The organism is Microbacterium sp., from assembly GCF_036823965.1.
Taxonomy (GTDB): Bacteria; Actinomycetota; Actinomycetes; order Actinomycetales; family Microbacteriaceae; genus Microbacterium.
Genome location: NZ_DAITBE010000001.1, coordinates 1 through 112,745, shown reverse-complemented (window position 1 = coordinate 112,745; position 112,745 = coordinate 1). Strand labels below are relative to the sequence as shown.

Below are 112,745 nucleotides of genomic sequence, written 5' to 3'. Positions count from 1 at the left end.
GCGAACGATCGTTTGACATGATGAACGAATGGAGGATCTCCGAACACGAATCGCCCGCACCCTGCGTCGGGAGCGCGAAGCCGCGTCACTCTCGGTGTCAGAGCTCGCTCGCCGAGCCGGCATCTCGAAGGCGACGGTCTCGCAGCTCGAGGGCGGCGCCGGCAATCCCAGCGTCGAGACCCTCTGGGCGCTGGGCGTCGCGCTCGGCGTCCCCTTCGCCGTGCTCGTCGACCAGCAGGCGAACGCCCCCACACTCATCCGAGCGGCAGATCTGGCCGGCGTGCCGTCGTCCGCCGCCGCCTACAGCGCGAGCCTGCTGTCGGCGAGCCCGCCGGGCGCGAGACGCGACCTCTACCTTATCCAGGCGGAGCCGGGCGATCCGCGCCGATCCGACCCGCACCACGTCGGCACGACCGAGCACGTGATCCTGATCGCCGGAGAGGCGAGGATCGGACCGGTCGACGCACCCGTCACGCTGCAGCCGGGCGACTACCTCTCCTACGCGGGCGACGTTCCCCACATCTTCGAGGCGACGGTCGCCGGCACCAGCGCGGTCCTCATCTCCGAGCTGCGCTGATCCCCGCGCTCGGCAGACGTTCGAGCTCCGCTGCACCTCGACCTCCGGATACCGCGAAGGCCCACCCCCGGACGGGAGCGGGCCTTCAGCGGAGCGGTACGGATCAGTACCAGTTCATGGCCTGGGAGTGCGACCATGCGCTGCACGGCGTCCCGTATCCACGCGAGATGTAGTCGAGGCCCCAGGCGATCTGCGTGGCGGCGTTCGTCTGCCAGTCGCTCCCGGCCGATGCCATCTTGCTGCCGGGCAGCGCCTGCGGGATGCCGGTTGCTCCGCCGTCCGCGTTGTACGCCTGGTAGTTCCAGCCGGACTCCTTGGTCCACAGCGAGCTGAGGCAGGAGAACTGATCGGCACCCCAGCCGTAGCGGCTGGAGGCCATCTCGGCTGCGGTTGCCTTGGCACCGTCGACCGTGTTCGACGCTGCCAGCGCGGCTGCCGCCGCCGCGGCCTGCTCTGCGGCGGCGCGCTCGGCATCCGCAGCCGCCTTCTGCGCCTGCGCTGCAGAGAACGCCTCCTGGAGGGTCGCAGTGCTCGCCTCGACCGCATGCGTGTCGGCGATGGTGTCGTCGGTCAGATCGCTCAGCAGCAGCGCGGGGATCACTGCACGCTCGCCGAGGTCGTCGATGTGGTCCTGCAGCTCGGTCGTGGCGATCGACGTCGGCACGCCGCCGAGATCGAGCCCGGAGGCGGCGACGTCGGCCGTGAGCGTGTCGGCAGCGGTGACCGCGCCCTGCGCCTCAGTCAGCGCGGCGTTGGCGGAGTCGGTGATGTCGCGAAGCGAGAGCTCCTGCGACGCGGCGGAGGTGACGGCGAGCTCGGACGGCCCGCCGTTCGCGCGCTCGGCGCCGGCGGCAGGAGTCGAGACGACGCCGACCGTGAGCGTGATGCCGAGGAGGGCACCGGTGATGGTGGTCAGCAGCACCATCGGACGCCTGGCCCTGACAGCGGAGTGGACGCGCGCCGCCTCGACGGCGCGCCGGGAAGCACGGGTGTTGTGAAGGTGAAGCAAAGGGTTCGACTTTCGGGTTGTCGTACACCCGGACCTGCAGGCAGGGCGACTCATCGGGAGCCGACTCGCCGGGCGCAAGTGTCCGAGTCTGCATGACGAACCTGAACAAAAAATATCCCTGACCTGGGTATTTCATGAGAAGAGGGCCCCATCCGCGTCGAAATCGACGGGATGGGGCCCTCTCCTGGACAGCTGAGATCAGGCGTTGGCGTCCTGGCGCTTCAGTCGAGCGGTCTCACGCGCACGCGTGTTCGCGTCGAGCGCGACCTTGCGGATGCGGACGACCTCGGGGGTCACCTCGACACATTCGTCGTCACGAGCGAACTCGAGGCTCTCCTCGAGCGTGAGCTGACGAGGGGGCGTCATCGACTCGAAGGTGTCGGAGCTCGCCGCACGCATGTTGGTGAGCTTCTTCTCCTTCGTGATGTTGACGTCCATGTCGTCGGCGCGCGAGTTCTCGCCGATGACCATGCCCTCGTAGACCTCCTGCGTGGGCTGCACGAAGAACGACATGCGCTCCTGCAGTGCGATCATCGCGAACGGGGTGACGACACCCTGGCGGTCGGCGACGATCGAGCCGTTCTGGCGCGTCGTGATGGAACCTGCCCAGGGCTCGTAGCCGTGCGAGATCGCGTTCGCGATGCCGGTGCCGCGGGTCGTGGTGAGGAACTCGCTGCGGAAGCCGATCAGGCCGCGCGACGGGACGATGAACTCCATGCGCACCCAGCCGGTGCCGTGGTTGGTCATGTTGTCCATGCGACCCTTGCGGTTCGCGAGCAGCTGCGTGATGGCACCGAGGTGCTCTTCAGGCGTGTCGATGGTCAGGTGCTCGAACGGCTCGTAGGTCTTGCCGTCGATCTTCTTCGTGACCACCTGCGGCTTGCCGACCGTGAGCTCGAAGCCCTCGCGACGCATGTTCTCGACGAGGATGGCGAGAGCGAGCTCTCCACGACCCTGCACCTCCCACGCGTCCGGGCGTCCGATGTCGACGACCTTGAGCGACACGTTGCCGATGAGCTCCTTGTCGAGGCGGTCCTTGACCATGCGAGCGGTCAGCTTGTGACCCTTGACCTTGCCCATGAGCGGCGAGGTGTTGGTGCCGATCGTCATCGAGATGGCGGGATCGTCGACCGTGATCGCGGGCAGCGGACGAACGTCCTCCGGGTCGGCGATGGTCTCGCCGATGGTGATGTTCTCGAAGCCGGCGATGGCGACGATGTCACCGGGGCCGGCGGACTCCGCCGGGTAGCGCTCGAGAGCGCGGGTCTTCAGCAGCTCGGTGATGCGAGCGTTCTGGTGCGTGCCGTCGGCGCGGACCCAGGCCACGGTCTGGCCCTTCTTCAGCGTGCCGTTGAAGACGCGCAGCAGCGCGAGACGACCGAGGAACGGGCTGGAGTCGAGGTTGGTGACCCACGCCTGCAGCGGGTGCTCGTCGTCGTACTCCGGAGCAGGAACGTGCTCGAGGATGGCCTCGAACAGCGGCTCGAGGTCGTCGTTGTCGGGCAGCGAGCCGTCGGCCGGGCGGTTGCGCGAGGCGGCGCCGGCGCGGCCGGACGCGTAGACGACCGGCACGTCGAGCAGCGCGTCGACGTCGAGGTCGGGCACGTCGTCGACGAGGTCGGACGCCAGTCCGAGCAGCAGGTCGTGCGCCTCCTCCTCGACCTCGGCGATGCGAGCGTCGGGGCGGTCGGTCTTGTTGACCAAGAGGATGACGGGGAGCTTCGCCTCGAGCGCCTTGCGCAGCACGAAGCGGGTCTGGGGCAGCGGGCCCTCGCTCGCGTCGACGAGCAGCACGACGCCGTCGACCATGGACAGGCCGCGCTCGACCTCGCCGCCGAAGTCGGCGTGGCCGGGGGTGTCGATCACGTTGATCGTCACCTCGCCGTCCTTGGCGTGGACACCCTTGTAGGTGATCGCCGTGTTCTTCGCGAGGATCGTGATGCCCTTCTCGCGCTCCAGGTCGTTGGAGTCCATGGCGCGCTCATCGACGTGGGCGTGTTCGCCGAAAGAGCCCGTCTGACGCAGCATGGCGTCGACGAGTGTGGTCTTGCCGTGGTCGACGTGCGCGACGATTGCGACGTTGCGGAGGTCAGAGCGGAGGGCGTGCGCCATGCATGAGTCCTAAGAAGATGGTGGGATGTGTCGAGAAACCGACGTTCCAGGATAACGCACGCACAGGGTTCGTTCCTGTATGCAGGCCGTAGCATCGAGATCGTGACCCGACTCCCCGCCGACAGCGCGCTTTTCTCGGCCCCGCCTTCGCGCGCTCGACTGTGGTGGGAGATCGCGATCGTCCTCGCGCTCGGGCTCGGGCAGTCGGCCGTCTACGCGATCGTGCAGCTCGCCTACCGGCTCACAGACAGCACGCCGCTCGCCGACCAGACCACGACGCTGAACCCCTCCCGCAGCGATCGCGAGATCTTCGACCTGATCTATCAGGTGCTGTCCATCGGATTCTCGCTCGTGCCGGTGCTGCTGGTCTGCTTCCTGCTCTGGCAGACCTCGCGTCCGCACCTCGGCCGGCTCGGGCTCGACGGCACTCGGATGGGCACCGACGCTGGGCGAGGCGTGCTGCTCGTGCTCGCGATCGGCATTCCCGGTCTCGGTCTGTACATCGCCGGCCGCGCACTCGGGCTGTTCGTGGCCGTGAACCCCGCTGGACTCGACGCGCATTGGTGGACCGTGCCGATCCTCCTGCTCGCGGCGGCTCGTGCCTCGCTGCAGGAGGAGTTCGTCGTGCTGGGCTACCTGTTCGCACGACTGAAGCAGCTCGGCTGGAGCCCGTGGACGATCATCATCGCCACCTCGATCCTGCGCGCGAGCTACCACCTGTACCAAGGGCCGGGCGCGTTCATCGGGAACCTGGCGATGGGACTGCTGTTCGGCTGGCTGTTCCAGCGCTCAGGACGACTGCTGCCGTTCCTCGTCGCGCACTTCCTGATCGACGCGACCGTGTTCGTCGGCTATCCGTGGGCCGCGGCCACCTGGCCGGACGTGTTCGGGCTGCCGAGCTGACGACGAGCGGGCCGCTGCTCAGCCTGCCTGCGTGATCAGCACGGCGCCGACCGCCCACAGCACGATCACTGCGAGCGCGATGAGCGCCGGTCCGTCCCAGCTGCGCACGATCGGCGCCTGCCCGGCAGACCCGGCCTGCCAGAGCTCACGGATGTCGGAGAGATCCCGGACGCCGACCGGCGCCTTCGGCGCCTCATCATTCGATCGCATGCGGCTGCGCGTCGGGCGGGAGCGCGCAGGTCCGCCATAGCAGGCGACCGTCTTGCCGTCGTCGAGCGCGAACTCCAGCTGCCAGCGGAAATCGATGTCGCGAACCCTGCTCCAGCCGAAGGTCGTGCGCCGCAGCATGTTCTGCACGAGAGCACCGTGGGCATCGACGCGAACGCGAGACACGAAGCTCACCTGATACACGATCCACAGACCGAGCAGCAGCCACGGAGCCACGAGGAGCATCTGCATCAGGCTTCCGCGCACGGCCGTGTCCCCGAGCAGGTACAGCGCGAGCGCCGAGGTCAGCGCCATCACCACCGGCCCGGAGGACGCGCGGAAGGTCCGCGCGCCCTCGGGGCGATCCGGCTGCGTCACCGTCAGTGACCGCCGAGGGTGATCGATGCGCCGGGGATCGCCTGCAGGAGGCGATCCGTGTACTCCTGCTGCGGGTTGGCGAAGATCTCGTCGACAGTCCCCTGCTCGACGATCCTGCCCTTCTCCATGACGCAGACGAGGTCGCTCGACACCCGGACGACCGCGAGGTCGTGGGTGATGAACAGGTACGTCAGGTCGAGCTCGGACTGCAGTTCGGCGAGGAGCTGCAGGATCTGATCCTGCACCAGCACGTCGAGCGCGGACACCGCCTCATCGAGCACCACGATGTCGGGCTTGAGCGCGAGCGCGCGGGCGATCGCCACACGCTGACGCTGACCACCGGACAGCTCGTTCGGGTAGCGGGTCGCGAGCACACGCGGCAGCGAGACCTGGTCGAGGAGCTCCTCGACGCGCTCGCGCTGCGACGCGCGGTCGCCGACGCCGTGGATCTGCAGCGGCTCCGAGATCGTGTTCCCGATGTTCCGGAGCGGGTCCAGCGACCCGTACGGATCCTGGAACACCGGCTGCATGCGTCGGCGCAGACCGAACGCCTGCGCGTTCGACAGCCGTGACACGTCCTGGCCGTCGATCTCGATGGTGCCGCTGGTGGGCTCCTCGAGCTTGAGCACCATCTTGGCGACCGTGGACTTGCCGGAACCCGACTCCCCGACGAGAGCCAGCGTCTTGCCACGAGGGATCTCGAAGTTCACGTCGTCCACCGCGCGGAAGGCTTCGCTGCGGAAGCCGCCCTGACGGATCTTGTAGTCCTTCGTGAGTCCGGCGACACGCACCGTCGGCGGGATGTCCGCGAGGTCGTCGAGCGTCTCGATGCCCCGGTCCTCGACGACGGCCTGGATCCGCTTCGATGCGACGCTGGGTGCCGCGGCGACCAGTCGCTTCGTGTACGGATGCTGCGGATCCTCGAGGATCTGCCGGCTCGGGCCTGCTTCGACGATGTGGCCACCGTTCATCACGATGATCTTCTCGGCGCGTTCAGCCGCGAGGCCGAGGTCGTGCGTGATCAGGAGCATCGAGGTGCCCTTGTCTCGCGTGAGGCTCGCCATGTGGTCCAGGATCACCCGCTGCACCGTCACGTCGAGCGCCGAGGTCGGCTCGTCGGCGATCAGCAGCTTCGGGTCGGCGGCCAGCCCGATCCCGATCAGCGCCCGCTGGCGCATGCCACCGGAGAACTGGTGCGGGAACTGGTGCAGGCGACGCTCGGCGTCGGCCAATCCGGCCTGCTGGAGCACCTCGACGGCCCGCTCCTTGACGCCGCCACGACCCTCGGCGATGCCGTTCGCACGGATGGCTTCCTTGACCTGGAAGCCGATGCTCCACACCGGGTTGAGGTTCGACATCGGATCCTGCGGGACGAAGCCGATGTCCCGTCCGCGGACGTTCTCGATCTCATGCCGGCTGAGGGTCGTCAGCTCTCGGCCTTCGAGCGTGATCGATCCGTTGGTGATCACACCCGTGCCGGGCAGCAGGTTGACGATGGCCGTGGCCGTCGTGGACTTGCCGGAACCCGACTCGCCGACGATCGCCACGGTCTCACCGGGCATCACATCGAAGCTCACCCCGTGCAGGACCTCGCGCAGTCCGTCCTGTGTCCTGAACGCGACCTTGAGGTCGCGAACACTCAGCAGCGGTACCTGGTCAGCAATGCGTTCGCTCATCGTCGCGCCCTCGCCTTCGGGTCGATGGCGTCTCGGATGAGCTCGCCCAAGGTCACGAACGCGAGCACCGAGAGGGTGAGCGCGATCGACGGATAGATCAGCGCCATGGGAGCGACGCGCAGCGCGGCCTGAGCCTGGCTGATGTCGTTGCCCCACGACATGACGCTGGAGCCGAGCCCGACACCGAGGAACGACAGGGTCGCCTCGGCGACGATCGCAGCGGCGAGCCCCAGGGTCGAGACCACCAGCAGCGGTGCGATGGCGTTCGGCACGACGTGGTTCACGAGCGTGCTGAACTTCGACTGCCCGAGTGCACGGGAGGCCATCACGAAGTCAGCCTGCCGCACTCGCAGGATTTCGGCACGCACCACTCGTGCGGTCGAGGCCCAGGCGAACCCGCCGATCGCGAACGCGAGCGTCCACACCGAACGGGAGTCCGAGAACACCGTCATGACGACGACGGCGGCCAGGATGTACGGGATCGCGAAGAAGATGTCACCGATGCGCGAGAGCAGCGCATCGAGCCATCCGCCGTAGAACCCGGCGAGGGCACCCATGATGAGGCCGAGGAACGAGGCAATGATCGTCGCGATCAGACCGACGGCGAGTGATGTCTGTGCGCCGTAGATCACACGCGAGTAGATGTCGCAGCCCTGGAACGTGTATCCGAGGGGGTGCCCGTCGGCAGGACCTTCGTTGCTGTACATCAGGTCGCAGCTGCGGGGATCGACGTTCGTGAACAACGACGGCCATGCGGCGATCACGATGAACAGCGCAGCGAGGACGACCGAGAACCAGAACAGCGGACGACGGCGCAGATCGGTCCACGCGTCACGCCACAGGTTGCTGGGCTTCTCGGCGATGCGGATCGCGTCGACCGCGATCGACTCCGTCTCGACCGGAGCGACGTAGTGCTTCTGGGAAGTGGGATCAGACATAGCGAATCCTCGGATCGAGCAGACCGTAGAGCAGGTCGATGACCAGGTTGACCAGGACGTACAGGATGACGAACACCGTGACGAAGGAGACGACGGTCGGGCCCTCGCCTCGCTGCACGGCCTGGAAGAGGGTGTTGCCGACGCCGGGGACGTTGAAGATGCCCTCGGTGACGGTCGCACCGACCAGCAGCACACCGAAGTTGGTGGCCGAGTTCGTGATCACCGGGATCAGGGAGTTGCGCAGCACGTGCACGGGGATCACGCGACCGCGTGACAGTCCCTTGCTGTATGCCGTGCGGACCCAGTCCTGGTTCAGCGTGTCGATGACGGAGCTGCGCATCAGACGCATGCTGACCGCGAAGAGGCTGAACCCGAGCACGATCGCCGGAAGCCAGAGACCTCCCCAGTCGTTGTCGGCCCCCACCGTGGGCTTGAACCAGCCCCACTGGATCGCGAGGAAGTACTGCGCGAGGAAGCAGAGCACGAAGATCGGGATGGCGATCGCGACGAGCGCCACCACGAGGGCGGTGTTGTCGAACAGCTTTCCCTTGCGGAGCGCCGAGATGGTGCCGATGATGATCGCGAGCGTGAACTCGATCGCGATGGCCATCACTGCGAGGCGGCCGGTCACGGGGAGTGTGTCGGCGAGCACCGCAGACACCGGACGCCCGGAGAAGGTGTTGCCGAGGTCGCCCTGGAAGACACCGGTGATGTAGTACCAGTACTGCACGATGAACGGATCGTTCAGGTGGTACTGCTCACGCAGTGCCTCCACGAGCGCCGGGTTCGGCGTGCGGTCTCCGAAGAGCGCAAGAATCGGGTCTCCCGGCATTGCGAAGACCAGGAAGTAGATGAGCAGGGTGGCCCCGAAGAAGACCGGGATCACCTGCAGGAGTCGTCTGAGGATGTAAGAGAGCATCCGCTGTCCCTTTCTGAGGAACGCGAGAAAGTCGGGCGAGAACAGCCTACGAGGCGGTGACGATCTCCGTCACCGCCTCGCGGGGTTCGTTCTCGGTCAGACCTACTTGGCGGCCTTCGTGATCTCGTAGTACAGCGGGACGGAGTTCCAGCCGAACGTCACGTTCTCGACGTTCTCGCTGAATCCACCGGTCACGTTGGAGTACCACAGCGGGATCGCGGGGAGATCGTTGAACAGGATCTCCTGCGCCTTGGTGAAGTCCTCGATCTGCGCGTCCGTGTCGGGGTTGCTGATGCCGGCGGCGATGAGGTCGTCGAACTCGGGGTTCGAGTAGTCACCGTCGTTGGAACCTGCGTTGCTCGCGTAGAGCGGGCCCAGGAAGTTGTACAGACCCGGGTAGTCGGCCTGCCAGCCGGAGCGGGCTGCCGTCTTGATCGAGCGGTTGTTGATCTCTTCACGGACGACCGCGAACGTCGGGTACGGTGCGCCGGAGGCGTCGATCCCGAGGGTGTTCTTGATCTGGTTCGTGACTGCGTCGACCCACTCCTGGTGACCACCGTCGGAGTTGTACGCGATCTGGAACGTGCCGTCCCACGGCGAGATGGCGTCGGCCTCGGCCCACAGCTCCTTCGCCTTCTCGGGGTCGTACTTCAGGACCTCGCTGCCGGGGACCGAGTCGGACCAACCTGCGATGACCGGCGACGTGAAGTCGGCAGCCGGGGTGCGGGTACCCGAGAAGATCTTCTCGGTGATCTGCTCGCGGTCGATCGCCATCGAGAGCGCCTGGCGACGGAGGATGCCCTCTTCACCGGAGAAGTGCGGCAGGAACTGACCGATCGTGTAGGACTGGAACACAGCAGAGGGCTGGTTCACGGCACGATCGCCGAGCTCGTCCTGGAAGGTCGGCAGGGATGCCGCGGGGATCGCATCGATCACGTCGACCTCGCCGCCGAGGAGGTCGGCGTACGCCGCTTCCTGCGTGGCGTAGAACTTGATCGTCAGACCGCCGTTGGCCGCCTTGCGTCCGCCGTCGTAGTCGTCGTTGCGAACGAGGTCGATCTGCACGTCGTGCTGCCACGACCCTTCGCCGTCGAGCATGTACGGGCCGTTGCCGACCGGGTTCTCACCGAATGCGTCCATGTCCTCGAACGCGACATCGGGAAGCGGGTAGAACGCCGAGTAGCCCAGACGCAGTGCGAAGTCGGAGGCCGGCTTGTTCAGCGCGATCGTGAACGTGTAGTCGTCGACCTGCTGCAGACCCGTGAGTTCGGAGTCCTCGTCGTAGCTGAAGCCCTCGATGTCCTCGAAGAAGTAGCTGGAGAGGTGCTTGTTCGAGGCCTTCGCGCCCTCGTTCCACGCCTTGATGAAGTTGTCGGCGGTGACCTCTTCACCATCGGTGAAGGTCTGGCCCTCCTTGAGCTTCACGGTGAGGTGCTGCGGGTCCTCGGTCGTGATCTCCTCGGCGACGTCGTTGACCGGCTTGCCGTCAGCGTCGTAGTAGATGAGTCCAGCGAAGATCTCGTCGAGGATCTTTCCGCCGCCGACCTCGTTGGTGTTGGTCGGGATGAGCGGGTTCTCCGGCTCGGAGCCATTCGTGGTGATGATGGCTTCTGCATCGGTCGCACCGGCGTCGCCGGAGTCGCCTGAGTCGTTGCCGCCGCCGCTCGCGCAGCCCGCGAGCGCCAGGGCGCCGATCGCGAACAGCGCGGTGCCCGCAAGGGCGATCTTGTTGCGCTTCACTATTGTGTCCTCCTGGACTGTCGAACAAATCTGCGCGCTCATCGTCGAACGCGTAGGGATACCTGAGCGTAACCCGCCGTTTCACCGGCACCCCACTCGGCTAATCAACTGTTACTGAGTGGTGACCATCGGTAACATCCCCGAAACACGCCGAAACACGAAACGGCGCCGGATCCACCGAAGCCGGTGAGCCCGGCGCCGCATCGGCGCAGACGACCCTGGGTCAGGCGAACGCCTCCACCGGTGGGCAGGCGCAGACGAGGTTGCGGTCGCCATACGCCTGGTCGATCCGGCGCACCGGCGGCCAGTACTTGCCGGCGACGAGCGCGTGCACAGGGTATGCCGCATCCTCACGCGAGTAGGAGTGGTTCCACTCCCCCGCGATCAGCGAGACGGCGGTGTGCGGTGCGTGCACGAGCGGGTTGTCATCGGCGGGCCAGCGGCCGGCTGCCACGGCATCCGCTTCGGCCTTGATCATGATCATGGCCTCGATGAACCGCTCGATCTCGGCCAGGTCCTCCGATTCGGTCGGCTCGACCATCAGCGTGCCGGCGACCGGGAACGACATGGTCGGCGCGTGGAAGCCATAGTCGATGAGCCGCTTCGCGACGTCGTCGACCGTGATGCCCGTGGCCTCCTTGAGCGGACGCAGATCCAGGATGCACTCGTGCGCCACGCGGCCGTTCTCTCCCGCGTACAGCACCGGGTAGTGCTCCCCGAGGCGAGCGGCGATGTAGTTCGCCGAGAGCACGGCGGCAGCGGTCGCCTGACGGAGGCCGTCTGCGCCCATCATGCGCACGTACGCCCAGGAGATCGGCAGGACGCCGGCCGAGCCGTACGGCGCGGCAGAGACGACCCCGCCCTCGAACACGAAGCCACCCGCGTGCTCTGCGCGCTGCGCGAGCGGATGCGACGGCAGGAACGGCGCGAGATGCGCCTTCGCGGCCACAGGACCGACGCCGGGTCCGCCGCCGCCGTGCGGGATCGCGAACGTCTTGTGGAGGTTCAGGTGCGAGACGTCGCCGCCGAGGTCGCCGAACCTCGCATAGCCCAGGAGCGCGTTGAGGTTCGCGCCGTCGACGTAGACCTGTCCGCCGGCATCGTGCACGGCGGAGGTGATCTCGACCACGTCCTGCTCGTACACGCCGTGCGTCGACGGGTACGTGATCATCAGCGCAGAGAGTTCCTCGGCGTGGTTCGCGATCTTGGCCCGGAGGTCGTCGAGGTCGACGTTGCCGAGCTCGTCGCACGCGACCACGACCACCTTCATGCCGGCGAGCACGGCGGATGCCGCGTTCGTGCCGTGCGCCGACGACGGGATCAGGCAGACGGTGCGCTGGGCGTCGCCGTTCGCCAGGTGGTAGCCGCGGATCGCGAGGAGTCCTGCGAGCTCGCCCTGCGAGCCGGCGTTCGGCTGCAGCGAGACCGCGTCGTACCCGGTCACCTCGGCGAGCCAGCCCTCGAGCTGCTCGATGAGGTCGAGGTACCCCTGCACGTCCGACGCAGGAGCGAACGGGTGGATGCCGGCGAACTCGGGCCACGTGATCGCCGCCATCTCGGTGGCCGCGTTGAGCTTCATGGTGCACGAGCCGAGCGGGATCATGCCGCGGTCGAGCGCGTAGTCGCGGTCGGCGAGGCTCTTGAGGTACCGCATCATGGCCGTCTCGCTGCGGTGCGCGTGGAACACCGGGTGCGTGAGGAACTCCTCGTCGCGACGCAGCTCCCCCGGGAGGGCGTCGTATCCGTCGCCGAAGCCGAACACGCGCTCCTGCGTACCGCCGAAGACCATCGCGACCTGGTGCAGCTCGGTGGTCGTCGTGGTCTCGTCGACCGAGATCCCGACCGTGTCCGCGTCGACCGCGCGGAGCAGGATGCCGTAGCCGTGATGTGCCTGCGCCACGTACTCGGCTGCCCGACCTGGAACCAGCACCTGCAGCGTGTCGAAGAAGGCCTCGTGCGAGACCTCGATGCCGGCCTCGACCAGCCAGTCGCGCAGCAGAGCCGTCTTGGTGGCGACGTCGCGAGCGATCGCCTGCAGTCCGTCCGGGCCGTGGTACACCGCGTACATCGAGGCCATGACCGCGAGCAGCACCTGCGCGGTGCAGATGTTGCTCGTGGCCTTCTCTCGGCGGATGTGCTGCTCGCGCGTCTGCAGCGAGAGGCGGTAGGCGGGCTTGCCGTCGGCATCCACCGAGACGCCGACGAGTCGGCCGGGGAGCTGCCGCTCGAGCCCCGCGCGAACGGCCATGTAGCCGGCGTGCGGACCGCCGAAGCCCATCGGCACGCCGAAGCGCTGGGTCGTGCCCACCGCGACGTCGGCGCCGAACGAGCCGGGTGACGAGATGAGCGTCAGCGCGAGCAGGTCGGCCGCGACGACAGCGAGGCCGCCGGCGAGGTGGGCTGCGTCGATGACGGCGGCAGGGTTCCACACGCGCCCTGATGCGCCCGGGTACTGCACGAACACACCGAACAGCTCTGCCGGGAGCTCCTCGCCCGTGGCGAAGTCCACCGATACGAGCTCGATGCCGACGGCATCCGCACGCGTGGCCAGCAGCGCCTTGGTCTGCGGGAGCGCATCGGCGTCGACGGCGAACACGGTGCTCTTCGACTTCGATGCGCGGCGGGCCAGCAGCATCCCCTCGGCGACGGCCGTCGACTCGTCGAGCATCGATGCGTTCGCGGTCGAGAGCCCGGTGAGGTCGGCGACCATCGTCTGGAAGTTGATGAGCGCCTCGAGGCGTCCCTGCGAGATCTCCGGCTGGTACGGCGTGTATGCCGTGTACCAGGACGGGTTCTCGAGCACGTTCCGCTGGATCACCTGCGGTGTGATGGTGCCGTAGTAGCCGAGACCGATCATCGGTCGGTTGACGGTGTTGCGCGAGGCGAGGGCGCGCAGCTCCTGCAGCGCCTCGGTCTCGCTCGCGGCGGCGGGGATGATGCTGTCGGTCGCCGAACCCGTCGAGGGCTCGGTGAAGATCGAGGCCGGGACGGCCTGGCGCATCAGGGTGTCGATGGGGCTCTGCGCCGCGTCGGCGGCTGAGGACTGTGCGACCCCGAGCGCGTCCAGCATCTGGCGCTGGGCGTCGGCCGTGGGTCCGATGTGACGATCGGCGAAGGAGACCACTGGTCGATCAGCCCTCCGTCAGTGCGACGTACGCGTCACGGTCGAGCAGACCGTCGACGGCGTCGTCTGCGACCGTCACCTTGATCAGCCAGCCGCCGGCGAAGGGCTCGGCGTTGACCAGAGAGGGGTCGTCGACGACGGCGTCGTTGATCTCGACCACGGTGCCGGCGACGGGAGCGTAGAGCTCGCCGACCGACTTCGTGGACTCGATCTCGCCGACCACGGCACCGGCCGTGATCTCGGTGCCGACTGCCGGCAGCTCGACGAACACGACGTCGCCCAGCTTCTCAGCGGCGAAGTCGGTGATCCCGATCATGATCACCTGGGTTCCTGAGCCCGTCGAAGGATCCACGGCGATCCACTCGTGCTCCTCGGTGTAGCGCAGTGCGTTGAGGTCGGTCATTTGGTCCTCCGGTAGAAAGGCAGGGCGGTCACGGTCGCGGGGATCCTCGTCCCCCGCACATCCAGGAATACTGTGCTTCCCTCGTCTGCGGAAGACGAGGAGACGTAGGCCATCGCGATCGGGTGGCCGAGGGTGGGGCTGAGGGCGCCGCTGGTGATCTCACCGAGCACGGTGCCGTCTTCGGCGACGACGGCATAGCCGGCACGGCCGGCACGCCTGCCCTCCGCCGTGAGTCCGACGAGCACCGGCGCGTCGGGGGCGGCATCCACGCCGTCCTTGCCGACGAAGCGCTCCTTGGCTGTCACGACCACGCGGCCGAGCCCGGCCTGGACCGGCTTGGTGTCGAGCGTCAGCTCGTGGCCGTAGAGCGGCATCCCGGCCTCGAGGCGGAGCGTGTCGCGTGCGGCCAGGCCTGCCGGGACCAGGCCGTGCGGTGCACCGGCGGCGAGCAGCGCGTCCCAGAGCGCCGCGGCATCCGCTGCCGAGACCAGCAGCTCGAAGCCGTCCTCTCCTGTGTACCCCGTGCGCGCGAGCAGGAGGGGTCGGCCGGCGAAGATGGCGGATGCCCAGGCGTAGTACTTCTGCTCGGACCACGGGATGCTGACGTCGCTGATCCCCTCGGTCGCGGCGACGATCGCCTCGGCCGCCGGGCCCTGTACGGCGATGAGCGCGTAGTCGTCCGAGACGTCGACGACGTCGACCGCGAAGCCGTCGGTGCGCCCGGCGAGCGCCTCGCGCACGGCATCCCGGTTCCCGGCGTTGGAGATGATCAGGAAGTCGTCGTCCTGCAGCCGGTACACGATCACGTCGTCGATGATGCCGCCGGTCTCGGCGAGCAGCAGCGAATACTTCGCCTTGCCGATCGCGAGGGCCGAGAGCCGACCGGCGAGCGCGACGTCGAGGTAGTCGGCTGCTCCGGCACCGCGCACGGTGAACTCGGCCATGTGCGAGATGTCGAAGATGCCTGCCGCCTCGCGCACTGCATGGTGCTCTGCGAGGTCGGACGTGTAGCGCACCGGCATCTGCCAGCCGCCGAAGTCGGTGAACGACGCGCCGAGTGCCTCGTGGCGCTCGCGCAGCGGGGTGAAGCGGGGGTCGGACATGGAGTTCTCCCGTGCTCGGTCGGGCGGAGCAGCGATGCGGCTGCTCCTCGGAACTCCCCCTCTGTCATGGGCCTGAGAGTTTCACCCATGCGCGGAGGCGGGGCTTTCACCGTCGGCGGACCCCGATGTGATCGAGATCGCTTTCCAGAGTGGCCGGAACCGCGCGGTACGCATACCTGAGAGATTGGCGGGGAGGCTTGCTCCTTCGGTGCCCGGCTGCGTTCGCCGGGGCTCTCCCGCGTGGGTCATTCGGCCTGTCTTCAATTGTGGGATCAGTCTAGCCGGATGGCTCGCCAGGATGAGAGCGCGCTCCGGTCGCAGTCTCGGTCGCCCACGACGTCTGCAGGCGGCAGGAACTGCGACCGGAGCGGCCGGATCGGATGCTCAGCGACCGGTAAGCTCCTTGCGCACTTCGTCGCGCAGGCGCCCGAGATTGTCCGGCTCCGGAGCTGCACCGAGCAACGTCTTCGTGTAGTCGTGCTGCGGGTTCAGGATGACCTCGTCGGCTGGCCCCCGTTCGACCACGTCGCCGTGGTAGAGGACCATGATCTCGTCCGAGAAGTGCCGCGCGGTCGCGAGGTCGTGCGTGATGTAGAGCACACCGAGGTTCTCCTCGCGCTGCAGCTCGGCGAGCAGATTCAGCACGCCGAGGCGGATCGACACGTCGAGCATCGACACCGGCTCGTCGGCGACGATGAATCGGGCGCCCGGGGCGAGTGCGCGTGCGATCGCGACGCGCTGCCGCTGCCCGCCGGACAGCTCATGCGGACGCCGTTCGGCGAAGCTCTCCGCCGGCGAGAGCTTCACGCGGTCGAGCAGCTCGAGCGCGCGCTCCCGCACCTGCGCACCCGACCACTTCGGGTGGTGCAGCCGAAGCGGGCGCTCGAGGTGATGCACGATCGTGTGGAAGGGGTTCAGCGAGGCGAACGGGTCCTGGAACACCATCTGCACGTCGGACCGGTAGCGCGCGAGCGCGTTGCCCCGCGTGCCCGACGGCTTCCCGTCGAGCAGGATCTCGCCGCTCGTCGGCGTCTCGAGCTTCATCAGCATCCGCGCGATCGTGGACTTGCCGGAGCCGGACTCCCCCACCAGGGCGACCGTCTTCCCCGGCTCGAGCGTGAAGGACACGTCCTTCACCGCGTGCAGGGTGGTCGTCTTGAACCCCGACCGCAGCTGGAAGTCCTTCACCAGGTTGCGTGCCTCGAGCGTGGTCGTGGTGACCGCGGCATCCGTCCTCGTGCTCATCGGATCTGCTCCTGACTCTGCTGTGCACCGGTGCGGACGAAGTCGCCCCGCTCGCCCTTCAGCGAGGGGAAGCTCGACAGCAGCTTCTTCGTGTACTCGTGCTGGGGCGTGCGGTAGATCTCCTCCGCCGTGCCCTCCTCGACGATCTGGCCCTGCAGCATCACCGCGATCCGGTCGCTGATCTCGATCAGCATCGGGAGGTCGTGCGTGATGAAGATGACGGCGAACCCGAGCCGCTCGCGGAGCCGCATGATCTCGCGGATGATGCCGCGCTGCACGACCACGTCGAGCGCCGTGGTCGGCTCGTCCATGATCATGACCTGCGGGTCGAGCGCGAGCGCCATGGCGATCATCATGCGCTGGCGCATGCCGCCGGAGAGCTCATGCGGGAAGCTCGTCAGCCGAGACGGATCCACGCCGACGAGCGTGAGCAGCTCCTCGGCCCTGGCCGTCTTGTCCTTCTTGCTCATCCCCGGCCGGTGCGTGTCGAAGATGTCGAAGATCTGCGCCTTCACGCTGATCACCGGGTTCAGCGAGTTCATCGCGCCCTGGAACACCATCGAGATCTTGTCCCAGCGGAAGGCACGCAGTCCCTCGCCGTCCAGTCCGACGATGTCGATGTCGTGACCGTCGCGGTCGTGGAACACGATCTCGCCGCCGGTCATCAGCGCTGGTGCCTTCAGCAGCCGGTTCATGCCGTACGCGAGCGTGGTCTTTCCGCAGCCCGATTCGCCGGCGAGCCCGAGGATCTCGCCCCGGTGCAGCGTGAGCGACACATTGCGGACGGCCTTCACAGGCGGGTCGACCTCGTACTCGATCGAGACGTTCCTGGCGGTGAGAACGGGGTCGCTCATGCCGTGACTCCCTTCGTCTTGGCAGCCTTGCGCACGCGGCGGGCGGCGTCGGGCGCGTTGCGGAGCTTCGGATTGATGACCTCGTCGATCGCGAAGTTGATGAGCGCGAGTCCCGCACCCAGCACGGCGATCATGACTCCGGGCGGGATGAACCACCACCAGGCGCCTCGTCCGAGCGCCTGACCCGACTGGGCATCGTTGAGGATCGTGCCCCATGTGATCGAGGAGTTCGGTCCGAGGCCCAGGTACGACAGGCCGGCCTCGCCGAGGATCGCGAAGATGATCGCGAACAGGAACTGCGCAGTGAGCAGCGGCAGCAGGTTCGGCATGATCTCGACCAGGATGACCCGGAACGAGCGCTCCCCCGCGACCTTCGCGGCGTACACGTAGTCGCGAGTGCGGAGCGATCTCGTCTGCAGTCGCAGCACGTAGGCGGCGCCGGCCCAGGACGTGATGCCGAGCACGAACGCGACCAGCTGCCAGCTGCGCTGCGGGACGAACGAGGCGATCACCATCACCAGCGGCAGGCCGGGGATCACGATCATGACGTTGGTGATCAGCGCGAGGCCGTCTTCACGCCAGCCGCCGAGGTAGCCGGCGAGCACACCGAAGACCAGCGAGAGGACGATCGCGATGGCGCCGGCCACGAGCCCCACCAGGAGCGATCCCTGGGCGCCGATCGCGAGCTGCGCGAACATGTCGTTGCCGAGCTTGGTCGTGCCGAGCCAGTGCTCGGCCGATGGCGCTTCCAGCGCAGGGTTGTCGGTGCTGCGCGGGTTCTGCGAGAACATCGGCGCGATGATCGCGAACAGCACGATCGCCAGCACCAGCACGGCGCCGACGATGAACTTCGGCGAACGGCTCGGGAGCAGCCCCCGCCCCTTGCGCTTCTTCTGCGTCGCGAGCGTGATCGTGCTCGCGGGCAACGTGGTGGGCTGATCCTTCACGATCAGCGTCGAGGTCGTGTCGGTGTCAGACATTCTGGCGAGCCCTCGGGTCGATGAATCCGTAGACGAGATCCATGATGAAGTTGGCGGCGAGCACGGTGATCGTGATGACGAGGAAGAGCCCCTGCATCAGCGCGTAGTCGTTGTTGGTCACGGCCTGGAACATCAGCTTGCCGATGCCGGGATAGGTGAACACCTGCTCCATGACGATGGAGCCGGCCACAACGAAGCCGAGCGTGATCGAGAAGCCGGCGATCGACGGGATCGCGGCGTTGCGTGCTGCATAGGTGGTGAGGATGCGCCGCGGGCGCAGTCCCTTCGCCTCCGCCGTGAGCACGTAGTCCTCGGCGAGCGTCGACACCATCATGTTGCGCATGCCGAACAGCCAGCCGCCGACCGAGCTGATCACGACTGTGAGCGCCGGGAGGATGGCGTGCGAGAGCGCGTTCGAGAAGAAGGCCCATGTCGGCTCCGGTCCGTCGGGGAAGTCGAAGACGTCGTAGCCGCCGAAGATCGGGAACCAGCCGAGCCCGACCGCGAAGACCGCGACGAGCAGCAGCGCCATCCAGAAGTACGGGATGGACTGCAGGACCGTGGTCGCCGGGATCAGGTGGTCGACCCAGGTGCCGCGCTTCCATCCGGTCCAGGCGCCGAGCACGACGCCGAGGATGAAGGAGATCACCGTTGCCGTGCCGACGAGGATGAGCGTCCAGGGCAGCGCCTGACCGATCAGCTCGGCGACCGGGGTCGGGAACTTCGTCACCGAGACGCCCAGGTCGCCCTGGAACATCCGTCCCCAGTAAGCGAGGTACTGCTCCCAGAGGGTGGAATCATCGCCGCCGAGCAGGAGCTTGATGTTGCGGATCGTGGTCTCGGAGACCTCGCCGCCCGCTCGCTGCATCTTGGCGATCATGATGTCCGCCGGGTTCCCCGGCATGAGCCGGGGAAGCAGGAAGTTGATGGAGATCGCGGCCCACAGCGTGAACGCGTAGAACCCGATCCTTCGTGCATAGAACTTCATGTCACTCGATCCTTGACTTCCTGCTTCCCCGACCGCGGCCGGTTACTTCGCCGGCTGCAGCTGCGTCAGGACGTAGCCTGCCGCGATCGCACCCCAGGACGGCGGGAAGGCGTAGAGGTCGTCCTCAGTCGGCCATCCGGTGAAGTCCTTCGTGTTGTAGAAGGTCTGCGTCGCGTTGATGACGAGCGGGATGTAGGGCAGGTCGCGGACGATCTCGGTCTGGATCGTGCCGTAGAGCGCCTTCTTCTCGGCCTCGTCGTTGGTGCTGATGGCGGACTGGATCGCAGCGTCCACCGTCGGGTTGCTGTACCGGCTGAAGTTCCAGCGACCTGCGGGGATCTCCTCGCCAACGGGACTCGTCGACTCGACGGCCGTGCCGCCGAACCAGTCGCGGTAGATCTGGAACGGGTCGGCCACGGAGGTGCCGATGACACCGCCGACGATCAGCTGGAAGTCACCGCTCTGACGCGAGTCGGAGAACTCCTGCCACTGCACGGTCGAGGCGTTGACCTTGATGCCGGCTGCGGCCGCCTGCTCGGCGATCAGCTTCGCGGCGTCGTTGTAGTCGGTCCACCCGTCGACCGAGGTCAGGGTGAGCTCGAGCGGCACGCCGTCCTTCGCGTAGAAGTCGCCGTCCTTGGTGTAGCCGGCCGCCTCGAGGATCTCGCCTGCCTCAGCGGCGTTCGCCTCCTGGGGGCTGACCGCGTTGGCATCGTCCGCGACCCACTTCTCGTCGCGGGGCAGCAGTGCGAACGTCGGGGAGATGTCGCCGGTCAGACCGACGAACGCCTTGTCCTTGATCGCGCCGCGGTCGATCGCGACGTTGAGCGCCTGGCGCACTGCGACGTCGGTCTGCGGGCCGGTGCAGCCGAGCTCTGCGTTGGAGCAGGTGTAGAGCACGGTCGGGTCCTGCGGCGTGTTGATCCAGTCGATCGCGCCGTTGGCGGTCACATCATCCGGGTTCGGGATGAACATGCCGGTCCAGTCGAGCTTGCCTGCGGCGAGCAGGTCCTGCGCGGTCTGGTTGTTGTCGACCGCGATGTACTGCACCTTCTTGACGCCGAGCTCGTCGGCGTCACGGTAGTTCTCGTTCGCGACCAGGGTGTAGGACTCGCTCGTGGTCTTGTCGACCACGTACGGGCCGGAGCCGACGGGCTCCTCGTTCGCGAAGTTCGCGAAGTCGGTGACATCCGCCCAGATGTGCTCGGGGAGGATGTAGGTCGAGCCCAGACGCTGGAACTCGGTGGTGTACTGCGCCGAGTCGTACGTCAGCACGACGGTCGTGTCGTCGGTCGCCTCCGCGGAGACGAGACCGTTGCCCTCGGGGTTGTTGGCGTCGTAGTTGAAGGAGAACGCGACGTCCTTCGCGGTGAGCGGCTCGCCGTCGCTCCACTTGAGGTCCGGCTTGATGGTGATGGTGATCGCCGTGCCGTCATCGTTGTACTCGTACGAGTCGCCGATCATGCCGACGGGCTCGGAGTCCGCGGTCTTGTTGAAGAAGAAGAGCGGCTCGTAGATCGGGCCGAGCGCGCCGTGGAGCACGGTCGGTGCGAAGGGGTTGTAGTTCGCGGTGATCGGGGTCTGGCTGCCGGCCCAGACGCGAAGGGCACGGTCGCCGTTCGCATCGCCGTCGCCACTGCCGCCCGAACCGCAGGCGGTCAGACCCAGGACGAGGACGGATGCCCCCGCTACCGCGGTGAGCGCGATCTTGCGCTTGCCTGTACGGATCATTCTTGTTTCCTCTCGGTGCTGCACTGCAGGAGGGGTTCTCCGGTTGGATTCGACCCTCGGGGGTGGATCGGCGCCCCCGCGAGGGCATCCTTCCCTCGGAACGGGTTTGTTAGGACAGTAACCTAACAAAACACGAACGGGTGGACAAGCATTCTCCGAACGCCCGCATAACGTTTCGGACTCGACGCAATCCATCGTCACGAAGTCGCACTAAGGGTCGCCATGACACTAAGATCGATGATGGAGGTTAAGGTGCCTATGACTCGAACCGAGGAGATCCGCGTCGCCGTGTCGACCGTGATCCTGACGCTGCGCGCATCCGCCGGCGCTGAGCCCGTGCTGTCGTTGCCTCTCGTCCGCCGCACTCGCGAGCCGTTCGCCGACCGTTGGGCGCTCCCCGGCGGGTGGCTCACCGCGACGGAATCCCCGGTCGACGCCTCAGCCCGAACGCTCGCCGAGACCACCGGACTCGCCCCCAGCTACCTCGAGCAGCTGTACGCCTTCGGAGCCGTCGACCGCTCCCCCACCCGCGTCGTGTCCGTCGTGTACTGGGCGCTGCTGCGGCAGGACGATGTGGTCGCGCAGAGCGCCGCCCACCTGGCATCCGGCCGCGCACCCGAGAACGTGCAGTGGTTCGACGTCGACCAGCTGCCGCAGCTCGCCTTCGACCACGCCAAGATCATCGAGTACGCACTCTGGCGGCTGCGCAACAAGGTCGGCTACAGCCGAGTGGCGCATGGATTCCTGCCCGCCGAGTTCACCCTCGCCGATCTCCGCGAGGCCTACGAGGCGATCCTCGGCAAGAGCCTCGACCCGGCCAACTTCCGCCGACAGGTCGAGACCGGGGGCAACCTGCTCCCGACCGATCGATTCCGCACCGGCAATCACCGCCCCGCACGTCTGTACCGCTACAACACCGATGTCGAGCTGGCCGACCGCGGCCCGCTCGGTCCCGAAGAATCGAGCACGCGATGAGCATCACCTTCGTCCCGACCCCGGCCGTCCCGCCGGTCGACGCCTCCGTCGACCACGCGATCCAGGACATCGTCGCCGGCACCTCCACCGACGCGACCTGCGCGACCGATCTCGCCGCGGGCCCCTGGGACTTCGACGTCCGTCCCGGGTACGGGCCCGGCTCCTCGATGGGCGACGTGATCCCCACCGGGTCGCCGCGCCAGGGCGAGCTTCCCGCCGCCTACCGCGAGGCATCCGAGGAAGAGCTCGACGATCGCATACGCGCCGCGAAGGCGACCCTCGGCGACCGCGTCGTGATCCTCGGTCACTTCTACCAGCGCGAGGAGGTCGTCCGTCACGCCGACTCCGTCGGCGACTCGTTCCAGCTCGCCACGGCCGCCAAGGGACGACCGGATGCCGAGGCGATCGTGTTCTGCGGCGTGCACTTCATGGCCGAGACTGCCGACCTCCTCTCCGGACCCGATCAGGCCGTCATCCTCCCCAACCTCGCCGCGGGGTGCTCGATGGCCGACATGGCCGACATCGACCAGGTGGAGGACTGCTGGGAGCAGCTCGCCGAGGTCCTCGGCGATCTCGACGAGGAGGATGCCGACGGGCGCGTCCCGGTCATCCCCGTCACGTACATGAACTCCTCCGCCGCGATCAAGGGCTTCGTCGGCCGCCACGGCGGGATCGTCTGCACCTCGTCGAACGCGCAGACGGTGCTCGAGTGGGCATTCGCCCGCGGACGCCGGGTGCTGTTCTTCCCCGACCAGCACCTCGGCCGCAACACGGCGAAGGCGATGGGCGTGCCGCTCGAGCAGATGCCGATGTGGAACCCGCGCCGTGCACTCGGCGGCTCGACCGCCGAGGAACTGCTCGACTCGCGGGTGATCCTGTGGCACGGCTTCTGCTCGGTGCACCGCCGGTTCACGGTCGGACAGATCGACCAGGCGCGCGCCGAGCACCCCGGCGTGCGGGTGATCGTGCACCCGGAGTGCCCGATGGAGGTCGTGGATGCCGCGGATGAGGCGGGCTCGACCGACTACATCCGTCGCGCGATCGACGCCGCCACCGAGCCTGCGACGTTCGCGATCGGCACCGAGATCAACCTCGTCCGTCGCCTCGCGGCGCAGTACCCGCAGCACGAGATCTTCTGTCTCGATCCGGTCGTCTGCCCGTGCTCGACGATGTACCGCATCCACCCCGGCTACCTCGCCTGGGTGCTCGAAGAGCTCGTCGCCGGTCGCACCCCGAACCGGATCACCGTCAGCCCGGACGTCGCCGACCCCGCACGCGTCGCCCTCGAGCGCATGCTCGCCGCCAAGCCGCCGGTCCCGGTCGGTGCCTGATGCATGTCATCGTCGTCGGGGCGGGAATCGCCGGCCTCACCGCCGCGCTGCACGCGCGTGAGTCGGGCCACGCCGTCACGGTCGTGACGAAGGGCCGGCTCGGCGACGGCAGCACCCGATATGCGCAGGGCGGCGTCGCCGGTGTCTACGGCGCCGCCGACTCGGCAGCGCAGCATGCGGCCGACACGCTCGTCGCCGGCGCGGACCTCTCCGATCCCGCGGCCGTCGACGTGCTGGTGACCGATGGCGCCGCTCGTATCGCCGAACTGATCGCGCGCGGCGTCGCCTTCGACCGCGACGCCGACGGCGCGCTGCTGCTCGGCCGCGAGGCAGCGCACAGCCACGCGCGCATCGTGCATGCCGGCGGCGACGCAACCGGTGCCGCCATCTCGCAGGCGCTGGCTGACGCAGTGCGCAGGACGGACACCGCGATCGTGGAGGACGCGTTCCTGCTCGACCTGCTGGTGGCGGACGGTGCCGTGCGCGGCATCCGCCTGCTGATCGATGGTGTGCAGCGACAGCTCGACGCCGATGCCGTGGTGCTCGCGACCGGAGGCGCAGGACACCTGTACGCGCACACCACGAACCCCGTCGGCATCACCGGCGACGGCATCGCCGCAGCCCTGCGTGCCGGGGCGGCGGTCAGCGACCTGGAGTTCATGCAGTTCCACCCGACCGTGCTGGCAGCGGGGCCGGCGTTCCTCGTCTCCGAGGCCGTGCGCGGCGAGGGCGCGACCCTGATCGACGGCACCGGACGTCGCTTCGTGTTCGACTCGCACCCTGACGGCGAACTCGCCCCGCGTGATGTGGTGTCGCGGGCGATCGCCCGCCAGGCCGTGGCGCAGGGCTCCCCCGTGCTGCTCGACGCGACCATGCTCGGCGCGGAGGAGCTCGCGCAGCGGTTCCCGACGATCGACCGCGTCACGCGTGAGCGCGGATTCGACTGGGCGTTCGAGCCGATACCGGTCACGCCGGCCGCGCACTACCTGATGGGCGGCATCGACACCGATCTCGACGGCCGCACCACGATCCGCGGTCTCTTCGCGGTCGGTGAGACGGCCCGCACCGGGGTGCACGGCGCGAACCGCCTCGCGTCGAACTCGCTGCTCGAGGGTGCCGTCTTCGGCGCTCGCGCCGCCGCCGCGCTGGCTGCCCCCTGGCCGACCACCCGGTCGCGCCCGTTCCGGTCGCAGTTCACGCCGCTTCCGACGTCAGCACGCAGCAGCAATCGCGACCGGAACGCCGAGCCCGCCGAGTTCTCGCGGGCTGCTCTGCAGCGGCTCATGTGGGAGCAGGTCGGACTGCTCAGGACGGATGCCGGACTGGCCGACGCCCTTGCGACCATCCGCGACTGGCGTGCCGGCGTCTCCGAACCCCGCACGCTGGCCGAGCACGAGGATCTGAATCTGCTGCTGCTCGCCGAGGCCACCGCAGCAGCCGCGCTCGCCAGGACCGCGTCCGTCGGCGCCCATTTCCGAGTCGCCGAACCCGTCGAAGCCCCCGGCGTCGAAGCCCCCATCCTGGAGACCGTCTGATGCTCACCGCTGCCACCCTCACCCGCGTCGTCAGCGCAGCGCTCGAGGAGGACGCCCCCTGGGGCGACCTGACGAGCGTCACCCTGATCCCGGCAGACGCCACCGCGACCGCAGACCTCGTCGCTCGCGAACCCGGCGTCTTCAGCGGCGGCGAGGTCTTCACGGCCGCCTTCACCCTGACCGACCCGTCGGTCGTGGTCGACCTGCACGTCGGCGACGGCGACGAGTTCACCCCGGGCGACGTGCTCGCCTCGGTCTCGGGACCTGCCCGCAGCATCCTCACCGCCGAGCGCGTCGCGCTGAACTTCACGCAGCGGATGAGCGGCATCGCGACCCTGACCTCCGCCTACGTGCGCGCGGTCGAGGGCACGAACGCGCGCATCGCCGACACGCGCAAGACCACACCGGGGCTCCGCGCCTTCGAGCGTCATGCCGTGCTGTCCGGCGGCGGCAGCAATCACCGCTTCTCGCTGTCGGATGCCGTGATGGCGAAGGACAACCACCTCGCCGTGCTCACCCGCTCCGGCATCGACGTCGCCTCGGCGCTGCGGGAGGCGCTGACCAGACTGCCGCATACGACGCATGTCGTCGTCGAGGTCGATCGTCTCGACCAGATCCAGGCGGTGCTCGACGGCGGGGCGCACACCGTGCTGCTCGACAACTTCTCGCTCGACGATCTGCGAGCGGGCGTCGCGCTGATCGGCGACCGTGCGAACGCCGAGGCATCCGGCGGTGTGTCGCTGGAGACCGTGGGCGACATCGCGGCGACCGGCGTCGACGTGATCTCGGTCGGTGCGCTCACCCACTCGGCACGCGCCCTCGACCTCGGGCTGGACGTGCGGATCGCCTGATGCTCTACCTCGATCACGCCGCGACATCTCCGGTGCGTCCGGAGGTGCTCGAGGCGATGCGCCCGTACCTCACCGGCGTCTTCGGCAACCCGTCGAGCCATCACACCGCCGGCGAGGCTGCGGCGAGCGCGCTGGACGAGGCGCGGACGCGGATCGCTCGCGTGCTGGGGATGCGGGCGGGTGATGTCATCTTCACCGCCGGCGGCACCGAGGCGAACAACCTGGCGGTCAAGGGCATCGCGCTCGCGGCGCTGGCGCGCGGCCGGAGACACCTCGTGGTCTCCCCCATCGAGCACGAGTCGATCCTCGAGTCGGCCGAGTACCTGCGTCGCTTCCACGGGTTCGAGGTGACCGAGGTCACCGTCGACGCCCACGGGCGCATCACGCCGGAGAAGCTGCGCGATGCCCTCAGGTATGACACGGCAGTGATCTCGCTCGGCCACGCGAACAACGAGATCGGCACGGTGCAGGATGCCGCGGCTCTCGGTGCCGTCGCCCGCGCCGCCGGCGTCACGCTGCATCTCGACGCCGTGCAGTCCGCCGGCTGGCTCGCCCTTCGCGACCTCGGCGCTGATGCGGTGTCGATCGCCGGCCACAAGCTCGGCGCCCCCAAGGGGATCGGCGCACTGGCCGTCCGTGGCCGCGTGCCGCTCGAACCACTGCTGCACGGCGGCGGCCAGGAGCGCGGGCGCCGGTCCGGCACCGAGAACGTGGCAGGGGCCGTGGCGCTCGCGACGGCGCTGGACCTCGCCGAGGCAGCGCGCGAGGCCGTGTCCGCGCATGTCGGTGCGGCGACCACCCGATTCATCGCCGCAGTGCTGGCCGGCGTGCCGCAGGCCGCGCTCACCGGCGACGCCGACCACCGGCTGCCGGCGACGGCCAGCTTCACGTTCGCGGGGACGAGTGGCGAGGCCGTGCTGCTCGAGCTGGAACGACGCGGCGTGATCTCCTCGAGCGGCTCAGCGTGCGCCGCCGGCAGCGACGAGCCATCGCACGTGCTGCTCGCCTGCGGCATCCCGGCGGAGGTGGCCCAGACCTCGGTGCGATTCACCTTCGGGCGCGACCCGCTGCCGGAGGATGCGCCAGAGCGGCTCGCCGCGCTCGTCGCCGATGCCGTGCGGGCGGTCTCTGCCTGACGCCGCGGCCATAGAATCGGCGGGTGACCGCATCCCCCGCCCCGATCGTGACGGTGATCGTCCCAGGGCGCGACATCGCCGCCTTCGCTCCGGCCGCGCTGGCCTCGCTCGTGGCGCAGACCGAGCCGCGCTGGCGGGCGATCCTCGTCGACGACGGTTCGACTGACGACACCGGACGGATCTTCACGGATGCCGCGGCGGCCGATCCGCGCTTCACCGTCATCCGGCACGAGGCCTCCCGTGGACTCGGAGCCGCGCGCAACGTCGCCCTCGATCTGGTCGAGACCCCCTACGTCGGCTTCCTCGACGGGGACGACGAGCTCACCCCGACCGCGCTCGCCCGCCTCACCGGCACGCTCGAGCGGACCGGCAGCGACTTCGTGGCCGGCGCCTATGTGCGCCTCCGTCCGCAGGGCGATGGCTACTCCGAGGGGCGTGTGCAGCCGTGGGTCGCCGCTGCCACCGAGCCGGAGCGGCTCGCCACGTCGATCGACGAGCACCCGAGAGCATCCGCCAACATCGTCGCGTGGTCGAAGGTGAGCCGCATCGAGCTCTGGGACGACCTGCGCTTCCCTGAAGGCGTCGCCTACGAGGACCAGGTCGTGGCGCAGCTGATGTACACGAGGGCTCGCGCCTTCGACGTGATCCCCGACGTGGTCGTGCGGTGGCGCGTCCGCGCCGATGGCACGTCGATCACGCAGGGCAAAGCACAGCTGTCGGTCCTTCGCGACTACATCGGCGCGCTGCGCGGCGGCATCAGGGTGCTACACGAAGCCGGCGCGGTGCAGGCCGTCACCGCTCGCCTCGACCTGATCCTGGTGATGGACATCCCGCCGCTGCTCGAGATCGCGACGTCGCACGCCGATCCCTCGTACGCGCTCGAGGTCGACGCCTTCCTCGACGAGCTGCGTGCGCTGCCCGAGTACGCGGATGCCGCGCCCGACCCGACACTGGCCGCCGGCTTGGCGTGGTGACAGGAGCTCCCATGAACGCGTACCTCGCAGAACTCTTCTCGCTCGATGGCCGCACCGCGGTCGTGACGGGCGGCAGCTCGGGGATCGGACGCGGCATCGCGACCGCGCTCGCCCGTGCCGGGGCTGCGACCGTGATCGTCGCGCGCGGTGAGGAGCGGATCGCGCAGACGGTCGAAGAGCTGCAGGCACGCGGATGCCGCGCGGCCGGCGTCGTGGGCGATCTGAGCACCCGTACCGGGATCCACGCCGTCGCTGATGCCGTCGTCGAGCCGTTCGGCGAGCCCGACATCCTGGTGAACTCCGCCGGCATCAACATCCGTCCGCGCTACGCCGAGATCACGGAGGACGACTGGGACGCGACGATGACCGTGAACGCGCTGGCGCCGTTCCTGCTCGGGCAGCGGTTCGCGACGGGGATGTCCGAGCGCGGGTTCGGGCGTCTGATCCACATCAGCTCGCAGCAGGCGCATCGCGCGTTCGTCGGCAGCGGCATCTACGGCGCTTCGAAGGGCGCGGTCGAGTCGCTCATGCGCTCTGAGGCCGAAGCGTGGGGCGGCACCGGTGTCACGAGCAACACCCTCGTGCCCGGGTTCGTGCTCACCCCGCTGAACGCCCGCCTGCAGCAGGACCCGGAGAAGGTCGCCGCCCTCGCGGCGCGCACCATGATCGGGCGGAACGGCATGCCCGAGGACTTCGCCGCAGCGGCGGTGTTCCTCGCGGGCGCCGGTGCTGGATACATCACCGGGCACTCGCTGTTCGTCGACGGCGGTCTGTCGGTCCACTGACCCGCAGGCCCCGCGGTCGCCTCAGGCGTGGTCGGGGTACACGCGCTCGTCGACCTGCGGTCCATCCAGCAGCGGGACGGATGCCGTGAGCGTCGCCACCGCATCCTCGCCCACCGAGTCGGCCGGCGCGCGATCGGCTCGACGATCGGTGAAGGCAGCGCCGACACCACCGGTGACCGCTTCCTCGACGACAGCTTCGGTCGTGAGCACGCGGGACGCCGCCACCTGCTGCGCGGCGAGCTCGGCGTACAGCCCGCCCTGCGCGAGGAGCTCGGCGTGCGTGCCGGACTCGACGATGCGTCCTGCCTCCAGCACATGGATCACATCGGCGCCCATCACCGTCGACAGCCGGTGCGCGATCGACAGCGTGGTGCGTCCGCGTGCCGCCTCGTCGAGGGCTTCCTGCACCACGCGCTCCGACACCGTGTCGAGCGCGGACGTCGCCTCGTCGAGCAGCAGCACCGGCGGATCCTTGAGCAGCACGCGGGCGATCGCGATGCGCTGCTTCTCCCCGCCGGAGAGGCGATAGCCGCGTTCGCCGACGACCGTGTCGTAGCCGTCCTCGAAACCGGCGATGATGTGGTGGATGTTCGCAGCGGTGCACGCCGCGATCAGTTCGTCCTCGGTCGCCTCGGGCTTGGCGTAGAGCAGGTTCTCCCTGATCGTGGCGTGGAACAGGTACGTCTCCTGCGACACGATGCCGACGTCGTCGATGATCGACTCCTGCGTGAGGGTTCGCACATCCGCCCCGGCGAACAGCACCGAGCCGCCGTGCGCCTCGTACAGGCGCGGCGCGAGATACAGCACGGTCGTCTTGCCGGCGCCGGACGGCCCGACGAAGGCGACGTGCTGCCCCGGCTCCGCGGTGAAGGAGACCCCCTGCAGCGTCGGTCGGGCGTCGGCCGTCGCATCCGGATAGCGGAACACGACGTCGGCGAACTCGATCCGTCCACGAGGCCCGGGGGCCTCGGCCACGGTGATCGCATCCGGAGCATCCTGGATCTCGGGCACGAGGTCGAGGTACTCGAAGATGCGCGCGAACAGGGCCGACGAGGTCTGCAGGTCGAGCGAGACCCGCATGAGGCCCATCAGCGGCTGCAGCAGCCGTGCCTGGACCGTGGTGAACGCGACGACCGTACCGGCCGTGATCGCACCGGCGCCGCCCGCGATCAGATAGCCGGAGACGAGGTAGATCACTGCCGGCACGCTGGCCATCAGCACCTGGACGACCGCGAAGAACCCCTGGCCGCTCATCGCCCGGCGCACCTGCAGCGTCACCTGGTTGCGGTTCTCGGCCTGGTAGCGCGCCGACTCGGTGCGCTGCCGGTTGAACGCCTTCGACAGCAGCATCCCCGAGACGCTCAACGTCTCCTGCGTGATCGTCGTCAGCTCGGACAGCGACTCCTGCGTCTCACCGGCGATCCGTGCGCGCACCTGTCCGACCTTGCGCTGCACCACGATCAGGAACGGCATCAGCACGACCGCGATCAGCGTGAGCCGCCAGTCGATCAGGATCATGGCCACGAGCGAGGCGATCACGGTGACGACGTTGCCGAGGATGCTCGTCACGGTGTTCGTCAGCACGCCGGACACCCCGCCGACGTCGTTCTGCAGCCGTGACTGGATGACGCCGGTCTTGGTGCGGGTGAAGAAGCCGAGCTCCATGGCCTGCAGGTGCTCGAACAGCCGCACCCGCAGATCGCCGGTCACGCTGTTGCCCACGGTCGAGGTGAGCCAGGTCTGTCCGACCCCGAGCACGGCGGAGAACAGGAACAGCCCCACCATCGCGACGACGAGCCAGATCAGCAGCTGGATCCGGGGACCGCTTCCGTCGACCGGGAAGAGTGCATCGTCGAAGATCCGCTGCACCAGCAGCGGCGGGATCACGGCGATCGCCGCACCGACGATCACGAGGATGCCGGTGAAGAAGATCCGCACCTTGTACGCGCGGAACAGGGTGATGACGCGGGCGCCGAGCCCGCTGATGCTCGGCGCTTCGGCGTTCTGCCTGCGCTGAGCTGCTTCATCCACGCCCCGGAACCCGCCTCGACCGCCGCCACCCATGCTCATGTCGCCAGCGTAGTCATGGCGTCCCCCATCGGGGTCGCCCCGGCAGAGCCTGAACGGATCCGATGGATCGGGAATGAAATGTCTGAAGCCCCGGTTACGCTGAATGGTCCCAGCGCACTCGCGCACTCCCCCCTTTCTCGCGCCCAGGAGGCCCTATGTCTGCCGTCGACACCGGTTCGATCAAGACCCCCGCTCCCGCAGCAGGCGCGATCTCGCGCTCCGACATGCGGGTGATCTGGCTGCTGCTCGTCGCAGCCTTCGTCGCCATTCTCAACGAGACCACGATGGGGATCGCGATCCCGCACCTCAACACCGACCTCGGCATCCCGCCCGAGCTCGGGCAGTGGCTCACCAGTGCGTTCATGCTCACGATGGCGGTCGTGATCCCCACGACCGGCTTCATCCTGCAGCGGTTCACGACGCGTCAGGTCTTCATCGCCGCGATGATCGCCTTCTCGCTCGGCACCCTGGTCTGCCTCGTCGCCCCCGGCTTCGCGATGCTGCTGGTCGGCCGCGTGATCCAGGCCGCCGGTACCGGCATCATGATGCCGCTGCTGATGACCACCATCATGAACGTCGTCCCGCCGCAGTCCCGCGGCCGCATGATGGGCCGCGTCGGCCTCGTGATCTCACTCGCTCCCGCGATCGGCCCGACGCTCGCCGGTGCGGTCCTCGAGCTGGCCAGCTGGCGTGCGCTGTTCGCGATCATCCTGCCGATCGCGCTGATCGCCCTGGCGATGGGCGCGAAGTGGATGACGAACCTCGGCGAGACCCGCAAGGTCCCGCTCGACGTGCTCTCGATCCCGCTCGCAGCGCTCGGCTTCGGCGGCATCGTCTTCGGTCTCAGCCAGTTCGGCGGCGAGGGCGGATCCGGCGAGACCGCCGGCATCATCTCCCTGGTCGTCGGCGCCGTGTCCCTCGGACTCTTCGTCTGGCGTCAACTCGTGCTGCAGCGCATCGACGATGCGCTGCTCGACCTGCGTGTCTTCCGCTCCGGCAACTTCACGCTGTCCGTGATCATCATGTCCATCCTCGCGCTGTCGATGTTCGGTACCCTGACGCTGCTGCCGCAGTACCTGCAGAACGTCGCCGGCCTCAACCCGCTCGAGTCCGGTCTGATCCTGCTCCCCGGCTCGCTGCTGATGGGCCTGCTCGGGCCGATCATGGGTCGTGTGTACGACGCACGGGGCACCCGCCCGCTGCTCATCCCGGGCACGATCCTGGTGTCGGCCGCGCTGTTCTACTACTCGACCGTCGGCGAGCACACCGTATGGTGGGTCCTGATCATCGTGCAGGCGGCCATGTCGGTCGGACTCGCGATGTCCTTCACCCCGCTGTTCTCGGCATCGCTCGGCTCGCTGCCGCGGCCGCTGTACTCGCACGGTTCCGCAGTGCTGAACACGCTGCAGCAGGTCGGCGGCGCCGCCGGCGTCGCGCTGCTGCTCGTGACCTACTCGTCGATCCTGCACGCCGGCGAGCAGGAGGGCCTGTCGACCGCGGTCGCCGGAGCCCCGGGGGCACGCATGGCGTTCCTGATCGCGGCGATCATCTCGCTGGCGACGGTGGCGCTGAGTCCGTTCGTGCGCAAACCGGCAGACGACGCGAACGGCGACTTCCACGGCGGACACTGATCGCTCTGCCGTCGGGGCGGTCTCTGACCGTTCCGACGGCGGCGTGACGCCGGAGCGCTACCGCTGCTTGGGTGCCGAGAAGTGGCAGACGCCGCCGCTGCAGTAGCCCGCGGCATCCTCATCGAGCAGGTTCAGGGCGTCGGGAAGCGGCGACAGCACCAGGGGTGCATCCTGCTCCGTGACGGCCTGCTCCGTTTTCTTCATCCCTCGATGCTACGCCTCCTGCGAGCCGGGGGCGCCGCTTCGCCGCATCCGAGCTCGCGAGGGCCCAACGGACGGGATCACCGATCGCCTACGGTTGAGACATGCTTCGACGATTCCTCGCTCGCATCTACTGGGCGATCAGCCGCTGGACGCTGGTGGGGCATGACGCCGTCCCGACCAGGCCGACCATCCTGATCGGCGCGCCGCACACGTCGAACTGGGACTTCGTGCTCATGCTCGCCATCGCCTGGCGCCTCGGCATCGACGTGCACTGGCTCGGCAAGAAGAGCCTGTTCCGCGGCTGGCGCGGCCCGATCATGCGCAGGATCGGTGGGGTACCGGTCGACCGGTCCGATCCAGGACGCGTCGTCAAGGACGTCGTCGGCCAGGTGCACGCCGGTGAGGTGTTCGGTCTCGTGATCACGCCGGACGGCACACGCGGCGGCAACGACTACTGGAAGTCCGGCTTCTACCGCATCGCCCGCGAGACCGGGATGCCGGTGACGCTCGGCTTCGTCGACCGCACGACCATGACGACCGGGCTCGGGCCGACGCTGGAGCTCACGGGCGACGTGGCATCGGACATGGATCGGATCCGCGCCTTCTACGCCGACAAGGCGGGCGTGCGCCCCGAGCGCCGAACCGAGCCCAGGCTGCGCGAGGAGCACACCGAGACTGCGCCGACGGCCGACTGAATCAGGACGCACCGGCTGTCCGCACGCATCTGGACACCGGCGAACCCGGCGCACGACACTGGTGTCATGACCTCCGATCCCTCAGCCCCCGACTCGGTCGAACACGACGATCGAGTCGACGGCCGCGACGAGACCCCGAACGAGCGAGCGGATCGCAACTGGGACGAGCTCATGCAGGAGCTGCGGGTGATGCAGACGGGCACGCAGATCCTGACCGGTTTCCTGCTCGCCGTCGCCTTCCAGCCGCGGTTCACCGACATGGACGCGCTGCAGGTCGACGTCTACGTCGTGCTCGTGGTGCTGGCCGCGCTCGCGACGATCCTCGCGCTCGCCCCGGTGGTCATGCACCGGGCGCTGTTCGGTCGTCGACGCAAGCCGGAACTGGTCCGCGTCGCCGCGCGCATCGTCAAGGTCGACCTCTACGTGATCGCGGCCCTCACGATCGGCGTCACGACGCTGATCATCGACTTCACCGTGAACCGCACCGCCGGCATCGTCGCGCTCGTCACCTCGATCATCGGGGTGACGTTGCTGTGGTTGGCACTCCCCCGCTTCGTGCGCCGAACGTTCAGCGACGACGCACGAGCGGTGAGCTGACCGCGATCAGCGTCCTGCGAGACTGCGGTTCTCGGCGCTGACCATCCACGCGAACTGCTCGAGCTTCTCGATCACGGCGTGCAGGATGTCGGCGGACGTCGGGTCCTCCTCGTCGACGTCGTCGTGCACGCCGCGCATCGTCGCGACCGTGGCGTCGAGGCGCTCAGTGACGAGGTCGATCGTCTCCGACGTCGACACCTCACCGGCAGGGAATTCCGGCAGCGAGGTCTTCGCGGCGATCGTGGCGCTGCGTCCGTCCGGCACCGCGTGCAGGGCGCGCATGCGCTCCGCGACCGTGTCGCTGAACTCGCGCGCTGCGTCGATGATCTCGTCGAGCTGGCGGTGGGTGTCGCGGAAGTTCTGCCCGACGACGTTCCAGTGCGCCTGCTTGCCCTGCAGCGCGAGTTCGAGGAGATCGACCAGCACCACCTGGAGATTGGCGGCGAGCTCCTTCGATGCCGTGAAGCCGCGCTCCGCCCCCTGTCGCCGCGTCGTCTTGGACCCGCGTGTCGTCGTGGACTTCGTCTTCGTGTTCTCAGCCATGCAGGCGACGGTAGTCCTCGGTCCCGCACTGTCCGAGGGGGTTGACACGGCAGCGTCGCCGCCCGGATCGTGGCAGGCGGAAGGAGCACGATGCACACAGAGCTCGAAGTCACGATCACCCCTCTCACCGATGCGGATGCCGGGGAGGTGCTGACCCTGGAGCGGGCCGCGTTCGTCTCGGAGGCGCAGATCTACGGTAGCGCCGACATGCCACCGCTCACCCAGACGCTGGAGCAGGTCGTCGCAGAGCTGCGCGAGGGAGCCGCGCTCGGCGCGCGCCGAGGGTCACGCCTCGTCGGCTCGATCCGCTCCCGGATCGACGGCGAGTTGCTGCTGATCGGCCGCATCGCGGTGGCGCCCGACCAGCAGGGCGAGGGCATCGGACGGCTCCTGCTCGACGCGACGGAGGAGCGCTCGGGTGCTGCGGAGGCCGAGCTGTTCACGGGCAGCCTGAGCACGGCGAACATCGAGCTGTACGAGCGGTGCGGCTACTCCGTGAGCGAACGTGTGCCCGACGGCGACGGCACCGAGCAGGTCTTCATGCGCAAGCGGCTCGCAACATAGGAGGTTCCTCCGAACCGTCGCAAGGGGGTTGAAGCTCGCCTCCACCTGGGGCATCGTTGCCCGGACGTGTCGCGACCGCGGCATGCCCCGAACGGAAGGAGAGCGCATGCTCACCCTCACCGACAACGCCACCGCCATCGTCACGACGCTCGTGAGCCGTCAGAGCGATACGCCAGAAGCAGGGCTTCGCATCCACTCCACGCCCGCACCGGAAGCGGGAGGCGGCGCACGACTCGCCGTCCTGGTCACCGCTGACCCCGAACCGCAGGATCAGATCGTCGAGGTGTCGGGCACCCGTCTGTTCCTCGACGAGACTGCGGCCACCGCGCTCGAGGACAAGATCCTCGATGCGGGTGTCGACGACGAGGGGTCCGTGTCGTTCGCGGTGCTCCCGCAGGTCGCCTGACGCAGATTTCCGGATGCCGCGGCCCACTGGGTCGCGGCATCCGTCGTCTCTGCGTGCGACCGCGGCGAATTCTTCATAACGATTGATCAGCGGGGGTCATGCCACGGCGGGCTGCACACGATACCTGCTTCTAGGATCGATTCATGTCACACCGCGTCCTTCTCCCGCTTGCTGCGGGCGCCATCGCCGTCGGCCTCCTGACCGGATGCACGAACCCCGCTCCAGCACAGTCGCCCTCGGCTTCGGCAACGCCGTCGGCGTCCGCTTCCGAGGCCCCCACGCCGCCGGCCGAGGTCGCTCAGCTCACTGTCACGATCGACGGAATCTCGTTCGCAGACGCTTCGGGCAGTCGCAGCGCCAGCTTCGCCGAAGGTGCGGCGCTGATCGCCCTGCTCCACGAGGTCATCGGAGAACTCCCGGTCGGCGAACCGCTCGAGGGACCGTATGGCGGTGACTCCGGACTCGTCCGATATGCCTGGGACGGCATCTCGGCCATCGTCTACGCCGACGACGAGGGGCCGGCGTCCGTCGCCGTGACCCGCAGCGAGGTCGGAGCGGTACCGATCGTGACGGATCTCGGTCTCACAGTCGGTTCTTCCCGCAGCGACCTGCTCGCGGCCGGAGCCTCCACGCTGACCGAGGACAGCGATCCGGCGACAGCCACCGAACTCCGTCTCGGCGGCCGTGATGTACCCGATACGTCCTCGCTGTCCCGACCCGGCTCGGTCGGCCAGGAGTTCACGCTGTTCCTCCTCGACGGGGATACCGTGACCCAGATCCAGATGCCGTCGAACGACTTCGGCGACATCTGAGCGCTCCCCCACCGCGTACCCTGGAAGACGTCGCGCATCCCGCGCGCCGTCGAAGGGTTCCTGTGAAGATCGCTCTGCTCCGTCGTTTCGTGGTCCTCGCCGAGGAGCTGCACTTTCCACGTGCCGCCGAGAAGCTCGGGATCCCGCTGGCGTCGCTGCACACCTCGATCGACAAACTCGAGGAGGAGGTCGGGCATCCGGTCATCCATCGCGAGAGCCCGACTCGTCTGACGAAGGTCGGCGAGCTGCTGCTGGTCGAGGCGCAGCAGACGGTCGATGCCGCACCAGCACCCGCGCCGAAGCAGCAGGCACCGGGCGGCGGCAAGGCGAAGGCGTCGAAGGGCAAGGGGCGCGCGCCCATCGTGAAGGGCCAGCCCAAGCCCTACAAGAAACGGCAGGGCCGCTAGGCCCTATCGCTCGGCGACCTGGCCGCGCTCGACCTGCCAGCGACGCTCGATGCGCACGGTGTCCAGCATCCGCCGATCGTGTGTGACGAGCAGCAGCGTGCCCTCGTACGATTCGAGCGCCTGCTCGAGCTGCTCGATCGCCGCGAGGTCGAGGTGGTTCGTCGGCTCGTCGAGCACCAGCAGGTTCACGCCTCGAGCCTGCAGCAGCGCCAGCGCGGCCCGCGTGCGCTCCCCCGGTGAGAGTCCGTCGACAGCGCGCGTGACGTGGTCGGCACGGAGACCGAACTTCGCCAGCAGGGTGCGGACCTCGCCGGATGCCATCTCCGGCACCAGCGCCTCGAACGCGTCGGCGAGCGGTGTCGAGCCGACCAGCAGCGATCGCGCCTGATCGATCTCGCCGATCTCGACGCTGGCACCGAGGCTCGCCGAGCCGTCAGTCGGAGCCTGCCGCCCCAGCAGCCCTCGCAGCAGTGTGGACTTGCCGGCTCCGTTCGGACCGGTGATGCCGATCCGATCCCCCGCGTTCACCTGCAACGACACCGGCCCGAGCGTGAAGTCACCCTGCCGGAACACCGCAGCACTCAGCGTCGAGACCACCGAGCTCGATCGAGGCGCCGCACCGATCGTGAACTCGAGCTGCCACTCCTTGCGCGGCTCCTCGACCTCGTCGAGCCGCGCGATCCGGCCCTCCATCTGCCGTACCTTCTGCGCCTGCTTCTCGCTGGACTCGGTCGACGCCTTCCGGCGGATCTTGTCGTTGTCCGGCGCCTTCTTCATCGCGTTGCGCACGCCCTGGCTCGACCACTCCCGCTGCGTCCGCGCTCTGGAGACCAGATCCGCCTTCTTGTCGGCGAATTCGTCGTACTTCTCGCGCAGGTGGCGCCGCACCGTCGCCCGCTCCTCGAGGTACGCGTCGTAGCCGCCGCCGTAGATGCGGTGGGAGTTCTGCGCGAGATCCAGTTCCAGTACCCGCGTCACCGCCCTGGCGAGGAACTCACGGTCGTGGCTGACCAGCACGACGCCACCGCGAAGACCGCGGACGAACGCCTCGAGGCGCTCCAGCCCGTCGAGGTCGAGGTCGTTGGTCGGCTCATCCAGCAGCACGATGTCGAAGCGCGACAGCAGCAGTGCGGCGAGACCGACACGTGCCGCCTGGCCACCGGAGAGCGAGGTCATCAGCGCCTGCTCCGCCGCGCCACCCTCGAGCTCGAGGCCGAGCTCGGCCAGCACCGCAGGGATCCGCTCGTCCAGATCGGCCGCGCCGCTGGCGAGCCACCGGTCCAATGCCGTGGAGTACGCGTCAGCCGGGTCGACCCCATCCGGCGCGAGCGAGGGATCAGCGAGCGCGGACGCTGAGGCATCCATGTCGGCCGTGGCCTGCGCGCACCCGGTGCGCCGCGCGATGTACTGCGCGACCGACTCGCCCTCGATCCGCTCGTGCTCCTGCGGCAGCCACCCGACGAAGGCATCGGACGGCGCGAGCGAGATCGTGCCGTCGGCCGGCGCATCCGCGCCCGCGAGCAGCCGCAGCAGCGTCGACTTGCCTGCGCCGTTGACACCGACGACGCCGACCACATCGCCGGGCGCGACGGTCAGGTCGAGACCTTCGAAGAGGATGCGATGGCCGTAGCCACCGGCCAGGTGCTGCGCGACGAGCGTTGCGGTCATCAGACCATCCTCTCAGTCCGGCACGCTGTTCTCAGCCGGTCGAAGGGTGCTCCGGCACTGACCGGGTCAGTCCCAGTCCAGGTACTCCTCGATGATCACGCCCGTCTCGATCGGGTGATGGATCGGGAAGAGGTGATCGCCGGCGATCGTCTTGATGCTCGAGCGGTCAGGCATCGTGGCCTGCAGGCGCTCAGCGTTCGCCGCGGGGTTCTCGTCGTCCTCGGTTCCCTGGACGATCAGCACCGGGATGGCCGGCGCGACCGGGATGTCCACGTCTTCGACACCGAGCAGCAGGAGCCCGTTCGCGCGTGCGACGTGGGCGGCGACGAGCGAGCGGGCGATCGTGCCGCCGAATCCGTGTCCGCCGATCCAGGCATCGTCCATGCCGACGTGATCGATCACCGCGAGGACATCGGCGACGCGCTCGTCGAGCGTCGCCTCGGCATCGGCGCGGTGGCCGACCCGGAGCACGTGGAAACCTGCTTCCTCGGCCAGGTAGTGCGAAGCGACGCCCAGCACATCGGCGGAGAGACCGCGTTCCTGGATGAGCACCAGCCGAACCGGTCCGTCGCCCTCGTTCACGAAGGGGATCGCACGTCCATCGGGTTCGAAGATCTGGGTGTCGACCATGCTCAGCAGTCTCCTCGCGGGGTTGGGTGTCGAGTGCAAAGGGCGCGTCTGGTGCCGTCCGAGAAGAAGGTGAGGACGACCTAACCGGCCGACTCCAGCGTATCCGGCTCTCTCTGTGCGTCGCATCTTTGGGACGAGTCCCGCGGGCGAGCGCTCCCATGCGCGGCGCGCATCGATCGCTCTCGGCGGGTGCGCGGCCATAGACTCGTGCCGCTGCCGCAGGCGCGGATCGAAGACGGGGAGGAGTCGAGGACGATGACCGATGAGACTCTGGAGTCGATCGCCGCCGAGCTCTACAGCGGTCCGCCGGAAGAGTTCATCGCCGCGCGGAACGCCAAGGCGAAGCACGCGGATGCTGCGCTGTCCTCGCAGGTGAAGGCGCTGCGCAAGCCGTCGATCGCCGCCTGGGTCGTCAACGTGTTCGCGCGGGAGCGCGCCGACCAGCTCGGCGAGGCACTGCAGCTCGCCGAGGAGCTGCGCGAGGCACAGGAAGACCTCGACGCCGCGACGCTCGCGAAGCTCGGCAGGGAGCGACGGGCACTCACCCGCCGTCTCGCGCAGGGCGCCGCCGAGTTGGCGACGGCCCGCGGCGAGCGCATCACACCCTCGACACTCGATGCGGTGCAGCAGACCCTCTCCGCAGCATTCTTCGATCCGGATGCCGCAGCCGCGGTCGCCTCCGGCCGCCTCATCCGAGAACTCGAGCCTTCGTCCACGATCGACCTGGCCGCTGTGGTCGCCGGCGGCGTCCCCGATGCGCTGACACCGTCACCCGCTCCTGCCGACGAGGTCGGTGCGCGGCGGAAGCGTCGTGAGGCCGAGCGCGCGCTGCGGGACGCCCAGAAGGTCCGCGATCAGGCCGACCGCGCCCACACCAAGGCCGAGAAGACGCGTACGGACGCCGCGCGTCGCGCGAAGGAACTGACAGATCGTATCGAGGAGCTCGAGGCGGAGCTCACGAAGACGAAGGCTGATGCCGAGCACGCCGGATCCGATGCGCAGACCGCTGAGGAACGGGAAGCGGCGACTGCCGAGGAGCTCGCCGCCGCCGCGAACGCGGTCAGCGAGGCGCAGGACGCGCTCGATCAGCTGGACTGAGTTCGGCTGCCCCACGGCACATGATCGCTGCGCCGCTCCCACTCCCCGTGCTCCGACAGCGGCCGGAACCGCAGCGTCGTGAACTCGTGGTGGAAGTCGCGGCGCTCGCGCTCAGCCATCGCACCGGAGTGACGCTGCGCAGCTGAGCCGCTGTCGCGGCCGAACACCATGCCGGTCATCGCCCTGGTGCTCGTCCAGATCGAGAACGTCGAGATCGTCCGCGGCAGTCGGATCGCAGCACCGGCGAGCGTCGTCTCGGGATGATCCCGCACCTGTCGCTCCACCGGGCGCCCCCAGCGGAGGAACCGCGGCAGCTCCGGCAGCCGCATCCGCGCCAGCGTGACCGCGACCACCGGCTCGTCAGGCTCCATGCGCCCGGCCACCTCGGGGAGTGCAGACAGCTCGCGCACCCCACCCCAGCGGCGCACGAACTCGAGCCGGACGTGCCATCCTCTTCCCAGCTCGCGCCCGAATCGATGCTGGGCCAGGAAGTCCTCGAGGGCGGCCTCGTCCTCCCACTCGGCGAACACCGCGACCCTGCGCACCTGCATCCGGCGCGTCGAGATCACCGGGGCGCCGAGCTGCATCCCGGCGAGCACCTCGATGTGGCGGAGCCCAGGCGCCTTCGGCGCACGCAGGATCCCGCCGATCGCGGTGAGCACCGGCATCCGGGCGAGATGGAAGGAGTGGAGAGTCATCGGGATACTCCGTCAGCGCCGCGACCAGCAGTGCACCGCAGCGACGTCATCGTCATAACGCAGCCGGTCGTCGAACGAGGTCGTCGAGGCTGCGGACGAAACGCGAGAGCTGTTCACCGGGCTCGACGCTGACGACTGCGCTGCAGGCCCAGCCAACGAACGTGGAGACGTCGCGGTCTGCCTCCGCTGTGAGCGACACGGAGAGTTCGATACGACGGGCATGGCGCGCACTCAGGACGACGTCGCCCTCCACGGATTCGAATCGTCGCTCCCCCGACCACCCGCGCCAATCGTCATCGAGGGATCGGAAGTACCGCACCAGCTCGGCGGCGTCATGCGCGTAGAAGCCGTGGCGCGCATCGAGTCGCGCTCCCTGCAGCCATACGTCCAGGAACGCGAAACCCGATTCGTCGAACCTCGGATTCGTGAACTCGAGCGACATCGTCGCGTCTCCGAGACGCACCGGCTCCGTTGACATCATTGCGTGACGATCGCCGCGGCCTCAGTTGTTGAAGCGGCGAGATATGCGGTCCCGTAGACATCACACCCCAGCTTGGAAAGATAGTGGATCAGGTCCGCCTCCAGCACGAATCCACCTTGCGTGCTGTCGGAGTCTCCTGACCACCAGATCCTGGTCTCTCCGCCTTGACGTAGCACCATGAGCGCCTGAGCGTTTGGTTCCAGCGTCACCACCAACGCGCGAAGCGCGGAGAAGCCGGTCTGATCGTTGGCACTCGGTTCGTCAACACTCTTCGTGAGCGACCAAAAGGTCCGCTGGTGCGTCAGAAGCTCCGGCGCATAGTTCCGACCGGCCCGCCCCGCAGGGGTGGGTTCGCCTTCGTCACCCCAGTCGGTGGGCTCCAGCCCGAGCATCGCAGAGATCTCGGCTACCGTCTTAGTATCGCTGTGAATGCTGAGCGACGCCCTGTTGCCCTGGATCATGAACGAAGCTTACTTGGACCCGCCCGATGTGATTCCAAGCGCGAGTCCACCGGGATCCCGTCGGGCACCGCGGCTCGTGCCGCCGCGAGCTGCGAATCGTATCCGCCGACAGTGGCCCAAGGAGGACGCTTTCCAGCATGGCCTCAACATCCCACAGGACGCGCCGCTCGGCCTGATCGATGAAGGATGCGGGACTTTGTCCCCGCGACGACCGGTAGAGCCACTCGAAGAGGATCAGTGCCTCCGCGATGGTCAGCCTCACGTTCACTATGTCGTCGCTGCTCATGTGGCTATCCAACCCCGTGTTGACTCAGTTCTCGCTGGTAGAGGTTGATCCGAAGCGGAACGCCACCAAGTTCCGGCACGAAGCAACCGTTCTCCATTTCTCCGCCACCGAGCAGAGCGTCCCGGTCGCCGACGACACGGCTCGCTCAGCAGGTAGGGAAGTGAACGCGCGGTCAACCTAGCGCGATCAGGAGCCAGCCCGCACGCTCAGATCATCCACCAGCCAGACTCAGTTGTTGAAGCGGAACTCCACCACGTCGCCGTCCTGCATGACGTAGTCCTTGCCCTCGAGGCGAGCCTTGCCCTTGGCGCGGGCCTCCACCACGGAGCCGTTCTCGACGAGGTCGTCGAACGAGACGATCTCCGCCTTGATGAACCCCTTCTCGAAGTCCGTGTGGATGACACCGGCGGCCTGCGGCGCCTTCGACCCCTTGGGGATCGTCCACGCGCGGGCTTCCTTCGGCCCAGCGGTGAGGTACGTCTGCAGTCCGAGCGTGTCGAAGCCGATGCGCGCGAGCTGGTCGAGACCCGACTCGTCCTGACCGGTGGAGGCCAGCAGTTCTGCGGCATCCTCCGGGTCGAGGTCGATCAGCTCCGACTCGATCTTGGCGTCGAGGAAGATCGCCTTCGCCGGGGCGACGAGCGCAGCGAGCTCCGCCTTGCGCGCGTCGTCCGTCAGCACGGCCTCGTCCACGTTGAACACGAAGATGACGGGCTTGGCGGTGAGGAGGCCGAGTTCGCGGATCGGCGTCAGGTCGATGCCGGCGACGGAGAGCAGCACCCCGCGCTCCAGCGCATCCTTCACTGCAACGGCGGTCTCGAGCACGACGGGCTCGATCTTCTTGCCGCGCACTTCCTTCTCGTACCGCGCGATCGCCTTGTCGACGGTCTCGAGGTCGGCGAGCATGAGCTCGGCGTTGATGGTCTCCATGTCGGATGCCGGGTTCACGGCGCCGTCCACGTGCACGACGTCGTCATCGGCGAAGCCACGGACGACCTGGGCGATCGCGTCCGCCTCACGGATGTTCGCGAGGAACTTGTTGCCGAGGCCCTCGCCCTCACTCGCTCCGCGCACGATGCCGGCGATGTCGACGAACGACACCGCGGCGGGCAGGATCCGCTCGCTGCCGAAGATCCCGGCGAGCGTGTCGAGGCGGGGGTCAGGCAGGTTCACCACGCCGACATTGGGCTCGATCGTCGCGAACGGGTAGTTCGCCGCGAGCACGTCGTTCTTGGTGAGTGCGTTGAAGAGGGTGGACTTGCCGACATTGGGCAGGCCGACGATACCGATTGTAAGAGCCACGGGGTAGGAGTCTACCGGTCGCGGATGCCGCGGATGCGGGCTCGGCGCTCAGTCGCGGACGGCGCGGAACGCGCGCGTGACGTACGGCAGGTCGATCGCGCCGTCGGCGTCGAGGCCGAGCTCGTCGAACAGGGCGTCCATCTCGCGGCGGATCCGGGCCTTCTCCTCATCGGATGCCGTGATCACGTAGCTCCGCGACGACGCCATGCTGTGCAGCTGCGACCGGGTGATCGGCCGCGACCACTCCCACGAGTCCTGCTCCAGCGCGCCGAACGGCGCCGACACGACGGGATCCCCAGCGGCCAGCATCTCCTCCGCCGCGCTGCCGTGCATGATCGCGGTCAGCCGGCGCACCCATTCCTGGCGCTCGTCGCGGATGTTCCAGATCAGTCCGAGCACTCCCCCGGAGCGCACCACCCGGCCGATCTCGGTCGAGGCTGCGACCGGCTCCACCCAGTGCCACGCCTGGCCGAGCACGACCGCATCGACACTCGAATCCGGCAGCGGCAGACGCTCCGCCGAGCCGACGAACGTCGGGACGCCGGGGATGGAGACGCTGAGGGTCGCGAGCATGGCGGGGTCGGGATCGAGCGCGATGACCTCGGCATCCGGCGCCGCGAGCAGCGCGCGGGTGAGCTTGCCCGTGCCAGCACCGACGTCCGCGATCCGGCGCGACCCATCGGGCATCGGTTCGAGCATCCAGGCCACCGCCGCGAAGGGGTACTCGGGCCGTCCGGCCTCGTAGTCGCCCGCCCGTGCACCGAAAGACGTCGCCCGCTCATCTGCCATGTCGCCAGCCTACGGCGAGTCCTCCGGGCCGTGTCGGATCTGCGGGAGAGAGTGAATGACGTGCCCCTGGATTTCACCGCCATCGACTTCGAGACCGCGAACTCCAGCCCTGCCTCCGCCTGTTCCGTCGGACTCGTGCGCGTGCGCGACGGCGAGGTCGTCGCCATGACCGGATGGCTGATCCAGCCTCCGGCCGGCCACGATGTGTTCCAGGAGTGGAACGTGCGGATCCACGGGATCCAGGCATCGGACGTGCGCTCCGCGGCGACCTGGACCGAGCAGTTCTCCCGCCTCTGCGAGTTCGCAGGAGAAGACGTGCTGGTCGCCCACAACGCCGGCTTCGATCTGAACGTGCTGCGCCGGGCGTCCGAGGCCACCGGCGGCGACTGCCCACCCTATCGCTCGCTCTGCAGTCTCCAGGTGGCGCGGAAGGTCTACGACCTCGACTCCTACCGGCTGCCGGTCGCTGCCGCAGCAGCCGGATTCGCGGAGTTCTCGCACCACGATGCACTGGCTGACGCCCGTGCGTGCGCCCAGATCGTGATCGATTCCGCTCGTCGTGTCGGCGCTGCGGATGTGCACGAGCTCGCCGACGCACTGAGCCTGCGCGTGACGCAGCCGCCGGTGCGCGTGCCGGAGCGCGCTGTCGCCTGAGCGGGCTCGCCTGAGCGCGTCCTGCTGACGGCGGACGCCGCGCCGCTCCCGCGGATGTCCGACCCCTGGGGCACCATGAGGACATGGATGCTGCACTGATCGTTCTCCTCGTGCTCGCGGCCCTCGCGGCCGGAGGCGCACTGGGCTGGTTCCTGCACGCCGGACGAGGCGCCGCCGCGCTCGCCCGCACCGAGGCCGAGCTCGCAGCTGCCCGCGACGACCGCGACCGGCAGTACGACCTGTACCGCGATGCGGTGGAGCACTCGCGCGCCGAGCAGCGCGCTGAGGCCGTGCGCGTGCAGCAGCAGAACGCCGTGCTCACGGCGCTCGCCCCGGTGCGGGAGAGCCTGCAGCAGATGCAGAGCAAGGTCGCCACGATCGAGCAGGAGCGTCACGAGCAGTTCGGCACGCTCGCCGAGCAGCTGCGTCGTGCGCAGGAATCGGATGAGGCGCTCCGCGCCACCACGGAGTCGCTTGCCGGCGCGCTGCGTTCGACGGCCACCAGGGGGGTGTGGGGCGAGACGCAGCTTCGGCGCGTCGTCGAGGCCGCCGGACTCACCAGGCACGTGGACTTCGACCTGCAGGCGACGATCGCCTCCGACCGCGGTCAGGGGCGCCCTGACATGGTGATCCGCCTCGCGGGAGGCGCCTCCATTCCGGTCGACGCCAAGGTCCCGCTCGACGCCTACCTCGAAGCCTCGGCGCTGCCGGCGGGCGACGCGCACGAGGCGCAGCGGCGCGCGCTGATGCAGCGGCATGTCAAGGCGGTCAGGGCACACGTCGACGCACTCTCGAAGAAGGCGTACTGGTCGGGTCTCGACGCGAGTCCCGAGTTCGTGATCTGCTTCCTGCCGAGCGAGTCGCTGCTCGCTGCGGCGATCGACGAGGATCCGACCCTGCTCGACTACTCGTTCAGCCGTCGCGTCGCCCTGGCCTCACCGGTCAATCTCTGGGCGGTGCTGAAGACGGTCGCGTACACCTGGACGCAGCAGGAGGTCTCGACCGAGGCGCGCGCGCTGCTCGCGCTCGGCACGCAGCTGTACGACCGGCTCGGCGTTCTCGCCGGACACGCGGACGACCTCAGGCGTGCACTCGAGCGCACGGTCGACAGCTACAACAAGTTCGCCGGCTCGCTCGAGAATCGGGTGCTCGTGACCGCGCGCCAGTTCCCGGGGATCGATTCATCGGCACTCGATGCGAAGCCGCAGCCCGTCACGGCGCCGGCACGAAGGTTCACGGCGCCCGAACTCGTCGATACGACCGGTTCCGAGCCGCATTCCAAGACCGAGCTCGAAGACACGATCGAGAACGCGCAGGGAGCGTTGCTCGCCGACGTCGGAGACATCCGTGGTCGCCTGCTCGACGGTGACGACACGACCGCTCGACGCGCCGCGAACGACTAGCGGGGCAAGCCTCAGGCGATGCCGGGGACGCCGCTCAGCAGCAGGATGACGAGGCCGCTGGTCGCGAGGAACGCGCCGATCATCCACCAGGAACTGACCTCGTGCCCCTCATCCCGGCGGACGCGGAACAACACGTCGGCGCGGCGAGCGGGGTCGACCGCAGTCGGCGCGGGAGCGACTGCGACGGGAGGGACGGCGACACCCTGCTCCACGTCTGCGCTCACCCGGAGAATGCGTCCGGTATTCGTCGTCACGATCTTGGTCGGTGCGGCTTTGGAGCCACGCGTCTGCTGCGTTGTCATCTGTTCGTCCTCCTCTGCCCGCGGTGCCTGGGGGCTCCGCGACGGCGACAAACCCAGTCACAATTGTCACACGGGGTCGCTGGAAAGAGGGGATCAGCGCTGTCAGAGGCGATACCGGGTCGGTAACGATGCCTCTGCGATGCGTCAGGATGCGACGCGCACGAAGCCCGTCAGAGCCACTTGGAGACGAGGTGCTCCGAGGCGATGCGGCGCAGCGTGCCCGATGCGCCACGCAGGACGACGCTCTCGGTGTACACGTAGCCGCGCTCGCGCCGCACTCCGGCGACCAGCTGGCCGTCGGTGACGCCGGTGGCGACGAAGATCGTGTTGTTGCCCTGCACCAGATCGTCCGCCTCGTAGACGCGATCCATGTCGAGACCGGCGTCGATGCCACGCTGCCGCTCGTCGTCGTCGCGCGGCCACAGACGGCCCTGGATGTGCCCGCCGAGCGCCTTGATCGCACAGGCGGTCACGATGCCCTCCGGGCTGCCGCCGACGCCGACGCACATGTCGGTGCGGGCATCGTGGCGAGCGGCGTTGATGCCGCCGGCGACGTCGCCGTCGCTCATCAGGCGCGTGCCGGCGCCGGCATCCCGGATCTCCTGGATCAGCTGCTCGTGGCGCGGGCGGTTCAGCACCGACACCACGATCTCGTCGACCGGCTTGTCGAGCGCACCAGCGAGCTTGCGGATGTTCTCGCCGATGGGCAGCCGGATGTCGACGACTCCGACACCGGCGGGCCCGGTGACCAGTTTGTCCATGTAGAACACGGTCGATGCGTCGAGCATGGTGCCGCGATCGGAGACGGCGATCACCGAGAGCGCGTTCTGGCGACCGGCGGCCGTCAGCGAGGTGCCGTCGATCGGGTCGACGGCGATGTCGCACAGGGGGCCACGACCGGTTCCGACGACCTCGCCGTTGAACAGCATCGGGGCGTTGTCCTTCTCACCCTCGCCGATCACGACGCGTCCCTGGAAGTCGACCGTGCCGAGGAATGCTCGCATCGCGTCGACGGCGGCGCCGTCAGCAGCCTCCTTCGCGCCTCGGCCGATGAAGGGGACGGCCCGGATCGCGGCAGCCTCGGTGGCGCGCACGAGCTCCATCGCGAGGTTGCGGTCGGGACGAAGCGGACTCAGATCTGCTGTCAGGCTCACCATGACGTCAGCCTAGCCATCGAGCCGCGCAGAATCGGCCCCTTTCGCTTCTCAGAGATCGAAGGATTCGAGCTTCTTAACATTCCGGTAGGACACTGCGTCCGCAGCGACGCTCTCGACTGCGGCATCCCATCGCACTCCCCGATAGAGTGACAGCTGTCCCGGCTCACCTATACGCAGGAGTTCTCATGCCCGTCGCCACCCCGGATCAGTACGCCGAAATGCTCGACCGCGCGAAGGCCGGCGGCTTCGCGTACCCCGCATTCAACGTCTCGAGCTCGCAGACCATCAACTCCGTCCTCCAGGGACTGACCGAGGCCGGCTCCGACGGCATCATCCAGGTCACCACGGGTGGAGCGGACTACTTCGCCGGTCACACCGTCAAGGCACGCGCCACCGGCGCCCTGGCCTTCGCCCGTTTCGCGACCGAGGTCGCCAAGAACTACCCGATCACCGTCGCCCTGCACACGGACCACTGCCCGAAGGACGCCCTCGCCGGCTTCGTCGAGCCGCTGATCTCCGCCTCCGAGGAAGAGGTCAAGGCCGGACGCAACCCGATCTTCCAGTCGCACATGTGGGACGGCTCGGCCGTGCCGCTCGCTGAGAACATCGAGATCGCCAAGGACCTCCTCCCCCGCATGAAGGCGATCAACGCGATCCTCGAGGTCGAGATCGGCGTCGTGGGCGGCGAAGAGGACGGCGTCGCACACGAGGGCTCGAACGACGCGCTCTACACGACGTTCGCCGACGTCGACCAGGCCGTCCAGGCACTGGGCCTCGGCGAGCAGGGCCGGTACATCGCCGCGCTCACGTTCGGCAACGTGCACGGCGTGTACAAGCCGGGCGGCGTGAAGCTGCGGCCCGAGCTCCTCGGCGACATCCAGGCGCAGGTCGCTGCGAAGTACAACACGGGCGCGAAGCCGCTCGACCTGGTCTTCCACGGCGGATCCGGCTCGACCGACGACGAGATCGCACTCGCCGTCGCGAACGGTGTCATCAAGATGAACATCGACACCGACACCCAGTACGCCTACACGCGTGCGATCGCCGACTACATGTTCAAGAACTACGACGGCGTGCTGAAGGTCGACGGCGAGGTCGGCAACAAGAAGCAGTACGACCCGCGCGCCTGGGGCAAGGTCGCCGAGTCGGCGATGGCCGCTCGCGTCATCGAGTCCACGCGCCAGCTCGGCTCGTACGGTCAGTCCAAGAGCTGATCTGAGCCTGTCGATGGGTCACTGAGCCTGTCGAAGTGAAGAGGCGCCCGGCAATCCGCCGGGCGCCTCTTCTCGTCTCCTCCAGGGCTCAGCCGCCGGACATCTGCTCCAGGTAGGCCATGAAGGCCGGGTCGTTGAACATCGGCACCGCGATGCACGCCGAGACGACCGCCATCGTGACGACGGCGCCGACGAGCGGCACCCACCAGGCGACCTTGCCCCGCCGGAGTCGCTTGATCGCGAGCGCCGCAGTGAGCGCCCAGCCGATCACGAGCAGGGCCGCAGCGATCGTGCCCCACAGCTTTCCCTGCGCGAAGTTGGAGAACTCGCCGTCGATTCCGAGAATCTTCATGCTCTCGTTCATGACGGTCGGCAGATCGAGGTACGACAGGCCCGTGATCACGACGTTGACGAGGCCGTACGCGAGAAGACCGATCGTCACGAACCGGTCGACCGGGCGGGAGCGACCCGGGTTCGGGGCCTGCGCCACTGGCTCGGGTGCCGAAAGCTGCATCATTGGGGGCACCGGAGGGATCTCGCCGAGCGGCGGGAGCCCTGCGGCTCGGCGTTGCTCCTCGGGTGTCGCGAGTTCGCCGTACTGGGGCCGTTGATCGGTCATCTCGCCATGCTAACCGCACCTGCTCTGTGCGGTTCTCAGCCGACGGTGCCGGAAAAGAATGGCGGCCCCGGAGAATTGGGGACTCCTCGGGGCCGCGGACTCAGTGCGCTGGGGACGCTCATCATCCAAGTAGGTCACGGAAAGCTGGGGACAATCCGTCGACCAGTAGGGCCGTTTGCACAGACCGCTACATTCCTGATCATAGGGAAGGCGACCAGCACTCCACCAGCCCGGTTTCTTCAGATGGTGAACTCGCCGGCCAGCGCCGAGTTGTCGAAGGAGTGCGCGCCGAGCTGCAGCGACAGTCGTCGAGCGGAGCGCTGCAGCTTCGTGACGAGCACCCGATTCACCACGGCCTGGTCGGATGGGAGGGAGATCGCGAGGGATGCCGTGAGGTTCGGTGCGATCACCGGCACCGCGACGCAGGTGGCGCCGATCGCGTACTCCTCCTCGTCGACGACCCACCCCGGCGCATGCTCCAGCTGGGTGAGCAGCGTGCGGCGATTGCTGATGGTCCGCGGCGTCAGCTCCTCGAGACGGTGCCTGGAGAGGTAGTCGAGGCGATCCTCGTCCGGGAGCTCCGCGAGGATCTGCTTGCCGAGCGCGGTCGCATGCGCGCTCGACTGCAGCCCCACCCACAGCTCCACGCGGGGGTTGTGCACCGCGTCGACGATGTCGACGAGATGCATCTCGCCGTCGTCGTACCGAGACAGATAGGCGGTCGCACCGACCTCATCGGTGACCTCACGGAGCGCCGAACGCACCCGCGCGAGGAAGACGCCGCGGGAGTCGGTCTCCTGCTGGAACGCCGGGAACCGGGAACCCAGCACGAGGCCGTCCGGCTCCGAGGTCAGATACCCCTCGTGGATCAGGGTGCGCACCAGGTTGTACGTCGTGCCAGGCGTGAGCCCCGTGATGGCGGCGAGCATCTTGACGGGAAGCGGTCGCGGCGAGTTCGCGACGATGTCGACGAGCCTCAGCGCCCGTTGCACCGATCCGATCAGCGTCGGTTCCGCTTCCGCGGCGTTCAACGTTACGCGCCTCCTCCGGAGGGACGTCCGCCCAGCGCCCGTGCGTCGCGCTGCCCTGCAGCATCCTGACGCAGTTCCTTGGGCAGCGAGAACATGAGGTCCTCTTCAGCCGTCTTGATCTCTTCGACGTCGCGGTAGCCCGCATCGTCCAGCGCTGCGAGCACTTCGCGCACGAGCACCTCCGGCACCGAGGCGCCGCTGGTGACGCCGACGGTCTCGACGCCGTCGAGCCACTCCTGCTGCACCTCTTCGGCGTAGTCGACGCGGTACGCCGCCTTGGCGCCGTACTCGAGGGCGACCTCGACCAGGCGAACGCTGTTGGATGAGTTCGACGAGCCGACGACGATGACGAGGTCAGCGGCGGCAGCCACCTTCTTGATCGCGACCTGACGGTTCTGCGTGGCGTAGCAGATGTCGTCGGACGGCGGGTTGTGCAGGTCGGGGAACCGAGTGCGCAGACGGTTCACCGTCTCCATCGTCTCGTCCACCGAGAGCGTGGTCTGCGAGAGCCACACGACCTTCGACGGGTCCTTGACCTGCACGCGGTCGGCGTCGTCAGGAGAGTTCACGATCGTCACGTGATCGGGCGCCTCACCAGCGGTGCCCTCGACCTCCTCATGACCCTCGTGGCCGATGAGCAGGATCTCGAAGTCGTCCCGAGCGAAGCGCACGGCTTCGCGGTGCACCTTGGTGACCAGCGGGCACGTCGCATCGATCGCGTGCAGTCCGCGGTCGGATGCCGCGGTCACGACTGCCGGCGAGACGCCGTGCGCACTGAAGACGACGTGCGCTCCCTCGGGGACCTCGTCGACCTCCTCGACGAAGATCGCACCCTTGTCCTCGAGCTCGGTCACCACGTGGATGTTGTGCACGATCTGTTTGCGGACGTAGACAGGGGCACCGTAGCGTTCGAGCGCCTTCTCGACGGCGACGACCGCACGGTCGACACCGGCGCAGTATCCGCGCGGGGCGGCGAGCAGAACCCGCTTCTGTCCGACGACGGGGTTATCCTGAAGCCGCCCGGACGCCGCGCGCACTCGTGGGATGCGGGGGGCAGGGAGATGAACGACAGTCGAGGTCACCCCTCGATTCTACCGGCGCTTCCCCTGGAAGGGCCTGGGTGCCCGCCGCCCCGTTCCGAGGGCAGGGAAGCACGAGCATGAGCAGGACGACACGCGACAGATGACAGCCTTCGAAGCCAGCACCGCCCCGGGCGAGACTCCCCCGGCGGATGCCGTCGCGCCGCGCGACTCCACGGCAGACGCGCCGACCTCGGTCGCACGCCTGAACGGCACGATCCGCGACTTCATCGCCCGCTGGAACACGGTCTGGGTCGAGGGCGAGATCACCTCGTGGAACGTGCGCGGCGGCAACGTCTTCGCTCGACTCAAGGACACGCAGTCCGACGCGCAGATCTCGATCCGCATCTGGTCGAGCGTGCGCGGCCGCATCCCGTCCGACCTCGCGGTCGGCGATCATGTCGTGGCAGCGGTCAAGGCCGACTACTTCGTGAAGTCCGGCGACTTCAGCTTCGCTGTGTCCGCCATGAAGCACGTGGGCCTCGGCGATCAGCTCGAGCGACTCGAGAAGCTCCGAGCCCAGCTGCGCCGAGAGGGGCTGTTCGACCCCGCCCGCAAGCAGCGCCTGCCGTTCCTCCCGCACGTCATCGGACTCATCACTGGTGAGCGATCGGATGCCGAGAAGGATGTGCACCGCAACGCCGAGCTGCGCTGGCCGCAGGTGCGCTTCCGCACCGAGTACGCCGCGGTGCAGGGCGACCGATGCGTCCCTGACACGCTCGCCGCCCTGGCGCGACTGGACGCTGATCCCGAGGTCGATGTCATCATCATCGCCCGCGGTGGCGGCGACCCGCAGACCCTCCTCGGCTTCAGCGACGAGCGCCTCGTTCGTGCCGTCGCCGCGGCGTCCACTCCTGTCGTCAGCGCGATCGGCCACGAGAACGACCACCCGCTGCTCGACGACGTGGCGGACCTGCGAGCCTCCACACCCACGGATGCTGCCAAGCGTGTCGTCCCCGACGTCGGCGAGCAGCGCGCGCTGATCGCCCAGCTGCGATCGCGCGCGACGACACGGCTCACGCAGCGCCTCTCCCATGACATCGCTCAGCTGGAGCAGCTGCGCTCGCGCCCGGTGCTGCGCTCTCCTGCACCGATCATCGACACCCGCGCCCACGAGCTGTGGCTGCTGCTGTCGCGCGGCCGCGACACCGTGACGCGCCAGCTCGATCTCGCCGGGCGGCGCGCCAGCGAGCTGCGCGCCTCCCTGCGCGCACTCTCCCCCGCTGCAACACTCGCCCGCGGCTACGCGATCGCCCACCTCGAGGGGGGCGTGATCCTGCGGGATGCGGCGGATGCTCCGGCCGGCAGCGCCCTGACAATCACGGTCGATCGCGGCTCGCTCGCAGCCCGCTCGGAGGGCGAGATCGCCGAACAGTCGTGACCGCGTCCGATGCGTGCATGCGGCCGCCATCTCTGTCAGCCGCACGACGTAGGATGGAGGAGTGAGCGCGCTGAACGACACCCCCGTGGAGACCCTGTCGTTCGAGGCCGCTCGCGACGAACTCGTCAAGGTCGTCGCCGAGCTCGAACAGGGCTCCCCCACGCTCGAGCACTCGCTCGCCCTCTGGGAACGCGGCGAGGCCCTCGCGGCCCGCTGCGAAGAGTGGCTCCTCGGCGCGAAGCGCCGGCTCGACGCGGCGCGCTCCGCAGCATCCGATGAGGCTGAGGCATGAGCAAGCCAGCCCCGATCGTCGCCGAGCTCGGCCGTCCGGAGACCCCGGAGGAGACCGCAGCACGCAAGGCCGCATCGAGCAAGGCGTACCGTTCGAGCCAGACGATGCGCAGTCTCGTGGCCGCGTTGCTGGCCACGCTCGCCGTCGTGCTGGTGATCGTGTTCGCGGTGCCCCGAGGTGAGCCGACCACCGCGAAGGTGATCGACGTCGCCGGCATCGCGGCCGACGTCGAGTCCACCATGGACAGTCCGGTCATCGTGCCGGAGGTCGGCACGTTCTGGCGCGTGAACGCCGCAGCACTCGAAAGCGGCGCGACCGTGGTCTGGAACGTCACGCTGGCCCCGGCGGACGAGGACGAGCGCGGATTCGTCCGGCTTGCGCAGGCCTTCGACGCGGATTCATCCTGGGCGCCGCAGAAGCTCAACGGCATCGCCCCGACCGACACCGTGAACATCGGCGGCATCGAGTGGGACGTCTTCAAGCCCGGCAGCGCCAACTCCAACCAGAACGTCAGCTACGCCATCGGCACGCAGGCCGGCGACGACTACGTGCTCCTCTACGGCTCCCGGTCCGCCGCGTCCACCGCAGAACTGGCCGAGACGCTCATCCCGCAGATCCGCGCACTCTCGGAGGCATCATGACGCACGCCCTCACCCCCGCAGCCGCCTGGGCCCAGATGCAGGACGGCAACCGCCGTTTCGTCGCCGACCAGCCCCGGCATCCGAACCAGGATGTGGCTCGTCGCAAGGATCTCGCTGCTGCGCAGAATCCGGTCGCGACCCTGTTCGGATGCTCCGACTCCCGACTCGCCGCCGAGATCATCTTCGACCTCGGCCTCGGCGACCTGTTCGTCGTGCGCAACGCCGGTCAGGTCATCGGCGAGTCGATCGTCGCAAGCCTGGAGTACGCGGTCGCCGTGCTCGAAGTGCCGCTGATCGTGGTGCTCGCGCATGACTCCTGCGGCGCGGTGCGTGCCGCGATCGACGGCACCGCGATCGACGCCGCTCCCCTCCCGCCGCACATCTGGAAGCTCATCGCACCGATCGTGCCGGCCGCGCGCAAGGTCCTGTCCGAGAGCGGCGGCTCGACCGTCGACGAGATCGATGCCGAACTCGTCGGCATCGAGCACCTGCGCAACACCGTCGCCGATCTGCTCCACTCCTCTGAGCTCATCAGCAACGCCGTCGCCGAGGGCCGCCTCGGCATCGTCGGCGCCAACTATCGTCTCGCCGAGGGCACGGCCGTGCCCGTCATCACCGTGGGCATCGACCCCGAATCTCAGGAGGCATCGGAATGACCGACACCCACCAGCGCAGCGGCGAAAGCTCGCAGGGCTACCGCATCGAGCACGACACCATGGGTGAAGTGCGCGTGCCCGTCAACGCGCTCTACGGCGCGCAGACGCAGCGCGCGGTGGAGAACTTCCCGATCTCGGGCAAGGGGCTGGAGTCGACGCAGATCGCAGCCCTCGCCCGCATCAAGAAGGCCGCAGCGCTCGCGAACAAGGAGCTCGGCACCCTCGACGGTGCGATCGCCGACGCGATCGCCCAGGCGGCGGACCAGGTCGCCACGGGTGCGCACGACGGGGAGTTCCCGGTCGACACGTACCAGACGGGTTCGGGCACCTCGTCGAACATGAACATGAACGAGGTCCTCGCGACGCTCGCGACCCGCATCCTCGGTGCGACCGTGCACCCGAACGACCACGTCAACGCCTCGCAGTCGTCGAACGACGTCTTCCCGACCTCGGTGCACATCGCAGTGACCCAGGCGCTGATCGACACGCTCATCCCCTCGCTCGACCACCTCGCCGTCGCCCTCGAGGCCAAGGCCGAGCTGTGGAAGACCGCTGTCAAGTCCGGTCGCACCCACCTCATGGACGCGACGCCCGTCACCCTCGGCCAGGAGTTCGGCGGCTACGCCCGCCAGATCCGCCTCGGCATCGAGCGCGTGCAGTCGGCGCTCCCCCGCGTCGCAGAGGTCCCGCTCGGCGGCACCGCCGTCGGCACCGGCATCAACACCCCGCTCGGCTTCCCGCAGAAGGTGATCGCGCTGCTCGCGGCCGAGACCGAGCTGCCGATCACCGAGGCCAAGGACCACTTCGAGGCGCAGGCGAACCGCGACGGTCTCGTCGAGGCCTCCGGCGCCCTGCGAACGATCGCGGTCTCGCTGACCAAGATCAACAACGACCTCCGCTGGATGGGCTCGGGCCCCAACACGGGTCTCGGCGAGCTGCACATCCCCGACCTGCAGCCCGGCTCCTCGATCATGCCCGGCAAGGTCAACCCCGTCGTCCCCGAGGCCGTGCTGATGGTCTGCGCCCGCGTGATCGGCAACGACGCGACGGTCGCCTGGGCCGGAGCATCCGGTTCCTTCGAGCTGAACGTCGCGATCCCGGTCATGGGCACCGCCCTGCTCGAGTCGATCCGTCTGCTCTCGAACGCCTCTCGCGTGCTCGCCGACAAGACGATCGACGGCCTGCAGGCCAACCTCGACCGCGCGGCATCCTTCGCCGGCATGAGCCCGTCGATCGTGACGCCGCTGAACAAGCTGATCGGCTACGAGGCCGCAGCGAAGATCGCGAAGCACTCGGTCGCCCAGGGCATCACGGTGCGCGACGCCGTGATCGACCTCGGCTACGTCGAGCGCGGCGACCTCACGCTGGAGCAGCTCGACGAGAAGCTCGACCTGCTGTCGATGACCCACCCGGGTTGATCCTCTCCTGACGCACGGCGGATGCCGCGGGGCCATGCGCCTCGCGGCATCCGTCGTTTCCGGCGAACCCCGCGGCCGCCGGACACATGCACGACGATCCGACGTCTGCAGGAGGAATCCGCCAAAATGCTCGTGCGGGCGTGGGAACCTCGTGCGTGTGTCGCGTCGCGACTCCTCCTCCCCATACGGCGGAATCGTCGGCACTCACCCATCTCCGGATTCAGCGCCGAGGCCGTTTGGCGAGGCCGCGCATGATGGCGGGATGCCGGATGCCGCGTACCTCCTCGAACACCTCCGCGTCGCCAGAGGGCGTCTTCTCCAGAGGTACGGGGTCACCAGACACAGCCTCGCGGCAGACGTGAAGGCAGGACGCGTCCGGAGGCTGCGCAACGGCGTCTTCGCCGCGAACAGTCTGAGCCCGGACATCGCGATCGCCGCGACGCACGGTGGCGCACTCACCTGTCAGGCGGCGTTGCGCCAGCATGGCATCTGGACGCTCGAGGCCACGCCGCGGGTGCACGTCTGGATGGGCACGAACGGCCGGATCCATCCGCATGCCAGCTGCGCCTGCACCGCGCATTTCTTCCACGGCCCCACGCAGCTCGGCACCGCGGATGTCGCTACGGCGCTGCTGCACACCTACCTCTGCGCAGGGGAGGAAGCGTTCTTCGTGTCGTTCGAGTCCGCGTGGAATGCACGCCTGCTGTCGCGTGCCGTGCGGGCTCAGATCCGGACCGCGCTGCCGGCGCATTCGCGATGGCTCGTCGACATCGCGCGCGGCGATGCCGAGAGCGGTTTGGAATCGCTGATCCGGATTCGACTGCATCTCATCGGCATCCTGGCGGACTGCCAGGTGGAGATTCGTGGCGTCGGCCGTGTCGACTTCGTCATCGACGGCCGCCTCATCATCGAGGCCGACGGGCGAGACAACCACGCGTCGGCCGAGCATCGGCACAGAGACCTGATGCGCGACGCAGCAGCATCCCGCCTCGGATACGAGACGCTGCGTTTCGACTATGCCCAGATCGTCCATGATTGGCCCACGGTGCAGCGGGCGATCGTTGCGGCGTTGGGTCGCGCGAAGAGCCGTGCCTGAAGTCAACGCGACAGATACACGAGGTCTCGACGTCTGCAGGGCCGAATCGGCGGATCGCTCGTGCAGATGTCGCCGGGTCGTGCATCTGTCGGCACGCAGACCCGGGAGACAGCAAAGAGCGGATGCCGCGACCGCGACATCCGCTCTCCACCCCCGTCAGCTGAGCTCTCCGCCCTCCAGGAGCTCGGTGACGAGGGCGGCGATCGCGGAGCGCTCGGAGCGCATCAGCGTCACATGCCCGAACAGGTCGTGCCCCTTCAGCGTCTCGATCACGCTCGCGATGCCGTCGTGGCGGCCGACCCGGAGGTTGTCGCGCTGGCCGACGTCGTGCGTGAGGATGACGCGGGAGTTCTGCCCCATCCGGCTGAGCACCGTCAGCAGCACGTTGCGCTCGAGGGACTGCGCCTCGTCGACGATCACGAAGGCGTCGTGCAGCGAGCGTCCGCGGATGTGCGTGAGCGGCAGCACCTCGAGGAGGCCGCGTTCGATGACCTCTTCGACGACGTTGCCGGAGACGACCGAGCCGAGTGTGTCGAAGACCGCCTGACCCCACGGCCCCATCTTCTCGCCCTGGTCCCCCGGGAGGTAGCCGAGCTCCTGACCGCCGACGGCGAACAGCGGGCGGAAGACGATGATCTTCTTCTGCTGCTGGCGCTCCAGCACGGCCTCGAGGCCCGCGCACAGTGCGAGCGCCGACTTGCCGGTTCCTGCACGGCCGCCGAGCGAGACGATGCCCACCTCAGGGTCGAGCAGCAGGTCGATCGCGATGCGCTGCTCGGCGGACCGACCATGCATGCCGAAGATGTCGCGATCGCCGCGCACCAGCCGGTACTCGCCGTCGCCCGTGACGCGGCCGAGTGCCGAGCCGCGCTCGGAGTGGATGATCAGCCCCGTGTTGATCGGGAGTCCACGGGCGTCCTCGCTGATCCCGACCTCGCTCTCGTACAGGTCGCTGATGTCGTCGCCGGAGAGGTTGAGCGTGGTGAGCCCGGTCCACCCGGAGTCGACCGCCTGCTCGGCCAGGTATTCCTCGGCGCGCAGACCGAGGGACGCAGCCTTGACGCGCATCGGGAGGTCCTTGGAGACGATCGTGACGTCCTGCCCATCCTGGGACAGGTGCATCGCGACCGAGAGGATGCGGGTGTCGTTGTCGCTCAGACGGATGCCGGCCGGAAGCACCGAGGAGTCGGTGTTCGCGAGCTCGACGCGGAGCGTGCCGCCTTCGCCGACCTCGACCGGGAAGTCGAGACGACCGTGCTCGATGCGCAGATCGTCGAGGTGCCGGAGCGCCTGCCGCGCGAAGTAGCCGATCTCGGGGTCGTGCCGCTTGCCCTCGAGTTCGGAGATCACGACGACCGGAAGCACCACGGAGTGCTCCGCGAACCGGAAGAACGCCTGCGGATCGCTCAGCAGGACCGAGGTGTCGAGGACATAGGTCCGCAGGTCCTGATCAGGATCCGCGGACGACGTCCGCCTCGTCGTCTTACGGGTGGACTGCTGCGCGGTGCTGGTGGACTGCTGCGCTGTACGTGTGGTCACGACCCACTCCCGACCCGGGGATGATCCCCGCCTGAGAACGAGTCGACCTGGGGCCACGAGTCGCGATCCTGATGGCCGACTCGACCGGGCTCCTTGCCCGATGCCTCGAAGCTACGACCAGTCGCCGACATATCCGCGCCTCGACACGCCAGCGAATTCTTACGCGAACGTGAACGTCTCGTTTCCGAATGCTGTGAGAGCGTCATCGAGCAGCTGCAGTGTGCTCGCGTCGGTGCCGGCGTGGGCTGCCACACGCACCGAGGCACCTCGCGCTGTGACCACGAGTCCCGCGTTGGCGATCGCTGCTGCGAGGCGTGCGGGCTCGTCGGGCGAGAGTGCCACGATGCCCGCCCGCTGCGCCCGCTCCCGGGGTGAGCTCACCGCGATGCCGTGCCGATCCGCGATCTCGAGGATTCCATCGACATGCTCCTGGATGCTGCTCTCGATCGCTGCGACGCCGGCGTCGCGAACATCGCGCGCGCCGATGGCCAGCCGACCAGCCGCGAGGGTGTCCGGGCCGCTGACGGTGTACGCTCTGGCGGATGCCGCGGCCGGCGGCAGATCATCCACAGGGAGCCCGTCCGGGGCTGCCCCGGTGATGCCGCTGAGCAGCGGCGTGATGCGTTCCCGCGCCCGCGTGCTGAAACGCGCGAAGGCGGTGCCTCGGCCGGCGCGGAGCCACTTGTACCCGTGGCCCACCACCACATCGGCGCCGGAGTAGTCCGCGTCCACCACGCCGAAGGACTGCACGGCATCGAGGATCAGCAGACGATCCGGACCCAGCAGCTCGCGCAGGGCGGTGAGGTCGGCACGGAATCCGGTTCGGAAGTCGACGTGGCTGACGATGAGCGCGGTCACGTCGTCGTCGAGCACCTCCGCCACGGCGTCCGGGGTGATGCGGCTGTCGGCCGGCGTGATCCATCGAGGCGTGAGTGCGCCGTGCGACGCCGCAGCAGCGCGTTCGAGGGTGAGGCTGATGCTCGGGAACTCCGCGGTCGAGGCGATCACTGCGCCGGAGAGGCCGTAGAGCGCGTGCTGGAGCCCCTGCGTCGACGACGGCTGCAGGGTAACCTCGGCGGCATCCGCCCCGAGCAGTTCGGCAACCAGCTCCTGCGCCTGCCCGATCCGCTCGGCGACGAGTGCGAGCGACGACGGTCGACCGCTGCCCAGCAGGTCGGCATCCGCGAAGATCTCCTCCCGTACCGAGGGAGACAGCGGCCCGAACGCGGCCCAGTTCAGATATCCGGGTTCGCTGTCGAACGTGCCGAGATAGTCGTCGAATGTACCCACTTCGTCATTCTGACAGGTCGGCGGCTCCGCCACCGGGGCTCCACCTCAGCGGCCGAAGCGGCGATCTCGGTCGGCGTAGTCGCGGATCGCACGCAGGAAGTCGACCTGGCGCAGGTCGGGGCCGAGCGCCTCGACGAAGTAGAACTCGCTGTGCGCGCTCTGCCACAGCAGGAAGTCGCTGAGCCGCTGCTCGCCGCTCGTGCGGATCACGAGATCCGGGTCGGGCTGCCCACCCGTGTACAGGTGCTCGCCGATCATCTCGGGCGTGAGGTGCGCCGCGAGATCCTCCATCGTGCCCCCGGACGCCTCGTGCTTGACGAGGATGCTCCGCACGGCGTCGACGATCTCATGGCGTCCGCCATAGCCGACCGCGAGGTTGACGTGCAGGCCGGTGTGGTCCTTCGTGCGCTCCTCGGCGTCGGCGAGCACGCGCGCGAGCTCCGGCGGCAGGATGTCGGAGCGGCCGACATGTTTGACGCGCCAGTCCCCTTCCTTCGACAGGGCCTCGGCGAGTTCGGCGATGATCTCGATCAGGTCTTCGAGCTCGGCGGAATCGCGCTTGCGCAGGTTGTCGCTCGAGAGCAGATACAGCGAGACGACCCGCACGCCGAGCTCATCGCACCAGCCGAGGAACTCGCGCATCTTCAGCGCACCCGCCCGGTGTCCGTGCGCAGCCGTGCTGTAGCCGAGCTGGCGAGCCCACCGGCGGTTGCCGTCGATCATCATCGCCACGTGATGAGGGACGGATGCTCCGTCCAGCTGCCGACGCAGCCGGTTGCTGTAGAGCCGATACAGCGGCCCTCGCCCCTGGCTCTCGCGTGAAATCACCTCCCTACGCTACCGTGCCGCGACGATTTCCGACGGTGTGGAAGCTGTGGGTCATGTGCCGCTCACGGCATGAGGTGCGGCATAGAGTGGGCCTCGTGACCACTCCCGCACCTTCGGAACCCGACCTCCCCCAGCTGCCGCTCCTCGAGGCTGCGGCGGTCGATGCGGCCGTCGAGATCCGTCCGACCTGGCGTGGCTGGATCCATGCCGGCACGTTCCCGGTCGCGCTCGTCACCGGGATCGTGCTGATCGTCGTGGCACAGGGCGGTGCGGCGAAGTGGGCGGCAGCCGTGTTCATGACGAGTTCGTTGCTGCTGTTCGGCAATTCCGCCCTCTATCACCGCTTCGACTGGAGCCCCCGCGTCAAGCTGCTGTTGAAGCGGATCGACCACGCGAACATCTTCCTGCTCATCGCCGGCACCTACACGCCGCTCGCGACCCTGGCGCTCCCACCGGAGAAGGGCACGCTGCTGTTGAGCCTGGTGTGGGGCGGCACCGTCGTCGGCATCCTGTTCCGCGTCTTCTGGATCCATGCACCGCGCTGGCTCTACGTCGCCCTCTACCTGCTGATGGGGTGGGCTGCCGTGATGTTCATGGCTGACCTGCTCGCGGCCAACGTCGCCATGATGGTGCTCGTGATCATCGGCGGCCTGCTCTACACCGGCGGCGCGATCGTCTACGCGATCAAGAAGCCGAACCCGTGGCCCGGCCACTTCGGCTTCCATGAGATCTTCCACGTCTGCACCGTGCTGGCGTTCCTGTGCCACTGGACCGCGTGCCTGCTGATCACACTCGCCCCGCTGTCGCCATCGCTCGGGGCGTGATCCAGGGCTGCACGACGCTGGCCGGGTGATGCTCGATCAGGTCGTGCGCGGATCCGGATCGTCGTCGCCCTCACGGACGATCGGGAGGTCCGCATCGGTCTCGGTGGCCTCATCGGCTGCACGCGCTGCTTCTTCGGCGTCGAGCTCGTCACGCACCTCTTCGCGGTACCGCACCCGACGGATACGACGGTTCATGTCCCAGATCAGGAGGATGACCGCGATCACGAGGAGCACCACCGCCGCGAAGCCCACGAACCCCGGCGTGACGGCCTCCGGTGCCACCGTCATGGTGGGCGTCGGCATCGGGGTCTCGGTCAGAGCGAGCATGTGTCGGCCTTTCGTGCGCAGGTCGCATAACCTGGAAGTACCAGCCTAACGACCGGAAGACCCCTCCCGTGACGACAGCAGCACAGCTCGATGACCGATACGGCCGCACCCGACGTCGTCGGACGCCGTGGATCATCGGCATCGCGATCGCCGTGCTCCTGGTCGGAGCCTTCGGATGGATGACGGTTGCGCAGTCCATGAGCTCGGTCGATGCGGACGACCTCGGGTACGACCTCGTCGATGAGCACACCGTCGACGTGCGTTTCCAGGTCACGGGCGTGCAGGGCAAGGACGTCATCTGCATCGTCGAAGCGCTCGACGAGGAGTTCGGCGTCGTCGGGTGGAAGCTCGTCGAGATCGCCGCGGGAGAGAGCCATTCGAAGGCCGTCGCCGCCACCATCCCGACCGTCAGCGAGGCGACGACAGGTTTGGTGAACACCTGCTGGGTCGCCTAGACTGACCGCAGACAGATGACGCCCTGGCAGAGAGCCGGGGCGTCTTGGCATATCCCCCGCGGTTCGCGGCCGGGATCCGGATAGAAGGAGCTTCGTCATGTCGACTGATGCTCAGGTTCCCTTCCTCACGCAGGAGGCGTACGACCGGCTCGTCGCCGAGCTGGAACACCTCTCGACCACGGGACGCGACGAGATCGCCAAGCGCATCGAGGCCGCCCGCGAAGAAGGCGACCTCAAGGAGAACGGCGGCTACCACGCCGCGAAGGACGAGCAGGGCAAGCAGGAGGCGCGCATCCGCACGCTGGAGAGCCTCCTGAAGACCGCCAAGGTCGGCGAAGCGCCCGCCAGCCGCGGCGTCGTCGAGCCGGGCACGGTCGTCACCGCGATCGTCGCCGGCGGCGAAGAGGTCTTCCTGCTCGGCAGCCGCGAGATCGCCGCCGGCAGTGACCACGACGTGTACAGCGAGGCCAGCCCGCTCGGACAGGCCATCCTCGGGCTCAAGGTCGGCGAGAAGTCGTCCTACGAGGCTCCCAACGGTCGCTCCATCGCCGTGGAGATCGTGAACGTCGAGACCTACACCGGCTGATCGCAGCCACAGCGTGAGAACGCCCCTCCGACCGATGTCGGAGGGGCGTTCTCACGTTCTGGGACCCTGAGCCCGTCGGGTTCCCCCGGGCCCGTCGAAGGGTCAGTCCGGGACGACGAGCGGCTCGAAGCCTGCCAGACGGAGCGTGTCGAGGGTGTGCTGCGAATGCTCCGGTCCACGCGTCTCGACGCTGAGCTCGAGGATGACGTCGCTGATCTGCAGCCCGTGGCCGTGCCGCGTGTGCATGGCCTCGATGACGTTCGCGCCGGCCGCGGCGATGAGCTCGGAGACCCTGGCGAGCTGGCCGGGACGGTCTGGCAGCGGGATGCGGATCGTGAGGTAGCGACCGGATGCCGCGAGCCCGTGCGAGACCACGCGCTGCAGCAGCAGCGGGTCGATGTTGCCGCCGGACAGCACGGCCATGGTCGTGCCGGTCGCGGAGATCTTGCCTGCGAGGATCGCGGCGACGCCGGCGGCACCGGCCGGCTCGACGACGACCTTCGACTGCTCGAGCAGCACCAGGATCGCGCGCGCCAGATCGTCATCCGAGACCGTGACGACCTCGTCGACGTATTCCTTGATGATGTCGAAGGGGATCGCGCCGGGGCGTGCGACCAGGATGCCGTCGGCGATGGTCGGGCGCGTCACGATGTCGACCGGATGCCCTGCCGCGAGCGACGGCGGCATGGCAGCGGCGTTCTCGGCCTGCACGCCGATGATCCGGACCGTGCGTCCGAGCTCGGCGGCACGGGCCTTCACGGCGGCGGCGACGCCGGCGATCAGGCCGCCTCCGCCGATGCCGAGGACGATGGTGTCGACGTCCGGTGCATCTTCCAGGAGCTCGAGCCCGAGCGTTCCCTGCCCGATCACGACGTCACGGTGGTCGAACGGCGGGATCAGCACGGCACCGGTGCGCTCGGCGTACTCGGCGGCGAGACGCAGCGATGTCGCGACCGTCTCGCCCTCGAGCACGACCTCGGCGCCGTAGCCGCGGGTCGCGAGCAGCTTCGGCACCGGCACGCCGAGGGGCATGAAGATGGTCGCCGAGATGCCGAGCGCCTGCGCCGCGAGTGCGACGCCCTGAGCGTGGTTGCCGGCGGATGCTGCGACCACGCCACGCGCCCGTTCCTCAGCGCTCAGGCGCGAGAGGCGGTACGCGGCACCACGGATCTTGAACGAGCCGGTGCGCTGCAGGTTCTCCATCTTGAGCACCACCGGCACCCCGAGGGCATCGGAGAGCGCTCGGGACGGCAGCGTCGGCGTGTGCGAGATCACCTCAGCCAGACTCTGAGCTGCGTGCTCGAACTCGGTCAGGCTGGGGACTGCGCTCATCGATTCCTCCGTCGCCGCTCGCGCGGCACTGTACTCCAGATCAGATCTCCACTGGGTCCGACGCCGGTGCGCCATGACCCCGAACTCACCGTCACCGCGAAGACGTTCACGAATGCCGCCAGCGGCACGGCGAACAGCGCTCCGGGGATGCCTGCGATCATCGCGCCGCCTGCGACCACGAGGACCACCGCGAGCGGATGCACCTTCACGGCGGAGCCCATCATGATCGGCTGCAGGATGTGCCCCTCGATCTGCTGCACGGCCAGCACGACCAGCAGCATGAACAGCGCGGTCCAGGGCCCGTTGTACACGAGCGCGAGGAACACGGCGATCGCACCGGTGGCGACCGCACCCACGATCGGGATGAACGAGCCGAGGAAGACGAGCACGGCGACCGGGAGTGCCAGCGGCACCTGCAGCAGGAACGCGCCGAGACCGATGCCGATCGCGTCGATCGTCGCCACGAACAGCTGCGTCCTGGCGTAGTTCACGATGGTCGCCCAGCCGTTGCGGGCGGCGCCGTCGACGGCCGGACGCGCCTTGCGGGGGAACAGCTTCACGGTCCAGCGCCAGATGCCCGCACCGTCTGCGAGCAGGCAGATCAGGATGAAGAGCGACAGCACCGCGCCGGTGGCGACATGACCCACGGTCGTGCCGATCGCGAGCGCCCCCGTCCACAGCGCCTGCGCCTGCTCGTTGAGGAAGTCGAGACCCTGCTGCAGGTAGTCCGAGATCTGCGTGTCGGAGAGATTGAGCGGCCCGTCGTGCAGCCACACCTGGAACTGGTCGAAGGCCTGGGCCGAACTCGTCTGCACCTTGGGCAGCTCGAGCCGGACCTGCCAGACGACGAGCCAGACCAGCCCGGAGACGATCGCAGCCGTGCCGAGCAGGGAGATGGCGATCGCCAGCCAACGCGGGAAGCGGTGCCGCAGCATCAGGTCGAACGCGGGCCACAGGAGCGCAGTGATCAGGATGCCGACCATCAACGGGATGACCAGGAGCTTCAGCAGCATCACGAGCCAGATGAACACGCCGATGGCTGCGGCGATCAGCAGCAGCCGCCAGGCGTACCCGGCGGTGATGCGGAGCGGCAGCGGAACGGCCTCGTCAGCCTCGGTCGTCACGGTCTGATCGGTCGGCTCGAGGCGCGGACGGAACAGCTGTGTCAGCCAGGATCGCCGCTCATCGCTCATCGCCCAAGTCTACGTCGCCGCCGTATGCCGTTCGACGCATCGATGTCGGCGCGTACCGGTACGCGCCCAGGTCGACCTTCGGATGTCGGCGGGCGGCGATACGCTGGCCGACGTGACGGAAACCCTCAGCGCCGCGCAGGCGCGACGCATCGCGCTCGCAGCCCAGGGGTTCACTCGCGCTCGCCCGACGTCGGCGTCAGCTCGTCACGTGCATCGGGTCATGGATCGCCTCGGCGTCCTGCAGATCGATTCCGTCAACGTGTTCGCACGGTCGCACTATCTCCCGCTGTTCTCCCGCCTCGGCTCCTATGATCCCGCGCTGCTCGACCGGGTCTTCCTGGCGCGCACGACGCATTACGTGGAGTACCTGGCGCACGAGGCGACCTTCATCCCGCTCGAGGACTGGCCGCTGTGGCGGTTCCGCATGGACGACTTCCGCCGCCGTTGGGCCGGCGAGGACTCCTGGATGAGCAGCAACGCCAGGACACTCCGGTGGGTGCAGGACGAGCTGCGTTCGCGCGGCCCGCTCCGACCCGCCGATCTCCGCGCCGATGCGCCGCGTGAGCGCGGCACCTGGTGGGACTGGGACGACGTGAAGCTCGCGCTGGAGCACCTCTGGCGCACCGGGGACGTCGCGATCAGCGGTCGCAAGGGGTTCGAGCGAACCTACGCCCTCGCGGAGAACGTGATCCCCGACGCCATCCGCGCTCGCGAGGTTCCCCGTGCAGAGGCCATCCGCACGCTGATCTCACGCGCCGCGCGCTCGTCCGGTGTGGCGACGCAGTCCGACCTCGCCGACTACTACCGGATCCGCGACAGGGCCGCCATCGCGCAGTCGCTCCAGGAACTGACGGATGCCGGTGAGCTGATCCCGGTGCAGGTGCGCAGCTGGGAGCGCGGTGGCCGCCCGCTGCCCGCCTGGCGGCACCGCGATGCCGTGCTCCCCCGTCGCGTCGACGCCGCCGCCGTGCTGACCCCCTTCGATCCGGTCGTGTGGTTCCGCGACCGCGCGCTGCGTGCATTCGAGTTCGACTACCGCATCGAGATCTACGTGCCGGCCGAGAAGCGGCGCTACGGCTACTACTCGTTGCCGGTACTCGTCGGCGACCGTATCGTCGCCCGTGTCGACCTCAAGGCGGATCGCGCGCGCTCGACCCTGCAGGTGCAGTCGGCGTGGTGGGAGCCGCAGGCGCGTCCGGAAGACGCCGAGCCGATCGCGCGCGAGCTTGCCCTGGCCGCGTCATGGCAGGGTCTCGAGCACGTCTCGGTGTCGGGCTGGGGCGATGCCTCGGATGCCGTGCACCGCGCCCTCGTCGGCCTGGGCGGAGGTTCGGTGCTGCGCCACGTCCACGTGAGCGAGCGCACACCGTGAGTCGCCGCGGTGCGTGGCTGCTCGGCGTCGGCATCGTCGCCGTGCTGCTGCTGGCCGTCGGGATCGGGATCGGGCTCTGGCGGTCGTCGAGCAGTCCCGCGACCGCGGAGGACACGGCCACCGCATACCTGCGCGCGCTCGAGTCGCGTGACGCGAACGGGCTCGACTCGACCGGTCCCGACATCTCGGATGAGGCCCGCGCGGCCTTCTCGGGGGCGACGGGGTACATCACCGACGGCGCGGTCGGCGACGTCGACCAGCGCGGCGACACCGCGACCGTCGACGTCTCGTTCCAGCTCGACGGCGAGACTCGAAGCGCGACGCTGACGCTCACCCTGACGGATGGCGGATGGCGGATCGATTCGTCCGGTCTCGGCACGCTGACGGTCGTTCCCGACACGGGCGCCTTCGTCTCGGTCGGCGACGCCGTGGTCGCGGCTGATGACGGCATCCCGCTTCTGCCTGCGCGCTATCCCCTCCTGGCCGCGCCGGACGATCTGGTCGACGGCACTGCCTCGGTTGCCGTGCTCCCCGGCGAGTACGTGGACGCCGACCTCGACGTCGAGCTGCGCGACGCGGCCACCGGCGCAGCCCAGGCGGCGCTCGACGAGCACCTCGAGACGTGCACGGCGAAGGGTGGCGAGCAGCCGGACGGCTGCGGCATCCGAATCCCCTGGGGGACCGAGTTCCGCGAGGTCTCCGACGTGAGCTACCGCATCGAGACCCTGCCATCTCTCGTGCTCTCCGGCACCGGCTTCACCGCGGGCGGAGGCGTGCTCGTCGCGACGATCACCGGGACCGGGCAGGACGGCGCCGCGCGCACCACGACCTACCGGACGGAGTCCTGGATGGTCCGCGGCGACGTGCGGTTCTCAGAGACAGCGATCGCGCTGACCGTCTGGTGACGGTCAGCGCGATCGAGTGGTCCGGGTCAGAACTGCACGCGGGGCGGCTCTGAGATCGCGCCGCTGTCGGCGACCTCGAAGAACTCGCGCTCGGTGAACCCGAGGCCCTTGGCGAACAGGTTGTTCGGGAAGACCTTGATCTTCGTGTTCAGCTCGCGCACACCGCCGTTGTAGAAGCGGCGCGCAGCCTGGACCTTGTCCTCGGTGTCGACCAGCGACTGCTGCACCTGCAGGAAGTTCTGGCTGGCCTGCAGCTGCGGGTACGCTTCGGCGACAGCGAAGAGCGAACGCAGCGCCTGCTGCAGGTGGCCCTCTGCGATACCTGCGTCAGCGGGGCCGCTCGCGTTCATGGTCTCAGCACGAGCGCGGGTGACGTTCTCGAACACCGCCTTCTCGTGCGATGCGTAGCCCTTCACCGTCTCGATGAGATTCGGGATGAGATCGGCCCGCCGCTTCAGCTGCACCGTGATCCCGCTCCACGCCTCATCGACGCGAATCTTGAGCTGCACGAGGGAGTTGTACGTCGCCCACAGGTAGATCCCGACCAGCAGGATCACACCCACAACGATCAATACCGGCACAAGCCATTCCATCAGAGGCCCACCCTTCCTCGTTTTGTCTCATCCTATCGGCGCTGTCTGCACGTGTACTGGGCGTGACGACCGATATCGGCTCTGTCGAGCGCTCAGGCGCCGAGAACCCGCTCGAGATAGCGGTTCGCGAACCGACGCTCGGGATCGAGGCGGTCGCGCAGAGCCAGGAAGTCATCGAATCGCGGGTAGCGCTCGCGCAGCCGCTCGGCATCGAGCGTGTGCAGCTTGCCCCAGTGGGGTCGACCGCCGTACGCGAGCATGATCTGCTCGACGGCCTCGAAGTACACGGTCGGATCCGCTCGCCAGTACCGGTGCACCGCGATGTACCCGCTGGCGCGGCCGTGCGCGGTCGAGAGCCAGCGATCGTCCTCCGCGGCGAAGCGCACCTCGATCGGGAACTCGATCCGCCAGCCGCGCTGTGCGATCAGCTCCTGCACGGCGCGGAACGCCGGCTCGACGTTCTCGGCCGGCAGCGCATACTCCATCTCGCGGAATCGCACGTTTCGATGCTGTGTCAGCACGCGGTGCGAGTGGTCCGTGTACTCGCGGTCGCCGGTGAGCTTCACGGCGAGCCTGCTGAACGGCGGTGTGATGGCCGGCGCCAGTCGGCCACTCGCGCACACGGCTCGATAGACGCCGTTCGAGAGCAGCGTCTCGTCGATCCACCTGCCCGCTACAGGGAGCGGCCGGCGCTTGGTCGATTCGGGCAACCTGGACTGGCACTTCGTGAGCGCGACGTCGGTGTGCGGGAACCAATAGAACTCGAAGTGGTCGTGCTCGGCGACTCGCTCGGGAAGCGTCGTGAGCACCTCTTCGAGCGGCACCGGCTCGTCGATCGCGTGCATCACGAAGGCCGGCACGCACTGCAGCGTCACCTCGACCAGGATGCCGAGGGCACCGAGCCCGAGGGCGACGGCCGGGAGCATCTCGCTGTTGCGGGTCTCGTCGATGCGGAGGAACTCCCCCGCCGCGGTGACCAGAGTGACGCCGACGACCTGCGCCGCGAGGCCGCCGAACCCGGCGCCGGTGCCATGCGTCCCCGTCGAGATCGCGCCGGAGATGGACTGCCGATCGATGTCGCCGAGGTTCTCCATCGCGAGTCCGTACGGCGCGAGGAGCGCAGGGATGCGATGCAGTCGAGTGCCAGCGAGCAGCGTGACGCGTCCGCTGGCGCTGTCGGCGGATACCAGCCCCTGCATGTCGTCGAGCTCGAGCAGCACCCCCGGTGCGATCGCGATGCCGGTGAAGCTGTGCCCTGCGCCGACGGCCTTGATGGGCAGCCCGTGCGCTGCGGCCGCGATCACGGCACGCTGCACGCCTTCGGGGGTGCGTGGGCGCTCGACTCGCAACGGCCGGACGGATGCCGAGCGCGCCCAGTTCTGCCAGGTGCCGCCGATCCGCGTCACAGGAAGGCCTTCCCCTCGCCGCGATACGTGGGCAGCTCGTCGATGACCTCGTCTGCGGAGACCAGGTGATAGCGCTCGATGCGCTCGGCAGGCTCCCCGCTCTTCGCGTGCCGGAACCAGACTCGATCGCCGACGCCGAGACCGACCGCCGCCCGACCCTGCAGCGGCGTCTGCACTTCGCCTGCCGCCTCGCGGGGCATCGTGTGCAGTCCCTCGGGCCAGACCGGTCGCGGCTGCCGTGAGGCGAGGGCTGGACCCGAGGCGATCCAACCGCCGCCGAGCACCGTGGCGATATCGGGCGCGGGCCTGCGCACCACGTCGAAGGCGAACGCGGATGCCGGAGCCGGCTGGAACGAGCGATACCCGTCGAAGAGGTGCCCGCCCAGCAGGCCGCTCCCCGCGCTGGCCTCCGTGAGCGACTCGTCACTGCCCGTGAACTCGAGCGAACCGGTGCCGCCACCGTTGATGAACTCGAGCGGCGTGACTGCGGACACCGCATCGACGATGGCCGCACGACGCTCGCGCAGCTCGGCGCGCGAGCGGGCCTGCACCATCCGGATCAGCGGAGCATCGTGACCGGCGTCGTCGCCCTGGCCGGCGATCTGCGCGTCGTACATCTGCAGGCCGACGAGCCGGAAGCCGGGCCGTGCGGTGACTCGGCGTGCGAACGCGGCGACCTCCCCCGCGCTGAACAGCGCGGAGCGACGCACGCCGATGTGGCCGAGGAGCGCCGAGCGCCACGAGGCATCGACGTCGATCGCCACGCGCAGCTCGGGGCGCGAGCCGGGACCGGCGACACTGTCGATCAGGTCGAGGTGCACCGGGTCGTCGACCATCAGGGTGATGCGCTGTGCAGCCTGCTCGTCGCCGAACAGCTGCTCGAGTCCCGCCCGGTCGACGGTGGGGTACCCGAGCACGATGTCGTCGTGGTCCTGCGCGAGCCACAGCGCCTCGGCGAGCGTGAACGCGAGGATGCCGTGGTAGCCGGGCAGCGCCAGCACGGCGTCGAGCACGGCGCGCACGCGGACCGACTTCGATGCGACGCGGATCGGCAGACCTCCGGAGCGCACCAGCAGATCCATCGCGTTGTAGCGCAGGGCCTCACGGTCGATGACCGCGACGGGCGCCGGCAGATGACCGGTCGCGGCGGAGAGCCGGTTCCAGTATCGGGATGGGTCGTCCCACTCGGGAGCGACGACGGGGCGAGCCGCAGCGGGGCTCAGATCGGCGGTGAGGTCGAGCACTCCCCCACCCTACGGCGTGGGGCACCGAGATTCACCCCTCGCGGCACCGGGTTTCACGCCGGACCCGATCGAGACGACCCCGCTAGGCTGACCAGGACCACGCCCCCGTAGCCCAATGGCAGAGGCAGGCGACTTAAAATCGCTTCAGTCTGGGTTCGAGTCCCAGCGGGGGCACTCTCGCATGCGAGGCGTCAGTCGCTCATCCGATCGATCGCCGCGGCATCCGCCCGCGCCGCGCTCGACCGTGGCGTCCTGGCCTCGCGCACTCGGCGGATCACGAGCACCACGAGCGCGACCGCGATGGCCGTGTAGACCACGTAGTCGACATACCCGAGATACTGCTCGAGCTTCTCGTGCTGCGTGCCCAGGGCGGCCCCGACGCCGATGAGCATCGCGTTCCAGAGGCCGCTGCCGATGATGGTGTACACGCTGAAGCGCACGAGCCCCATCCGTGATGCCCCCGCCGGGATCGAGATGAGACTCCGCACGCCCGGCACCATCCGTCCGACCAGCACGGTCCAGGCGCCGCTGCGCGCGAACCAGTGGGCGCCTCGGTCGAGGTCGGAACGGCTCACCAATCGCGTCGAAGCGAGGAAGCGGATCGCCCGTTCCATCCCGATCGCAGCGCCGAGCCAGTACAGTAGCATCGCGCCGACCCAGGACGCGAGGGTGCTCCAGAAGATCAGCCAGCCGAGGTCGAGCTCGCCGCTCTGGCTGAGGTAGCCGGCGAACGGCAGGATCACCTCGCTCGGGATCGGTGGGATCAGGACTTCGATGAACACCAGGACGCCGACTCCGATGTCACCGAGGGCGGTGAGGATGTCGGCGGCGAAACCGGTCAGTCCGGTGAAGCCGTGGTCGGCGCTGGTGGCGATGGCAGTGGCGGGGCTCATGACGGGCTCGTCTCTGTCTGGGGCTGTCCGGCCATGCTAGATGAGCCGGATGAACCGATCCTGTGCTTCGCCGATGGCGGGTCGGTCACTTGCCGAACAGGTCGCGGATGCCGGGGATGCCCAGGTCGCCGAGCTTCTCGCCCCAGCCGCTCGCGGTCTCGCCGAACCCGGAGACCGCCTCACCAGCGGAGCCGAGCACTCCCTCGGCTGCACCCGTGATCCCTTCGGCGTCGAATCCACCAGCGAGCGCTTCGACGTCGACGCCCTGCATCAGCGACTCGACGTCGAGCCCCTGAGCGAGCGCATCGAAGTCGACGCCGAGACCCGCCGCCTGCTCGAGCAGCGGACCTGCGACCGAACTCAGCACCGCACCGCCGGCGACCGCACCGAGCACGCCGACTGCGGCGCCACCGACAGCGGCGCCGCCGATGCGTCCGCCCGCCCCGCTCCCCCGCACGCGCGACAGCAGCGAACGCATCCGCCCAGGACGAGCCGCTTCCGTGCGACCGGCTGCACGCGCGAGGTCGTGCGGCGAGGCGGACGCCGGACGCTCACCCGGGGCGAGCTCCACCTGCATCCTCTCCTGCACCTGCGCGCGCTGCGCGGGCGTGAGCCGCTCGAACGCCTCACGGTGCATCTGCTCCACGCGGTGCGGGTCGGCGGTCTGCAGCAGGTAGTCGTACCGGGCGATCGCCGCTCGGTCGGCATCCGAGACCGTGGAGGTGCCTGCAGTCCCGGCGGCGGGCGGCGGCGCGTAGCCGTCGCGCGAGGACGAGTGCGCAGCCGGCGGGCTGTACGGCCGATGCTGCGACGGTCGCGGCCCAGGAGCGCCGCCCTGCCGCGCGGAGTCTCCGGACTCGGATGCGAGATGCTTCTCGACGGCCTTCGCAGCCATGCCGAGCAGACGGGAGAGCTTTGCCATGGTGGTGATTCCTTCTGAGGCGAATGGACAGCCACGGAATCCCCGCATGTTCGAGACGAGGAGGGGACGCCGTGGCGGTCCGTGAACACGGACGCCAGGTCTCCTCCGCCCCGAGGGGCCGGTGGGCCGGGACACGACTTCATGTCCGTAATGACGACACCACCGCAGACGGGAGTACTCCCCTTGCTGGTGACGACGGTAGCCGGGTCGCCTATGAATCGTGTGCGAATGAGTCGTGGGCGAACGACGAACGGCCCCGCGCAGGTGCGCGGGGCCGTTCGATCGTGCGTGAGCGTGCGACTACTTGGCGGCAGCCTCGGTCACAGCTGCGTGCTCTGCCGGGTCGGTCGTCGCCTCGCCGGGAGCATCCGCGACAGCCGCCTTCTTGGCGGGCGCCTTCTTGGCCGGAGCCTTCTTGGCCGGAGCCTTCGCAGCCGGCTCTGCCTTCACGGCAGCCGGAGTCTTCGCAGCAGCGGGGGCCTTGTCCGCGGCCGGAGCCTTCGCGGCGGGTGCGGCCGGAGCGTCAGCTGCCGGACGCGGACGAGCGGCGAACTCCTCGAACACGTAGCGCGGGTTCTGCACGGTCTCGAGGTTCACGAGATCGCGGCCGAGCCACAGGTTGTTCCACCAGCCCCAGATGACGCGGAACTTGCGCTCCCACGTCGGCATCGCAAGGCCGTGGTAGCCACGGTGCGCGACCCAGGCGACGAAGCCCTTGAGCGCGATCTTGCCGGACTGGAAGACACCGTTGTACAGGCCGAGACCCGCGACGGCGCCCATGTTCTTGTGGAAGTACTCCTTGGGGTCCTCCCCGCGGAGCACCGCGACGAGGTTCTTCGCGAGCAGCTTCGCCTGACGCACGGCGTGCTGGGCGTTCGGCACGCAGAAGCCGCCGACACCGCCACCGGACAGATCGGGAACAGCCGACACGTCACCGGCAGCCCAGGCGCCCTCGACGAATGCCTCAGGGGTGCCGACGCGCAGGTCGGCGCGGGTCTGGATGCGACCGCGCTCCTCGACGGGCAGGTCGCCGCCGCGGACGACGGTCGGGTTGGCCATGACACCGGCGGTCCAGACGATGACGTCGGTCGGGATGACCTCGCCGGTGGAGAGCTCGACGTTGCCGTCGACCGCGCTGGTGAGCTGCGTGTCGAGGTGCACGTTGGCGCCGCGCTTGGCGAGGTCCTTGAGCACCCACTCGCTCGTCTGCAGCGAGACCTCGGGCATGATGCGGCCCATCGCCTCGATGAGGTGGAAGTGCGTGTCCTCGAAGCGCAGCTGCGGGTACTTGCCCACGAGCGAGGAGGCGAGCGAGCGCAGCTCGGCGAAGACCTCGATGCCGGCGAAGCCACCACCGACGACGACGACGGTCAGCAGGCGGTCGCGCTCGGGGCCGGCGGGCAGCGATGCCGCCTTGTCGAAGTTCGACATGACGCGGTCGCGGATCGCGACGGCCTCTTCGATCGTCTTCAGGCCGATCGCGTTGTCGGCGATGCCCGGGATCGGGAAGGTGCGCGACACGGCACCGGCCGTGACGACGATCTGGTCGTACGCGAACTCGTACGGCTCGCCGGAGGGCGGCGTGATCGTCGCGACCTTCTCGGCGTGGTTGATGTTCGTGACCTTCGCGGTGACCACATTGGTGTGCTTGAGGTGACGACGATGCGCGACCACGGAGTGGCGGGCCTCGATCGAACCGGCGGCCACCTCGGGGAGGAAGGGCTGGTACGTCATGTACGGCAGCGGGTCCACCATGGTGACCTCGGCCTCACCCTTGCGGAGGTGCTTCTCGAGCTTCCACGCGGTGTAGAAACCGGCGTAGCCGCCACCGACAATCAGAATCTTGGGCACAGGGGGACAACTCCTTGGAGTCAGGGTTGTGGCGTGCGAGATGCGCGCGCCGATCGGATGCGCCGGGCAGCAGCGGTGACGCCAAGCGCTATCAGGATACCAGGGACTGTGACCGCGATGAGCGGCAGGGTACCGTAGCGCAGTGAATCAGCGCTGGGAAGGAGCGGGGAACCGGCTTCCGTCGGGGCATCCGCGTCCGGCAGCGGGGGCACCTGCACCGGGGTCACCGGAGCCTCCGGCTGCGGCTCGGTCGCCGCTCGGCGGTACAGGCGGATCCACTCGGCGAGGTCACCCATCGGGTTCTTGTCGACCGACGGCAGGACTGCGTTGATCGCGGCAGCCGCATCGACGAGTCCGTACCCGTAGAGCGGATCCTGCGGCTTGATCGCGCCGTCCACGGGGATGGCCGTCTTGATGATCCGATTGATGACGTCGTCGGCCTTCAGGTCAGGATGCGCGGAGCGGATGAGGGCCGCGATCCCTGCCACGATCGGGGCGGCGCCGCTGGTGCCCCGCCAGGAGGCGAGCTTGCCGTCTGCCGACATGCCGAGCAGACCCTCGCTGGGTGCCGAGATGCCGATCGTGATCCCCTGGGTCGATGCCTCGACACTGGCGGTGCCCGTCTGGTCGACGCCACCGACCGTGAGCACGCCGGGGATCGTGGCCGGTGCCCCGATGATGCTGGTGCCGCTCCCCCGGTTGCCCGCCGCGACGACGACCACGACGTCATGCTCGAAGGCGTAGAGGAAGGCGTCGTCCCAGCTCGCGTCCCAATCGAGGGTGTTCGTCGTGAACGAGAGATTGATGATGTCGGCGCCGTTGTCGACGGCCCAGCGCATGCCCTTCGCGACCTGCTCCGTGAACGGGACGGCCGCAGCGGCGCCGAATCCGACCGAGATCGACAGCAGGTTCGCCTCCGGCGCCACGCCGATCATGCCGGCGCCGTCTGCGGCTCCTCGTCCGGCCGCGAGTGAGGCGACCCAGGACCCGTGATTGCCGTCCAGCGCGCCGAGCGGGGTGCGGCCGTCCGGGGTGCCGGTGCCTGAGACATCGGTGCCGCCGACGACGGCCTCGCCGAAGGTCTCCGGCACCTTGCCGATGCCGGTGTCGATCACGGCGATCGTCACGCCCTTGCCGCGGGTCGTCTGCCAGGCCTCGCGGATGCGGGCGCCGTCGAGCCAGTACTCGGAGGCACGGGTCGGGTCGCTCGGGTCATCCGGCACCGGCCCGGTGCTGGGCGGCGCGGTCGCGCCCATGAGCAGGACGGATGCCGCCACCACCGCGATGGCGGCGGCGCTGCGCAGCATCCGTCGTGCGGTCATTCCGCCGTCGCAGACTCGTCGCGGAGCGCTGCTCCGGGGTCGTCGCAGCGGCATTCCCCCGGGGTCCAGGACGAACGGGCGAGCGCTTCGTCGCCGATCGGGTTGACGCCGGGGCCAGCAGCCAGTGCGTGACCGGCGAGGGCGTGCAGGCACTTCACGCGCGTCGGCATGCCACCGGCGGAGATGCCGTCGATCTCGGCGACCTCGCCGAACTGCGCGCGGTCGGCGAGATACGCCCGGTGCGCGGCGAGGGTCGCGGCGGCGACCGTCTCGTCCTCGGCGAGGAGGGCCGCGAACTCCGGCATGACCTGCGTCGCCTCGAGCGTCGACATCGCCGCGGTGGCTGCGGGATGCGTCAGGTAGTAGAAGGTGGGGAACGGTGTGCCGTCAGGCAGCCGGGGGGCGGTCGCCACGACGGTCGGGTTGCCGCAGGCGCATCGGGCTGCGATGCCGACGACGCCGCGGACCGGACGGCCGAGCTGGGCCGAGACGACGGCGAGTTCGGCGGACGTCGGGGCGGGGAAAGGCGGCGTGGTCACCCCACCAGCGTACGGGAGCAGACCGGGAATCCGCTCCGCGCAGCCCCTCAGCGGACGACGGCGGCAGTGTCGCTCAGTCCGGCCGAGGTCAGCGTGCGCAGCAGCTGCTGCATCCAGTCGGAGGGCTTCTCCTCGAGGGTGTCGCTCACCGGGTCCTGCTCCCGCGGCAGCGCCGCGGCATCCAGATCGTTGTCGATCAGGTACACCACCTCGCCGGGCTTGACGTAGTAGAGGCGCTCGCGCGCCTGCGTCGTGATGTACGCCGGGTCCTGCCAGCGTTCGCGCTCCTTCTCGAGCGCAGCGATCTCGGTCTCGCTGACCTGCACCGACGCTTCGAGCGCGGCGATCTTCTGGCGCTGGTCGATGAACGTGCCGAGCGTGGGCACGAGCACCCAGGCGCCGAGCACCACCAGCGACAGCATGATCACCGAGAAGGCGGACAGGCGGATACCGGAGGCCCACTCGCGAACGTCGACGCGTGGCGTGCCATCGCGCTGCGCGCCTCGCGGGCGCGGCGTTCGCGTCGTCTTCGCGCGCTTCCCTGGCTTGGCGGCCTCAGAGAACGATGCGCCAGGAGACGCCGAAGGAGGAGCCGGTCGTCGTGCCACGGCTCCTCCTCCGTCATGCCGCACTGGTGCGGCGCCTACTGTCTCAGCTGCGCTCAGGCCTGGGAGCGCGGGAACGCCGAACGACCGGCGAAGACCGCTGCATCGCCCAGTTCTTCCTCGATGCGCAGAAGCTGATTGTACTTCGCGACGCGCTCGCTGCGAGCAGGCGCACCCGCCTTGATCTGACCCGCGTTGGTCGCGACGGCCAGATCGGCGATCGTGGTGTCCTCGGTCTCGCCGGAGCGGTGCGAGAGCATCGCCGTGTACCCCGAACGCTGCGCCAGGCTGACCGCGTCGAACGTCTCGGTGAGCGTGCCGATCTGGTTGACCTTCACGAGCAGCGAGTTGGCGACGCCGCGCTTGATGCCCTCGGCAAGGCGCTCCGGGTTCGTGACGAAGAGGTCGTCGCCGACCAGCTGCACCTTGGAGCCCAGCACGTCGGTGAGGTGCTTCCAGTTGTCCCAGTCGTCCTCGGCGAGTGCGTCCTCGATCGTGACGATCGGGAAGTCGTTGACCAGACCCACGTAGTACTCGGTGAGTGCTTCCGCGTCCCAGTCCTTGTTGTCGAGGCGGTAGACGCCGTCCTTGAAGAACTCGGTCGCTGCGACGTCGAGGCCGAGCGCGATGTCGGTGCCGGGCGTGAAGCCGGCCTTCTCGATCGCCTTGACGAGGAAGTCGAGTCCCTCGCGGTTGCTGGGCAGGTCGGGGGCGAAGCCGCCCTCGTCGCCGAGGCCGGTCGCGTAGCCGGCGGCCTTCAGCTCGGCGCGCAGCACGTGGTACGTCTCGACGCCCCAGCGCAGCGCCTCGGAGTAGGTCTCCGCGCCGATGGGCGCGAGGAAGAACTCCTGCATGTCGATGCCGTTGTCGGCGTGCTCGCCGCCGTTGATGACGTTGAACAGCGGAACGGGCAGCACGTGCGCGTTCGGGCCGCCCAGGTAGCGGAACAGCGGCAGGTCTGCCGAGTCGGCGGCGGCCTTGGCGACCGCGAGGCTCACGCCGAGGATCGCGTTGGCGCCGAGGCGCTTCTTGTTCTCGGTGCCGTCGACCTCGTTGAGGATCTCGTCGACGATGCGCTGCTCGCTGGCTTCGACACCCTCGAGTGCCGGGCCGAGCTCGTCGATGACGGCCTCGACGGCCTTCAGCACACCCTTGCCGCCGTAGCGGCTCTTGTCGCCGTCACGCAGCTCGTACGCCTCGAATGCGCCGGTGGATGCCCCGGAGGGAACGGCGGCGCGCTGGACGATTCCATCGTCGAGGAGCACCTCCACCTCAACGGTCGGGTTTCCGCGCGAGTCGAGAATCTCGCGTGCGCCTACAGCCTCGATCAGTGCCACTGATGTGCTCCTTGTTCAGGGGAAAGGTGTGTGTGGAGCGTCGTCGATCCGCGCCCAGTCTAGCTCGCCGCCCGCTCGCGTCCTGTGCCTCGACCGATGCCGTCACACCACGAGTGCGAGCGCCACGCCGTCCCAGCCCTTGACCCCGACGGTCTGCAGCGCGGTGGCATCGAAGCGGGGGTCCTCCCCCAGCATCCGCAGTCCGTCACGCGTGCCGTTCACCTTCGAGTCCGTCGAGTCGTCGCGCACGATCTCGCCCTCGCGGCCGATGTTGTCGAGCACGATCACCGTGCCCGGGTGGCCGAGCTTCGCCGCCCAGTCGAGGTAGATCGTGTTCGACTCCTTGTCGGCGTCGATGAAGACCAGATCGAATCCGCCGACCAGCGTCGGCAGCACGTCTGCTCCCCTGCCGATGCGGATCTCGACGCGGTCGCCCACGCCGGCGGCGTCGATGCTCGCGCGCGCCACCGCGGCGTTCTCGGCCTCCGCCTCGACCGTGACGACACGACCATCGGGGCCGACGGCCCTGGCGAGCCAGATCGTCGAGTAGCCACCGAGCGTGCCGATCTCGAGGACCCTGCGCGCACCGCTGATCCGCACCAACAGGTTCAGCAGCTTGCCGCCGACCGGCGCGACCTCGATCTCGGGGAGACCAGCCGCACGCTGCGCCTCGAGGGCATGCTCGAGGGCAGGGTCGTGCCCGACGAGCGTGTCGGCGAGATAGGCATCGGCATTCGACCATGCTGCTGGCGTGGATTCCATGGCCTCAGCCAACCGCGGGCGCCGGTGAGCGTCAAGTGCTTCGCGTGGTCAGGGACGGGGCGCCGAGAGCAGCCGTCCCTGGGTGCCGGCGAGCTCGGGCTGCTGCCGGAACTGGCCGGTCAGCGTGAGCACGACGACGACCACGGCGATCACGATCCACGCCGCCACCCCGAGCGGACCCGCGAGGGCGAGGTCGGGCTGGGTCGCGGCGAAGATCACGATCATGCCACCCGCTGCGTTCAGCGAGCCGTGCGCGATCACCGCCGGCCACACGGATGCCGAGCGCAGCCGCAGCCAGCCCAGCAACACGCCCCAGGCGACGCAGCCGCCGATCATGAACAGCACGCCGGTGACGTCGGTGCGGCCGAAGTTGTAGCCGAGCAGGATGACCGGACTGTGCCAGAAGCCCCAGATCGCACCGCTGAGCAACAGCGCGGGCCAGGTGCCGAGCGGTCGCAGCGCCGGCAGCAGCCAGCCGCGCCAGCCGAGCTCCTCGCCGAACGCCGGGATCGCATTGATCAGCGCGCCGACCGGGATCATCGCGAGCTGCGCCGCCACGAGCACGCCGATCGGGGGCAGCGGCACGCCCTCGGGGAGCAGCGTCTCGAGCTGCGCCGCGAAGCCGGAGAACGCGAGGTCGAGCTGCACGAACCCGAGTGCGGCCGCCACCAGCACGCTGAGGGCGACGAGCACGGGCGGTGCCAGCCAGGCGAGCACCAGCAGCCAGACCACGCGCTTCGCCGGACGCAGCGGCCACAGGCCGAGGAACCGGACGCGCTCGCCCTTCGCCGGGACGCCGAGCACGAACATGATCACGATCGCCGCGACCGCCGGCGTGAACATCATGATCGGCAGGAGCACGCCGGTGACGGGTTCGGCGAGGCCGTCGCCGAGCCACAGCGGCAGGCTCACGAGCCAGGCGAGTCCGCAGGCGAGCACCGTGTACGCGATGACCGCGGTCCACGGGACGCGGCGGGGGGCAGGGGCGAACGTGTCGGTCATGGAGTGTCCTCTCGGGATTCTTCGGTTCCGGTCCGTGGTTCGACAGCGGATCGGTCGACATACGCCTGCAGGAGTGCGGATGCCTCCTCGGCACCGTCGATCGTGACGATGAATGGTCGACGCCCCAGGCGCGACACCTCGATGGCCGCGCCTCCACGCATGATGATGCCGGTGCGGCCGTCGATCGCGATGCGCCAGCCCCAGCCGCCGAACTCGCCGAACGGGGAGATGTCGACGGCTCGCGCCGAGACGACCTCGGCCATCGGGATGACGACGCGAGGCCAGCCCAGCAACGAGTGCGCCTGGAAGCCCTCGGGGGTGATGCGAACGCGGAAAGCCGAGGCGGACACGAGTGCCGTTCCGACGACGAGCACGGTGATGGCGACGATCCACCCGCCCGGCACTCCGTTCCAGAGCATGAAGGCGGCGAGCGCGACGAGCGCGATCAGGAGCGCCGCGATGGCGGCCAGCGCCGCACGAGGGATCGACGCGGTCCCCAGCCAGACGACGCGTTCTCCCTCGGCGACATGCACGGCATGGCGTGGTTCGAGCGCCCGTCCCTGCTCGGCGCGCACCCGCGGCTGCACGAGCCATGCCAGCGCTGCGATGACGAGGAGGCTGGAGAACGAGAGCGCCATGACCCCGCCGATGCCCGGCACGTCGTCCCCGGCGAGGAGGTCGCGCTGGATCGCGAGCGATCCGAGACACATCGCGAGCGCGAACGCGGCGAGGCCTGCGGCGAGCGCGCCCATCAGTCGAGCTGCGCCTCCCCAGTGCACTCCGACGGCGCGGAGGGTCGCGAGCGCCATGAGCAGTGGCAGCACCAGCCCCACGCCCAGCAGGAGCCAGACGTAAATCAGCGGCGGACCGAAGCCGTCGGCGCCGCTCACACCCCAACGCGTCGCCACGGAGTCCGGCAGGGTCGGCAGCCAGGCGAGGATCACCGCGACACCGATGGCCGAGAGGATCACCGGGACGACGATGGCGACGACTGCGAAGAGCCGACGAGCGCGACGCAGCAGCTCGGGCGGTGTGCGGGTGATGTCGTGCGTGGTCATGATGCGACCTCCTTGTTGTTCTCGGCGCCGGGCGAGACCGGGCGTTCTTCCCGATGCGACTGCACGATCGCGGCGAGCGTGTCGGCGGAGACTCCGAGGCCGGCGGCGCGACGCACCAGACCGGCGATCTCGTCGGCGAGCTCGGAGAGGGGCGCGGCGGATGCCGCGACGACCGCTCCCCTCCCGCGACGGAGATCCACCAGACCCTCGTCGCGCAGCCGCTGGTAGGCATGCAGCACCGTGTGCTGATTGATGTCCAAGGCCGCGGCGACTTCACGGGCCGGAGGGAGCCGGTCGCCCGGCCTCAGGGTTCCGGAGAGGAGATCTGCACGGATGGATGCGGCGACCTGGTCGTACAGCGGTCGCTGACTGTCGGCGTCGACTCGGATGAGCATCGCACCTCCCAATTTGTATTCACTAGTAATTCTATTACTACTAGAACAACTGTGGCAACCTCCAGTCATGTGTGCGGTCGCGCCCGGATCCGCGACACTGGCGACATGCGCATCACTCCCCGCCGACTCGCGGTCGGCATGAACCTGTGGGCCCCGAACCTCTTCAGCGGCATCCGCATCCGACGCTTCAGCGAGGACTGGACGCACGCGACGGTCGAGTTGCACGTGAACGCCATCACGCGCAACTACGTCAAGACGGCGTTCGGCGGCTCGATGTCGGCGATGACCGACCCCTACTTCTTCATGCTGGTGATGCATCAGCTCGGTCGCGACTACGTCGTGTGGGACACCCGCGGCGAGATCGAGTTCGTGAAGCCGGGGCGAGGCGTGCTCACCGCCGAATTCCATGTGTCGGCCGAGCAGGCGGCAGCGCTCCGGGATCGAGCCGACGGGGGCGCCAAGGTGCACGAGTGGTTCGAGACCGTGATCACCGACCGTGCGGGCGATGTCGTCGCGAAGGTGCGCCGCGAGGTCTACATCCGCGAGAAGCGGCGCGTCACCGAGGCTCGCGCCTGATCGCAGCTCGCGCCACCCGTCGTTCACCTTCACGTGCCACGATGACGGAATGCCGCTGGCCCGCCGACTGACCCTGCGCGACGCGATCGCGATCGGCCTGGGCGCGATGATCGGTGCCGGCGTGTTCTCGGTCTGGGCGCCGGCGATCGGTGCCGCCGGCGGCGGTGTGCTCGTCGCCCTCGGTATCGCCGCAGTCGTCGCGTACTGCAACGCCACGGCCTCGGCGCAGCTCGCGGCAGCGCATCCGGTGGCCGGCGGCACCTACGCCTACGCTCGTGCCGAGATCGGTCCGTGGTGGGGGTTCGTCGCCGGGTGGTGCTTCGTGATCGGCAAGATCGCGAGCTGCGCTGCCATGGCCATGACGTTCGCCGCCTACGCGGCACCGGCCGGGTGGGAACCCGTCGTCGCGGTCGTCGCGGTCGCCGCGCTGGCCGTCGTGAACTGCTTCGGTGTCACGCGTACGGCGCTGCTGACCCGCATCCTCGTCGTGTGCTCGCTCCTCGGTCTCGCGCTGGTCGTCACGGTCGGCCTGCCTGCCGCCGGGGCCGTGGCATCGGCTCCCCTGCCCGACGCGACCGCCTACGGAGTACTGCAGGGCGCAGGGCTGCTGTTCTTCGCGTTCGCCGGCTACGCGCGCATCGCCACGATGGGCGAAGAGGTCGTCGACCCCGCCCGCACGATCCCGCGGGCGATCGTGCTCTCGCTGAGTGGCGCGGTCGTGGTCTACACGTTCGTCGGCATCACCGTCGTGCTCGTGCTCGGAGCGGATGCCGCGACCAGCACGGCTCCGCTCGCCGACGTCGTCACCGCAGCCGGGTGGGACGCGCTGACACCCGTGGTCCGCGTGGCGGCCGCGGCCGCCTCGCTCGGCGCGCTCCTGGCGCTGCTCACCGGGATCGGCCGCACGACCCTCGCGATGGCGCGTGAACGCGACGTGCCGTCGTTCCTCGCCAGGATCGACGAGCGATGGCAGGTGCCGCGGCGCGCGGAGATCGCGATCGCGCTGATCGTGATCGCGATCGTGCTCGTGGCCGACCTGCGCGAAGCGATCGGGTTCTCCTCGTTCGGGGTGCTGCTCTACTACCTGATCGCGAACGCCGCGGCCTTCCGACAGCAGGGCGCCGCGCGTCGGTACCCTCGCGCCCTGCAGGTGGTCGGCGCGCTCGGCTGCCTGCTGCTCGTGAACACCCTGCCGATCCTCGCGTCCGTCGTCGGGACGGTCGTGGTGCTGCTCGGAGTCGGGTATCGCATGGTGCGTCTGCGCGTGCAGAACGGCTGACTCACTCCTCGACGTCCGCGCGATACGTGCGCGGCGCGATACCGAGCACCGCCCGGAAGTCCCGCGTGAGATGCGCGTGGTCCGCGTACCCGAGCTCCGCTGCGATCGTGGACAGGTCGGCGCCGGGATCGTCGCGAACCAGCTGCGCAGCATCCTGCAGACGCCGTCGGCGGATCATCGCCGCCGGCGAGATGCCGACGGAGCGGTGCGCCATGCGCTCCAGCGTGCGGACCGACACCGCCAGCCTCGTCGCCGCCTCTGCTGGAGTCAGCGCCCCGCCGTCGCCGGCGAGCGCCTCGGCCATCGCATTCGCCAGGCGGGCGGCATCGGTCGGCGCGCCGACCCGGTCGACGAGCCAGTGGGAGAACACCGAGACGGCGCGGTCGCGGTGTCCCTCGCCGGTGGCCATCGCCCTCGTGACCTCGGCATGCAGCGCCGGCTCGTCGAGCGTGCGCATGTGGTCGACCAGCGACGCCGGGTCGTCGATCAGCGCGCCGACAGCCGCTGGTCGGAGCAGCGCGCCGACGGCCCATCCGTGCCCGCGCAGGTCACGATGCGAGGCGCGCGTGGTCGCCCCCGACAGAGTCACTCCGTCCTGCTCGACCACGAGATTGAGCGCCGGGTATCCGACGATCTCCTGCCGTGAGGTGTGGCCGGGTTCGACGTCCCACTCGGGGATCCAGAACCAGGCGACGAGCTCGGCGACCTGACCGACGGCCGGCAGCCGATGGAACTGCGGCAGCCGTGCCGGATACAGCACGCCGCCCGTCGAGTTCGCCATGCGCTCAGCGTACGATCCGCAGCGGACATCGGCACGCAGTCATCATCGGGGTCCGCTGTCGCGGATCTTCAAGCCCTCGGCATCCGTCCCGATCTAGCGTGAGGACATGAGCGAAGACATCCCCACGACCGGCGTGACCGGCACCCACACGACCGACGGACGACCGAACAGCGCGACCTCCCTGACGCCGTTCCTCGCGATCCCCGATGCAGCGCGAGCGATCGAGTTCTACCGTGATGTCTTCGGCGCCCGCGTCGTCGACGTGACCGAGTTCGGCGGCGTCGTGGCGCACGCCGACCTCGACTTCGGCCAGGGCCTCCTGCAGCTCGGTGATCCGAACCCCGACTATCACCTCGTGCCCTCCCCCGCAGGCGACGACGACTGCTACTCGATGGGGCTGTACGTCGCAGACGTCGATGCAGTCGTGGCACGAGCGGTCGAGGCGGGATCGACCGTGCGCGAAGCGCCGTCGCACTTCGTCTCCGGCGACCGGTACGCCAGCATCCGGGATCCGTTCGGCGTGCGCTGGTCGATCATGACGCGCGTCGAGGACCTCTCGGACGAGGAGAGCGCCCGGAGGGTCGCCGAATGGGCGGCGTCGTTCACGCCGGCTGCGACGGACGACGCGAGCTGAGCGCCGTGTCGGCGGCACGGCACACCGCCGGGAGCAGGGCCTCCGCCGTCCGCCGGTAGCCCAGCGCGCTCGGGTGGAACCGGTCGAGGCTGAACATCTCATCCGGTTCGTCGAAGAACAGCGGACCGATCGCACGACGGAGATCCACCGGTTCCGCGCCGGCATGCCGTGCGGTCTCGGCCTGCACGTCGGCCAGGCGTCGGGACAGACTCGATGCGAGTCGACGCAGCGGCTGCGGGACGGCGCGGAGCGCGCCGAGGTCAGGACACGTGCCGACGACGACCTCGGCCCCGCGCTCCCGCAGACGCGCGATCGCGGTGTTCAGGTGACTCGCGGACACCGCGACCGGCAGGCGGTGCGTCACATCGTTGCCGCCCACGACGATCACGGCGACGTGCACACGGGCGTCGTCAGGGAGCGCGTCGAGCTGGCCGTCGAGGTCGGGCGACTCGGAGCCGACGACCGCCGCCGTTCGGAGACGCACCGGTCGATGCATCCGGAGTCCGAGGCCCTTGGCGAGGCGCCCGCCGAGCGTCTCCTTGCGCTTCGCCGCACCGAGGCCGGCGGCGAGCGAGTCGCCGAGCAGCAGCAGCTCGATCGGCTCGCCGTCGAACGAGCGGCGCCAGACCCGGTCGGCGTCGAGGGAGTCCTCACCGAGCGGCTTCCCGATCCTGCGGCGCGCGATCGCGGCCTGGCGCGTCAGCAGCATCCGCCCGCCGACCAGGACCCCGGACACTGCGACGACCGCTCCGGTGACGACGAGACGCGTTCGACCCATGCCCCGATTCGATCGCGTCCGCGTGAACGCGCCGTGAACGGCATCCGTCATCCGGTCTCCGGCATCCGCGCGATCTGCAGGGAGATGTGCGGCATGCAGGGAGACACGCCGACGGATGCTCCTGCAACCCGCAGGATCTCCTGCACGTCGCGCGCCCCGGAGGTGTCGGACCCGGCAGCGCACTCAGCTCAGGGGCTTGATCTCCAGGTCGGATGCTCCGACCGGCACCGTCGCGAAGGCGGTGTAGCCGTCGGCGGCAGCCCGCTCGAGCAGCGCCTTCAGGTTCTTGGTGCGCCGTTCGAGCCGCACACGGGCGCCGGTCGCGATCAGCGCGGTCTTGTGCGCGACGAGCTCGACCACCGGCACGTCCGCGTCGTGGACCAGCACGACCGCCTGGGCCCCGGCATCCGAGTTCGCGGTGACGAGGTCGACCAGACGCTCGAAGCCGAGCGAGAAGCCGACCGCGGGCACCTGCTGGCCGAGGAAGCGTCCGATCATGCCGTCGTAGCGTCCGCCGCCGCCGAGCGAGTAGTCGACCGAAGGGTGGGCGAGCTCGAAGATCGTGCCGGTGTAGTAGCCCATGCCGCGCACCAGGAACGGGTCGAACACGAGCGGGATGTCGTCGATCGCCGAGCCCGTCGACGGGCGTCCGGCCGCGACGGCCTGACCGATGCCGACCAGGTGGTCGACGATCTCGTCCGGTGCGCCATCGGGCAGCGCCTTGCGGATCTGCCGCTCGCCGTACGCGTTGATCTCCATGGTCTGCGGGCGGCGGAGGAAGGCCTCGAAGGCGTCGACCGCGTGGGCAGTGACGGCGCGGTCGCGCAGTTCGGCCGCGACCCCGTCGGGCCCGATCTTGTCGAGCTTGTCGATCGTGATGAGCACGCCTGGACGCTCCTCGGCCGTGAAGCCGAAGCTGTCGAGCATCCAGTCGAGCGCACGTCGGTCGTTGATCCGCACGGTCGCGCCCTCGAGTCCGAGCGCGTCGACCGTGTCGAGCGAGGCGACCATCAACTCGGCCTCAGCCCGCGCAGAGTCGTCGCCCATGATGTCGATGTCGCACTGCACGAACTGGCGGTAGCGGCCCTTCTGCGGGCGCTCCGCGCGCCACACGGCTCCGATCTGGATCGACCGGAACACGGTCGGCAGCTGGCCGCGGTTGCTGGCGTAGAACCGGGCGAGCGGCACGGTGAGGTCGTAGCGGAGCCCCAGGTCGGAGAGCGCTGCGGGGTCGGCGGCGGCCGCTCGGATCGCGTCGGCGTCGAGCCCGCGGCGCAGCACGTTGTACGCGAGCTTCTCGTTGTCGCCGCCGATGCCGGCATGCAGACGCGAGTACTCCTCGAGCACGGGGGTCTCGATCTCATCGAAGCCGTGTGCGAGGTAGCGCTCACGGATGACGGCGAGCACACGCTCGCGGCGAGCCTTGTCGGCGGGGAGGATGTCGCGCATGCCGCGCGGCGGGTTCACAGTAGCCACGGGTCCATTGTTCCAGGTCCGGCCGGTCGACCGTGCCGGTGGTTCAGGGCGCGGCCTCGGCGTCGCGCACCTGCGCCTCGAGCGTCCGCAGACGCTCCCGCAGGGCGCGCTCGGCGTCCCAGCCCTCGACGCGGGCCAGGGCGACGAGCGAGAGCAGCGCATCGCCGAGCTCCGCCTCCGACGTCGGAACGTCGACACGGGTGTCCTCCGCGACCGGAACGACGCCTGCCGCCCTGCCGACCAGCTTCTGCGCCAGCGCGAGCGCCGGCATCCCGCGCGGCACGCCGTCGAGCACGCTGCTGCGGGTGCGCTTCTCCGCCGCCTTCGCCGCATTCCAGTGCACGAGCACCGCTTCGGGCGTCTCGGCGACCTCGCCGGCGAAGACGTGCGGATGCCGTCGCACCATCTTCTCGGTCAGCGTCTGCGCCACGTCGTCGATGTCGAAGGGGTCGTCCGGATCCTGCGCCGCGATCGCCGAATGGAACAGCACCTGCCACAGCAGGTCGCCGAGCTCCTCGCGCAGATCCGCACGGGTGCCGTGCTCGACGGCATCGATCACCTCGTGCGACTCCTCGATCAGATACGGCACGAGGTCGCGATGCGTGATGCGCTGCGACCACACGCAGCGCTCCCGCACGGCCCGCATCGTCTCGGCCGCATCGCGCAGCGGATCGGTCCCGGGGCTGACCTGCTGGCCGGCGTTCTCAGACTGCGACGACACGATTCCTCCTCGATCGGATGCTCAGGATGCGGCTGCGGCGAGGCGACGGTACCACCGGGCGCGCAGCGAGACGATGATGCCGGAGAGCACGAGGGCGATGAGCGATCCGACCAGCACGCCGAGGATCGCCTGGTCGCGGATCCCGGCATCCGACGTGAAGGCGAGGTTCGCGAGCAGCAGCGAGACGGTGAAGCCGATGCCGCCGAGCGCCCCCGCCGCGAGGATGTCGAGGAACGGCAGCGCCGGCGCAGCACCCCTCGGCCGGATGCGCATGGCGATGAACCCGAACAGCGAGATGCCGACGATCTTGCCGACGGGGAGCGCCACGACGATGGCCCAGAACGCCGGCGACAGCTCACTCAGCGCAAGAGCCGGGATCACCACGAATGCGGCGACGAACGCGAACAGCGGCAGGATCCCGCCGTTCACGGTCGGTTCGAGCGCGTGGCGCGCTCGCCCCGCCGGGACCGGTGACATCACGAGGCCGAGGAGCACGCCGGCGATCGTGGCATGGATGCCGGATGCCGCGACGAGTCCCCAGGTGATGATGCCGACGAGGACCATCGCCGCCGCGATCAGCACGTGACCGTTCGCGTGCAGCGCCCTGCTGAGGAGCCAGAAGCACACGACACCGACGACGGCGAGTGCGAGCAGCACCCACTGCACGTCATGGGCGAACAGGACGGCGATGAAGATGATGCCGATGATGTCATCGAGGATCGCGAGCGCCAGGAGGAAGACGCGAACGGTCGAGGGCAGGCCCCGGCCGAACATCGCCAGGACGCCGAGCGCGAAGGCGATGTCGGTGGCGGTCGGGATCGGCCAGCCCGTCGCCGTCGCGCCGTCGCCGGCGATCAGCAGGTAGACCGCGATGGGCGCGAGCACGCCACCGGCCGCTGCGATCGCCGGCTGCACGGCCTTGCGCGGGGAATCGAGCTCGCCGTGGGTCAGCTCGTGACGCAGTTCGATCGCCACCACCAGGAAGAAGACGGCCAGCAGTCCGTCTGACACCCAGTGCGCGATCGAGAGATCGAGCGACGTTCCAGGAACCGCGATGTGGAAGTCGAGGACCGCGGCGAGCGCGTCATGCGTCGGGAGATTGGCGAGCAGCAGGCCGAGCCCCGCCGCGACGAGGAGCAGCACGGCCGGGAACTGCTGGCCGCGAAGAGGGTTCGCTGAGATGCGCATCGTCCCCATGCTAGATCGCGGGGGTCGGCGTCATGACCTGTCATGCGTGCAGGAGCCGCCTCCGACCCGGGATACTCTCGAACGGTGACCCCCGCACAGACATTCCCCGAGCCCACGAACACCGAGGCGATCCGTGTGATCGGCCGTTTCGAGGCCGGTCGTGGCATACCGGATGCGATGCGCTCCGACGTCAGGATGCTCGGCAACCTGCTCGGTCAGGTGCTGCGCGAGTCCGGCGGCGACGCGCTGTTCGACGATGTCGAGCGTCTGCGTCTCGCGACGATCCAGGCCTACGACGAGGAGACTCCCGACGCGTTCGAGCGCGCCGCGGCCATCGCCGAGTCGTTCACGGTCGCCCGTGCAGACGAGGTCGCCCGCGCCTTCACCTGCTACTTCCACCTCGTGAACCTCGCCGAGGAGCACCAGCGTGTGCGGGTGCTGCGCGAGCGCGCAGGACAGCCCGGCCCTTCGACAAGCTCAGGGGCCCAGGGCGCCGCCGCAGGGGCCCAGGGCGCCGCCGCAGGGACCCAGGGCGCCGCCGCAGGGACCCAGGATCGACCGGCCGACACGGTCGCGACCGCCTACGCGCAGCTCAAGCACGAGGTCGGCGAGGACGAGGCGCGCCGCCGCCTGGCCGGTCTGCGCTTCCACCCCGTCTTCACCGCACACCCCACCGAGGCGCGACGTCGCGCGGTGTCGTCGAGCATCCGCCGTCTCTCCGAACTGCTCACACAGCACGATGCGGCGAGCGAAGGCGGCGCGGAGGCCCACCGTGCCCAGCGTCGGATGCTGGAGGAGATCGACACCCTGTGGCGCACCGCGCCGCTTCGTTCGCAGAAGCCCTCGCCCACCGATGAGGTGCGCACGGTCATGAGCGTGTTCGACGAGACGCTCTTCACGACCGTCCCGCACGTGTACCGCCGGATCGACGACGCACTGCGCGGCGAGGAGTCCGGCTCCAGCGCCCCGGTCGTGCCCGCGTTCGTGCGTGTCGGCTCCTGGGTCGGCGGCGACCGCGACGGCAACCCCTTCGTGACGGCATCCGTCACCCGCGAGGCCTCGAGGATCGCGGCCGACCACGTGCTCCGCGGACTCGAGCGTGCGCTCGAGCGCATCGGCCGCACCCTCACGCTCGACGCCGATGGCACGCCCCCGAGCGTCGAGGTCGTCGCCCTGTGGGATCGCTTCGCCTCCGCCGAGCCCGAGCTCGCCACCGAACTCGCCGCACGCTCCCCCGAAGAGCCGCACCGTCGCGTGCTCCTGGCACTCGCGCACCGCGTCAGCGCCACCCGTCAGGGTGACAGCGCGCACCGCTACTCGCGTCCGGAGGAACTGCTCGACGACCTGCGCGCCGTGCAGACCTCGCTCGCCGACAGCGGCGCGAAGCGTCATGCCTTCGGCGGCGTGCAGCACCTGATCTGGCAGGTCGAGACCTACGGCTTCCATCTCACCGAGCTCGAGGTGCGCCAGCACTCGCAGGTGCACGCCACGGCCCTCGCCGAGCTCGAGAGCGGCGAGCCCATCAGCGCGCAGACGGAAGAGGTGCTCGAGCTCTTCCGCGTGATCGCCGAGATCCAGCGCGACCGCGGTCTGCAGGCGGCCGGCCGCTATGTGGTGTCGTTCACGCAGGCGGCATCCGATCTCGCGAACGTGCATCGTCTCGCGAAGCACGCGCTCGGTGACGACGCGCCGGTGCTCGACGTCGTGCCGCTCTTCGAGACCTTCGCCGATCTGCAGGCAGCGCCGGAGATCCTGGCGGAAGCCGTCACCTTCCCCGAGTTCCGGGCGCGCATGGCCGCGACCGGCAATCGCCTCGAGGTCATGCTCGGCTACTCCGACTCCTCGAAGGACGTCGGGCCCGTCGCCGCGAACCTCGCCCTCTACGAGGCGCAGGAGAAGATCGCCCTCTGGGCGAAGGACGCCGACATCGAGCTGACCCTGTTCCACGGCCGCGGCGGTGCGCTCGGCCGCGGCGGCGGACCCGCCAACTCCGCGATCCTGGCGCAGCCGCCGCACTCGGTCGACGGCCGCTTCAAGCTCACCGAGCAGGGCGAGGTCATCTTCGCGCGCTACGGCGAGCCCGCGATCGCCATGCGGCACATCGACCAGGTCGCCGCCGCCACCCTGCTCGCATCCTCGCCCTCGGTCGAGGAGCGCACGAGCGGTGCGGCCGCCCGCTACGCCGAGGTCGCCGCAGTCATGGACGTCTCCTCGCGTGAACGCTTCTTCTCGCTCGTGAAGGCAGAGGGCTTCGCGCCGTGGTTCGCCACCGTCACCCCGATGGAGGAGATCGGACTGCTCGCCCTCGGCTCGCGTCCGGCCCGCCGCGGACTCTCGGTCGAATCCCTCGAAGACCTGCGGGCGATCCCGTGGGTGTTCGCGTGGACGCAGGCTCGCATCAACCTCGCCGGCTGGTTCGGCCTCGGCACGGCACTGGAAGCCGTCGGCGATGAGGCGATGCTGGTCGAGGCGTACCGCGAATGGCCACTGCTGCGCACCATGATCGACAACGTCGCGATGAGCCTCGCGAAGACCGACGAGCGCATCGCCCGCCAGTACCTCGCACTCGGCGACCGCGACGACCTCGCAGCCCTCGTGCTCGACGAGCTCGCCCTGACCCGCGAGTGGGTGATCCGCCTGACGGGCGGTGACGGCCTGCTCGTGAACAAGCCGGTGCTCCAGCGCGCGGTGCAGCTGCGCAGTCCGTACGTCGACGCCCTCTCGCTGCTGCAGCTGCGCGCGCTTCGTGCGCTGCGCTCCGCCGCGGCCGAGGACGCCACCGGTTCCGGTGCGGATGCCGAGCAGCAGCGCCTGCTCCTGCTGTCGGTCAGCGGCGTCGCCGCCGGCCTGCAGAACACCGGGTGACCCCCGACCTGCGCCCGTGGATGCGGGCGATAGAGTGAAAACTCGCGCCCGATCCGGCGCAGCCTCACGCGACACGATCGCCTGCACGACAATCCCCCATTGAGAGAGCCTTCCGCGTGACCGCCAAGACCCCTGCCGATTTCCATCCCCTCGACGCAGCAGTGCAGCCCGTCTTCGACACGGTGCTGTCGCGCAGCCCGCACGAACCCGAGTTCCACCAGGCCGTGCATGAGGTGCTGCATTCGATCGCACCGGTCCTGGCCGCGCACCCGGAGTACGTCGACGGCGGCATCCTCGAACGACTCGTCGAGCCGGAGCGCCAGATCCTGTTCCGCGTGCCGTGGGTCGACGACTCGGGCACGCTGCAGGTCAACCGCGGCTACCGCATCCAGTTCTCCTCGGTGCTCGGACCGTACAAGGGCGGACTCCGCTTCCACCCCTCGGTGAACCTCTCGATCATCAAGTTCCTCGGCTTCGAGCAGATCTTCAAGAACGCCCTGACCGGCCAGGGCATCGGCGGCGGCAAGGGCGGTTCGGACTTCAACCCGCACGGCCGCTCCGACGCCGAGGTCATGCGCTTCTGCCAGTCGTTCATGAACGAGCTCTACCGTCACCTTGGCGAGCACACCGACGTCCCAGCCGGCGACATCGGGGTCGGCGGTCGCGAGATCGGCTACCTCTTCGGGCAGTACCGCAAGGTCACCAACCGCCACGAGTCGGGCATGTTCACCGGCAAGGGCACCGGCTGGGGCGGCGCGCAGGTGCGCACGGAGGCCACCGGCTACGGCGCGGTGTTCTTCGCACAGGAGATGCTCGCGGTGCACGGCGACTCGCTCGAAGGCAAGCGCGTGGGCATCTCCGGCTCCGGCAACGTGGCGATCTACGCGATCCAGAAGGCGACCCAGCTGGGGGCTGTGGCCGTCACGGCATCCGATTCCTCCGGCTACGTCGTCGACGACGCAGGGATCGATCTCGACCTGCTGCGTCAGCTGAAGGAGGTCGAGCGCGCGCGCATCGTCGAGTACGCGAACCGTCGTCCGAGTGCACGCTTCGTCGAGAGCGGCAGTGTCTGGGAGGTGCCGGTCGACATCGCAGTGCCCTCCGCGACGCAGAACGAGGTCAGCCTCGCCGACGCCGAGGCACTGATCGCGAACGGCGTGCGCGCGGTGTCCGAGGGCGCGAACATGCCCTGCGTCCCGGCAGCGGTCGACGCGTTCCAGCAGGCCGGTGTGCTCTTCGCACCTGGCAAGGCCGCGAACGCGGGCGGCGTCGCCACCTCGGCGCTCGAGATGAGCCAGAACGCCTCGCGTCAGCGCTGGAGCTTCGGCGACAGCGAGAACAAGCTGCGCGAGATCATGTCAGACATCCACAGCGCCGCCTTCGATGCTGCAGAGCGCCATGGCGTCGCGGGCGACTACGTCGCCGGTGCGAACATCGCCGGCTTCGAGCGGGTCGCCGCGGCGATGCTCGCACAGGGCGTCATCTGATCCGTCACCGATTCGACGAGAAGAGCCGCCTCCCCTCCCGGAAGGCGGCTCTTCCCGTGTCAGGGTGCTCGGTCAGCTCTCGTCGACCGGCACCGTGACGACCTTGTTGTACCCGGTCACCGCCTGGTTCTCGTCGAAGGCGACGACCTTCTTGCGGAATCCCTTCGTGATGATCGCGAGGTAGATGAGCCCGATCACGGTCCACACCAGCCCGCCGCGCAGGGCATCCTCGTGGAGGTTCGCCCACAGGAGTCCGGTGAGGACCATGCCGATGCCCGGCATCACGATGAAGTGGAAGACGTCGCTCGGGGTCTTGCGACGCCCCTTCCGGATCGCGAACCAGGCGATCACCGAGATGTTGACGAACGTGAAGGCGATCAGCGCGCCGAAGTTGATCCACGCGGCGATCAGCTCGAGCGTGAACGGGATCGCCAGCAGCGAGATCGCACCGACCAGCACGATGTTGAACGTCGGCGTGTGCGTCTTCGGGTTGATGTAGCCGAACACCTTCTGCGGCAGCACGTTGTTGCGACCCATCACCAGCAGCATGCGAGACACCGAGGCGTGCGAGGCGAGGCCGGAGGCGAGTGTGGCGCAGAAGCCGGCCGCGGTGAGCACGGCCATCAGCACCGGGCCGCCGACCAGATTGCCGATGATCGGCAGCGTGGAGTCCTCGACGAACTGCATGTCTCCACCTGGGGCGAACTCGTTCCAGTCCGGGAAGCGCAGCTGCGAGAGGTAGCCGGCGATCAGGAAGATGGCGCCGCCGAGGAGCACCGTGAGCAGAATCGCCTTCGGCATGATCTTCGGGTCCTTCGCCTCCTCCGCGTACATCGTGACGGCGTCGAAGCCGATGAACGAGAAGCAGACGATCGTGGCGCCCATCAGCACCGCGCTCATCGTGGCGCCGTCGTGCAGGAACGGCGCGACCGAGGCGATCGTGCCGGCTCCCTCGCCGCGCATGAGCTGTGCGACGACGAGCACGACGAAGACCGCCATCACGATGATCGAGAACACCAGCAGGATCATGTTCAGGTTCGAGGTGCCGCGCATCGTCAGGTAGATGATGCTGGTGACGAGGATGCAGTAGAGCACGACCCAGATCCAGCCGGGGATGTCGGGGAACAGCGCCTCGAGGTAGCTCCGGATGATGAGGCAGTTGACCATCGGCAGGAGGACGTAGTCGATCAGTGAGGTCCAGCCGACCATGAAGCCCAGGTTCGGGTGGATCGACTCGCGCACGTACGTGTACGCGGAGCCGGCACTCGGGATCGCCCCGGAGATCTTGCCGTAGCTGATCGCGGTGAAGACCATCACGACGAGTGCGACGAGGTACGCGGCCGGCACCACGTTGTCGGTGTCGCGGGCGACCATGCCGAAGGTGTCGAAGACGACCGTCGGCGTCATGTATCCGAGCCCGAGTCCGACGATCGCCCAGAGTCCGAGGTTCCGCCTGAGCGTCCCTCCGCCTTGCGCGAGCGGCTTTGTCTTCGTGGCCATGTGTACTCCTCGGGGAACAGCGCATGGGTCGGACCGCGGGTCGTCCGACGCTGTGCATCAGTATGGACCCACGGGATTCCTCAGCGCGACCCCCAATTCAGGTACGAAATGCGCATGTAACAAACGAAAACTGCACGGGATTCGAAGGCGGCGCTGTTCACCATCCGTCGGTGAGCGCCCGGTCCAGCATCGCGACCACGTGGTCGGCGCTCTGCGCCGTGAGACACAGCGGCGGTTTGATCTTCAACACGTTGGATCGCTCGGAGGTCGTGAGCACGATGACGCCGAGTTCGCGCATCCGCTCGCAGATCGCCGCCGCCTCTGCTGCCGCGGGTTCCATGGTGTCGCGGTCCCGCACGAGTTCGACACCGAGATAGAGCCCCTCGCCGTGCACGACCCCGACGAGCGGATGCCGGTCGGCGAGCTCGCGAAGTCCGGCGGCGAGGTGCTCGCCGACCACCGCGGCATTGCGCTGCAGGTCGTCCTCGACCATCGCATCGAGCACCGCGATGCCGACCCGGCAGCTGAGCGTGCTGCCCCCGCCAGAGGAGAAGAACTGCCCCTGCGTCGACAGGGCGTCCGCGATGCGCTTCGAGGTGATGACCCCGCCGATCGGATAGCCGTTGCCCATCGGCTTCGCGATCGTGACGATGTCGGGCACGACACCGGCGAGCTCGAAACCCCAGAAGGCAGAACCCATGCGGCCGAATCCGACCTGCACCTCGTCGGCGATGCACAGCCCGCCCGCCGCCCTGACCTGCGCATAGGCACCGGCGAGGTAGCCGTCCGGGAGCACCACGCCGCCGGCGTTGCCGAGGATCGACTCGCACAGGAACGCGGCCACCTCGCGGCCTTCGTCATCGAGCAGCGCCAGGTCGGTCGCGAGATCGGCGAGGTAGTCGCCGGCCACATCGTCACCGCGGTACGTCCCGCGGAATCGGTTCGGGACATCGGCGACGTGCACCCAGTCCGGGCGCGTTGCCAGGGCGAAGGGGTTGTCGTAGGCGCTGGTGGTGACCGCATCGCTGGCCATCGTCCATCCGTGGTACGCCTCGCGCAGCGCGACGACCGTTCGGCGGCCGGTGGCCGCCTGCGCCAGCCGGATCGCGAGATCGACCGCCTCGGAGCCGCTGTTCACCAGCAGCACCGTGTCGAGGTCGCCGCCCGCCGGCATCAGGGCGAGCAGCCGTTCGCTGTACTCGGCGAGATCGCGGAACAGGAAGCGGGAGTTCGTGGCGAGCGTTCGCAGCTGGCGCGCGGCGGCATCCGCGACCTTCGGATGCGCGTGGCCGAGGCCGGCGACGTTGTTCACCATGTCGACGTACGTGCGGGCGGTGGTGTCGATCAGGTGGTGCCGCCAGCCGCGTTCGATCTGCGGCGGATGCTCGTAGTAGCGCTCCTGGGCGGCGGCGAAGATCCGTTCGCGGCGATGCAGCTCTGCATCTGCCTCGTCGTCCTGCACGAAGGACGGCAGCCCGAGCAGCGGCGCAGGGTCCACGGTGAGGCGACGCCACGCAGGCACGCGCTCCGGGGCGACCAGTGCCGCTCCGTCCGCCTGGCGTTCGGGGGCATCCGCCCGGTGGATGCCGACCGTCATCCGCCGCGGCTCGAACGGCGCCGCGAGCCAACCCAGCGTCTCGCCGGCGCTCAGCGGACGCTCGCGCCGCTCCTCGGCGTCGAGGCCCGAGATCTCGAGCACCCATTCCGGGTGATCATCCGACCCTTCGTGGTCGAGGACCATGCGCGCGACGCCGCCCCGCTGCGTCACCCGTCCGGTCGCCGGCGCCGTCACCCTCGCCCGCGTGCCGGCGGGGAAGTGCAGCTCGCACGCGGTCGCCCAGGTCTCTCCCGACTGAGCGCTGTCGACGGTCGCACGCGTCAGTCGGAACGCGCCGTAGGGCAGCACGGCCACGGCGACGCCGAGTTCGATCGCGTCGTCGATCAGCCCCTGCTCCGCCGTCTCGTCGAGCCAGCGCCCGGCGTCGAGCGCGGCGGACTCGACACCGGGGTCGATCACGGCCACCCGACCGGTGAGGTCAGGCAGCAGCGCGGCGAGCGGAGCGGCATCCGACTCCCCTGCGAGATCAGCCGCATCGAATCCGCCGTCGGCTGTCCCGACCGTGGCGAGCACGTGCTCGGTCATCTCGACGAGCGGCAGCAGCGTGGCGGCGTCGAAGATCGCCTGCTCGCCGGCGATCCGCTCCCTCGCGTAGTCGTTCGCACCGTCGATCTCGAGCTGACGCCACCCGCTCGCCACCAGCAGCGCGGCGCGGAGCACCACGAGCGGCCAGACCGCCCGAGCCTCTGCCTCGTGCAGCGGCGCATCCAGGTGGAAGGCGGCGACGGTCTCGAGCACCCGCAGCGGTCGCTCCGGCTCGTGATGCAGCATCGACGAGACGCACACCGCGAGCTCCGCGACGCGCCACCCGAGCGCGAGATCGCCGAGGTCGAGGACCGTGTGCGGGTGCAGCCGGGAATCCGCACCGCGCTCCCCCATCACGTTGTCGTCGGTGAGGTCGCCGTGGATCGCCTGCACCGGCAATGCCTCGACGAGCGGCGCGAGCGCGGCACCCGCCTTCGCCGCTGCGCGCAGCACCCGCCCGCGGAGCACGGAGTCGGCGATCGACGGGGCGAGCGCCTCGACCTGCTCATGCGCCACCCGCATGTCCCACATCTGCTCGCGATCGAGACCGTGGTGGTCGAGGGAGGCCAGTGCGTTCACGGATGCCGCGGCGAGCGCCCCGAACTCGGCGAGGACCACCGGGGCGAGGTACCCGGCGTCGACCAGCGGCTCCCCCGGCGCGAACTCGCTGCGACGTGCGGCGAAACCGCTCCAGCGCTGCGTGAGGGCACCGTCGAGTCCAGGGAGCACGGCAGGGACGCTGACGCCGGCGTCGCGGTAGGCGTCGAGCGCGGCATGCTGGGCATCGCGAGCATCATCGCCGAAGACGGGATTGTCGATCCGCAGCACGCTCGTCGTGCCGTCGTCGGCCGTGAGCAGGAAGTTCCGATCCTGGTTGCTGCCGAGCTCCTCGGCAGTCGCCGTGACGCCGTAGCACTCGAGCGCGATGCGCGCGGCATCCGCTGTGCTGACATCGGGACGGACCAGGCCTGTGCCGTCCGTCATGCGCGGTGCTGCCCGCGGTGCGTGCCGTCGATGCTCACGTCGTCCGCATGCCGCGCGAGCGAGCTGCCGTAGCGCTCGGTCAGCTGCACCATGAGGTCGGGCGTGTCACGATCGACGCCGAACACGTGACCGGGGAAGTCGAGGTCGGGCTGTGCTGCGGCGATCTCCTCCTCGCGATCCGGCGAGAACAGCTGCGCCGGATCGCCGACGGCCACCCAGCCGATCGGCACGACGGTGCCTTCGGGCAGCACGGCTCGACGCAGCACGATCGCGTTGACGCGAACTTCGCAGCGAGGTCCGATCAGCGCGCCGTTGAAGAGGCGTGAGCCGGAGGCGAGGAAGACCTCCTCGCCGACCGTCGCGCCGGCGATGCTCGAGAGCGTGCCGATCAGTGTGTGCGATCCGATGTGCACGGCGTGCGCCGCGGTCGCGCGGATCAGCGCGTTCTCCATCACGATGACATGCTCTCCGAGCGTGATCGGCCCGCCCTCTGCCGTGATCACGGCGCCGTGCAGGACCTGGCAGCCGGCGCCGATCTCGACATCGCCGGAGATCACGGCGGTGGGAGCGACGACGGCGGTGTCATGGATCCGGGGCCGAGCCCCGAGGTGCTCGTACAACATGAGGTCAGCGTAGTGCGCCCCGCGTCGGTCAGCGCGCTACTTCTTCGTCGCCGCTCTGCCGCGCAGCATCCCGATCACGACCGTCGCGAGGAACAGGACGATGCCGAGCACGGCGAGCCAGACGAGGCCCTTGACGACGAAACCGAGCACGGCCAGTGCGGCCCAGGCCAGCAGGAGGATGATCAGCAGGATCCACATGGCTTCAGCATCCGCCCGCTCGACAGGCGTCGCACATGCCATTGACCCTGTCGCGCTCGTCGGCTAGGAGTCGAGGTCACTCGGCCTTGACCGGCTCAGGGAAGATCGCCGTGAACAGCTGGTCCACCCATTCGAGCAGCGCTTCGTCCGGCAGCGGCTCGAGGCCGACACCGACCGCGGCCGGCACGGTCGGCATCGGAACGACCATCGCCTCGCCGCTCGCCACGAGCTTCGCCTTCGGGTAGAGCCGCTGCAGGCGCACCTTGATCGAGTCCTCGAGGCGAGCAGGGGCGATCCGCAGGTTCGACCCCATCACGACCACATCCGTGAGTCCGGCGCGCGCGGCGCGACGACGCAGGCGGGCGACGGAGAGCAACCCCTGCACCTCGTCGGGTGGCGTGCCGTAGCGGTCGGTGAGTTCGTCGATCACGAGGTCGAGCGCGTCGTCCTTCGCGGTCGCTGCGGAGGCCGCGGAGAGCTTCTGGTACGCCTCGAGGCGCAGCCGCTCGCTGTCGATGTAGTCCTCGGGGATGCGCGCGTCGAGCGGCAGCTCCAGCCGCAGCTCCTGTCCGCTCTCGACGTCTTCACCGCGGAACGTCGCGACGGCCTCGCCGATCATGCGCAGGTACAGGTCGAACCCGACACCGGCGATGTGTCCGGCCTGCTCGGCGCCCAGCATGTTGCCTGCGCCGCGGAGCTCGAGGTCCTTCAGCGCGACCTGCATGCCGGAGCCGAGGTCGTTGTTCACCGCGATGGTCTGCAGGCGGTCGGCAGCGGTCTCGCTGAGCGGCTTCATCTCGTCGTACAGGAAGTACGCGTAGGCGCGCTCGCGTCCTCGACCCACCCGGCCGCGCAGCTGATGCAACTGGCTGAGCCCGTACTTGTCGGCACGGTCGATGATGATGGTGTTCGCGTTCGCGATGTCGAGACCGGTCTCGATGATCGTCGTCGAGACGAGCACGTCGAACTTGCGCTCCCAGAAGTCGTCGACGACCTGTTCGAGCTGATGCTCGCCCATCTGTCCGTGCGCCACCGCGATCCTGGCCTCCGGCACGAGTTCGGCGAGCTCGCTCGCGACGCGCTGGATCGACTGCACCCGGTTGTGCACGAAGAAGATCTGCCCTTCGCGGAGGATCTCGCGGCGGATCGCCGCGGCCATCTGCTTGTCGCTGCGAGGGCCGACGAAGGAGAGGATCGGATGCCGGTCCTCCGGCGGCGTCGCGAGCGTCGACATCTCGCGGATGCCGGTCACCGCCATCTCGAGGGTTCGCGGGATCGGGGTGGCGCTCATCGCGAGGATGTCGACGTTCGTCTTCATCTTCTTGAGCGTGTCCTTGTGCTCGACGCCGAAGCGCTGCTCCTCGTCGATGATCATCAGACCGAGGTCCTTGAACATCACCTGATCGGTGAGGATGCGGTGGGTGCCGATCACCATGTCGACCGAACCCTCGAGCAGTCCCTGCAGCGTGAGCCGCGCTTCCTTGTCGGTCTGGAATCGCGAGAGCGGACGCACCTTGACCGGGAAGCCGGCGAATCGCTCGGTGAAGGTCTCGAGGTGCTGCTTCACGAGCAGCGTGGTCGGGACGAGCATCGCGACCTGCTTGCCGTCCTGGATCGCCTTGAACGCCGCACGCACAGCGACCTCGGTCTTGCCGAAGCCGACGTCGCCGGAGAGCAGGCGGTCCATCGGGATCGGCCGCTCCATGTCGGCCTTGATCTCGTCGATCGTCTGCAGCTGGTCGGGGGTCTCCGCGAACGGGAACGCCTCCTCCAGCTCGCGCTGCCACGGGGTGTCCGGGCCGAAGGCGTGGCCCTTCGCGCTCATGCGCGCCGAATACAGCTTCACCAGCTCGACGGCGATGTCGCGAACGGCCTTGCGTGCCTTGCCCTTCGCCTGCGACCAGTCGCTGCCGCCCATCTTCGACAGGGTCGGTGCTTCGCCGCCCACGTACTTCGAGAGCAGGTCGAGCTGATCAGTCGGCACGTAGAGCTTGTCGCCGGGGTAGCCCCGCTTGGACGGCGCGTACTCGAGCACGAGGTAGTCGCGGATCGACTTGGTGGCGTTGCGCCCGCCGGTGGAGACCTCGCGCTTGGTCATCTCCACGAAGCGGCCGATGCCGTGCGTGCCGTGCACGACGAAGTCGCCGGGCTTGAGCTGCAGCGGGTCGACCACGTTCTTGCGGCGCGAGGCCAGCTTCTTGACGACGCGCTGGTCGCCGCCGATCGTGCGGCCGTAGAACTCGTTGTCCGTGAGGACCGCGAGCTTCGCCTCCGGCACCTGGTAGCCGGCCTCGACCGAGCCGCAGACGAGCGTCGCGATGCCGCCCTCAGGGGCATCGGTGAGCGCCTCGACGACCCTGGCGGCGATGCCGCGATCGGCGAGCACGTCGCGCGCACGGTCGACGAGTCCCTGCCCGGTCGCGATGACGACGACGCGCCAGCCGTCCGCGACCCTGGCCTCGACGAACGAGATCGCGCCGTCGACGTTGCCGTGGAAGGAGGGGATCACCGTGGCGTCGAGGTTCGTCGCATCGGCGTCGCCCTCGCCGAGTCCTGCACCGAAGGGGCTGAGCCGCCACCACACACCGCCGCGGTCGCGGACGACCTCGCGCAGCTGGGCGATCGTCAGGAAGTCGCCCGAGCCGAGGTCGATCGGGGCGGATGCGCCGGAGGTCGCCGCGCTCCACGCGGCGTCGAGGAACTCGCGGTTCGTGTCGCCGAGCGTGATCGCTCGTGCGGTCGAGCGCTCGGGGTCGACCACGGCGGTCGCGCTGCCCGCCGGCATGTACTCGGCCAGCGACTTGAGCGGACCGGACACCGCCGGCAGCAGGGACTCCATGCCCTCGACCGGGATGCCCTCTGCCATCTTCTCGAGCATCCCCGAGATCGCGGGGAAGCCGCCGATGAGGGCTCTCGCACGGTCGCGCACATCGGCGGTCAGCAGCAGCTCGCGGCTCGGCGGCAGGTCGACGCCGTCGACGTCGCCGGGCAGCGACCGCTGGTCGGCGACCGAGAAGGCGCGGATCTGGTCGATCTCGTCGCCGAAGAACTCGACGCGGTACGGATGCTCCGACGTCGGCGGGAACACATCGAGGATGCCGCCGCGCACCGCGAACTCGCCTCGGCGGGACACCATGTCGACTCGCGAGTACGCGCGCTCGACGAGCTGCTCTGCGACCGTGTCGAGTTCGTTGCCCCTGCTGTTCGTGCGGAGCTCGAGCGGGGTGATCTCGCCGAGGTTGCCGGCGATCGGCTGCAGGGCGGCGCGGACGGAGGCCACCACGATGAGCGGGTGATCGCCCGACCACTCGGCGACGCGGCGCAGCGTCTGCAGTCGATGGCCGACCGTGTCGGGGCTCGGGCTGAGCCGCTCGTGCGGCAGCGTCTCCCACGCGGGGAACGTGAGGATCTGCGCCTCCGGCAGCAGGTAGGCGCCGAGCGCCTGCGCCACGCTCTCGGCTCGACGGCCGGTCGGCGCGACCGCCAGGAGGGCGGCAGGATGCCCCGCAGCGGCCCGCTTGGTCAGGAGCCCTGCGAGCGTCGGGGCGTCGAGCCCGTCGACGAGGCCGAGGTCGGCGTCGGTCTGCGCCCAGCCGAGCGCATCTCGGTACAGGGTCGCCTCTTCCAAGGCGCGCAGAATCCCGGGAACAGTCACCGGATAAGCCTAGTCGCGGCGTCCGACATCGCGGCGCGGCAGGGCGTCCCTCCCCGCAGCATCCACTTCTCCCCTGCCGCCTCTCCGCATCCTCCTCTCCCCTGCCGAGCGGCCCCTTTCGAGACGACCCGGCCCTTTACGACCGTCCGAAAGGGGGCCGCTCGCACAGAAAGGGGCCGCTCGGCAGCGCGACCGAGCCGCTCGCGCTTGTCACCCAGCATCCGTCTCGTCCCGTGCGAGAGTCCCGCCCACCTGTGCGAGCGGCCCCTTTCCGGACGACCCGGCCCCTTAGGACCGTCTGAAAGGGGGCCGCTCGCACAGAAAGGGGCCGCTCGGCGCAGAGATGGGCAGCGCGGCACAGAAAGGGGGCGCTCGGCACAGAGAGGGGCAGCTCGGCACAGCGAGGGGCAGCGCGGCACAGGGGTGCGCCGGACGGTACCGTGTGCGGATGGAGAAGGTGACACTCGAGACCGGACGACTCGTCCTGTCGGCGCCGACGGATGACGACATCGACGCGATCACGGCGGCGTGCCAGGATCCGGAGATCCCTCGGTGGACGACCGTGCCGAGCCCGTACTCACGCCAGGACGCCGCGGACTTCGTACGACTCGTCGACGAGTGGTGGGCCGACGGCTCCCAGACCATCTGGGCACTGCGCGTCGACGGCACGCTGATCGGCACGATCGGACTCCATCACATCGCCGACCATCCGACGGGTGGTCACGCCGAACTGGGCTTCTGGGTCACGGCCGAGGCACGTGGCACCGGCTATGCCGTCGAGGCGTCCCGTGCCGTCATCGACTGGGGCTTCGCCGAACTCGGGCTGGCCCGCATCAGCTGGCGGGCCGTGGCGGGCAACGTCCCCTCCGCCCGCGCGGCCCGCGCACTCGGCTTCCGGTACGAGGGACTGCAGCGTCGAGCGCTCACGAGCTCGCGCGGCCGCGATGACGGCTGGGTCGCCGGCCTCCTCGCGATCGACGACCGCACCCCGGCGGAGTGGCCGGTGCTCTGAACGCTCTCCCCAGACCGGAGGGGTGCCGATGTCGGATGCCGGTGGCAGGATGTCACCATGCCGGAGATGCCGGAAGTCCAAGGTCTGACGCTGTTCCTCGGCGAGCGCGCTGTCGGACGCACGATCACCCGCACGAGCGTGGCCGCGATCGCCGCGTTGAAGACGTACGACCCGCAGATCACCGCGCTGCACGGCGCGGAGATCACGGCGGCGACACGGCTCGGCAAATTCATCGTACTGTCGTGCGGCGACGACCTGCACCTCGTCTTCCACCTCGCGAAGGCGGGATGGCTGCGCTGGTACGAGACCCTGCCGGCGACGCTGATCAAGCCGGGAAAGACCCCGATCGCGCTGCGCGTGGCGCTCGACGACGGCAGCGGCTTCGATCTCACTGAGGCAGGAACGAAGAAGTCGCTCGCCGTGTACGTCGTCCGCGATCCGCAGGATGTCCCCGGCATCGCCAGGCTCGGCCCCGATCCGCTCGACGACGCGTTCACGCGCGACGTCTTCGCGTCGCTCCTCGATGGACGCCGGACCCAGATCAAGGGGCTGCTGCGCGATCAGGCCGTGATCGCCGGGATCGGCAACGCCTACTCCGACGAGATCCTGCACGCCGCGCGCATGTCTCCCTACGCGATCGCCGCGACGTTGACCGACGACGACGTCGACCGGCTGTTCGCGTCGATGCAGCACACGCTCACCGAGGCGGTGGCCGAAGCATCCGGCAAGCCGCCGGCCGACCTGAAGGATGCCAAACGGCGCGGCATGCAGGTGCACGCCCGCCGGGGCGAAGCCTGCCCGGTGTGCGGCGACACCGTCCGGAGCGTGTTCTTCGCCGACCGCTCGCTCGAGTACTGCCCGACCTGCCAGACCGGCGGCAAGCCGCTCGCCGACCGACGCCTGTCCCGGCTGCTCAAATGACCGGCACCGACCGCGCACGTGACAGGTATATGACGCGGAATGAATTCCCATCAGGCGCGTTGAGTACACTCAGAGCATCAACGTGCTCCGGGGTCGGTGAGAATCCGAACCGGCGGTGACAGTCCGCGAGCGCCGAGGGAGACCTCGGTGCCGATCCGGTGGAATTCCGGGACCGACGGTGGTGCGAGGGAGACCTCGCTAGTCCGGAAGGGAGGCAGCACGGTGCGCCGCAGCGCGCGCGTTCTGCAACCCCCGGAGCCTCAGAGAAGGACGACGGATGGCAGTGAACGCGAACGAGCGCCAGGCGATGACCCGCGCGCTGGAGCTCGCAACGCACGGTCCGCGCGGGGTGAACCCCCAGGTGGGCGCCGTCATCCTCTCCCCGAACGGCGACATCCTCGCTGAGGGCTGGCACCACGGCGCCGGCACCCCGCACGCCGAGGTCGACGCGCTCTCGAAGCTCTCCCCCGGCCAGGCCGAGGGCGCGACCGCAGTGGTGACGCTCGAACCCTGCAACCACACCGGCCGCACCGGTCCGTGCGCCGTCGCGCTGATCGAGGCGGGTGTCGCCAGGGTGATCTACGCGCTCGACGATCCTGGTGTGCTCTCCGGCGGCGGAGCCGAGCGGCTGCGCGCCGCCGGCGTCGACGTCGAGGGCGGCGAGCAGGCCGATGCCGCGCACCGCGTGATCGACGGCTGGCTCACCGCGCAGCGACTCGGCCGCCCGCACGTCACCGTGAAATGGGCGCAGAGCCTCGACGGACGCGCTGCTGCCGACGACGGCACCAGTCAGTGGATCACCGGGCCCGATGCGAGGGCCGATGTGCACCGACGGCGCGCGCAGGCCGATGCGATCGTCGTCGGCACCGGCACGGTCCTCGCCGACGACCCCGCACTCACCGCTCGTGACGGTGACGCTCTCCTCCCCTCGCAGCCGGTGCCCGTCGTGATCGGCTCGCGCGAGACGCCGACGGATGCCGCAGTGCGCCGCCACCCGCACGAGCCCCTCTTCTTCGACACCCGCGACCTGCACCAGGTGCTGGCCGACCTGCACGCCCGCGGCATCCAGAGCGTCTTCGTCGAGGGCGGGCCGACCCTGGCCAGCGCGTTCGTCGCAGCAGGACTCGCCGACCGCGTGCTGGCGTACATCGCTCCGGTCCTGCTCGGCGGCAGCCGCTGGGCGCTGACCGATATCGGGGTGTCGACCATCGGCGAGGCGCGACGCCTCACCGTCGATGAATGGGTGCCCCTCGGGGCAGACCTGCTGGCGATCGCCCACCCGGCGGTCGAGAACGAAGGAGTCGTCTGATGTTCACCGGAATCATCGAGGAGATCGGCGAGATCACCGCCATCGCCCCGGCAGGAGACGGCTGGCGGCTGACCGTGCGCGCACCCCGCGCTGCAGCGGACGCCGTGCACGGCGAGTCCATCGCGGTCTCCGGCGTCTGCCTGACCGTCGTCGGATCGACGGCCGACACCTTCAACGCCGACGTGATGAAGCAGACGCTCGACGTGGCAGCCCTCGGCGGCGCCACGGTCGGCACCAGGGTCAACATCGAGAAGGCCATGCCGGTGGGCGCCCGCCTCGGCGGACATATCGTGCAGGGGCACGTCGACGGGGTCGGCGAGGTCATCGACGTGCGCCCCGGCGAGCAGTGGAGCGTGCTGCGGATCAGCCTTCCCGCCGACCTCGCACCGCTCGTGGTCGACAAGGGCTCGATCTCGATCGACGGCACCTCGCTCACAGTGAGCGCCGTGAGCGCCCCTTCGACAGGCTCAGGGACCCAGGGAACAGGCCCAGGGACCCAGGGAACAGACTCAGGGACCCAGGGAACAGGCTCAGGGACCCAGGGAACAGGCTCAGGGACCCAGGGAACAGGCTCAGGGACCCAGGCAGCGCACTGGCTCGAGGTCTCGCTGATCCCGGAGACCCTCGCCGCGACCACGCTCGGCGCCCGCGCGATCGGTGACCGCGTGAACCTGGAGACCGATATCCTCGCCCGTCACGTCGAGCGTCTGCTCGCCTTCAGATCGGACGATCGCACTGCACCGGAAGGAGGCTCGCGATGAGCCTTTCCACCATCCCCGAAGCGCTCGACGCACTGCGCGCCGGCCGGCCAGTGCTGGTCGCCGACGACGAGAACCGCGAGAACGAGGGCGACGTCATCCTCTCCGCCGAGCTCGCGACGCCCGAGTGGGTCGCCTGGACGGTCCGCTGGTCCTCCGGCTTCATCTGCGCGCCGATGCCGACCGACCTCGCCGACAGCCTCAACCTGCAGCCGATGGTCGCGGCGAGCGAAGACCTGCGCTCCACCGCGTACACGGTCAGCGTCGACGCCGCCGAGGGCGTGACGACCGGCATCAGCGCGCACGACCGCGCGCACACCCTGAATGTGCTGGCGAACCCGGAGTCCACGGCGCGAAGCCTGATCCGACCAGGACACGTGCTGCCCCTGCGTGCAGTCGACGGCGGCGTGCGCGAACGCAGCGGCCACACCGAGGCAGCGGTCGAGCTCATGCAGCTCGCCGGTCTCCGTCCGGTCGGCGCGATCGCCGAGGTCGTCGCCGAGGACGGCAGCATGATGCGACTCCCTGGCCTGATCGAGCTCGGAGCCCGCGACGGGGTGCCGGTCATCACGATCGAGCAGCTGATCGCGCACCTTGAAGAGGTCGATCCGCGCAACGGCACCGCCGGGCCGCACAGCAGTCGCCGGGTGAGCCTGCGAGCGGATGCCACGGTGCCGACCACGCACGGCACGTTCCGGTTCCTCGCGTACAAGGATCGCGTCACCGGCACCGACCACATCGCTGTCGTCTCGGGAGAGCCGACCGAGACCTCGCTCGTGCGGGTGCACTCGGAATGCCTGACCGGCGAGGCCTTCGGCTCGCTCAAGTGCGAGTGCGGCCCGCAGCTCGATGCCGCTCTCGACGCGATCGAGCAGGACGGCGGCATCGTCATCTACATGCGCGGTCACGAGGGCCGCGGCATCGGGCTGATCAACAAGCTGCGCGCCTACAGCCTGCAGGAGGAGGGGCTCGACACGGTCGACGCCAACCTCGCGCTCGGTCTGCCGGCGGATGCCCGCGAGTACGCCGCGGCGGCCGGGATCCTGAACGATCTCGGCGTCTCGAAGGTGCGTCTGCTGACGAACAACACCGACAAGGTGAACCAGCTGCGCGCCCTCGGCCTCGACGTCGTCGAGCAGGTGCCGCTGATCGTCGGCGTCGGCCCGAACAACCACCAGTACTTGGAGACCAAGCGTGACCGTATGGGTCACATCATCGGCGCCGAAGAGCTCGCAGAGGCTCTCGCGGAAGGAAAGGACGACGCATGAGCGGCTCGGGAGCACCCACGACCGGCGACATCGATGGACGGGGACTCGACGTCGTCATCATCGCCGGCACCTGGCATGACGTGATCACGAACGGCCTGATCGCCGGCGCGGAGCGCGTGCTGAACGATGCGAAGGCCACGCACCGGCTCGTCCGGGTGCCCGGTTCGTTCGAGCTGGCACTCGCAGCGCAGGCAGCGTTCGCCGGCGGCGCTGACGCCGTTGTCGCCCTCGGCGTGATCATCCGCGGCGGAACGCCGCACTTCGAGTACGTCTCGGCTGCGACGACCGACGGACTCACCAGGGTCGCGCTCGATGCCGGCAAGCCGGTCGGTTTCGGCGTGCTCACCCTCGATGACGAGCAGCAGGGCATCGACCGTGCAGGTCTCGAGGGCTCGAAGGAGGACAAGGGCGCAGAGGCAGCGGATGCCGCGCTGCGCACCGCGCTCCTCGTTCGCGAGCTGCGCGGCTGAGCGGTCGAACCAGCGCGTCACGGCGCTGAGGTCAGCCTGCCCTTGCTGGCGGAATATCGGCGGTCTTCGTAGCGTGAGGGCATGGAGACCCTGCGCCACATCGTGCTCTTCGTCCACCTCATCGGCTTCGCCGTGCTCTTCGGGGCCTGGGCCGTCCAGGCCTTCGGCGGCAAGCGGGAGTTCACCCGGCTGATGAGCATCGGGATGACGATCGCGGCGATCGCCGGCCTCGCGCTCGCGGCTCCGTGGGGCATCTCCTACGAGTTGAACTACGTGAAGATCGGCGTGAAGCTCGTGCTCCTGCTGATCATCGGCGCACTCCTCGGCATCGGCACCGCGCGGCAGAAGCGCGGAGCATCCGTCCCGCCGGTCATGTTCTGGCTCGTCGGCATCCTGACCGCGGCGAACGCCGCGATCGCCGCCATCTGGCGCTGACCCTCACTTTTCAGCGCGGTACCTGTCCCACACCGCGAGCGTCGGCGCGCTGACGCTCGCGGCGCGGATCCGCTGCCAGTTGCGTCCGCCTCGGCCGAATGTCGCCTGCACGTCGGGCGGCACCGAGCCCTCGTCGACGGGGTCCGCGAGCCAGTCGCAGCGCCGAACGTGCACGAGATCAGCGGCGGCTGCCGCCGCGCCGGCGTCGTAGGTCCACGGGCCGACGATGCGCCCGAGATACGTCAGCCCGTCGACGTCCCTCGTCCAGACGAAGGCGCCGATCGGCGCCTTCGCGAACCGCTCGATGCGCCACGCCAGCCGGATGCCGGCCTGCGCATCCGCCGTGACCAGCGCCTCGGCCAATGATCCAGGGGCCGGCTCCAGCCTGCCGCCGATCCCGCAGATCCCCAGCTCGAGCGCCCGTTCCGGCCCGACCCAGGGCGGCACGGCATCGTCGCGCGAGCGCATCGGAGCGCGGTAGACCGGGGTCTCGACAGTCGCAGCCATGCCTTCGACTCTACGCAGCGGGCGCTCGTGGCCGGTCGACGCGGATCACCGGACGCGCGGGGCGGCGCTGCTCCCCCGCACCACGAGCTCCGTGCTCACGAGCGGCGTCCTCGGGGGCTCACCGCCGTCGAGTTCCACGAGCAGCGCATCGACGGCCAGTGCACCGACCCGCTCCGGGTGCTGCTGCACGGTCGTGAGCGGCGGCCACAGCTGCGCGGCATCCGGCAGGCCGTCGAAACCCACCACGCTGACGTCGTCCGGGATGTCGAGCCCTGCCTCTCGGAACGCGCGCACGAGCCCGATCGCCATCTGGTCGTTCGCCGCGAACACGGCCGTCACATCGTCGCGCCCTCGCAACTGCAGACCGGCGCGATAGCCGGATTCGGCGCTCCAGTCGCCGAAGATCACCTCGGGTGTCGGACGCCCGGCTGCCTCGAGGGTCGCCTGCCACGCTTCACGCCGTCGCTCGGCCGAGTACGACTCGGCTGGACCGGTCACGTGCCACACCGTCTCGTGTCCGAGCCCCAGCAGATGCTCCGTGGCGAGTCGCGCACCCTGCGCCTGATCGGTGTCGACGAAGGGATGCGTGGTTCCGCGATTCGAGTCGACCAGCACGATCGGCATGCCCTCCGGGATCTCCACATCCGCCTCGTCGAGTTGATGCGCCTCGAGCACGATGATGATGCCGTCGACCGCATGCTCCTCGATGCGGCGGAAGGCGCCGGCCACGGTCTCGACGGCGCTGGATTCGACCGGGATGAGCGTCAGGGCGTACCCCCGCTGCGAGGCGCGCACCGCGATCGCGTCGAGCGTGCGCTGATTGCCGTAGGAGCTGAACGAGAACATCACGACGCCGATGGTGCGGAACCGTCCTGATCGCAGCGCCCTGGCTGCGCTGTTGGGGCGGTAGCCGAGGTGCTGCATCGCCAGCTCGACGCGCTCCCTGGTGGCGGCACCGACGTAGCCGCGGGCGTTCACGACGCGCGACACGGTCTGACCGGAGACACCGGCTTCGCGCGCCACATCCTCCATCGAGGGCTCTCTGCGGCGCTGCGACTGCTCTGTCGAAGGTTCCAGGCTCACGAGAAATCATCCATTCATGTGTTGACGTTGACACACTACCAACACATCGCATATGTTGACGTTGACACACGGCGCAGTGGGCGCCATGACTTGGAGAAGGTCTCGTCGATGACGACTGAAATCATTGCGGCGCCGCCGGCTGCCGGCATCCGCCGCCGCGAGAAGCGCGACTGGAAGGGATGGGCCTTCGTCGGCCCGTTCATGGTCGTCTTCGCCCTGGTGTTCCTCACACCGCTCGCCTATGCGCTGTACCTCAGTTTCTTCCAGGAGAAGCTGATCGGGGGCACCGCCTTCGTCGGGTTCGACAACTATGTGCGAGCGCTCGGCGACTCCCAGTTCTGGGAGGCGTTCGGCCGCGTCGTCCTGTTCCTCGTGGTGCAGGTGCCGATCATGCTCGCCCTGGCGCTGGCCGCGGCGCTCGCACTCGACAGCGCCCGGCTGCGCGGAGCATCCTTCTTCCGCATCCTGATCTTCCTGCCGTACGCCGTTCCAGCGGTCGTCGCGGTGCTGATGTGGGGATACATCTACGGCGACCAGTTCGGTCTCGCGTCGAACTTCAACGACCTGATCGGCAGCTCCTTCTTCACGCCGTTCGCCAAGGAGTGGATCCTCGTCTCGATCGGCAACATCGTGACCTGGCAGTTCGTCGGCTACAACATGCTGATCTTCTACTCCTCGCTCAAGACGATCCCCACCGACATGTACGAGGCCGCGTCGCTCGACGGCGCAGGCGTCTGGCGCACGATCTTCTCGATCAAGATCCCGTCGGTGCGTGGCGCTCTCGTGATCGCCACGATCTTCTCGATCATCGGCAGCTTCCAGCTCTTCAACGAGCCCAACATCCTCCGCCCGCTCGCACCGAACGTGATCACGACGTACTTCACCCCGAACATGTACGCGTACAACCTGTCGTTCGCAGGGCAGCAGTTCAACTACGCCGCGACGATCGCCATCATCATGGGTGTCATCACGGCCGTGATCGCCTACGTCGTGCAACTGCGCGGCTCCAAGTCGGAGGTGCGCTGAGATGGCACTCCCCCTCGTCCGTCCTGCACGCAAGAGCAACGGCCACCTGAACCCGCGCTCGTCGAAGACGCTGCTGATCGTCATGATCGTGTACGCGCTGTACACCCTGGTGCCACTGGTATGGCTGCTGTTCAGCTCGACCAAGACGCAGTCAGGACTGTTCAGCTCGTTCGGGCTCTGGTTCGCCGACGACTTCGCGTTCTTCGACAACCTGGTCGCGACCTTCTCGTACCGCGACGGCATCTTCCTCCGCTGGCTCGGCAACACGCTGCTGTACGTGGTCGTTGGTGCGGGCGGCGCGACGCTGCTCGCGACCATGGCCGGCTACGGCCTCGCGAAGTACCGCTTCCCCGGTCGCCCTGCGGTGTTCGCGATCGTGCTCGGCGCCGTTGCGGTCCCGGGCACGGCGCTGGCGGTCCCGACGTTCCTGCTCTTCAGCGAGCTCGGACTCACCAACACCCCGTGGGCGGTGATCATCCCCTCCCTGATCAGTCCGTTCGGCCTGTACCTGATCTGGGTGTTCGCGACGGAATCGGTCCCGACCGAACTGCTCGAGGCCGCGCGCATCGACGGCGCAGGCGAGTTCCGCACCTTCTTCACGATCTCGATGCGCCTGCTCGCACCGGGCATCGTGACGGTCGCCCTGTTCACGGTGGTCGCCACCTGGAACAACTACTTCCTGCCGCTGATCATGCTGTCCGACCCCGCCTGGTACCCGCTCACGGTCGGCCTGAACCAGTGGAGCTCGCAGGCCATCGGCGCCGGATCCCAGCCGATCTACAACCTCGTGATCATGGGCTCGCTCCTCACCATCATCCCGATCGTCATCGCCTTCCTGCTGCTGCAGCGGTTCTGGCAGTCAGGTCTCACCGCGGGAAGCGTCAAGCAGTAGGCGCCACCGCTCCACCACCCCGCGGTCCGATGCTGGACCGCACCCCCGAAAGGACACAGCAATGAAGCACCTTCCCAACCCCGCTGCGCGCCGCACCCTGACGGTGCTCGCAGTCGGCACCGTCGCCGCGCTCGCGCTGGCCGGTTGCAGCACCGGAGGCTCCGACACCGGCAGCGGCGCAGCCGCCGGCGACGGCTCCTTCGACTCGGTCGAGGCCGCGCTCGAGAAGGGCGGCGAGATCACGTACTGGTCCTGGACCCCCTCCGCCGAGGACCAGGCTGCGGCGTTCATGAAGGAGTACCCGAACGTCAAGGTCAACGTCGTCAACGCCGGCACCAACAACGACGAGTACACGAAGCTGCAGAACGCGATCAAGGCCGGCTCCGGTGCACCGGACGTCGTGCAGATCGAGTACTACGCCTTCCCGCAGTTCTCACTCACTGACGCGTTCACCGACCTCTCGCAGTACGGCTTCGCGGACTTCGAGGACGACTACACCGCGTCGACCTGGAACTCCGTCACCGAGGGTGACGCGATCTACGGTCTCCCCCAGGACTCGGGCCCCATGGCGCTGTTCTACAACAAGGCCGTCTTCGACGCCGCCGGCATCGCCGTGCCGACGACGTGGGACGAGTACTACGAGGCGGCCAAGGCGATCCACGCCGCCAACCCTGACGCGTACATCACGAACGACACCGGCGACGCCGGCTTCGCGACCTCGATGATCTGGCAGGCCGGTGGCGAGCCGTTCGCGACGGACGGCACCGACGTCACGATCGACCTCCAGGACGAGGGCTCGAAGAAGTGGACCGAGAACTGGAACCGCCTCGTCGAGGA

The 112,745-nt window shown here is 68.9% G+C and carries 108 protein-coding genes, 1 tRNA gene and 3 riboswitches; of the genes, 47 read left to right on the top strand and 62 right to left on the bottom strand.

Features of this window, described 5'->3' with window-relative positions; genetic code table 11:
* Nucleotides 1–28: 28 nt before the first annotated feature.
* On the top strand, nt 29–577 hold the full coding sequence (locus V7Z82_RS00545) for a helix-turn-helix domain-containing protein (protein WP_334146873.1): 549 nt from the start codon (nt 29–31) through the stop codon (nt 575–577).
* Nucleotides 578–680: 103 nt separating this feature from the next.
* On the opposite strand, the gene V7Z82_RS00540 is transcribed toward V7Z82_RS00545, so the two are convergent.
* Nucleotides 681–1,502, bottom strand: coding sequence for a phospholipase (locus V7Z82_RS00540; protein WP_334146871.1), 822 nt, complete (start codon nt 1,500–1,502; stop codon nt 681–683).
* A 282-nt stretch (nt 1,503–1,784) separates the two neighbouring features.
* Nucleotides 1,785–3,698 carry a translational GTPase TypA gene (typA, locus tag V7Z82_RS00535; RefSeq protein WP_334146869.1) on the bottom strand — a complete coding sequence of 638 codons (1,914 nt, stop codon included), beginning with the start codon at nt 3,696–3,698 and terminating at the stop codon, nt 1,785–1,787.
* 102 nt (nt 3,699–3,800) lie between these two features.
* Between typA and V7Z82_RS00530 the strand changes: the two genes are divergently transcribed.
* Nucleotides 3,801–4,601, top strand: a complete 801-nt coding sequence (locus V7Z82_RS00530) for a CPBP family intramembrane glutamic endopeptidase (protein ID WP_334146867.1) — start codon at nt 3,801–3,803, stop codon at nt 4,599–4,601.
* Nucleotides 4,602–4,619: 18 nt separating this feature from the next.
* Here the strand turns inward: V7Z82_RS00530 and V7Z82_RS00525 are convergent, their stop codons facing one another.
* From V7Z82_RS00525 to V7Z82_RS00465, 13 genes are all read right to left on the bottom strand, one after another.
* Entirely contained in the window at nt 4,620–5,186 is a 567-nt protein-coding gene (locus tag V7Z82_RS00525; protein ID WP_334146865.1) for a PH domain-containing protein, read from the bottom strand.
* A 2-nt stretch (nt 5,187–5,188) separates the two neighbouring features.
* On the bottom strand, nt 5,189–6,862 hold the full coding sequence (locus V7Z82_RS00520) for an ABC transporter ATP-binding protein (protein WP_334146863.1): 1,674 nt from the start codon (nt 6,860–6,862) through the stop codon (nt 5,189–5,191).
* Nucleotides 6,859–7,800, bottom strand: a complete 942-nt coding sequence (locus V7Z82_RS00515; RefSeq protein WP_334146861.1) for an ABC transporter permease — start codon at nt 7,798–7,800, stop codon at nt 6,859–6,861. Before V7Z82_RS00515 ends, V7Z82_RS00520 begins: the two co-directional genes overlap by 4 nt.
* Nucleotides 7,793–8,719: an ABC transporter permease gene (locus V7Z82_RS00510; RefSeq protein WP_334146859.1), complete on the bottom strand. Its 927-nt coding sequence runs from the start codon at nt 8,717–8,719 to the stop codon at nt 7,793–7,795. Before V7Z82_RS00510 ends, V7Z82_RS00515 begins: the two co-directional genes overlap by 8 nt.
* A gap of 102 nt (nt 8,720–8,821) precedes the next feature.
* Nucleotides 8,822–10,459: a peptide ABC transporter substrate-binding protein gene (locus tag V7Z82_RS00505; protein ID WP_334146857.1), complete on the bottom strand. Its 1,638-nt coding sequence runs from the start codon at nt 10,457–10,459 to the stop codon at nt 8,822–8,824.
* A gap of 223 nt (nt 10,460–10,682) precedes the next feature.
* Nucleotides 10,683–13,529, bottom strand: coding sequence for an aminomethyl-transferring glycine dehydrogenase (gcvP, locus tag V7Z82_RS00500; protein WP_442927578.1), 2,847 nt, complete (start codon nt 13,527–13,529; stop codon nt 10,683–10,685).
* A gap of 61 nt (nt 13,530–13,590) precedes the next feature.
* Entirely contained in the window at nt 13,591–13,986 is a 396-nt protein-coding gene (gene gcvH / locus V7Z82_RS00495) for a glycine cleavage system protein GcvH (protein ID WP_334146853.1), read from the bottom strand.
* Complete coding sequence (gene gcvT / locus V7Z82_RS00490; protein ID WP_334146851.1) at nt 13,983–15,089, bottom strand: glycine cleavage system aminomethyltransferase GcvT; 1,107 nt, start codon at nt 15,087–15,089, stop codon at nt 13,983–13,985. The genes gcvH and gcvT overlap by 4 nt, the downstream gene beginning before the upstream one ends.
* A 54-nt stretch (nt 15,090–15,143) precedes the next feature.
* A riboswitch (glycine riboswitch) is annotated at nt 15,144–15,242 on the bottom strand.
* A gap of 1 nt (nt 15,243) precedes the next feature.
* Nucleotides 15,244–15,338, bottom strand: a riboswitch (glycine riboswitch).
* Nucleotides 15,339–15,473: 135 nt separating this feature from the next.
* Nucleotides 15,474–16,334 (bottom strand): ABC transporter ATP-binding protein, encoded by an 861-nt coding sequence (locus V7Z82_RS00485; protein WP_334146849.1) that lies wholly within the window; start codon nt 16,332–16,334, stop codon nt 15,474–15,476.
* Complete coding sequence (locus V7Z82_RS00480) at nt 16,331–17,188, bottom strand: ABC transporter ATP-binding protein (RefSeq protein ID WP_334146847.1); 858 nt, start codon at nt 17,186–17,188, stop codon at nt 16,331–16,333. Before V7Z82_RS00480 ends, V7Z82_RS00485 begins: the two co-directional genes overlap by 4 nt.
* Nucleotides 17,185–18,168: an ABC transporter permease gene (locus V7Z82_RS00475; protein WP_334146845.1), complete on the bottom strand. Its 984-nt coding sequence runs from the start codon at nt 18,166–18,168 to the stop codon at nt 17,185–17,187. Before V7Z82_RS00475 ends, V7Z82_RS00480 begins: the two co-directional genes overlap by 4 nt.
* Entirely contained in the window at nt 18,161–19,156 is a 996-nt protein-coding gene (locus tag V7Z82_RS00470; protein ID WP_334146843.1) for an ABC transporter permease, read from the bottom strand. The genes V7Z82_RS00475 and V7Z82_RS00470 overlap by 8 nt, the downstream gene beginning before the upstream one ends.
* Before the next feature lie 42 nt (nt 19,157–19,198).
* Nucleotides 19,199–20,887 (bottom strand): ABC transporter substrate-binding protein, encoded by a 1,689-nt coding sequence (locus V7Z82_RS00465; RefSeq protein WP_334146841.1) that lies wholly within the window; start codon nt 20,885–20,887, stop codon nt 19,199–19,201.
* Between the two features lie 258 nt (nt 20,888–21,145).
* Between V7Z82_RS00465 and V7Z82_RS00460 the strand changes: the two genes are divergently transcribed.
* From V7Z82_RS00460 to V7Z82_RS00430, 7 genes are read left to right on the top strand one after another with little or no spacing between them, the layout of a single operon-like run.
* On the top strand, nt 21,146–21,862 hold the full coding sequence (locus V7Z82_RS00460; protein WP_334146838.1) for an NUDIX hydrolase: 717 nt from the start codon (nt 21,146–21,148) through the stop codon (nt 21,860–21,862).
* Nucleotides 21,859–23,193 carry a quinolinate synthase NadA gene (nadA, locus tag V7Z82_RS00455; RefSeq protein ID WP_334146836.1) on the top strand — a complete coding sequence of 445 codons (1,335 nt, stop codon included), beginning with the start codon at nt 21,859–21,861 and terminating at the stop codon, nt 23,191–23,193. Before V7Z82_RS00460 ends, nadA begins: the two co-directional genes overlap by 4 nt.
* Nucleotides 23,193–24,728 carry an L-aspartate oxidase gene (nadB, locus tag V7Z82_RS00450; RefSeq protein ID WP_334146834.1) on the top strand — a complete coding sequence of 512 codons (1,536 nt, stop codon included), beginning with the start codon at nt 23,193–23,195 and terminating at the stop codon, nt 24,726–24,728. The genes nadA and nadB overlap by 1 nt, the downstream gene beginning before the upstream one ends.
* Nucleotides 24,728–25,579 carry a carboxylating nicotinate-nucleotide diphosphorylase gene (nadC, locus tag V7Z82_RS00445; protein ID WP_334146832.1) on the top strand — a complete coding sequence of 284 codons (852 nt, stop codon included), beginning with the start codon at nt 24,728–24,730 and terminating at the stop codon, nt 25,577–25,579. The genes nadB and nadC overlap by 1 nt, the downstream gene beginning before the upstream one ends.
* A complete protein-coding gene (locus V7Z82_RS00440; RefSeq protein ID WP_334146830.1) occupies nt 25,579–26,715 on the top strand; it encodes a cysteine desulfurase family protein in 1,137 nt (378 codons plus the stop codon). Before nadC ends, V7Z82_RS00440 begins: the two co-directional genes overlap by 1 nt.
* Nucleotides 26,716–26,738: 23 nt before the next feature.
* Nucleotides 26,739–27,689, top strand: a complete 951-nt coding sequence (locus tag V7Z82_RS00435; protein ID WP_334146828.1) for a glycosyltransferase family 2 protein — start codon at nt 26,739–26,741, stop codon at nt 27,687–27,689.
* Between the two features lie 11 nt (nt 27,690–27,700).
* Nucleotides 27,701–28,474, top strand: coding sequence for an SDR family NAD(P)-dependent oxidoreductase (locus V7Z82_RS00430; protein ID WP_334146826.1), 774 nt, complete (start codon nt 27,701–27,703; stop codon nt 28,472–28,474).
* Nucleotides 28,475–28,495: 21 nt separating this feature from the next.
* Here V7Z82_RS00430 and V7Z82_RS00425 read toward each other — a convergent pair whose 3' ends face one another.
* A complete protein-coding gene (locus V7Z82_RS00425; protein WP_442927577.1) occupies nt 28,496–30,538 on the bottom strand; it encodes an ABC transporter ATP-binding protein in 2,043 nt (680 codons plus the stop codon).
* Between the two features lie 161 nt (nt 30,539–30,699).
* Here V7Z82_RS00425 and V7Z82_RS00420 point away from each other — a divergent pair, with 161 nt between their 5' ends.
* Nucleotides 30,700–32,175 (top strand): MDR family MFS transporter, encoded by a 1,476-nt coding sequence (locus V7Z82_RS00420; RefSeq protein WP_334146820.1) that lies wholly within the window; start codon nt 30,700–30,702, stop codon nt 32,173–32,175.
* Between the two features lie 57 nt (nt 32,176–32,232).
* On the opposite strand, the gene V7Z82_RS00415 is transcribed toward V7Z82_RS00420, so the two are convergent.
* A complete protein-coding gene (locus tag V7Z82_RS00415; RefSeq protein ID WP_334146818.1) occupies nt 32,233–32,379 on the bottom strand; it encodes a hypothetical protein in 147 nt (48 codons plus the stop codon).
* Between the two features lie 101 nt (nt 32,380–32,480).
* Between V7Z82_RS00415 and V7Z82_RS00410 the strand changes: the two genes are divergently transcribed.
* Nucleotides 32,481–33,074, top strand: a complete 594-nt coding sequence (locus tag V7Z82_RS00410) for a 1-acyl-sn-glycerol-3-phosphate acyltransferase (protein WP_334146816.1) — start codon at nt 32,481–32,483, stop codon at nt 33,072–33,074.
* A 66-nt stretch (nt 33,075–33,140) separates the two neighbouring features.
* Nucleotides 33,141–33,671, top strand: a complete 531-nt coding sequence (locus tag V7Z82_RS00405; protein ID WP_334146814.1) for a DUF6328 family protein — start codon at nt 33,141–33,143, stop codon at nt 33,669–33,671.
* A 6-nt stretch (nt 33,672–33,677) separates the two neighbouring features.
* On the opposite strand, the gene V7Z82_RS00400 is transcribed toward V7Z82_RS00405, so the two are convergent.
* Nucleotides 33,678–34,214, bottom strand: a complete 537-nt coding sequence (locus V7Z82_RS00400) for a Dps family protein (RefSeq protein WP_334146812.1) — start codon at nt 34,212–34,214, stop codon at nt 33,678–33,680.
* Nucleotides 34,215–34,304: 90 nt separating this feature from the next.
* Between V7Z82_RS00400 and V7Z82_RS00395 the strand changes: the two genes are divergently transcribed.
* From V7Z82_RS00395 to V7Z82_RS00380, 4 genes are all read left to right on the top strand, one after another.
* Complete coding sequence (locus tag V7Z82_RS00395) at nt 34,305–34,778, top strand: GNAT family N-acetyltransferase (RefSeq protein ID WP_334146810.1); 474 nt, start codon at nt 34,305–34,307, stop codon at nt 34,776–34,778.
* Nucleotides 34,779–34,884: 106 nt separating this feature from the next.
* Nucleotides 34,885–35,184, top strand: a complete 300-nt coding sequence (locus tag V7Z82_RS00390; protein WP_334146808.1) for a Fe-S cluster assembly protein HesB — start codon at nt 34,885–34,887, stop codon at nt 35,182–35,184.
* 143 nt (nt 35,185–35,327) lie between these two features.
* Nucleotides 35,328–35,996, top strand: a complete 669-nt coding sequence (locus V7Z82_RS00385) for a hypothetical protein (RefSeq protein ID WP_334146806.1) — start codon at nt 35,328–35,330, stop codon at nt 35,994–35,996.
* A 62-nt stretch (nt 35,997–36,058) separates the two neighbouring features.
* Nucleotides 36,059–36,403, top strand: a complete 345-nt coding sequence (locus V7Z82_RS00380; RefSeq protein WP_334146804.1) for a LysR family transcriptional regulator — start codon at nt 36,059–36,061, stop codon at nt 36,401–36,403.
* A 3-nt stretch (nt 36,404–36,406) separates the two neighbouring features.
* Here V7Z82_RS00380 and V7Z82_RS00375 read toward each other — a convergent pair whose 3' ends face one another.
* On the bottom strand, nt 36,407–38,071 hold the full coding sequence (locus tag V7Z82_RS00375; protein WP_334146801.1) for an ABC-F family ATP-binding cassette domain-containing protein: 1,665 nt from the start codon (nt 38,069–38,071) through the stop codon (nt 36,407–36,409).
* Between the two features lie 66 nt (nt 38,072–38,137).
* A complete protein-coding gene (locus V7Z82_RS00370) occupies nt 38,138–38,701 on the bottom strand; it encodes an alpha/beta fold hydrolase (protein ID WP_334146799.1) in 564 nt (187 codons plus the stop codon).
* A gap of 255 nt (nt 38,702–38,956) precedes the next feature.
* On the opposite strand from V7Z82_RS00370, the gene V7Z82_RS00365 reads away from it, so the two are divergent.
* A complete protein-coding gene (locus tag V7Z82_RS00365; protein WP_334146796.1) occupies nt 38,957–39,799 on the top strand; it encodes a transposase in 843 nt (280 codons plus the stop codon).
* On the opposite strand, the gene V7Z82_RS00360 is transcribed toward V7Z82_RS00365, so the two are convergent.
* From V7Z82_RS00360 to V7Z82_RS00340, 5 genes are all read right to left on the bottom strand, one after another.
* On the bottom strand, nt 39,787–40,497 hold the full coding sequence (locus V7Z82_RS00360) for a hypothetical protein (RefSeq protein WP_334146794.1): 711 nt from the start codon (nt 40,495–40,497) through the stop codon (nt 39,787–39,789). The genes V7Z82_RS00365 and V7Z82_RS00360 overlap by 13 nt on opposite strands.
* Nucleotides 40,498–40,549: 52 nt before the next feature.
* Nucleotides 40,550–40,978, bottom strand: a complete 429-nt coding sequence (locus tag V7Z82_RS00355; protein WP_334146792.1) for a DUF6228 family protein — start codon at nt 40,976–40,978, stop codon at nt 40,550–40,552.
* A complete protein-coding gene (locus V7Z82_RS00350; protein ID WP_334146790.1) occupies nt 40,975–41,439 on the bottom strand; it encodes a DUF4279 domain-containing protein in 465 nt (154 codons plus the stop codon). The genes V7Z82_RS00355 and V7Z82_RS00350 overlap by 4 nt, the downstream gene beginning before the upstream one ends.
* Before the next feature lie 514 nt (nt 41,440–41,953).
* Nucleotides 41,954–43,027: a redox-regulated ATPase YchF gene (gene ychF / locus V7Z82_RS00345; protein ID WP_334146788.1), complete on the bottom strand. Its 1,074-nt coding sequence runs from the start codon at nt 43,025–43,027 to the stop codon at nt 41,954–41,956.
* A 48-nt stretch (nt 43,028–43,075) separates the two neighbouring features.
* The gene (locus V7Z82_RS00340; RefSeq protein ID WP_334146785.1) at nt 43,076–43,816 is read right to left on the bottom strand and encodes a class I SAM-dependent methyltransferase; all 741 of its coding nucleotides are present in this window, start codon (nt 43,814–43,816) and stop codon (nt 43,076–43,078) included.
* A 60-nt stretch (nt 43,817–43,876) separates the two neighbouring features.
* Between V7Z82_RS00340 and V7Z82_RS00335 the strand changes: the two genes are divergently transcribed.
* Together V7Z82_RS00335 and V7Z82_RS00330 are read left to right on the top strand one after the other, a co-directional pair.
* Entirely contained in the window at nt 43,877–44,470 is a 594-nt protein-coding gene (locus V7Z82_RS00335) for a 3'-5' exonuclease (protein WP_334146782.1), read from the top strand.
* Between the two features lie 83 nt (nt 44,471–44,553).
* Nucleotides 44,554–45,873, top strand: a complete 1,320-nt coding sequence (locus V7Z82_RS00330; protein ID WP_334146780.1) for a DNA recombination protein RmuC — start codon at nt 44,554–44,556, stop codon at nt 45,871–45,873.
* 11 nt (nt 45,874–45,884) lie between these two features.
* Here the strand turns inward: V7Z82_RS00330 and V7Z82_RS00325 are convergent, their stop codons facing one another.
* Both V7Z82_RS00325 and glpX read right to left on the bottom strand, forming a co-directional pair.
* Nucleotides 45,885–46,175, bottom strand: a complete 291-nt coding sequence (locus tag V7Z82_RS00325; protein WP_334146778.1) for a hypothetical protein — start codon at nt 46,173–46,175, stop codon at nt 45,885–45,887.
* Nucleotides 46,176–46,345: 170 nt separating this feature from the next.
* Nucleotides 46,346–47,332 carry a class II fructose-bisphosphatase gene (gene glpX, locus V7Z82_RS00320; RefSeq protein WP_029262953.1) on the bottom strand — a complete coding sequence of 329 codons (987 nt, stop codon included), beginning with the start codon at nt 47,330–47,332 and terminating at the stop codon, nt 46,346–46,348.
* 185 nt (nt 47,333–47,517) lie between these two features.
* Between glpX and fbaA the strand changes: the two genes are divergently transcribed.
* The gene (gene fbaA, locus V7Z82_RS00315) at nt 47,518–48,546 is read left to right on the top strand and encodes a class II fructose-bisphosphate aldolase (protein ID WP_334146774.1); all 1,029 of its coding nucleotides are present in this window, start codon (nt 47,518–47,520) and stop codon (nt 48,544–48,546) included.
* Nucleotides 48,547–48,634: 88 nt separating this feature from the next.
* On the opposite strand, the gene V7Z82_RS00310 is transcribed toward fbaA, so the two are convergent.
* From V7Z82_RS00310 to V7Z82_RS00300, 3 genes are all read right to left on the bottom strand, one after another.
* Nucleotides 48,635–49,165, bottom strand: a complete 531-nt coding sequence (locus V7Z82_RS00310) for a DUF6264 family protein (protein WP_334146772.1) — start codon at nt 49,163–49,165, stop codon at nt 48,635–48,637.
* Nucleotides 49,166–49,404: 239 nt separating this feature from the next.
* On the bottom strand, nt 49,405–50,196 hold the full coding sequence (locus tag V7Z82_RS00305) for an IclR family transcriptional regulator (protein ID WP_334146770.1): 792 nt from the start codon (nt 50,194–50,196) through the stop codon (nt 49,405–49,407).
* A 2-nt stretch (nt 50,197–50,198) separates the two neighbouring features.
* Nucleotides 50,199–51,242 (bottom strand): 4-hydroxy-3-methylbut-2-enyl diphosphate reductase, encoded by a 1,044-nt coding sequence (locus V7Z82_RS00300; RefSeq protein ID WP_442927576.1) that lies wholly within the window; start codon nt 51,240–51,242, stop codon nt 50,199–50,201.
* Nucleotides 51,243–51,378: 136 nt separating this feature from the next.
* On the opposite strand from V7Z82_RS00300, the gene xseA reads away from it, so the two are divergent.
* The 6 genes from xseA (at nt 51,379) to V7Z82_RS00270 (ending at nt 56,759) form a co-directional block, all read left to right on the top strand.
* Nucleotides 51,379–52,656 carry an exodeoxyribonuclease VII large subunit gene (gene xseA / locus V7Z82_RS00295; RefSeq protein ID WP_334146766.1) on the top strand — a complete coding sequence of 426 codons (1,278 nt, stop codon included), beginning with the start codon at nt 51,379–51,381 and terminating at the stop codon, nt 52,654–52,656.
* Nucleotides 52,657–52,717: 61 nt separating this feature from the next.
* Nucleotides 52,718–52,948: an exodeoxyribonuclease VII small subunit gene (locus V7Z82_RS00290; protein WP_334146764.1), complete on the top strand. Its 231-nt coding sequence runs from the start codon at nt 52,718–52,720 to the stop codon at nt 52,946–52,948.
* Nucleotides 52,945–53,589: a DUF4245 family protein gene (locus tag V7Z82_RS00285; protein WP_334146762.1), complete on the top strand. Its 645-nt coding sequence runs from the start codon at nt 52,945–52,947 to the stop codon at nt 53,587–53,589. The genes V7Z82_RS00290 and V7Z82_RS00285 overlap by 4 nt, the downstream gene beginning before the upstream one ends.
* The gene (locus tag V7Z82_RS00280) at nt 53,586–54,245 is read left to right on the top strand and encodes a carbonic anhydrase (RefSeq protein ID WP_334146760.1); all 660 of its coding nucleotides are present in this window, start codon (nt 53,586–53,588) and stop codon (nt 54,243–54,245) included. Before V7Z82_RS00285 ends, V7Z82_RS00280 begins: the two co-directional genes overlap by 4 nt.
* Nucleotides 54,242–55,663 (top strand): class II fumarate hydratase, encoded by a 1,422-nt coding sequence (locus V7Z82_RS00275; protein WP_334146758.1) that lies wholly within the window; start codon nt 54,242–54,244, stop codon nt 55,661–55,663. The genes V7Z82_RS00280 and V7Z82_RS00275 overlap by 4 nt, the downstream gene beginning before the upstream one ends.
* Nucleotides 55,664–56,189: 526 nt before the next feature.
* Nucleotides 56,190–56,759: an endonuclease domain-containing protein gene (locus V7Z82_RS00270; RefSeq protein WP_334146755.1), complete on the top strand. Its 570-nt coding sequence runs from the start codon at nt 56,190–56,192 to the stop codon at nt 56,757–56,759.
* Between the two features lie 156 nt (nt 56,760–56,915).
* Here the strand turns inward: V7Z82_RS00270 and V7Z82_RS00265 are convergent, their stop codons facing one another.
* From V7Z82_RS00265 to V7Z82_RS00255, 3 genes are all read right to left on the bottom strand, one after another.
* The gene (locus V7Z82_RS00265) at nt 56,916–58,298 is read right to left on the bottom strand and encodes a PhoH family protein (RefSeq protein ID WP_442927496.1); all 1,383 of its coding nucleotides are present in this window, start codon (nt 58,296–58,298) and stop codon (nt 56,916–56,918) included.
* Nucleotides 58,299–58,457: 159 nt separating this feature from the next.
* A complete protein-coding gene (locus V7Z82_RS00260) occupies nt 58,458–59,588 on the bottom strand; it encodes an aminotransferase class V-fold PLP-dependent enzyme (protein WP_334146753.1) in 1,131 nt (376 codons plus the stop codon).
* Nucleotides 59,589–59,633: 45 nt separating this feature from the next.
* Nucleotides 59,634–60,413: an isoprenyl transferase gene (locus tag V7Z82_RS00255; protein WP_334148295.1), complete on the bottom strand. Its 780-nt coding sequence runs from the start codon at nt 60,411–60,413 to the stop codon at nt 59,634–59,636.
* A gap of 98 nt (nt 60,414–60,511) precedes the next feature.
* On the opposite strand from V7Z82_RS00255, the gene trhA reads away from it, so the two are divergent.
* Complete coding sequence (trhA, locus tag V7Z82_RS00250) at nt 60,512–61,240, top strand: PAQR family membrane homeostasis protein TrhA (RefSeq protein ID WP_334146751.1); 729 nt, start codon at nt 60,512–60,514, stop codon at nt 61,238–61,240.
* 36 nt (nt 61,241–61,276) lie between these two features.
* Here trhA and V7Z82_RS00245 read toward each other — a convergent pair whose 3' ends face one another.
* Entirely contained in the window at nt 61,277–61,567 is a 291-nt protein-coding gene (locus V7Z82_RS00245; RefSeq protein WP_334146749.1) for a hypothetical protein, read from the bottom strand.
* A 68-nt stretch (nt 61,568–61,635) separates the two neighbouring features.
* Here V7Z82_RS00245 and V7Z82_RS00240 point away from each other — a divergent pair, with 68 nt between their 5' ends.
* Nucleotides 61,636–62,022, top strand: coding sequence for a DUF4307 domain-containing protein (locus tag V7Z82_RS00240; RefSeq protein WP_334146747.1), 387 nt, complete (start codon nt 61,636–61,638; stop codon nt 62,020–62,022).
* A 97-nt stretch (nt 62,023–62,119) separates the two neighbouring features.
* A complete protein-coding gene (greA, locus tag V7Z82_RS00235; protein WP_045280776.1) occupies nt 62,120–62,608 on the top strand; it encodes a transcription elongation factor GreA in 489 nt (162 codons plus the stop codon).
* 102 nt (nt 62,609–62,710) lie between these two features.
* Here greA and ilvA read toward each other — a convergent pair whose 3' ends face one another.
* Together ilvA and V7Z82_RS00225 are read right to left on the bottom strand one after the other, a co-directional pair.
* Nucleotides 62,711–63,940, bottom strand: coding sequence for a threonine ammonia-lyase (ilvA, locus tag V7Z82_RS00230; RefSeq protein WP_334146744.1), 1,230 nt, complete (start codon nt 63,938–63,940; stop codon nt 62,711–62,713).
* On the bottom strand, nt 63,937–65,133 hold the full coding sequence (locus V7Z82_RS00225) for an AI-2E family transporter (protein ID WP_334146742.1): 1,197 nt from the start codon (nt 65,131–65,133) through the stop codon (nt 63,937–63,939). Before V7Z82_RS00225 ends, ilvA begins: the two co-directional genes overlap by 4 nt.
* A 112-nt stretch (nt 65,134–65,245) precedes the next feature.
* Here V7Z82_RS00225 and V7Z82_RS00220 point away from each other — a divergent pair, with 112 nt between their 5' ends.
* On the top strand, nt 65,246–66,505 hold the full coding sequence (locus V7Z82_RS00220; RefSeq protein WP_334146740.1) for a winged helix-turn-helix domain-containing protein: 1,260 nt from the start codon (nt 65,246–65,248) through the stop codon (nt 66,503–66,505).
* Nucleotides 66,502–67,410, top strand: coding sequence for an Rv0361 family membrane protein (locus V7Z82_RS00215; protein WP_334146738.1), 909 nt, complete (start codon nt 66,502–66,504; stop codon nt 67,408–67,410). Before V7Z82_RS00220 ends, V7Z82_RS00215 begins: the two co-directional genes overlap by 4 nt.
* A 26-nt stretch (nt 67,411–67,436) precedes the next feature.
* Here the strand turns inward: V7Z82_RS00215 and V7Z82_RS00210 are convergent, their stop codons facing one another.
* From V7Z82_RS00210 to V7Z82_RS00200, 3 genes are all read right to left on the bottom strand, one after another.
* The gene (locus V7Z82_RS00210; protein WP_045280779.1) at nt 67,437–68,003 is read right to left on the bottom strand and encodes a LemA family protein; all 567 of its coding nucleotides are present in this window, start codon (nt 68,001–68,003) and stop codon (nt 67,437–67,439) included.
* Nucleotides 68,004–68,095: 92 nt separating this feature from the next.
* Nucleotides 68,096–69,409: a D-arabinono-1,4-lactone oxidase gene (locus tag V7Z82_RS00205; protein WP_334146732.1), complete on the bottom strand. Its 1,314-nt coding sequence runs from the start codon at nt 69,407–69,409 to the stop codon at nt 68,096–68,098.
* On the bottom strand, nt 69,406–70,653 hold the full coding sequence (locus tag V7Z82_RS00200) for an amino acid deaminase/aldolase (RefSeq protein WP_334146731.1): 1,248 nt from the start codon (nt 70,651–70,653) through the stop codon (nt 69,406–69,408). Before V7Z82_RS00200 ends, V7Z82_RS00205 begins: the two co-directional genes overlap by 4 nt.
* 101 nt (nt 70,654–70,754) lie before the next feature.
* Here V7Z82_RS00200 and V7Z82_RS00195 point away from each other — a divergent pair.
* Nucleotides 70,755–70,827: transfer RNA gene (locus tag V7Z82_RS00195), tRNA-Leu, on the top strand.
* A 17-nt stretch (nt 70,828–70,844) separates the two neighbouring features.
* Here V7Z82_RS00195 and V7Z82_RS00190 read toward each other — a convergent pair.
* The 11 genes from V7Z82_RS00190 to V7Z82_RS00140 all read right to left on the bottom strand — a co-directional run bounded on the left by V7Z82_RS00190 (nt 70,845) and on the right by V7Z82_RS00140 (nt 81,339).
* Nucleotides 70,845–71,546, bottom strand: coding sequence for a DedA family protein (locus V7Z82_RS00190; protein ID WP_334146729.1), 702 nt, complete (start codon nt 71,544–71,546; stop codon nt 70,845–70,847).
* A gap of 85 nt (nt 71,547–71,631) precedes the next feature.
* Nucleotides 71,632–72,468, bottom strand: a complete 837-nt coding sequence (locus V7Z82_RS00185; RefSeq protein ID WP_334146727.1) for a cation-transporting ATPase — start codon at nt 72,466–72,468, stop codon at nt 71,632–71,634.
* Nucleotides 72,469–72,768: 300 nt separating this feature from the next.
* The gene (locus V7Z82_RS00180; protein ID WP_334146725.1) at nt 72,769–74,319 is read right to left on the bottom strand and encodes an NAD(P)/FAD-dependent oxidoreductase; all 1,551 of its coding nucleotides are present in this window, start codon (nt 74,317–74,319) and stop codon (nt 72,769–72,771) included.
* Between the two features lie 20 nt (nt 74,320–74,339).
* On the bottom strand, nt 74,340–75,641 hold the full coding sequence (locus V7Z82_RS00175) for a S8 family peptidase (protein ID WP_334146721.1): 1,302 nt from the start codon (nt 75,639–75,641) through the stop codon (nt 74,340–74,342).
* Nucleotides 75,638–76,180, bottom strand: a complete 543-nt coding sequence (locus tag V7Z82_RS00170; protein ID WP_334146719.1) for a DUF501 domain-containing protein — start codon at nt 76,178–76,180, stop codon at nt 75,638–75,640. The genes V7Z82_RS00175 and V7Z82_RS00170 overlap by 4 nt, the downstream gene beginning before the upstream one ends.
* A 47-nt stretch (nt 76,181–76,227) precedes the next feature.
* Nucleotides 76,228–76,788, bottom strand: coding sequence for an FtsB family cell division protein (locus V7Z82_RS00165; RefSeq protein ID WP_334146717.1), 561 nt, complete (start codon nt 76,786–76,788; stop codon nt 76,228–76,230).
* Nucleotides 76,789–76,841: 53 nt separating this feature from the next.
* Nucleotides 76,842–78,122, bottom strand: a complete 1,281-nt coding sequence (gene eno, locus V7Z82_RS00160) for a phosphopyruvate hydratase (protein ID WP_334146714.1) — start codon at nt 78,120–78,122, stop codon at nt 76,842–76,844.
* Between the two features lie 102 nt (nt 78,123–78,224).
* Nucleotides 78,225–78,884, bottom strand: a complete 660-nt coding sequence (locus V7Z82_RS00155) for an O-methyltransferase (protein WP_334146712.1) — start codon at nt 78,882–78,884, stop codon at nt 78,225–78,227.
* Nucleotides 78,885–78,932: 48 nt separating this feature from the next.
* On the bottom strand, nt 78,933–79,886 hold the full coding sequence (locus tag V7Z82_RS00150; RefSeq protein WP_334146710.1) for a CPBP family intramembrane glutamic endopeptidase: 954 nt from the start codon (nt 79,884–79,886) through the stop codon (nt 78,933–78,935).
* A complete protein-coding gene (locus V7Z82_RS00145; RefSeq protein WP_334146706.1) occupies nt 79,883–80,944 on the bottom strand; it encodes a DUF1648 domain-containing protein in 1,062 nt (353 codons plus the stop codon). Before V7Z82_RS00145 ends, V7Z82_RS00150 begins: the two co-directional genes overlap by 4 nt.
* Complete coding sequence (locus tag V7Z82_RS00140) at nt 80,941–81,339, bottom strand: GntR family transcriptional regulator (RefSeq protein WP_334146704.1); 399 nt, start codon at nt 81,337–81,339, stop codon at nt 80,941–80,943. Before V7Z82_RS00140 ends, V7Z82_RS00145 begins: the two co-directional genes overlap by 4 nt.
* A 105-nt stretch (nt 81,340–81,444) precedes the next feature.
* Between V7Z82_RS00140 and V7Z82_RS00135 the strand changes: the two genes are divergently transcribed.
* Together V7Z82_RS00135 and V7Z82_RS00130 are read left to right on the top strand one after the other, a co-directional pair.
* Nucleotides 81,445–81,915, top strand: coding sequence for a DUF4442 domain-containing protein (locus V7Z82_RS00135; RefSeq protein WP_334146702.1), 471 nt, complete (start codon nt 81,445–81,447; stop codon nt 81,913–81,915).
* Nucleotides 81,916–81,964: 49 nt separating this feature from the next.
* Nucleotides 81,965–83,194: an APC family permease gene (locus V7Z82_RS00130; RefSeq protein WP_334146700.1), complete on the top strand. Its 1,230-nt coding sequence runs from the start codon at nt 81,965–81,967 to the stop codon at nt 83,192–83,194.
* A gap of 1 nt (nt 83,195) precedes the next feature.
* Here V7Z82_RS00130 and V7Z82_RS00125 read toward each other — a convergent pair whose 3' ends face one another.
* The gene (locus V7Z82_RS00125) at nt 83,196–83,975 is read right to left on the bottom strand and encodes an AraC family transcriptional regulator (RefSeq protein WP_334146698.1); all 780 of its coding nucleotides are present in this window, start codon (nt 83,973–83,975) and stop codon (nt 83,196–83,198) included.
* Nucleotides 83,976–84,081: 106 nt separating this feature from the next.
* On the opposite strand from V7Z82_RS00125, the gene V7Z82_RS00120 reads away from it, so the two are divergent.
* Nucleotides 84,082–84,609 carry a VOC family protein gene (locus V7Z82_RS00120; protein WP_334146696.1) on the top strand — a complete coding sequence of 176 codons (528 nt, stop codon included), beginning with the start codon at nt 84,082–84,084 and terminating at the stop codon, nt 84,607–84,609.
* Here the strand turns inward: V7Z82_RS00120 and V7Z82_RS00115 are convergent.
* From V7Z82_RS00115 to V7Z82_RS00100, 4 genes are all read right to left on the bottom strand, one after another.
* Nucleotides 84,578–85,387, bottom strand: coding sequence for an SGNH/GDSL hydrolase family protein (locus V7Z82_RS00115; protein ID WP_334146694.1), 810 nt, complete (start codon nt 85,385–85,387; stop codon nt 84,578–84,580). The genes V7Z82_RS00120 and V7Z82_RS00115 overlap by 32 nt on opposite strands.
* Nucleotides 85,388–85,570: 183 nt before the next feature.
* Nucleotides 85,571–86,836: a histidine--tRNA ligase gene (locus tag V7Z82_RS00110; protein WP_334148293.1), complete on the bottom strand. Its 1,266-nt coding sequence runs from the start codon at nt 86,834–86,836 to the stop codon at nt 85,571–85,573.
* 70 nt (nt 86,837–86,906) lie between these two features.
* A complete protein-coding gene (locus V7Z82_RS00105; protein ID WP_334148292.1) occupies nt 86,907–87,509 on the bottom strand; it encodes a MazG family protein in 603 nt (200 codons plus the stop codon).
* Nucleotides 87,510–87,605: 96 nt separating this feature from the next.
* Nucleotides 87,606–88,772 carry a Na+/H+ antiporter NhaA gene (locus tag V7Z82_RS00100; protein WP_334146692.1) on the bottom strand — a complete coding sequence of 389 codons (1,167 nt, stop codon included), beginning with the start codon at nt 88,770–88,772 and terminating at the stop codon, nt 87,606–87,608.
* Between the two features lie 84 nt (nt 88,773–88,856).
* On the opposite strand from V7Z82_RS00100, the gene V7Z82_RS00095 reads away from it, so the two are divergent.
* Together V7Z82_RS00095 and gdhA are read left to right on the top strand one after the other, a co-directional pair.
* Nucleotides 88,857–91,637 carry a phosphoenolpyruvate carboxylase gene (locus tag V7Z82_RS00095; RefSeq protein ID WP_334146690.1) on the top strand — a complete coding sequence of 927 codons (2,781 nt, stop codon included), beginning with the start codon at nt 88,857–88,859 and terminating at the stop codon, nt 91,635–91,637.
* Between the two features lie 116 nt (nt 91,638–91,753).
* Nucleotides 91,754–93,124 (top strand): NADP-specific glutamate dehydrogenase, encoded by a 1,371-nt coding sequence (gene gdhA / locus V7Z82_RS00090; RefSeq protein ID WP_334146688.1) that lies wholly within the window; start codon nt 91,754–91,756, stop codon nt 93,122–93,124.
* A gap of 72 nt (nt 93,125–93,196) precedes the next feature.
* Here gdhA and V7Z82_RS00085 read toward each other — a convergent pair whose 3' ends face one another.
* The 5 genes from V7Z82_RS00085 to mfd all read right to left on the bottom strand — a co-directional run bounded on the left by V7Z82_RS00085 (nt 93,197) and on the right by mfd (nt 102,227).
* Nucleotides 93,197–94,624 carry an APC family permease gene (locus V7Z82_RS00085; RefSeq protein WP_334146686.1) on the bottom strand — a complete coding sequence of 476 codons (1,428 nt, stop codon included), beginning with the start codon at nt 94,622–94,624 and terminating at the stop codon, nt 93,197–93,199.
* 157 nt (nt 94,625–94,781) lie between these two features.
* A complete protein-coding gene (locus V7Z82_RS00080; RefSeq protein WP_334146684.1) occupies nt 94,782–97,751 on the bottom strand; it encodes an aminotransferase in 2,970 nt (989 codons plus the stop codon).
* Nucleotides 97,748–98,374: a gamma carbonic anhydrase family protein gene (locus tag V7Z82_RS00075; RefSeq protein WP_334146682.1), complete on the bottom strand. Its 627-nt coding sequence runs from the start codon at nt 98,372–98,374 to the stop codon at nt 97,748–97,750. Before V7Z82_RS00075 ends, V7Z82_RS00080 begins: the two co-directional genes overlap by 4 nt.
* Before the next feature lie 36 nt (nt 98,375–98,410).
* Nucleotides 98,411–98,572, bottom strand: coding sequence for a hypothetical protein (locus V7Z82_RS00070; protein ID WP_334146681.1), 162 nt, complete (start codon nt 98,570–98,572; stop codon nt 98,411–98,413).
* Nucleotides 98,573–98,648: 76 nt separating this feature from the next.
* Nucleotides 98,649–102,227, bottom strand: a complete 3,579-nt coding sequence (gene mfd / locus V7Z82_RS00065) for a transcription-repair coupling factor (protein ID WP_334146679.1) — start codon at nt 102,225–102,227, stop codon at nt 98,649–98,651.
* A 448-nt stretch (nt 102,228–102,675) separates the two neighbouring features.
* Here mfd and V7Z82_RS00060 point away from each other — a divergent pair, with 448 nt between their 5' ends.
* The 7 genes from V7Z82_RS00060 (at nt 102,676) to V7Z82_RS00030 (ending at nt 108,400) form a co-directional block, all read left to right on the top strand.
* Nucleotides 102,676–103,239 carry a GNAT family N-acetyltransferase gene (locus V7Z82_RS00060; RefSeq protein WP_334146677.1) on the top strand — a complete coding sequence of 188 codons (564 nt, stop codon included), beginning with the start codon at nt 102,676–102,678 and terminating at the stop codon, nt 103,237–103,239.
* A 57-nt stretch (nt 103,240–103,296) separates the two neighbouring features.
* On the top strand, nt 103,297–104,160 hold the full coding sequence (locus V7Z82_RS00055; RefSeq protein ID WP_334146675.1) for an Fpg/Nei family DNA glycosylase: 864 nt from the start codon (nt 103,297–103,299) through the stop codon (nt 104,158–104,160).
* A 79-nt stretch (nt 104,161–104,239) separates the two neighbouring features.
* Nucleotides 104,240–104,384: riboswitch (FMN riboswitch) on the top strand.
* Between the two features lie 53 nt (nt 104,385–104,437).
* The gene (ribD, locus tag V7Z82_RS00050; RefSeq protein WP_334146673.1) at nt 104,438–105,469 is read left to right on the top strand and encodes a bifunctional diaminohydroxyphosphoribosylaminopyrimidine deaminase/5-amino-6-(5-phosphoribosylamino)uracil reductase RibD; all 1,032 of its coding nucleotides are present in this window, start codon (nt 104,438–104,440) and stop codon (nt 105,467–105,469) included.
* The gene (locus V7Z82_RS00045; protein ID WP_334146671.1) at nt 105,469–106,230 is read left to right on the top strand and encodes a riboflavin synthase; all 762 of its coding nucleotides are present in this window, start codon (nt 105,469–105,471) and stop codon (nt 106,228–106,230) included. The genes ribD and V7Z82_RS00045 overlap by 1 nt, the downstream gene beginning before the upstream one ends.
* Nucleotides 106,227–107,495: a GTP cyclohydrolase II gene (gene ribA / locus V7Z82_RS00040; RefSeq protein ID WP_334146669.1), complete on the top strand. Its 1,269-nt coding sequence runs from the start codon at nt 106,227–106,229 to the stop codon at nt 107,493–107,495. Before V7Z82_RS00045 ends, ribA begins: the two co-directional genes overlap by 4 nt.
* The gene (gene ribH, locus V7Z82_RS00035; protein ID WP_334146667.1) at nt 107,492–107,965 is read left to right on the top strand and encodes a 6,7-dimethyl-8-ribityllumazine synthase; all 474 of its coding nucleotides are present in this window, start codon (nt 107,492–107,494) and stop codon (nt 107,963–107,965) included. The genes ribA and ribH overlap by 4 nt, the downstream gene beginning before the upstream one ends.
* A gap of 81 nt (nt 107,966–108,046) precedes the next feature.
* Nucleotides 108,047–108,400: a Fe-S protein gene (locus V7Z82_RS00030; protein WP_334146665.1), complete on the top strand. Its 354-nt coding sequence runs from the start codon at nt 108,047–108,049 to the stop codon at nt 108,398–108,400.
* A gap of 3 nt (nt 108,401–108,403) precedes the next feature.
* On the opposite strand, the gene V7Z82_RS00025 is transcribed toward V7Z82_RS00030, so the two are convergent.
* Nucleotides 108,404–108,907 carry a GAF domain-containing protein gene (locus tag V7Z82_RS00025; protein WP_334146663.1) on the bottom strand — a complete coding sequence of 168 codons (504 nt, stop codon included), beginning with the start codon at nt 108,905–108,907 and terminating at the stop codon, nt 108,404–108,406.
* A gap of 45 nt (nt 108,908–108,952) precedes the next feature.
* A complete protein-coding gene (locus V7Z82_RS00020) occupies nt 108,953–109,939 on the bottom strand; it encodes a LacI family DNA-binding transcriptional regulator (RefSeq protein ID WP_442927575.1) in 987 nt (328 codons plus the stop codon).
* 159 nt (nt 109,940–110,098) lie between these two features.
* On the opposite strand from V7Z82_RS00020, the gene V7Z82_RS00015 reads away from it, so the two are divergent.
* The 3 genes from V7Z82_RS00015 to V7Z82_RS00005 form a co-directional block, all read left to right on the top strand.
* Entirely contained in the window at nt 110,099–111,016 is a 918-nt protein-coding gene (locus V7Z82_RS00015) for a carbohydrate ABC transporter permease (protein ID WP_334146659.1), read from the top strand.
* 1 nt (nt 111,017) lies between these two features.
* Nucleotides 111,018–111,908, top strand: coding sequence for a carbohydrate ABC transporter permease (locus V7Z82_RS00010; protein WP_442927489.1), 891 nt, complete (start codon nt 111,018–111,020; stop codon nt 111,906–111,908).
* Between the two features lie 61 nt (nt 111,909–111,969).
* The coding region (locus V7Z82_RS00005; RefSeq protein ID WP_334146657.1) for an ABC transporter substrate-binding protein at nt 111,970–112,745 on the top strand (776 nt) is incomplete at its 3' end.

Coding starts and splice junctions, on each gene's coding strand:
- V7Z82_RS00545 (WP_334146873.1), top strand. CDS start 29: ATGGAGGATCTCCGAACACGAATCGCCCGCACCCTGCGTCGGGAGCGC.
- V7Z82_RS00540 (WP_334146871.1), bottom strand. CDS start 1,502: ATGGTGCTGCTGACCACCATCACCGGTGCCCTCCTCGGCATCACGCTC.
- typA (WP_334146869.1), bottom strand. CDS start 3,698: ATGGCGCACGCCCTCCGCTCTGACCTCCGCAACGTCGCAATCGTCGCG.
- V7Z82_RS00520 (WP_334146863.1), bottom strand. CDS start 6,862: ATGAGCGAACGCATTGCTGACCAGGTACCGCTGCTGAGTGTTCGCGAC.
- V7Z82_RS00515 (WP_334146861.1), bottom strand. CDS start 7,800: ATGTCTGATCCCACTTCCCAGAAGCACTACGTCGCTCCGGTCGAGACG.
- V7Z82_RS00510 (WP_334146859.1), bottom strand. CDS start 8,719: ATGCTCTCTTACATCCTCAGACGACTCCTGCAGGTGATCCCGGTCTTC.
- gcvP (WP_442927578.1), bottom strand. CDS start 13,529: ATGCTGGACGCGCTCGGGGTCGCACAGTCCTCAGCCGCCGACGCGGCG.
- gcvH (WP_334146853.1), bottom strand. CDS start 13,986: ATGACCGACCTCAACGCACTGCGCTACACCGAGGAGCACGAGTGGATC.
- gcvT (WP_334146851.1), bottom strand. CDS start 15,089: ATGTCCGACCCCCGCTTCACCCCGCTGCGCGAGCGCCACGAGGCACTC.
- V7Z82_RS00485 (WP_334146849.1), bottom strand. CDS start 16,334: ATGAGCACGAGGACGGATGCCGCGGTCACCACGACCACGCTCGAGGCA.
- V7Z82_RS00480 (WP_334146847.1), bottom strand. CDS start 17,188: ATGAGCGACCCCGTTCTCACCGCCAGGAACGTCTCGATCGAGTACGAG.
- V7Z82_RS00475 (WP_334146845.1), bottom strand. CDS start 18,168: ATGTCTGACACCGACACGACCTCGACGCTGATCGTGAAGGATCAGCCC.
- V7Z82_RS00470 (WP_334146843.1), bottom strand. CDS start 19,156: ATGAAGTTCTATGCACGAAGGATCGGGTTCTACGCGTTCACGCTGTGG.
- V7Z82_RS00465 (WP_334146841.1), bottom strand. CDS start 20,887: ATGATCCGTACAGGCAAGCGCAAGATCGCGCTCACCGCGGTAGCGGGG.
- V7Z82_RS00460 (WP_334146838.1), top strand. CDS start 21,146: ATGACTCGAACCGAGGAGATCCGCGTCGCCGTGTCGACCGTGATCCTG.
- nadA (WP_334146836.1), top strand. CDS start 21,859: ATGAGCATCACCTTCGTCCCGACCCCGGCCGTCCCGCCGGTCGACGCC.
- nadB (WP_334146834.1), top strand. CDS start 23,193: ATGCATGTCATCGTCGTCGGGGCGGGAATCGCCGGCCTCACCGCCGCG.
- nadC (WP_334146832.1), top strand. CDS start 24,728: ATGCTCACCGCTGCCACCCTCACCCGCGTCGTCAGCGCAGCGCTCGAG.
- V7Z82_RS00440 (WP_334146830.1), top strand. CDS start 25,579: ATGCTCTACCTCGATCACGCCGCGACATCTCCGGTGCGTCCGGAGGTG.
- V7Z82_RS00430 (WP_334146826.1), top strand. CDS start 27,701: ATGAACGCGTACCTCGCAGAACTCTTCTCGCTCGATGGCCGCACCGCG.
- V7Z82_RS00425 (WP_442927577.1), bottom strand. CDS start 30,538: ATGGGTGGCGGCGGTCGAGGCGGGTTCCGGGGCGTGGATGAAGCAGCT.
- V7Z82_RS00420 (WP_334146820.1), top strand. CDS start 30,700: ATGTCTGCCGTCGACACCGGTTCGATCAAGACCCCCGCTCCCGCAGCA.
- V7Z82_RS00415 (WP_334146818.1), bottom strand. CDS start 32,379: ATGAAGAAAACGGAGCAGGCCGTCACGGAGCAGGATGCACCCCTGGTG.
- V7Z82_RS00410 (WP_334146816.1), top strand. CDS start 32,481: ATGCTTCGACGATTCCTCGCTCGCATCTACTGGGCGATCAGCCGCTGG.
- V7Z82_RS00405 (WP_334146814.1), top strand. CDS start 33,141: ATGACCTCCGATCCCTCAGCCCCCGACTCGGTCGAACACGACGATCGA.
- V7Z82_RS00400 (WP_334146812.1), bottom strand. CDS start 34,214: ATGGCTGAGAACACGAAGACGAAGTCCACGACGACACGCGGGTCCAAG.
- V7Z82_RS00395 (WP_334146810.1), top strand. CDS start 34,305: ATGCACACAGAGCTCGAAGTCACGATCACCCCTCTCACCGATGCGGAT.
- V7Z82_RS00390 (WP_334146808.1), top strand. CDS start 34,885: ATGCTCACCCTCACCGACAACGCCACCGCCATCGTCACGACGCTCGTG.
- V7Z82_RS00385 (WP_334146806.1), top strand. CDS start 35,328: ATGTCACACCGCGTCCTTCTCCCGCTTGCTGCGGGCGCCATCGCCGTC.
- V7Z82_RS00375 (WP_334146801.1), bottom strand. CDS start 38,071: ATGACCGCAACGCTCGTCGCGCAGCACCTGGCCGGTGGCTACGGCCAT.
- V7Z82_RS00370 (WP_334146799.1), bottom strand. CDS start 38,701: ATGGTCGACACCCAGATCTTCGAACCCGATGGACGTGCGATCCCCTTC.
- V7Z82_RS00365 (WP_334146796.1), top strand. CDS start 38,957: ATGACCGATGAGACTCTGGAGTCGATCGCCGCCGAGCTCTACAGCGGT.
- V7Z82_RS00360 (WP_334146794.1), bottom strand. CDS start 40,497: ATGACTCTCCACTCCTTCCATCTCGCCCGGATGCCGGTGCTCACCGCG.
- V7Z82_RS00355 (WP_334146792.1), bottom strand. CDS start 40,978: ATGATGTCAACGGAGCCGGTGCGTCTCGGAGACGCGACGATGTCGCTC.
- V7Z82_RS00350 (WP_334146790.1), bottom strand. CDS start 41,439: ATGATCCAGGGCAACAGGGCGTCGCTCAGCATTCACAGCGATACTAAG.
- V7Z82_RS00340 (WP_334146785.1), bottom strand. CDS start 43,816: ATGGCAGATGAGCGGGCGACGTCTTTCGGTGCACGGGCGGGCGACTAC.
- V7Z82_RS00330 (WP_334146780.1), top strand. CDS start 44,554: ATGGATGCTGCACTGATCGTTCTCCTCGTGCTCGCGGCCCTCGCGGCC.
- V7Z82_RS00325 (WP_334146778.1), bottom strand. CDS start 46,175: ATGACAACGCAGCAGACGCGTGGCTCCAAAGCCGCACCGACCAAGATC.
- glpX (WP_029262953.1), bottom strand. CDS start 47,332: ATGGTGAGCCTGACAGCAGATCTGAGTCCGCTTCGTCCCGACCGCAAC.
- fbaA (WP_334146774.1), top strand. CDS start 47,518: ATGCCCGTCGCCACCCCGGATCAGTACGCCGAAATGCTCGACCGCGCG.
- V7Z82_RS00310 (WP_334146772.1), bottom strand. CDS start 49,165: ATGACCGATCAACGGCCCCAGTACGGCGAACTCGCGACACCCGAGGAG.
- xseA (WP_334146766.1), top strand. CDS start 51,379: ATGACAGCCTTCGAAGCCAGCACCGCCCCGGGCGAGACTCCCCCGGCG.
- V7Z82_RS00285 (WP_334146762.1), top strand. CDS start 52,945: ATGAGCAAGCCAGCCCCGATCGTCGCCGAGCTCGGCCGTCCGGAGACC.
- V7Z82_RS00280 (WP_334146760.1), top strand. CDS start 53,586: ATGACGCACGCCCTCACCCCCGCAGCCGCCTGGGCCCAGATGCAGGAC.
- V7Z82_RS00275 (WP_334146758.1), top strand. CDS start 54,242: ATGACCGACACCCACCAGCGCAGCGGCGAAAGCTCGCAGGGCTACCGC.
- V7Z82_RS00270 (WP_334146755.1), top strand. CDS start 56,190: ATGGGCACGAACGGCCGGATCCATCCGCATGCCAGCTGCGCCTGCACC.
- V7Z82_RS00245 (WP_334146749.1), bottom strand. CDS start 61,567: ATGCTCGCTCTGACCGAGACCCCGATGCCGACGCCCACCATGACGGTG.
- greA (WP_045280776.1), top strand. CDS start 62,120: ATGTCGACTGATGCTCAGGTTCCCTTCCTCACGCAGGAGGCGTACGAC.
- ilvA (WP_334146744.1), bottom strand. CDS start 63,940: ATGAGCGCAGTCCCCAGCCTGACCGAGTTCGAGCACGCAGCTCAGAGT.
- V7Z82_RS00225 (WP_334146742.1), bottom strand. CDS start 65,133: ATGAGCGATGAGCGGCGATCCTGGCTGACACAGCTGTTCCGTCCGCGC.
- V7Z82_RS00210 (WP_045280779.1), bottom strand. CDS start 68,003: ATGGAATGGCTTGTGCCGGTATTGATCGTTGTGGGTGTGATCCTGCTG.
- V7Z82_RS00190 (WP_334146729.1), bottom strand. CDS start 71,546: ATGAGCCCCGCCACTGCCATCGCCACCAGCGCCGACCACGGCTTCACC.
- V7Z82_RS00185 (WP_334146727.1), bottom strand. CDS start 72,468: ATGGCAAAGCTCTCCCGTCTGCTCGGCATGGCTGCGAAGGCCGTCGAG.
- V7Z82_RS00175 (WP_334146721.1), bottom strand. CDS start 75,641: ATGACCGCACGACGGATGCTGCGCAGCGCCGCCGCCATCGCGGTGGTG.
- V7Z82_RS00155 (WP_334146712.1), bottom strand. CDS start 78,884: ATGGAATCCACGCCAGCAGCATGGTCGAATGCCGATGCCTATCTCGCC.
- V7Z82_RS00150 (WP_334146710.1), bottom strand. CDS start 79,886: ATGACCGACACGTTCGCCCCTGCCCCCCGCCGCGTCCCGTGGACCGCG.
- V7Z82_RS00145 (WP_334146706.1), bottom strand. CDS start 80,944: ATGACCACGCACGACATCACCCGCACACCGCCCGAGCTGCTGCGTCGC.
- V7Z82_RS00140 (WP_334146704.1), bottom strand. CDS start 81,339: ATGCTCATCCGAGTCGACGCCGACAGTCAGCGACCGCTGTACGACCAG.
- V7Z82_RS00135 (WP_334146702.1), top strand. CDS start 81,445: ATGCGCATCACTCCCCGCCGACTCGCGGTCGGCATGAACCTGTGGGCC.
- V7Z82_RS00130 (WP_334146700.1), top strand. CDS start 81,965: ATGCCGCTGGCCCGCCGACTGACCCTGCGCGACGCGATCGCGATCGGC.
- V7Z82_RS00125 (WP_334146698.1), bottom strand. CDS start 83,975: ATGGCGAACTCGACGGGCGGCGTGCTGTATCCGGCACGGCTGCCGCAG.
- V7Z82_RS00120 (WP_334146696.1), top strand. CDS start 84,082: ATGAGCGAAGACATCCCCACGACCGGCGTGACCGGCACCCACACGACC.
- V7Z82_RS00115 (WP_334146694.1), bottom strand. CDS start 85,387: ATGGGTCGAACGCGTCTCGTCGTCACCGGAGCGGTCGTCGCAGTGTCC.
- V7Z82_RS00110 (WP_334148293.1), bottom strand. CDS start 86,836: ATGCGCGACATCCTCCCCGCCGACAAGGCTCGCCGCGAGCGTGTGCTC.
- V7Z82_RS00105 (WP_334148292.1), bottom strand. CDS start 87,509: ATGCGGGCCGTGCGGGAGCGCTGCGTGTGGTCGCAGCGCATCACGCAT.
- V7Z82_RS00100 (WP_334146692.1), bottom strand. CDS start 88,772: ATGCGCATCTCAGCGAACCCTCTTCGCGGCCAGCAGTTCCCGGCCGTG.
- V7Z82_RS00085 (WP_334146686.1), bottom strand. CDS start 94,624: ATGGCCACGAAGACAAAGCCGCTCGCGCAAGGCGGAGGGACGCTCAGG.
- V7Z82_RS00080 (WP_334146684.1), bottom strand. CDS start 97,751: ATGACGGACGGCACAGGCCTGGTCCGTCCCGATGTCAGCACAGCGGAT.
- V7Z82_RS00075 (WP_334146682.1), bottom strand. CDS start 98,374: ATGTTGTACGAGCACCTCGGGGCTCGGCCCCGGATCCATGACACCGCC.
- V7Z82_RS00070 (WP_334146681.1), bottom strand. CDS start 98,572: ATGTGGATCCTGCTGATCATCCTCCTGCTGGCCTGGGCCGCACTGGCC.
- V7Z82_RS00060 (WP_334146677.1), top strand. CDS start 102,676: ATGGAGAAGGTGACACTCGAGACCGGACGACTCGTCCTGTCGGCGCCG.
- V7Z82_RS00055 (WP_334146675.1), top strand. CDS start 103,297: ATGCCGGAGATGCCGGAAGTCCAAGGTCTGACGCTGTTCCTCGGCGAG.
- ribD (WP_334146673.1), top strand. CDS start 104,438: ATGGCAGTGAACGCGAACGAGCGCCAGGCGATGACCCGCGCGCTGGAG.
- V7Z82_RS00045 (WP_334146671.1), top strand. CDS start 105,469: ATGTTCACCGGAATCATCGAGGAGATCGGCGAGATCACCGCCATCGCC.
- ribA (WP_334146669.1), top strand. CDS start 106,227: ATGAGCCTTTCCACCATCCCCGAAGCGCTCGACGCACTGCGCGCCGGC.
- ribH (WP_334146667.1), top strand. CDS start 107,492: ATGAGCGGCTCGGGAGCACCCACGACCGGCGACATCGATGGACGGGGA.
- V7Z82_RS00030 (WP_334146665.1), top strand. CDS start 108,047: ATGGAGACCCTGCGCCACATCGTGCTCTTCGTCCACCTCATCGGCTTC.
- V7Z82_RS00025 (WP_334146663.1), bottom strand. CDS start 108,907: ATGGCTGCGACTGTCGAGACCCCGGTCTACCGCGCTCCGATGCGCTCG.
- V7Z82_RS00020 (WP_442927575.1), bottom strand. CDS start 109,939: ATGGAGGATGTGGCGCGCGAAGCCGGTGTCTCCGGTCAGACCGTGTCG.
- V7Z82_RS00015 (WP_334146659.1), top strand. CDS start 110,099: ATGACGACTGAAATCATTGCGGCGCCGCCGGCTGCCGGCATCCGCCGC.
- V7Z82_RS00010 (WP_442927489.1), top strand. CDS start 111,018: ATGGCACTCCCCCTCGTCCGTCCTGCACGCAAGAGCAACGGCCACCTG.